The 115343-nt window shown below is 60.6% G+C and carries 106 protein-coding genes and 1 pseudogene (2 of these 107 cut by a window edge); 44 read left to right on the top strand and 63 right to left on the bottom strand.

The annotated features are described in order from the left end of the window. Positions 1-1714, bottom strand: partial view of an alkyl/aryl-sulfatase gene (locus tag QMK55_RS02815; RefSeq protein ID WP_102358611.1) — the 5' portion only. 260 nt of this gene lie to the left of the window's left edge; 1714 of the gene's 1974 nt are visible here — the first part of the coding sequence; it begins with the start codon at positions 1712-1714; the stop codon falls past the left edge of the window. Positions 1715-1853: 139 nt separating this feature from the next. On the opposite strand from QMK55_RS02815, the gene QMK55_RS02810 reads away from it, so the two are divergent. From QMK55_RS02810 to QMK55_RS02795, 4 genes are all read left to right on the top strand, one after another. Then, complete coding sequence (locus QMK55_RS02810; protein WP_102358612.1) at positions 1854-2507, top strand: ABC transporter ATP-binding protein; 654 nt, start codon at positions 1854-1856, stop codon at positions 2505-2507. Further along, a complete protein-coding gene (locus QMK55_RS02805) occupies positions 2504-4975 on the top strand; it encodes an ABC transporter permease (RefSeq protein ID WP_320328629.1) in 2472 nt (823 codons plus the stop codon). The genes QMK55_RS02810 and QMK55_RS02805 overlap by 4 nt, the downstream gene beginning before the upstream one ends. Further along, complete coding sequence (locus QMK55_RS02800) at positions 4965-6032, top strand: lipocalin-like domain-containing protein (protein WP_320328628.1); 1068 nt, start codon at positions 4965-4967, stop codon at positions 6030-6032. The genes QMK55_RS02805 and QMK55_RS02800 overlap by 11 nt, the downstream gene beginning before the upstream one ends. A 232-nt stretch (positions 6033-6264) precedes the next feature. Then, positions 6265-6849: a hypothetical protein gene (locus QMK55_RS02795; RefSeq protein WP_320328627.1), complete on the top strand. Its 585-nt coding sequence runs from the start codon at positions 6265-6267 to the stop codon at positions 6847-6849. 329 nt (positions 6850-7178) lie between these two features. Here QMK55_RS02795 and QMK55_RS02790 read toward each other — a convergent pair whose 3' ends face one another. Next, entirely contained in the window at positions 7179-7985 is an 807-nt protein-coding gene (locus tag QMK55_RS02790; protein WP_320328626.1) for a glycosyltransferase family 2 protein, read from the bottom strand. Positions 7986-8202: 217 nt separating this feature from the next. Between QMK55_RS02790 and QMK55_RS02785 the strand changes: the two genes are divergently transcribed. After that, the gene (locus tag QMK55_RS02785) at positions 8203-9015 is read left to right on the top strand and encodes a VanW family protein (protein WP_320328625.1); all 813 of its coding nucleotides are present in this window, start codon (positions 8203-8205) and stop codon (positions 9013-9015) included. A 38-nt stretch (positions 9016-9053) separates the two neighbouring features. Here the strand turns inward: QMK55_RS02785 and QMK55_RS02780 are convergent, their stop codons facing one another. The 8 genes from QMK55_RS02780 to QMK55_RS02745 form a co-directional block, all read right to left on the bottom strand. Beyond that, positions 9054-9551, bottom strand: coding sequence for a hypothetical protein (locus QMK55_RS02780; RefSeq protein ID WP_102358618.1), 498 nt, complete (start codon positions 9549-9551; stop codon positions 9054-9056). A 59-nt stretch (positions 9552-9610) separates the two neighbouring features. Then, the gene (locus QMK55_RS02775) at positions 9611-10081 is read right to left on the bottom strand and encodes a hypothetical protein (protein WP_102358619.1); all 471 of its coding nucleotides are present in this window, start codon (positions 10079-10081) and stop codon (positions 9611-9613) included. A gap of 308 nt (positions 10082-10389) precedes the next feature. Further along, a complete protein-coding gene (locus tag QMK55_RS02770) occupies positions 10390-10818 on the bottom strand; it encodes an SMI1/KNR4 family protein (protein ID WP_320328624.1) in 429 nt (142 codons plus the stop codon). A 104-nt stretch (positions 10819-10922) separates the two neighbouring features. After that, complete coding sequence (locus tag QMK55_RS02765) at positions 10923-11393, bottom strand: hypothetical protein (protein ID WP_320328623.1); 471 nt, start codon at positions 11391-11393, stop codon at positions 10923-10925. Next, positions 11390-16420, bottom strand: coding sequence for an RHS repeat-associated core domain-containing protein (locus QMK55_RS02760; RefSeq protein WP_320328622.1), 5031 nt, complete (start codon positions 16418-16420; stop codon positions 11390-11392). Before QMK55_RS02760 ends, QMK55_RS02765 begins: the two co-directional genes overlap by 4 nt. Further along, positions 16417-17157: a DUF4123 domain-containing protein gene (locus QMK55_RS02755; protein ID WP_102358623.1), complete on the bottom strand. Its 741-nt coding sequence runs from the start codon at positions 17155-17157 to the stop codon at positions 16417-16419. Before QMK55_RS02755 ends, QMK55_RS02760 begins: the two co-directional genes overlap by 4 nt. After that, on the bottom strand, positions 17147-19189 hold the full coding sequence (gene tssI / locus QMK55_RS02750) for a type VI secretion system tip protein TssI/VgrG (protein ID WP_320328621.1): 2043 nt from the start codon (positions 19187-19189) through the stop codon (positions 17147-17149). The genes QMK55_RS02755 and tssI overlap by 11 nt, the downstream gene beginning before the upstream one ends. 130 nt (positions 19190-19319) lie before the next feature. Next, complete coding sequence (locus QMK55_RS02745; protein WP_007919523.1) at positions 19320-19835, bottom strand: Hcp family type VI secretion system effector; 516 nt, start codon at positions 19833-19835, stop codon at positions 19320-19322. A gap of 408 nt (positions 19836-20243) precedes the next feature. Between QMK55_RS02745 and QMK55_RS02740 the strand changes: the two genes are divergently transcribed. Then, positions 20244-20921 carry a type 1 glutamine amidotransferase domain-containing protein gene (locus QMK55_RS02740; protein WP_320328620.1) on the top strand — a complete coding sequence of 226 codons (678 nt, stop codon included), beginning with the start codon at positions 20244-20246 and terminating at the stop codon, positions 20919-20921. Between the two features lie 47 nt (positions 20922-20968). Here the strand turns inward: QMK55_RS02740 and QMK55_RS02735 are convergent, their stop codons facing one another. From QMK55_RS02735 to QMK55_RS02710, 6 genes are all read right to left on the bottom strand, one after another. Then, positions 20969-22357 (bottom strand): VOC family protein, encoded by a 1389-nt coding sequence (locus tag QMK55_RS02735; protein ID WP_320328619.1) that lies wholly within the window; start codon positions 22355-22357, stop codon positions 20969-20971. A gap of 88 nt (positions 22358-22445) precedes the next feature. Continuing rightward, a complete protein-coding gene (gene glcF / locus QMK55_RS02730; protein WP_320328618.1) occupies positions 22446-23666 on the bottom strand; it encodes a glycolate oxidase subunit GlcF in 1221 nt (406 codons plus the stop codon). Positions 23667-23668: 2 nt separating this feature from the next. After that, complete coding sequence (gene glcE, locus QMK55_RS02725; protein ID WP_320328617.1) at positions 23669-24718, bottom strand: glycolate oxidase subunit GlcE; 1050 nt, start codon at positions 24716-24718, stop codon at positions 23669-23671. Beyond that, on the bottom strand, positions 24718-26217 hold the full coding sequence (gene glcD, locus QMK55_RS02720) for a glycolate oxidase subunit GlcD (protein WP_102359113.1): 1500 nt from the start codon (positions 26215-26217) through the stop codon (positions 24718-24720). The genes glcE and glcD overlap by 1 nt, the downstream gene beginning before the upstream one ends. Before the next feature lie 92 nt (positions 26218-26309). Beyond that, positions 26310-27236, bottom strand: a complete 927-nt coding sequence (locus QMK55_RS02715) for an alpha/beta fold hydrolase (protein WP_102359112.1) — start codon at positions 27234-27236, stop codon at positions 26310-26312. Between the two features lie 21 nt (positions 27237-27257). Continuing rightward, positions 27258-28712: an NAD(P)/FAD-dependent oxidoreductase gene (locus QMK55_RS02710; RefSeq protein ID WP_320328616.1), complete on the bottom strand. Its 1455-nt coding sequence runs from the start codon at positions 28710-28712 to the stop codon at positions 27258-27260. A 788-nt stretch (positions 28713-29500) separates the two neighbouring features. On the opposite strand from QMK55_RS02710, the gene QMK55_RS02705 reads away from it, so the two are divergent. Next, complete coding sequence (locus QMK55_RS02705; RefSeq protein WP_102358732.1) at positions 29501-30574, top strand: diguanylate cyclase; 1074 nt, start codon at positions 29501-29503, stop codon at positions 30572-30574. 209 nt (positions 30575-30783) lie between these two features. Beyond that, entirely contained in the window at positions 30784-32019 is a 1236-nt protein-coding gene (locus QMK55_RS02700) for a M20/M25/M40 family metallo-hydrolase (protein WP_320328615.1), read from the top strand. Positions 32020-32206: 187 nt separating this feature from the next. Here the strand turns inward: QMK55_RS02700 and QMK55_RS02695 are convergent, their stop codons facing one another. The 11 genes from QMK55_RS02695 to QMK55_RS02645 form a co-directional block, all read right to left on the bottom strand. After that, positions 32207-32383, bottom strand: a complete 177-nt coding sequence (locus QMK55_RS02695; protein WP_320328614.1) for a hypothetical protein — start codon at positions 32381-32383, stop codon at positions 32207-32209. After that, positions 32380-33060, bottom strand: coding sequence for a transposase (locus QMK55_RS02690; RefSeq protein WP_102358730.1), 681 nt, complete (start codon positions 33058-33060; stop codon positions 32380-32382). Before QMK55_RS02690 ends, QMK55_RS02695 begins: the two co-directional genes overlap by 4 nt. Further along, a complete protein-coding gene (locus tag QMK55_RS02685) occupies positions 33057-33830 on the bottom strand; it encodes a hypothetical protein (protein ID WP_320328613.1) in 774 nt (257 codons plus the stop codon). The genes QMK55_RS02690 and QMK55_RS02685 overlap by 4 nt, the downstream gene beginning before the upstream one ends. A 301-nt stretch (positions 33831-34131) precedes the next feature. Further along, on the bottom strand, positions 34132-35001 hold the full coding sequence (locus tag QMK55_RS02680; protein WP_025111253.1) for an isocitrate lyase/PEP mutase family protein: 870 nt from the start codon (positions 34999-35001) through the stop codon (positions 34132-34134). 121 nt (positions 35002-35122) lie between these two features. After that, complete coding sequence (gene astA, locus QMK55_RS02675) at positions 35123-36157, bottom strand: arginine N-succinyltransferase (protein ID WP_102358728.1); 1035 nt, start codon at positions 36155-36157, stop codon at positions 35123-35125. Positions 36158-36218: 61 nt separating this feature from the next. After that, complete coding sequence (locus tag QMK55_RS02670) at positions 36219-37235, bottom strand: arginine N-succinyltransferase (RefSeq protein WP_320328612.1); 1017 nt, start codon at positions 37233-37235, stop codon at positions 36219-36221. Between the two features lie 119 nt (positions 37236-37354). Continuing rightward, positions 37355-38704, bottom strand: a complete 1350-nt coding sequence (locus QMK55_RS02665) for an APC family permease (RefSeq protein WP_320328611.1) — start codon at positions 38702-38704, stop codon at positions 37355-37357. Between the two features lie 88 nt (positions 38705-38792). Continuing rightward, the gene (locus tag QMK55_RS02660) at positions 38793-39545 is read right to left on the bottom strand and encodes an N-formylglutamate amidohydrolase (protein WP_320328610.1); all 753 of its coding nucleotides are present in this window, start codon (positions 39543-39545) and stop codon (positions 38793-38795) included. Then, positions 39529-40860 (bottom strand): glutamine synthetase, encoded by a 1332-nt coding sequence (locus QMK55_RS02655; protein WP_102358724.1) that lies wholly within the window; start codon positions 40858-40860, stop codon positions 39529-39531. The genes QMK55_RS02660 and QMK55_RS02655 overlap by 17 nt, the downstream gene beginning before the upstream one ends. Further along, positions 40857-41501 carry an isochorismatase family cysteine hydrolase gene (locus QMK55_RS02650; protein ID WP_102358723.1) on the bottom strand — a complete coding sequence of 215 codons (645 nt, stop codon included), beginning with the start codon at positions 41499-41501 and terminating at the stop codon, positions 40857-40859. The genes QMK55_RS02655 and QMK55_RS02650 overlap by 4 nt, the downstream gene beginning before the upstream one ends. Positions 41502-41503: 2 nt before the next feature. Next, entirely contained in the window at positions 41504-42358 is an 855-nt protein-coding gene (locus QMK55_RS02645; RefSeq protein WP_102358722.1) for a MurR/RpiR family transcriptional regulator, read from the bottom strand. Between the two features lie 331 nt (positions 42359-42689). Here QMK55_RS02645 and QMK55_RS02640 point away from each other — a divergent pair, with 331 nt between their 5' ends. Both QMK55_RS02640 and cobF read left to right on the top strand, forming a co-directional pair. Next, positions 42690-43259 (top strand): histidine phosphatase family protein, encoded by a 570-nt coding sequence (locus tag QMK55_RS02640; RefSeq protein WP_102358733.1) that lies wholly within the window; start codon positions 42690-42692, stop codon positions 43257-43259. Then, positions 43259-44014, top strand: a complete 756-nt coding sequence (gene cobF, locus QMK55_RS02635; protein WP_320328609.1) for a precorrin-6A synthase (deacetylating) — start codon at positions 43259-43261, stop codon at positions 44012-44014. Before QMK55_RS02640 ends, cobF begins: the two co-directional genes overlap by 1 nt. Positions 44015-44128: 114 nt before the next feature. Here cobF and ftrA read toward each other — a convergent pair whose 3' ends face one another. After that, the gene (ftrA, locus tag QMK55_RS02630) at positions 44129-45103 is read right to left on the bottom strand and encodes a transcriptional regulator FtrA (RefSeq protein WP_102358720.1); all 975 of its coding nucleotides are present in this window, start codon (positions 45101-45103) and stop codon (positions 44129-44131) included. Positions 45104-45204: 101 nt separating this feature from the next. On the opposite strand from ftrA, the gene QMK55_RS02625 reads away from it, so the two are divergent. The 4 genes from QMK55_RS02625 (at position 45205) to QMK55_RS02610 (ending at position 48854) form a co-directional block, all read left to right on the top strand. Continuing rightward, entirely contained in the window at positions 45205-45633 is a 429-nt protein-coding gene (locus tag QMK55_RS02625) for a rhodanese-like domain-containing protein (RefSeq protein WP_102358719.1), read from the top strand. A 245-nt stretch (positions 45634-45878) separates the two neighbouring features. Beyond that, positions 45879-46658: an ABC transporter substrate-binding protein gene (locus QMK55_RS02620; RefSeq protein ID WP_320328608.1), complete on the top strand. Its 780-nt coding sequence runs from the start codon at positions 45879-45881 to the stop codon at positions 46656-46658. 193 nt (positions 46659-46851) lie between these two features. Next, a complete protein-coding gene (locus QMK55_RS02615; protein WP_102358717.1) occupies positions 46852-47964 on the top strand; it encodes a succinylglutamate desuccinylase/aspartoacylase family protein in 1113 nt (370 codons plus the stop codon). A gap of 173 nt (positions 47965-48137) precedes the next feature. Further along, a complete protein-coding gene (locus tag QMK55_RS02610; RefSeq protein ID WP_320328607.1) occupies positions 48138-48854 on the top strand; it encodes an alpha/beta hydrolase in 717 nt (238 codons plus the stop codon). A gap of 3 nt (positions 48855-48857) precedes the next feature. On the opposite strand, the gene QMK55_RS02605 is transcribed toward QMK55_RS02610, so the two are convergent. After that, complete coding sequence (locus QMK55_RS02605; protein WP_102358715.1) at positions 48858-49424, bottom strand: hypothetical protein; 567 nt, start codon at positions 49422-49424, stop codon at positions 48858-48860. Between the two features lie 208 nt (positions 49425-49632). Here QMK55_RS02605 and QMK55_RS02600 point away from each other — a divergent pair, with 208 nt between their 5' ends. Beyond that, complete coding sequence (locus QMK55_RS02600; RefSeq protein ID WP_320328606.1) at positions 49633-49968, top strand: hypothetical protein; 336 nt, start codon at positions 49633-49635, stop codon at positions 49966-49968. Positions 49969-50018: 50 nt separating this feature from the next. On the opposite strand, the gene QMK55_RS02595 is transcribed toward QMK55_RS02600, so the two are convergent. After that, positions 50019-50798: a hypothetical protein gene (locus QMK55_RS02595; protein ID WP_320328605.1), complete on the bottom strand. Its 780-nt coding sequence runs from the start codon at positions 50796-50798 to the stop codon at positions 50019-50021. Between the two features lie 147 nt (positions 50799-50945). On the opposite strand from QMK55_RS02595, the gene QMK55_RS02590 reads away from it, so the two are divergent. Both QMK55_RS02590 and QMK55_RS02585 read left to right on the top strand, forming a co-directional pair. Further along, on the top strand, positions 50946-51482 hold the full coding sequence (locus QMK55_RS02590; protein WP_102358713.1) for a chalcone isomerase family protein: 537 nt from the start codon (positions 50946-50948) through the stop codon (positions 51480-51482). A gap of 79 nt (positions 51483-51561) precedes the next feature. Beyond that, a complete protein-coding gene (locus tag QMK55_RS02585; protein WP_102358712.1) occupies positions 51562-52881 on the top strand; it encodes an Nramp family divalent metal transporter in 1320 nt (439 codons plus the stop codon). Between the two features lie 299 nt (positions 52882-53180). Here the strand turns inward: QMK55_RS02585 and QMK55_RS02580 are convergent, their stop codons facing one another. From QMK55_RS02580 to QMK55_RS02570, 3 genes are read right to left on the bottom strand one after another with little or no spacing between them, the layout of a single operon-like run. After that, positions 53181-54362 carry an acetyl-CoA C-acetyltransferase gene (locus QMK55_RS02580; protein ID WP_320328604.1) on the bottom strand — a complete coding sequence of 394 codons (1182 nt, stop codon included), beginning with the start codon at positions 54360-54362 and terminating at the stop codon, positions 53181-53183. Between the two features lie 11 nt (positions 54363-54373). Continuing rightward, a complete protein-coding gene (locus tag QMK55_RS02575) occupies positions 54374-55039 on the bottom strand; it encodes a CoA transferase subunit B (RefSeq protein WP_102358272.1) in 666 nt (221 codons plus the stop codon). Positions 55040-55065: 26 nt separating this feature from the next. After that, positions 55066-55764 carry a CoA transferase subunit A gene (locus QMK55_RS02570; protein ID WP_016983257.1) on the bottom strand — a complete coding sequence of 233 codons (699 nt, stop codon included), beginning with the start codon at positions 55762-55764 and terminating at the stop codon, positions 55066-55068. A 263-nt stretch (positions 55765-56027) separates the two neighbouring features. Here QMK55_RS02570 and QMK55_RS02565 point away from each other — a divergent pair, with 263 nt between their 5' ends. After that, positions 56028-56903: a LysR family transcriptional regulator gene (locus tag QMK55_RS02565; protein WP_102358271.1), complete on the top strand. Its 876-nt coding sequence runs from the start codon at positions 56028-56030 to the stop codon at positions 56901-56903. Between the two features lie 104 nt (positions 56904-57007). Here QMK55_RS02565 and QMK55_RS02560 read toward each other — a convergent pair whose 3' ends face one another. Next, positions 57008-57841 (bottom strand): NAD-dependent protein deacetylase, encoded by an 834-nt coding sequence (locus QMK55_RS02560; protein ID WP_102358270.1) that lies wholly within the window; start codon positions 57839-57841, stop codon positions 57008-57010. 152 nt (positions 57842-57993) lie between these two features. On the opposite strand from QMK55_RS02560, the gene QMK55_RS02555 reads away from it, so the two are divergent. Further along, positions 57994-59445 (top strand): phospholipase effector Tle1 domain-containing protein, encoded by a 1452-nt coding sequence (locus QMK55_RS02555; protein WP_320328603.1) that lies wholly within the window; start codon positions 57994-57996, stop codon positions 59443-59445. A 48-nt stretch (positions 59446-59493) separates the two neighbouring features. Here QMK55_RS02555 and QMK55_RS02550 read toward each other — a convergent pair whose 3' ends face one another. Next, on the bottom strand, positions 59494-60540 hold the full coding sequence (locus tag QMK55_RS02550) for a class I SAM-dependent methyltransferase (protein ID WP_102358276.1): 1047 nt from the start codon (positions 60538-60540) through the stop codon (positions 59494-59496). 339 nt (positions 60541-60879) lie between these two features. Then, positions 60880-61341, bottom strand: a complete 462-nt coding sequence (locus QMK55_RS02545) for a GNAT family N-acetyltransferase (RefSeq protein WP_320328602.1) — start codon at positions 61339-61341, stop codon at positions 60880-60882. Between the two features lie 230 nt (positions 61342-61571). On the opposite strand from QMK55_RS02545, the gene QMK55_RS02540 reads away from it, so the two are divergent. Continuing rightward, a complete protein-coding gene (locus QMK55_RS02540) occupies positions 61572-61844 on the top strand; it encodes a DUF4242 domain-containing protein (protein WP_102358263.1) in 273 nt (90 codons plus the stop codon). 30 nt (positions 61845-61874) lie between these two features. After that, entirely contained in the window at positions 61875-62687 is an 813-nt protein-coding gene (locus QMK55_RS02535) for a class I SAM-dependent methyltransferase (RefSeq protein ID WP_320328601.1), read from the top strand. Positions 62688-62825: 138 nt separating this feature from the next. Here the strand turns inward: QMK55_RS02535 and pcsA are convergent, their stop codons facing one another. Beyond that, positions 62826-63548 (bottom strand): phosphatidylcholine synthase, encoded by a 723-nt coding sequence (gene pcsA, locus QMK55_RS02530; RefSeq protein WP_102358259.1) that lies wholly within the window; start codon positions 63546-63548, stop codon positions 62826-62828. Between the two features lie 260 nt (positions 63549-63808). On the opposite strand from pcsA, the gene QMK55_RS02525 reads away from it, so the two are divergent. Both QMK55_RS02525 and ligD read left to right on the top strand, forming a co-directional pair. After that, positions 63809-64567: a tellurite resistance TerB family protein gene (locus tag QMK55_RS02525; RefSeq protein WP_320328600.1), complete on the top strand. Its 759-nt coding sequence runs from the start codon at positions 63809-63811 to the stop codon at positions 64565-64567. 126 nt (positions 64568-64693) lie between these two features. Beyond that, positions 64694-67294: a DNA ligase D gene (gene ligD, locus QMK55_RS02520; RefSeq protein ID WP_320328599.1), complete on the top strand. Its 2601-nt coding sequence runs from the start codon at positions 64694-64696 to the stop codon at positions 67292-67294. On the opposite strand, the gene QMK55_RS02515 is transcribed toward ligD, so the two are convergent. After that, entirely contained in the window at positions 67295-67717 is a 423-nt protein-coding gene (locus tag QMK55_RS02515; RefSeq protein WP_413787265.1) for a hypothetical protein, read from the bottom strand. It lies immediately after the preceding gene. 68 nt (positions 67718-67785) lie between these two features. Then, on the bottom strand, positions 67786-68100 hold the full coding sequence (locus QMK55_RS02510) for a DUF2388 domain-containing protein (RefSeq protein ID WP_025111286.1): 315 nt from the start codon (positions 68098-68100) through the stop codon (positions 67786-67788). Positions 68101-68382: 282 nt separating this feature from the next. Between QMK55_RS02510 and QMK55_RS28540 the strand changes: the two are divergent. From QMK55_RS28540 to mqo, 3 genes and pseudogenes are all read left to right on the top strand, one after another. After that, a pseudogene (locus QMK55_RS28540) lies at positions 68383-69048 on the top strand (HAMP domain-containing protein); the annotation flags it as partial. Next, positions 69040-69903: a methyl-accepting chemotaxis protein gene (locus tag QMK55_RS28535; RefSeq protein ID WP_371859091.1), complete on the top strand. Its 864-nt coding sequence runs from the start codon at positions 69040-69042 to the stop codon at positions 69901-69903. The pseudogene QMK55_RS28540 and the gene QMK55_RS28535, both read left to right, overlap by 9 nt. A 484-nt stretch (positions 69904-70387) precedes the next feature. Next, positions 70388-72034, top strand: coding sequence for a malate dehydrogenase (quinone) (gene mqo / locus QMK55_RS02500; protein WP_102358251.1), 1647 nt, complete (start codon positions 70388-70390; stop codon positions 72032-72034). Between the two features lie 67 nt (positions 72035-72101). On the opposite strand, the gene QMK55_RS02495 is transcribed toward mqo, so the two are convergent. Further along, a complete protein-coding gene (locus tag QMK55_RS02495) occupies positions 72102-72533 on the bottom strand; it encodes a nuclear transport factor 2 family protein (protein ID WP_320328597.1) in 432 nt (143 codons plus the stop codon). Between the two features lie 353 nt (positions 72534-72886). Then, positions 72887-73495 carry a hypothetical protein gene (locus tag QMK55_RS02490; protein ID WP_102358248.1) on the bottom strand — a complete coding sequence of 203 codons (609 nt, stop codon included), beginning with the start codon at positions 73493-73495 and terminating at the stop codon, positions 72887-72889. A gap of 215 nt (positions 73496-73710) precedes the next feature. Between QMK55_RS02490 and QMK55_RS02485 the strand changes: the two genes are divergently transcribed. Continuing rightward, positions 73711-74922 carry a helix-turn-helix domain-containing protein gene (locus QMK55_RS02485; RefSeq protein WP_320328596.1) on the top strand — a complete coding sequence of 404 codons (1212 nt, stop codon included), beginning with the start codon at positions 73711-73713 and terminating at the stop codon, positions 74920-74922. Positions 74923-74963: 41 nt separating this feature from the next. Next, positions 74964-75596, top strand: coding sequence for a PQQ-binding-like beta-propeller repeat protein (locus tag QMK55_RS02480; RefSeq protein WP_320328595.1), 633 nt, complete (start codon positions 74964-74966; stop codon positions 75594-75596). A gap of 131 nt (positions 75597-75727) precedes the next feature. Here the strand turns inward: QMK55_RS02480 and QMK55_RS02475 are convergent, their stop codons facing one another. Further along, a complete protein-coding gene (locus tag QMK55_RS02475) occupies positions 75728-76594 on the bottom strand; it encodes a CAP domain-containing protein (RefSeq protein ID WP_102358244.1) in 867 nt (288 codons plus the stop codon). Positions 76595-76870: 276 nt separating this feature from the next. After that, positions 76871-77644, bottom strand: a complete 774-nt coding sequence (locus QMK55_RS02470) for an alpha/beta hydrolase (RefSeq protein WP_102358243.1) — start codon at positions 77642-77644, stop codon at positions 76871-76873. A gap of 112 nt (positions 77645-77756) precedes the next feature. Here QMK55_RS02470 and QMK55_RS02465 point away from each other — a divergent pair, with 112 nt between their 5' ends. Then, positions 77757-78713 carry an aldo/keto reductase gene (locus QMK55_RS02465; RefSeq protein WP_320328594.1) on the top strand — a complete coding sequence of 319 codons (957 nt, stop codon included), beginning with the start codon at positions 77757-77759 and terminating at the stop codon, positions 78711-78713. On the opposite strand, the gene QMK55_RS02460 is transcribed toward QMK55_RS02465, so the two are convergent. Continuing rightward, on the bottom strand, positions 78670-79611 hold the full coding sequence (locus tag QMK55_RS02460; RefSeq protein WP_320328593.1) for a LysR family transcriptional regulator: 942 nt from the start codon (positions 79609-79611) through the stop codon (positions 78670-78672). The two genes, QMK55_RS02465 and QMK55_RS02460, sit on opposite strands and share 44 nt — an antisense overlap. 97 nt (positions 79612-79708) lie before the next feature. On the opposite strand from QMK55_RS02460, the gene QMK55_RS02455 reads away from it, so the two are divergent. Then, on the top strand, positions 79709-80185 hold the full coding sequence (locus QMK55_RS02455) for a cupin domain-containing protein (protein WP_320328592.1): 477 nt from the start codon (positions 79709-79711) through the stop codon (positions 80183-80185). 94 nt (positions 80186-80279) lie between these two features. On the opposite strand, the gene paoC is transcribed toward QMK55_RS02455, so the two are convergent. The 4 genes from paoC to QMK55_RS02435 form a co-directional block, all read right to left on the bottom strand. Then, positions 80280-82475: an aldehyde oxidoreductase molybdenum-binding subunit PaoC gene (paoC, locus tag QMK55_RS02450; RefSeq protein ID WP_320328591.1), complete on the bottom strand. Its 2196-nt coding sequence runs from the start codon at positions 82473-82475 to the stop codon at positions 80280-80282. Continuing rightward, positions 82472-83428, bottom strand: coding sequence for a xanthine dehydrogenase family protein subunit M (locus QMK55_RS02445; protein WP_320328590.1), 957 nt, complete (start codon positions 83426-83428; stop codon positions 82472-82474). Before QMK55_RS02445 ends, paoC begins: the two co-directional genes overlap by 4 nt. Next, a complete protein-coding gene (paoA, locus tag QMK55_RS02440; protein WP_320404486.1) occupies positions 83425-84048 on the bottom strand; it encodes an aldehyde dehydrogenase iron-sulfur subunit PaoA in 624 nt (207 codons plus the stop codon). The genes QMK55_RS02445 and paoA overlap by 4 nt, the downstream gene beginning before the upstream one ends. A gap of 332 nt (positions 84049-84380) precedes the next feature. Next, entirely contained in the window at positions 84381-86135 is a 1755-nt protein-coding gene (locus QMK55_RS02435; protein ID WP_320330239.1) for an L-lactate permease, read from the bottom strand. A 242-nt stretch (positions 86136-86377) separates the two neighbouring features. Here QMK55_RS02435 and QMK55_RS02430 point away from each other — a divergent pair, with 242 nt between their 5' ends. Next, complete coding sequence (locus QMK55_RS02430) at positions 86378-86584, top strand: hypothetical protein (protein WP_102358232.1); 207 nt, start codon at positions 86378-86380, stop codon at positions 86582-86584. 45 nt (positions 86585-86629) lie between these two features. Here QMK55_RS02430 and QMK55_RS02425 read toward each other — a convergent pair whose 3' ends face one another. Then, entirely contained in the window at positions 86630-86902 is a 273-nt protein-coding gene (locus tag QMK55_RS02425) for a hypothetical protein (RefSeq protein WP_320328589.1), read from the bottom strand. A gap of 333 nt (positions 86903-87235) precedes the next feature. On the opposite strand from QMK55_RS02425, the gene QMK55_RS02420 reads away from it, so the two are divergent. Then, a complete protein-coding gene (locus QMK55_RS02420) occupies positions 87236-88315 on the top strand; it encodes a hypothetical protein (protein ID WP_320328588.1) in 1080 nt (359 codons plus the stop codon). A gap of 2 nt (positions 88316-88317) precedes the next feature. Next, positions 88318-88671, top strand: coding sequence for a DUF1428 domain-containing protein (locus QMK55_RS02415; RefSeq protein WP_320328587.1), 354 nt, complete (start codon positions 88318-88320; stop codon positions 88669-88671). A 267-nt stretch (positions 88672-88938) separates the two neighbouring features. Here the strand turns inward: QMK55_RS02415 and QMK55_RS02410 are convergent, their stop codons facing one another. Then, complete coding sequence (locus QMK55_RS02410; RefSeq protein WP_320328586.1) at positions 88939-89133, bottom strand: hypothetical protein; 195 nt, start codon at positions 89131-89133, stop codon at positions 88939-88941. 105 nt (positions 89134-89238) lie between these two features. On the opposite strand from QMK55_RS02410, the gene thpR reads away from it, so the two are divergent. Next, entirely contained in the window at positions 89239-89778 is a 540-nt protein-coding gene (gene thpR / locus QMK55_RS02405; RefSeq protein WP_320328585.1) for an RNA 2',3'-cyclic phosphodiesterase, read from the top strand. Between the two features lie 345 nt (positions 89779-90123). Here thpR and QMK55_RS02400 read toward each other — a convergent pair whose 3' ends face one another. From QMK55_RS02400 to QMK55_RS02380, 5 genes are all read right to left on the bottom strand, one after another. After that, the gene (locus tag QMK55_RS02400; protein WP_102358375.1) at positions 90124-91221 is read right to left on the bottom strand and encodes a polyamine ABC transporter substrate-binding protein; all 1098 of its coding nucleotides are present in this window, start codon (positions 91219-91221) and stop codon (positions 90124-90126) included. A 225-nt stretch (positions 91222-91446) separates the two neighbouring features. After that, positions 91447-92319 (bottom strand): ABC transporter permease subunit, encoded by an 873-nt coding sequence (locus QMK55_RS02395; RefSeq protein ID WP_102358376.1) that lies wholly within the window; start codon positions 92317-92319, stop codon positions 91447-91449. Further along, positions 92316-93197 carry an ABC transporter permease subunit gene (locus QMK55_RS02390; protein ID WP_178082163.1) on the bottom strand — a complete coding sequence of 294 codons (882 nt, stop codon included), beginning with the start codon at positions 93195-93197 and terminating at the stop codon, positions 92316-92318. Before QMK55_RS02390 ends, QMK55_RS02395 begins: the two co-directional genes overlap by 4 nt. Positions 93198-93226: 29 nt before the next feature. Beyond that, positions 93227-94369, bottom strand: coding sequence for an ABC transporter ATP-binding protein (locus QMK55_RS02385; protein WP_102358378.1), 1143 nt, complete (start codon positions 94367-94369; stop codon positions 93227-93229). A 371-nt stretch (positions 94370-94740) separates the two neighbouring features. Beyond that, positions 94741-95502, bottom strand: a complete 762-nt coding sequence (locus tag QMK55_RS02380; RefSeq protein WP_102358379.1) for a gamma-glutamyl-gamma-aminobutyrate hydrolase family protein — start codon at positions 95500-95502, stop codon at positions 94741-94743. A 281-nt stretch (positions 95503-95783) separates the two neighbouring features. On the opposite strand from QMK55_RS02380, the gene QMK55_RS02375 reads away from it, so the two are divergent. From QMK55_RS02375 to QMK55_RS02360, 4 genes are all read left to right on the top strand, one after another. After that, positions 95784-97160, top strand: coding sequence for a glutamine synthetase family protein (locus tag QMK55_RS02375; protein ID WP_102358380.1), 1377 nt, complete (start codon positions 95784-95786; stop codon positions 97158-97160). A gap of 268 nt (positions 97161-97428) precedes the next feature. Then, positions 97429-98919: an aldehyde dehydrogenase gene (locus tag QMK55_RS02370; protein WP_102358382.1), complete on the top strand. Its 1491-nt coding sequence runs from the start codon at positions 97429-97431 to the stop codon at positions 98917-98919. 51 nt (positions 98920-98970) lie between these two features. Next, the gene (locus QMK55_RS02365) at positions 98971-100254 is read left to right on the top strand and encodes an FAD-binding oxidoreductase (RefSeq protein WP_320328584.1); all 1284 of its coding nucleotides are present in this window, start codon (positions 98971-98973) and stop codon (positions 100252-100254) included. A gap of 490 nt (positions 100255-100744) precedes the next feature. Beyond that, positions 100745-101293 carry a cupin domain-containing protein gene (locus tag QMK55_RS02360; RefSeq protein ID WP_007950154.1) on the top strand — a complete coding sequence of 183 codons (549 nt, stop codon included), beginning with the start codon at positions 100745-100747 and terminating at the stop codon, positions 101291-101293. Positions 101294-101666: 373 nt separating this feature from the next. Here QMK55_RS02360 and QMK55_RS02355 read toward each other — a convergent pair whose 3' ends face one another. Next, positions 101667-102185 (bottom strand): hypothetical protein, encoded by a 519-nt coding sequence (locus QMK55_RS02355; protein WP_178082162.1) that lies wholly within the window; start codon positions 102183-102185, stop codon positions 101667-101669. Between the two features lie 309 nt (positions 102186-102494). Between QMK55_RS02355 and QMK55_RS02350 the strand changes: the two genes are divergently transcribed. The 3 genes from QMK55_RS02350 to QMK55_RS02340 are packed head-to-tail and all read left to right on the top strand — an operon-like array spanning position 102495 to position 104398. Then, complete coding sequence (locus tag QMK55_RS02350) at positions 102495-102902, top strand: hypothetical protein (protein WP_320328583.1); 408 nt, start codon at positions 102495-102497, stop codon at positions 102900-102902. A gap of 15 nt (positions 102903-102917) precedes the next feature. Continuing rightward, positions 102918-103340, top strand: a complete 423-nt coding sequence (locus tag QMK55_RS02345) for an HD domain-containing protein (protein ID WP_102358386.1) — start codon at positions 102918-102920, stop codon at positions 103338-103340. A gap of 38 nt (positions 103341-103378) precedes the next feature. After that, on the top strand, positions 103379-104398 hold the full coding sequence (locus tag QMK55_RS02340) for an AbrB family transcriptional regulator (RefSeq protein WP_320328582.1): 1020 nt from the start codon (positions 103379-103381) through the stop codon (positions 104396-104398). Here QMK55_RS02340 and QMK55_RS02335 read toward each other — a convergent pair whose 3' ends face one another. From QMK55_RS02335 to QMK55_RS02325, 3 genes are read right to left on the bottom strand one after another with little or no spacing between them, the layout of a single operon-like run. Further along, a complete protein-coding gene (locus QMK55_RS02335) occupies positions 104399-105418 on the bottom strand; it encodes a DUF2955 domain-containing protein (RefSeq protein WP_102358388.1) in 1020 nt (339 codons plus the stop codon). Beyond that, positions 105408-106532: an HlyD family secretion protein gene (locus tag QMK55_RS02330; RefSeq protein WP_320328581.1), complete on the bottom strand. Its 1125-nt coding sequence runs from the start codon at positions 106530-106532 to the stop codon at positions 105408-105410. Before QMK55_RS02330 ends, QMK55_RS02335 begins: the two co-directional genes overlap by 11 nt. Beyond that, positions 106525-108078: a TolC family protein gene (locus QMK55_RS02325; RefSeq protein ID WP_320328580.1), complete on the bottom strand. Its 1554-nt coding sequence runs from the start codon at positions 108076-108078 to the stop codon at positions 106525-106527. The genes QMK55_RS02330 and QMK55_RS02325 overlap by 8 nt, the downstream gene beginning before the upstream one ends. 130 nt (positions 108079-108208) lie before the next feature. Between QMK55_RS02325 and QMK55_RS02320 the strand changes: the two genes are divergently transcribed. Next, positions 108209-108727, top strand: a complete 519-nt coding sequence (locus QMK55_RS02320) for a transporter suffix domain-containing protein (RefSeq protein ID WP_320328579.1) — start codon at positions 108209-108211, stop codon at positions 108725-108727. Between the two features lie 63 nt (positions 108728-108790). Here QMK55_RS02320 and QMK55_RS02315 read toward each other — a convergent pair whose 3' ends face one another. Further along, positions 108791-109567, bottom strand: coding sequence for an NAD(P)H-dependent oxidoreductase (locus QMK55_RS02315; RefSeq protein WP_102358391.1), 777 nt, complete (start codon positions 109565-109567; stop codon positions 108791-108793). A gap of 84 nt (positions 109568-109651) precedes the next feature. Between QMK55_RS02315 and QMK55_RS02310 the strand changes: the two genes are divergently transcribed. Together QMK55_RS02310 and QMK55_RS02305 are read left to right on the top strand one after the other, a co-directional pair. Continuing rightward, positions 109652-110545 (top strand): LysR family transcriptional regulator, encoded by an 894-nt coding sequence (locus QMK55_RS02310; protein ID WP_320328578.1) that lies wholly within the window; start codon positions 109652-109654, stop codon positions 110543-110545. Between the two features lie 251 nt (positions 110546-110796). Beyond that, positions 110797-111582: a DeoR/GlpR family DNA-binding transcription regulator gene (locus tag QMK55_RS02305; protein WP_320328577.1), complete on the top strand. Its 786-nt coding sequence runs from the start codon at positions 110797-110799 to the stop codon at positions 111580-111582. Between the two features lie 370 nt (positions 111583-111952). Here QMK55_RS02305 and QMK55_RS02300 read toward each other — a convergent pair whose 3' ends face one another. The 3 genes from QMK55_RS02300 to chrA all read right to left on the bottom strand — a co-directional run. Further along, the gene (locus QMK55_RS02300) at positions 111953-113248 is read right to left on the bottom strand and encodes an FAD-binding oxidoreductase (RefSeq protein WP_320328576.1); all 1296 of its coding nucleotides are present in this window, start codon (positions 113246-113248) and stop codon (positions 111953-111955) included. Positions 113249-113317: 69 nt separating this feature from the next. Beyond that, positions 113318-114682, bottom strand: a complete 1365-nt coding sequence (locus tag QMK55_RS02295; protein ID WP_102358395.1) for a glutamine synthetase family protein — start codon at positions 114680-114682, stop codon at positions 113318-113320. Positions 114683-115230: 548 nt separating this feature from the next. Beyond that, positions 115231-115343, bottom strand: partial view of a chromate efflux transporter gene (gene chrA / locus QMK55_RS02290; protein WP_102358396.1) — the final stretch only. 1231 nt of this gene lie beyond the right edge of the window; 113 of the gene's 1344 nt are visible here — the last part of the coding sequence; the start codon falls outside the window, past its right edge; its stop codon occupies positions 115231-115233.

The following is a 115343-nucleotide window of genomic DNA, read 5'->3' as shown; positions in this document are numbered from 1 at the left end:
TCCAGTTCAGCGTCAGGTCGTGGCCGACGGCCTTGTCGCTGTCCAGGCGCACTGCCAGGTAATCGAAGAACATCTGCGGGCTCATCGCCCGCACCATGTCCACCGAGACTGAAGTGCCGGCGTTCGGCGGTACGCCGTTGCGCAGTTCCATGGCCCCGGTCAGGTACATGTTGCGCCAGGTGGCGTTTTCGCTTTGGTAACCCAATTGCTCCAGGGTCTCGGCCTGCGCCTTGTGCGCGTCGGCGTTGTCCGGTTCGGCGAACAGCAACTGATTGCCCAGTTGCGCGGCCCAGCGATAGTCGCCGGCGGTCATCGCCGCGTGCATTTTGTCCAGTACCGCAGCGCTGCCGCCCATGGCCTCGACGGTACGTTTGGCGGTGTCCACCGGTGGCAGCGGATTGAGGTTGGCCGGGTTGCCGTCATAGAAACCCATGTAGCGCTGATACACCGCGCGGGTGTTGAAACTCAGCGAGCCGTAGTAGCCGCGGGTGTACCACTTGCGGTCGAGGTCGCCGGGCAGTTTCTTGATCGCGTCGGCGATTTCCAGCGGGGTCAGCCCCTGATTGAGCAAGTGCAGCGTGCGGTCATTGAGGAAGGCATACATGTCGCGCTGATCGGCGAGGAACGTACGGATCCGCTCACCGCCCCAGGTCGGCCAGTTGTGCTGGGCGAACAACACGTCAGCCTTGTCGCCATAGCGCGCCAGACTGTCGTCCAGATATTGCGACCAGGCCTTGGCATCGCGCACCTGTGCGCCCCGTGGCGTGAGGATGTTGTGCATCATCTGCGTGGCGTTTTCGGCCATGCACAAGGCTTTCAGTTCGGGCAGATACAGGTTCATTTCCGCCGGCGCTTCGGTGCCGGGCGTCAGTTGAAACTCGACCTGCACCCCGGCGATGGTGCGGGTTTCCAGTTCCTTGGCGATCAGGTCGGTCGGCGGGATCAGGGTGATGGTGCCGCCACTGGGCGTGCTCTTGCCCAGACCGGCGTCGACCTGACCCTTTTCGCCGCGTGGCAGCAGGCTGCCGAACTGGTACTGCGCGCGGCGACTCATGGCGTTGCCGGCGTAGACGTTCTCGCTCATCACGTGTTCCATGAACCCGGCCGGGGCGAACACCTTGACCTTGCCGGCCTTGACGTCGGCCTCGTCGATCACTCCACGCACGCCGCCGAAATGGTCAACGTGGGTGTGGCTGTAAATCACCGCCACCACCGGCTTGTGCGGGCGATTGGCGTAGTACAGGTCCAGCGCCGCCCTGGCGGTTTCGGCCATGGTCAGCGGGTCAATGATGATCAGCCCGTCATCACCTTCGATGATGGTCATGTTCGCCAGATCCAGACCACGTACCTGATAGAGCTTCGGGCTGACTTCGAACAGCCCGGCATGGGCACTGAGTTGGGCCAGGCGCCAGAGGCTCGGGTTGACCGATTCCGGCGCCTGGTCGCTGGCGAGGAAATCGTAGGCCTGCACGTCCCAGATCACCTTGCCGGCGGCGTCCTTGATCTGGCCCTTGAACGGCGCGATCAGACCTTTGCTGACCGACTCGTAGTCGGTGCGGTCGCTGAAGGGCAGTTGTTGCAGGACAGCAGCATTGCCGGCGATGGTCTGGGCGCTGGGGGCGACGGGCGCGTCGGCGGCCAGCGCCGATTGGCTCAGGCATGCGGTGATCAGGCAGGCCAGCAGGCCGCGGGGACTCAAAATGAAACGGGGCATGGTGTCTCCGGTTTTTTATCGTTATGGGTGGATACGTCTCGGAGGGTAGGGCGCGGGTCTGGCGCGGCGATGATCGTCAACGGACAAAAACCATTCAGGGCCGCTATCCTTGGGCCAGGTTCATCGATCAGGTTCGCTCATGCTTGAGGTTCGCGACATCTTCAAAAGCTACATCACCCCCCAAGGCCCGTTACCGGTGCTGCAGGGCGTCGACCTGACACTCGAGCCGGGCAGCAGCCTGGCGCTGATGGGCGAATCCGGCAGTGGCAAAAGCACTTTGCTGCACCTGATCGCCGGGCTGGACAAGGTTGATCGCGGCAGCATCCGCAGCGGCGAGCATCGGCTGGAGCAGATGAACGAAGCACAACTGGCCGACTGGCGCCGCACCGAAATCGGCCTGGTGTTCCAGCAGTTCAACCTGATCGGCAGCCTGCGGGTCGAGGACAATCTGGCGTTTCAGGCGCGCCTGGCCGGGCGCCATGAGCCGCGCTGGCAGGCGCATCTGGTGCAGCGTCTGGGGTTGGGCGAGTTGCTCAAGCGTTATCCCGAACAGTTGTCGGGCGGCCAGCAGCAGCGAGTCGCACTGGCCCGAGCCTTGGCGTCGCGGCCGAAATTGTTGCTGGCCGACGAGCCGACCGGCAGCCTCGACGAAGCCACCAGCGATGAAGTGCTGCGCCTGTTGCTGGAACTGCTCGACGACACCCCGACCACCCTGCTGATGGTCACGCACAGCCCGCGCGTGGCGGCGCGGCTGGCGCAGCGGGTGGTGTTGTCCAACGGCCGGCTGACGTGAACGTTTTCTGGCAAACCCTGCGCGCGCTGCTCAGCCATTGGCGACGGCATCCGGTGCAGTTCTTCAGTGTGCTGACCGGGCTGTGGCTGGCCACCAGTCTGCTGACCGGGGTCGAGGCGCTGAACAGTCAGGCCCGCGACAGCTACGCCCGGGCCAGCCAGATGATCGGTGGTGAACCCCAGGCCAGCCTGGGCACACCCAACGGCGCGACGTTTACCCAGCAATGGTTCATCGATCTGCGCCGCGCAGGCTGGCCGGTCTCGCCGCTGCTGCAGGGGCGAGTGGTCCTCAAGGATCACGACAACCAACGACTGCAACTGATGGGCATCGAACCGGTATCGCTACCGGCCGATTCCGCCGTGGCCGGGCAGGCGATGCCGATCGAGCGCATTGTCGAGTTCTTCTCGCCGCCGGGCAGCACGTGGATTTCACCGGGGACGTTGCAGGCCTTGAACCTCAGCGAAGGCGCCACGCCGCAGACCGTCAACGGCCAGACCCTGCCGCCGCTGCACGCGCAAAAGGATATGGCGCCGGGTGTGTTGCTGGTGGACATCGGCGTCGCGCAAACCCTGCTCGAACAACCCGGGCAACTGTCGCGGCTGTTACTGCCAAAGGATTTTCATGACGAGTTGCCGGCGGCGTTCAAAGGGCAGTTGCAGCTCAAAAGCAGCGCCGAGGAAAACAATCTGGCGTGCCTGACCGAGAGCTTTCATCTGAATCTCGATGCCTTGGGCTTTCTCTCGTTCGTGGTCGGGTTGTTCATCGTTCACGCGGCCATTGGCCTGGCGCTGGAGCAGCGTCGCGGATTGCTGCGCACCCTGCGCGCCTGCGGGGTGAGTGCGCGGATGTTGATCGCCAGTCTGATCGTCGAGTTGGGCGTGCTGGCCCTGGTCGGCGGGGTGTTCGGGGTTATCAGCGGTTACTGGCTGGCGAGTGTGTTGCTGCCGGACGTCGCCGCCAGCCTGCGTGGTTTGTACGGCGCGGAAGTGGCGGGGCAGTTGCGCCTGAGTGGGTGGTGGTGGTTCAGTGGCGTCGGCTTGAGCCTGTTCGGCGCGCTGCTGGCCGGCGCCAACAGTCTGTTGCGCGCGGCACGCTTGCCGTTGTTGGCGGTGGCGGAACCGCAAGCCTGGCATCAGCAGCACGCACGCTGGTTGCGGCGCCAGGGTTGGCTGGCGGCGCTATTGGGCGCGATGGCGCTGCTGGCGTTGGTGTGGGGCGACAGCCTCGGCAGCGGTTTTGCGTTGATGGCCGGGCTGCTGCTCGGTGCCGCGCTGGTGTTGCCCGTGCTGCTCAGTGCGGTGCTCAATCAACTGCTCGGGCGCAGTCGTTCGGTGCTCGGTCAGTGGTTTCTCGCCGACTGTCGCCAGCAACTGCCGGCGCTGAGCCTGGCGCTGATGGCGTTGCTGCTGGCGCTGGCGGCCAACATCGGCGCCGGCAGCATGACCGCCGGTTTTCGCCAGACCTTCAACGACTGGCTCGAACAACGCCTGAGCGCCGAGCTCTACATCAACCCGGTGAATCCGGCGCAATCGCGCGAACTGTACAGCTGGCTCAAACAGCAGTCGAAGGTCAGCGCCGTGCTGCCCAACTGGCAGGTGGCGGTGACCGTGCAGGGCTGGCCGGCGGATGTGTTCGGGGTGATCGATCATGCGCATTATCGAGAGCACTGGCCGCTGCTTGACGGAATTGCCGGGGATCCGTGGACGCATCTGGCGAACGACGATGCAGTCATGCTCAGCGAACAACTGGCGCGGCGCCTCAAAGTGCGCGCGGGTGATCATCTGGCGTTGCCGACTCCGGGGGGGACTTGGTCACCGCGCATCGTCGGGATCTACGCCGACTACGGTAATCCCAAGGGGCACGTGCTGGTCAACAGCAACCATCTGTTGCGCCTGTGGCCGTCACTGACGCCGAACCGTTTCAACCTGCGCATCGCGCCGCCAGACATCCCGCCGTTTTTGACTGCGCTGCAAACGCGCTTTCAGATCGATGACAGCCGCATCGTCGATCAGGCGCGGCTCAAGGGTTGGTCGGTGCAAGTGTTCGAGCGCACCTTTGCGGCCACCGCGGCGTTGAACAGCCTGACGCTGGCGGTCGCCGGTGTGGCGCTGTTCATCAGTCTGCTGACCCAGAGTCAGAGCCGCCTCGGGCAACTGGCGCCGCTGTGGGCCTTGGGCGTGACGCGCCGCCAGTTGATGCTGCTCAACCTCGGCCAGACCTGGCTGCTGGCGGTGCTGACGCTGGTGTTGGCGCTGCCGCTGGGGATCGCGCTGGCGTGGTGTCTGGATGCAGTGATCAACGTGCAGGCGTTCGGCTGGCGTTTGCCGTTGCGGGTGTTTCCGCTGCAACTGCTGCAACTGATGGGGTTGGCGCTGTTGGCGACGTTGCTTGCATCAGCCTGGCCGCTGTATTCGTTGTACCGCACGCAACCGGCGGATCTGTTGAGGACCTTTGCCCATGAGGATTGACCGGGTTGCGTTGTGCCTGGCATTGCTGCTGGTTGGCTGTGATCAATCGGCGCCTGAACAAAAAGGCTTTGCCGGGCTCGGCGATCAGGCTGCTCAATTCACTCCCGTAGTGCCGGGGCGCGTGTTCAGCTTCCCGGCGGATCATGGTGCCCATGATGGGTTTCGTATCGAGTGGTGGTACGTCACCGCCAATCTCAAGGACCCGCAGGGCAACGATTTCGGTGTGCAGTGGACGTTGTTTCGCAGCGCCTTGAAACCAACGCCGCGGCAACCGGGCTGGGGCAACCAGACGATCTGGCTTGGCCATGCGGCGGTGACCTCGGCCACCGCGCACCATGCCGCCGAGCGTTACGCCCGGGGCGGCGTAGGGCAGGCCGGAGTGAACGTGGCACCGTTCGAGGCGTGGATCGATGATTGGCGTTTCGCCAGTCAGGCACCGGATCCATTGACGGATCTGCAACTCAGTGCCCGCGACAAAGCCTTCAGCTATCAACTGCACCTCACCTCCAGTCGTCCGCTGGTGTTGCAGGGCGACAATGGTTTCAGCCGCAAATCCGAACAGGGCCAGGCTTCGTACTACTACAGCCAGCCGTTTTTTCAGGCCAGCGGCACCCTGCAAATCGATGGGCAGACCTACACCGTCAGCGGCCCGGCGTGGCTGGACCGGGAATGGAGCAGCCAGCCGCTGGCGGCCAATCAGACCGGTTGGGACTGGTTTTCCCTGCACCTGGACAGCGGGGCATCGCTGATGCTGTTTCGCACCCGGCAAACCGATGGCGCGCCATATCTGACCGGCACCTGGATCAGCGCCGACGGCCAGACCCAAACCCTGCACGGCGACCAGATCAAACTCACTCCCCACGACACCGCGAAAGTCGCCGGCCGTTCGATGCCGGTGCGCTGGTCGATCAGCATTCCCGACAAACACCTCGACATCAGTCTGTCGGCGTTGAACCCCAACGCCTGGATGAACCTGCGCATTCCCTATTGGGAAGGCCCGGTGCGAATCAGCGGCAGCCATGGCGGACGCGGCTATCTGGAAATGACCGGGTATTGACGTTCATACACAAAACCCTGTGGGAGCGAGCTTGCCCGCGAACCGGCCCCTTTGCGCGACCCCGTCGAGGACTTCCCCATGAGCGACGACCAGACCTGCTGGCAGCAATCCCCCGACGCAGCATCAGAAACCAAAGCCAAGCCCTGAACAGCGTCTATGCTCAGTGGCACATCCGGCGCCCAACACGCGTTGGCGCCGGTTGTTGCCATTCATTACAGGGAAAGTACCGCCTATGAAGCTTCAAGCACTGGCCAAGGCCATCACCCTCGCAACCGTATTGTCCGCCACCAGTTTCGGCGTATTGGCTGCCGATATTCCGTTGTCCGCCACCCTCGAGGCCGATAAGGTCACCACCAAAGTGCTGGCCGTCGATGCGGCCAAACATCAGGTCGTGCTCGAAGGCCCTGAAGGTCGCCAGGTCCACGTTCAACTGAGCGACAAGGCGAAAAACCTCGACAACCTCCAGATCGGCGACCTGGTAACACTCGAAGTCCAGCGTTCTGTCGCGGCTTACCTCGATACCGATGTGGATAAAGGTCTGCCTGGCACCGTCGAGCGCAACGGCGAGTTACGCAAGGCGCCGGGCAGCGAAAACCCGGGCGGCGAGGCCTATCGCCAGATTCAGGTGCAGCTGAAAATTACCAAAATTGATTTGAAGAACAACCAGGTGACTCTGCAAGACCCCCAAGGCCAGTCGAAAACCCTCGACGTGAAGAAGCCTGAAATCCAAGCCAAATTGAAAGATCTGAAAGAAGGGCAGAGCGTTATCGTCACTTACACCGATATATTAAAAGTGACCAGTCAGCATGAAAGCTGAGTATTAACTCTACAGGATGGTTGTTCTTGTACAACGTATTGTATGAGAACAATCATCTGAAATGAGTTGTGCAGCGCTTTGAAAGTTTCGTGAAAGGATTTCGTCGATAAATATCTATTAACTTATTCGTACATAATATTTACCTTTAAGAATGACGACATATCCGCCAACTTCTATTAAAATCCTTCCCGTTCGCCCAGTGTCAGGGCTCTTTACCGGTGCATGGATTGCCAGGCCATTACACTGGGCGAACACCTCTTCGGAGTGGATGTATACAATTTCAGATGAAAAAAGGGCGACTTTGAAGTCGCCCTTTTTTGTGCTCGCGATTATGCCGATGTCTGCCCTTCAAAGCGTTTGAGGGTGGCTTCGTACATTCTGGTCCGGCGGTGATTTTTGCCGTAGGTGCCGGCGGCTGCGACGGTTCCTGCCTGGATGTGATCCAGATAGCGGAAGATCTTGCGCGGCGCCAGCAGCTTGATGCCGTAGCCCAACGCTGTCATTCGATCCTGCAGGGTATAACCGGGCACCCGGTCATCCATGCAAAAGTGCAGTCCCCGGGACTTCACCAACTTGGCGTTCCACAACGTGCAGAAACTCTTGAGATGAGTTTCCCGATAAGGTTTCGGCTCTTTGCTACGCAAGCCCAACGAGGTTTTGGCCCGGCGAACATAATGTTTGCAAAAGCGCGAAGTTAATCGCCAGGTGTCTCTCACAACCCCACGATTAATTTGCTCGACACACCCGACGGCGGCGATGTTCGCAGTCTTTGTGCACTCACGCAGCATCATCGCGAAGACTTCCTTGTCATAGACAAAGGTGTCGGTGTGCAGCAGAAACAGATAGTCGGTTTCAACTTTCTCCAACGCCATGTCCAGCGCCTTGCCATGAGCAATATGCCCGGCTTCTTTGCCGGGGGAGGGGCGTTCGATCAGATTGATCCAGTCCAGCGAGCGCAAGTAATCCAGGCTGGCATCCGCCGAATCATTGTCCACCACCCAAACCGGAATGCGCTGCGCCTGAACGTGCTGACGCAACAGCTCCAGGCACATCCGGGTGATGTCCGGGGTTTTGTAATTTACCAATACAAGACTGAAATTCGGCTGCGTAACGGTTGGTAAATCAAACTGGCTCATTCGGGAAACTCATCCACGGTTGATCGACGGCAAGTGTCTGTCGGGCCGGGATGCTAGCGACGCAACCTTAGTTGAAGCTTAATTTGCCGTTCAGGCAGTGGCTCGAAGTGTGTCCAGCCAAGACATCTCACGCACGACGTAAGCCGGCCCACACGCTAAACTGCGCGCCCCTTTTCACGCTTCAAGGACGAAACGGCGCCCGCCGTAGACATCACGGATGAAACCACTCTCTCTCTACCACCCGGCCCTGTACTGGCTGCGCGTGTGGCAAAAAAGACTGTTCCGCCAGATCGCCTGGCACTGCTCCAGCCAACGCTACGCACGCCTGGTTGCCAGCGCTGACCGCCTGCCATTTCGCTACCTGAAACACACCTCGAAACTCATCCGCAAACTCGGCGACTCCGACCTCGCCCTGCAACACAACAAAGTCATCAACCTCAAACTCGCCGTCGCCGCCATCGACGGCCTCATCATCGCCCCCGGCGAACACTTCTCCTTCTGCCGCCTGGTAGGCCGCCCAACCCGCAAACGCGGCTACGTCGAAGGCATGGAACTGTCCTTCGGCGAAGCACGCAGCGGTATCGGCGGCGGAATCTGCCAACTGAGCAACCTGATCCACTGGATGGCGATTCACTCACCGCTGGTCGTCGTTGAACGCTCCAACCACAGCTTCGATCCGTTTCCGGACGAGGGGCGGGTGCTGCCATTCGGTTCCGGCGCGGCGATTTTCTACAACTACGTTGATCTGGTGCTGCACAACCCGACGGATCGCAGTTTTCAGTTGAAGTTGAACGTGGGGGAGACGCAGCTGGAGGGGGAATTGTTGTGCGATCAGGTGCGGGAGTATCGGTATCACGTGTTTCAGGAAGGGCATCGGTTTGTGCGGGAGGGGGAGCGGGTGTATCGGGAGAATGAGATCTGGCGGGAGGTGCGGGAGAAGGGGCAAGTGGGGGAACTGGTGGAGAGGGTCAGGTTGTATCGGAATCGGGTGGTGGTTAAGTATGAAGTGATGAACGAGTTGATCGGGTAGGGCGCACAAACAGCTTCGCTGACGGTGGCGCCCACTGCTCAGTTTCTGAAATAGAGCTCATCCAGTTGGCGTTTGCGTATCGAGAGATACTCTTCCCAGATCTTGGGGAAGTCTTCATCTTTGGTCAGCGGGAAGGTCAGATAAATGTACCTTCCCGCGACACTGATGTATTGCCTCGCACGTTTGAAGGCCGGCTGCTCGTAAGCTGCGACGCTTTCGTCGTAGGTGTCATGGTAGTGACGGATGCTCACTCGGTGTGGGGCGATCATGCCCCGCGAAAAATCGATCACCCAGCAGCTATCAACGGCTGTGCTCAAATAACCGTAAACACCATCGGTAGATAGACGCAGGCATGAATTTGCCTGGGTGCCGTCGTCATCGTTGACCAGAATGATCTGATCCGCGAAGTAATGAATATTCCTGCCGTCCGGCCCTTGCAAAGACAAGCTCCAACCTTCGGCTCCCATACGGAATTCACCGTTGTTATCAAAGGTTGCTGTCCATCCATTGGCTAGAGTGGTCTGATGTTTATTCATGAGGACTGGTCAAGTATCGAACGTACGGTGGTGTGAGGTAGTCGCATCAAATATCTTGCTCAAAGGTGTTCGAGGTCAATTAGACAGCCTTTGAGTTTTAATCGCTTGATCTCATCATTAAATTTGTATTTTGACAAGAGTTCGTTTTTTATGTCGTAATGCTGTCTAAGGAGACGGAATAATTTCCCTATGTTGTTTTTGCTTTTTTCGTCAAGGCTCTCAATTAAGTCGTAATTGTTTTTCGACAGAAAAGCGATTTTGTTTTTAAGTGTGTAGTAAGCGCTTATGTTTGAAAGCAAGCCTTCAGCATCTGAATAATCTTCTTTTAAGTATTCTGCATATTTTTCAAATAAGGTTGTCAGCAGGTTTTGTGCTGCTTTTTGATGCTTTAAAACTCCGCACATTTCCTGCCAGTTGCTAATGAAGAGATGATCTCCCCAATCGGAGCCACGGGCAAAATATTTCCCATTGCCTTTAAAGAAGCCAGATATTTCATGAAGTTCTAAAGCCGTTTCAAAGGTGGTTTTCATTGAATTTTATTTCCAGTCATCAAGATTTTCAATGACGCTCCGGAGAGGAGGGAGTGGATTTATTTTCAGTTTGTAGAAAATAAATCTGTCTTCTTTTTGTGTCTTGGTGAGACCTGAGCGCGCCTTGCGAGCCGAGGTACATCAACAGGCGCAGGTGTTGGGGTAGATTTGTGGGGATCCCTCATAATCTGTCCCCTTTTGTCTAACCATCACGCTTTGTAATCATGATCAGTAGAGAAATCCTCCATTGAGGATCAACCACCTCCGATAGGTGACACGATCCTAGGTTGACTATTTTGCGCGTTGTTTTACTCAGTCCACAAATTAACAAAATCATCAAAATTGTTAGCAATCAAGTCGGTTTTACTTGAGTTTGGATCAAATATTTCAACAGCAACCGACGGTGTGTTGAAGTTTAGGCAAATCAGATAACCACTCGCATCCCTTGCTATAGGGATCATTTGTTTGAGAAGCCCTAGAGGTTTTCCCGCACCTGAGTACCATGAGATGGTATACGGCGCCACATCAGGCGAGAAAGAAAAGAATTCGCTTATGCAAGTCAATTCGTTTCCATATGGGAGTGAAAGTATCTCTGGAGAGGCTTCGTCGGAATATGTGACCAAGTCAAGATATGACTTTGGAAAACTTACGCTAAGTAGTTTTTCCACTTGAGAAATCGTATTGGTATCCACTGAGGATCCCTGTTCAATCCCAAAAGAACTCCAGTCAAATTTCATATCAGGATTCCACAGCGAAAGGGGATAGATTTATTCTTAGCGTGTAGAAAATAAATCTATCCCCTTTCTTGGTCACCTTTTTACAGTGGGTTCCGTCGAAAGAATTAGATGCTCTCTATATCGGTTGGGCCGCCGTCTTCAATAATTTTTTTCATGCGGCGATTATAGAGTTCAAGGTCTTGAGCATCATTGTTGGCTTCGATTGTTTTTCTCAGAAAGGTCATGATATTTGAGATTTTCTGTTTCTCACTATCAGCAGCATCGCGTACAAGATCAAAACCGTCTTTTGACAAGAAAGGGTGTTTATTTCTTAGGTAATAATAGCAGCCAATGTTTTCAAGCAGGTCGCTGGCGTCATTTTTTGTAAACTCAACCGAGTTTAAGTATACGCTAAATGCATTCCTCAATATTTCGATCGAGCTTTCTAGCGATTTTAAATAGCCGCATAGTCCTTGCCAATTTATGATATGCAACTGGGTTCCCCAGTCGGGGTCTCTTGTGAAATATTGGCCATTACCTCTGAAGTAGTCAGGGAATTCATTCTTTTTCAAAGCTATTTCAAAGTTGGTTGTCATTGAAGTTGTTCCCAGTCGTCAAATTGGCTTAGAAGCTTATTCATGTCGGCGCCGTGGTCGATTTTTTCAGAGCCAATAAGAGCTGCCTCTTTTGTGCCGCTCTTCGTCTCACCTCCAGGAACCCATTCTTTAGGATAAGCGCCTGCTTCATTTCCATTTGGTATTTCGTATTTGAATCGTGGATCGTCAGGTTTTATTTTTACTAAATAAATTTTAGCTGATGATAGATCGTTCGAGCCGAGATTTAGTTCTCGGTTTAGAACTTCCCAGTCTCCACCACTCGCTTTGAATTTCGCTACCACACTATCCATTTCAGAAGGTAAGCCTACAAATTTTCTAGGAGGAAATGTCGGATAGGAAGACCGCTCAATCCACTGATCAATAACAACAAATGAACCACCCTGCTGCCTAAAAGCTTCTTCGTGAAGGTTTACATATTGCTCTGGTAAATACTCGCGTGCACTCCCAGGGCGATTGCCTCGTTCTAAATTGATAACTTCATCATAATCAGATTGAGTCATCGGAATTCGATCAGGTTTTGTTGCATTTGCGGTATTGCTTGGGGCTTTACAATCTGCTCCAGGGCAGTTGTCTAACCCAAGCGGATCCACCCACCCCGTAGGGTTAGGCACATACTGATAGTTGTTCAATCCACCCGCAAGCTTGATCGGATCCGGTGTCAAAAACCGCCCGGTGCTGGGATTGTAGTAGCGGTGTCGGTTGTAATGTAATCCCGTCTCGGCATCGAAATACTGACCCTGGAAGCGCAGAGGGTTATCAATTTCGGCGACATCCAAGGTTGCCAGATTGCCATAGGCACGGTATTTCGCTGACCACATGATTTCGCCGCTGTAGTCGGTGAGCTCTTGAGGTGTACCGAGGTGGTCGAGTTGGTAATAGAACGGCGTTGCCTTCAGGGGACCTTCGCCGTCGAGCATTGCCAATGGGCGGAAGCTGCCAGGCTCGTAGATGTAGGTGCGATAGCGATTCTCGGCACTTTCGGCGATCAGGCGTTCAGCTTGCCAGAGAAACTCTGTGGTCTGACCATCGACGGTCTTCTCAATGCGACGACCAAAGGCGTCGTACTTGTAGCTTGCGGTGCTACCACCGGGCAGCGAGACGCCAATCAAGCGATGCTGGCAGTCGTAGCGGTATTCGGTGACCAGTTGCTGTCCGGTACCACGGCGTTCGCGACTAAGGTTGCCGTAGGCGTCGTAGTCGTAATGTCGGTCGCCTTGCATAAGCAGGCGATTGCCTTTGACGTTGGCGAGGTTCGCAGTTGGCAGATCGCTTTGGCCGAGCAAGTTGCCGGCCGGGTCATGAGCGAAGGTTTCGGGAGTGGCGCCGCGAACGCTGACCAGACGATCCAGTGGGTCGTAGTGGTAGCTGCGGTTTCCTTTGCGGGTGTCGTCGATGCCGGCCAGGTTGCCGTTTGCATCGTAGGCGTAGCGGCGCTGGAACAGATTGCGATCCTGCTGACCTACGGTGTGCGCTTGAAGCCTTCCCTGTTCGTCGTATTGGTATTGGCTAAGCAGCACGCCTTGTTGGCGCTGCTGTTCACGGCCAGCGTCGAACTGATGCGTAGTCAGGCGCGACCCGTTGAGGTCAATGCTGCTCAGCCGACCGCCGGACAAGTGGCGGTAATCGAGTGTGCTGCCATCCGGCAGGCGGCAGTGATTGAGTTGGCCGACGCTGTCGTACTCGTAACGCGTGGTGCCCCAACCTTGGTGTTCAGTGATCAGGCGATCTTGTACGTCGTACTCATAGGCGAGGGGCCAGTGGCCGTCGTCAACGTTTACCAAGCGACCCAAAGCATCGTAGCTGTAATGGATTTCTTCGCCATCAGCGAGGGTTTTGACCAGCAGGCGACCAGAGGCGTCGCGCTGGTACTCGGTCACCAGCTCACTGCCGTCGTCACCGTATTCGGTTTTCTTCAGCAGTTTGCCGTTGAGGTCGTACTCATAGGCGGTACGACGCCCGTCAAAACCGGTTTCCTGCTGGATCAGCCCATTTGAGTAGTAATCGAGTTGATAGTGTTCGCCGCGTTCGTTTTCGATGTCGGTGAGCAGCAGACGTGCGTTGTCGTAGCGATAGCGCAGTTGGCTGCCGTCCGGATTGATGCGGCGGCTGACCAGGTGCAGGTTGTCGGCGTATTCGTAGCGGGTGATACGGCCGAGCTCGTCGCGTTCGGCGGTGACCCGACCATACGGGTTATAGGTGAAAGCGCGAGTGGCGCCGCCGGGTAGGGTGATCTGTGCCAAGCGGTTTGCAGCATCCCATTGGTAGTGGGTGATTGCACCGGTTTCAGCCTGACGTGTGATCTGCCGACCGAGAGCGTCATAGCGATATTTGCGTTGACCGCCGTCCGGCAGGCGCTCCTCCAGCAATTGGCCGAGGTTGTTCCAGCCCAGTTGGTGGCGGCTGCCGTCGGGATGGCGTATCTCCAGCAGGCGTCCTTGGCGATCGTAGCTGTAATGTGTCGAGTTGCCGTCCGGGTCGACTTGTTCAGTGATGTCACCCTGGTCGTTACGCCAGTAGATCCATTTGGCGGTACCACGATTCACCACACGGACAAAGCCCTTGTAGTACTCGTAGGTGGTCGGTGCATCTTCTGGCGGGATCACCGCGATCAAACGGCCGGCTTCGTTGTACTGATACTCCGTGACTGCCCCCATCGGGTCTTTTTCGGCGATCAGTCGGCCTTTGTCGTCATAGGCTTTTAAGTGCTCGGCACCATCTGGATCAACTTTGGCGACGAGTCGCGCCTTGTCGTCGTGGGTATAGACCTCTTCGCTGCCATCGGCATTGGTAACGGTGACGGCGCCTTTGTCATCCCACGCATAGTGCGCATCCATCTGAGAGAAACTGGCCCAGTGATGGATGCAACGTGCGGACTTGCCTTCCTTCTCCCACTCCCAGTAGAAGCTTGCGCCCCCGGCGAGCTGCCGCTCAAGAATGACGTTCTGCTCGTTGTAGGCATAACGCTCGGACTCTCCCAGAGCGTTTGTTGCTTTGATCAATCGGTGTTGAGCATCGTATTCATAGGTGGTCAGCGTCTGAACAGTGTTCCAGGCGTCTTCGAGATTGTCCGCTGGAATAAACTGCTGATAGTCGATGGCGACAATGTGCTTGCGGTCGTAACGGACAAGCAATGCACGACCAGCACCGTTATCCACGCGCTTGATTCGACCATGGATGTCACGGGTGATATGCAGGCGGTTGTCGTAGTTGTCGCTGATGGCGATCAGCGTTGCGCCCTTACTGTTGAAGCGGAAGTGATAGAACAGGGGCTTTTCGCCGGCCTGAGTCAGTACCAGCTCGGACGGATCGTCGCCAAGGAAGATGGCTGCTTCCGAAAGGCTATTGGTGATTGCCGGACGCTGTACGCTGGGCAGGGGAAATGTGGTGACCCGGTTTTCGTGATCGGTCCACACCACCTCGTTGCCATTGATGTCCACCCTTTGAGCGAGGGCGTGACTCCAGCCATAGCCTAGACCGCAGTCGATTTCAGCCGCGCTGGTTCGGTAGAGTCGAGTCCAACTGAATGGCAGCAGGCCACCGAGTTCACCGTCGGTAATGGTTAGCAGCTCTTCACCGGTGACCATCGAGACCGGGCAGCCGTTGGTGCAGGTCTTCTTCGCGCAAGTGGCGCTTTTGTCATCGGGTGTCCTGGACTGATCAGGAGCGTCGTCGACTTTTTCTTTAGGTTGCAGAGTGGACTGGTTCTTTTTCTTGTCCCTAGGGAATGAAGAGGCGTCTTTGACTTCCTGTTTCGGAGTATCTGCAGTTTTAGGCAGTTGCTTTTTGGGTGGCAGCCCCTCTACATGGCTTTTGGGTTCAGCCTTCCGCGAGCCAGCTTTCGGCGCTTCGGTGGTCGCTTCATCGATTTTCAGCGCTGCGGTTTTGGCCGGCTTCATCGGCACATTCTTAGCGCTGGTGATGATTGGCTTCGACACTTCCGCATGGGCGGGCAGGGCGTGTTTGTTGCTGAGTGTCATCAAGGTAGACGCAAGGTCTTCAAGGTACTTGACCGCTTCTCCCGATTTGACGGTGGAGAGGACTTTGGTGCCGGCTCTTATAGCCAGTCCAGCGCCACCTGTCAGGCAGATACCCACCAGGACGTTGATCAGGAATTCCGAGGCAATCGCCGTTACTACGTCAACTACGACTTGGGGAGGCAGCATGCCTACCCAGGCCACAATGGCTGAGATGTAGATAAACATCAGGGGTTCATCGCTGAGTATCAGCAATCCTGAAGCAATCGACTCCTTGGAGGCTGCATAGAGTTTGTCGATCTCGACGTCCGACAGGTACTTTTTCAGCTTTTCGTAATTTTTCCTCGGATTGGCGAGTAGCTCGAACAGGCTTTTGATGTCATCCCACAGCTGCAACAGAGCCTTTTCAAAACCCTCCAAGGCTCGTTTGAGCAAAATCACCGAGCGCCCGGCACGATCGGCTGCGGAGTAACTGGCCCATTGCGGCTGAAACTTGCTCGACCATTCGCTCTGCAACCAGCCATCAAGCTTGCCGATAACGCCTTGATAGGAGTCATAGAGCGCCTTGACGTCGCTCTGGGATACGTTGGGGAAAAAAGTGATGCGGTAAGTCTGACCCCTCTTGGCCCCCTCGATCACTTTGATGCCGCTGGGTCCAATCATAGTTTCGATGACCGGACCGGTAACGTCGTCGTAAAAGGTACCTTTGGTGACCGGTTCCAGTTTGACTGGCGTGTTGCCAATCGGCACGAAGCGCGCCGACTCAAACATATGAATCAGCGTGAAGTCACCTACCAATGGGCAAGTGGCATAGGTCTTTACCGCACCTGTTTCGGTTTTCCGTTCGGTGATGCTGACTTCGTTGCCGACCTTGAAGGTCTGGTCGACGTCCAGCGCCCAACCAGTCCAGAAACCGTCTGCCCATTCCTTGTAATCACTCAGGCAGTTTTTGAAGTCTTTTAGAATCAGGTTCACGTCAGGCGCTTTGGCGTCCAGCACACGCAGGACCAGGGTACCAATCGGGGTATTCATGACGTGACTTCCTTTGTCAGCTCTGCGGCGAGACGCTCTGCCATATCTTCTGTGTTTGGGTTCTGTCGCACGAAGCGCTCAACCTTTCTGCGCAAGTTGGCTTCGGGAAATTCGAAGTACAGCTCTGGGCAATCTTCTGATAGCCATTGCATCAGGTTTTCAACGACGGTGGTGTGATCCTTTTTCGCAAGAGCATCCAAAAGCGTTTGGGGGATCTCCCACCAAGGCCACTCTTTTGCGGGAGGTACCGCTCTTCGGCCGACTTCGAGCGTCTGTCCGTTAATCAGGTAGCGTTGGAAAACCGGCAGCAATTCACCTGCTGTAGCACCTAACTCTTCGATGATCGGACGAAGATGTCGACCATCCCAGAACCTGAAAAATACCTCAGTAGCGTCCGGCATTTTTACCTGAGTCAGGCTGCGCAAATGCTCCAGCACCGTTTCCGGCGCGCTGGTGGATACCGCTAGCCAACCCCAATCCAATGCATCGGTTTCAGTAATCCATTGCAGAAAACTGGCATTGGGGCTGATCTCGGCGAGATACGGCATTACGGGAAGCCAATCGGCGTAAGGCGTTCCACTCCAAATAGGCTGCAGTTGTGGTGCGGCATCTTGCTGATAGAACGGCTTGAGCGGCTCGGCATCACTCGCCGCACTGATCACCAGATACAAACGCTCGCCAGTCTGCAGCGGCTGTTGTGCCAGCCAGTCCTTGGGTGTCAGTCGATCAGATGGCACAGGCACCTTCCTTGCATTTTTCGCATTCTTCGCAGAATGGTGCGTTGCGTTTGAGGGTGTTGATCTGGGCCGGGGTCAGGACCTGGCCGGCCTTGTCGGCGTCGGCCTGTTTGAGGATTCCGGGCATCAGCGGGGCGGCGCCGGTGCCGCTGCCGGGGCTGCCGCCGGAGTTCATGTTGATCACCGGGCCGCTCATGGTCACGCCGCCGGCGTCGATCTTGATGAAGCTGCCGCCGCCGATCAGGGTCAGCTCTGCGCCTGCTTCCATCACCACTTTCATGCCGCTGCTGAGGTGGATTTCCTGGCCGGCGTCGATGAATTGGCCGGTGCCGATCTTGATGTGCTGATTGACGCCGACGGTGAGGTGGTCGTTGGCGCGGGCCTCGACTTTGCGGTCGGCGTAGACGGTGTGGTGTTCTTCGGCCTTGAACTCGCTGTAGCTGTTCTTTTCGACGGTGTCGTGGCGTTCGTTGCCGACGCGGATTTTCTGGTCGTGCTCGACGTTTTCGTCCCAGTCGCGCTGGGCGTGCAGGTAGATCTGTTCCTGACCTTTCTTGTCTTCGATGCGCAGTTCGTTGTAACCACCGCCGCCCATCGAGCTCAGGGTTTTGAAGGTGCTGCGGGTCTTGTTCGCCGGCAGTGGATAGGGGACGGTGTTTTCCTTGTGGTACAGGCAGCCGCTGATCAGCGGTTGATCGGGGTCGCCTTCAAGGAACGTAACCAGCACTTCCATGCCGATGCGCGGGATGGCGATGCCGCCGTACTGGGCACCGGCCCAGGCGGATGACACGCGCAGCCAGCAGCTGGTCTTGTCGTCGGCCTGGCCTTCGCGGTCCCAGTGAAACTGGACTTTGACGCGGCCGTACTGGTCGCAGTGAATCTCTTCACCTTTCGGGCCGGTGACCACGGCGCTCTGGCTGCCGAGGATGCGCGGTTTCGGGTGGCGCAGGGGCGGGCGGTTCGGCACGTCCCACGGGGTCGCCTGAAAGCGGTTGCGGTAGCCCTGATGGAAGTCGTCTTTGAGTGCGGTGGTGTCGCTGGTCACCGATTCTTCCAGCACTTGCGGCTGTTTGCCTTCGTGCAGGACTTCGGTGAGCAGCCACAGGTCGTTCCACTTGGCCTTCGGGTGTTCGGTCAGGGCGAGGAAATGGCCGCTGACCAGCAGCGGCTGATCACTCTTGCCTTCGGCGAGCTGGAAGTCACTGCGGTGGCGTTCGAGGGCGCGTTTGGCCAAGTGCTTGCCGCGCTCGCGGTCGATGAAGCGACCCGGGTAGTCGTAGTCTTCGAGGTCGGGCAGGGCGTCGCCACGGTTTTCGCTTTCGAGGGTGAGGCGTGGTTTTTCGAAATCGTAATCGCGGCGGGTGGTGCGGCTGGTGCGGGTTTCCAGGCGCAGGTCGAAGCGCTTGATCACCGGGTCGCTGGCGACCATGCCGGAATCTTGCTGATAGGCCACCGGTTTGAGTTTCGGGAACACCGTCTGGTCGTCGCCGAACACCAGTTTGTGCGCCGTTGCCGTGTGCTCGAAGTGGTAGTGGATACCTTCTTCTTCGCACAGGCGTTGGATGAAGTGCAGGTCCGACTCATCGTATTGCACGCAGTAGATGCGCTCGGGATAGATCGAACCGGTCTTGAATTCGTAGGCGTTGCTCTGAATGCCGTGCTCTTCGAGGACCATGCCGATGATTTTCGGCACGCTGAGGTTCTGGAAGATGCGCTGGTTGACGCGATGCGCGAGGTAAGACAATTGCGGGCGCAGGGTCACGGAGTAGCGCGTCAGGCGCTTGCCGGAGTCACCTTGCGCGGCGCGGTAGATCTGGCCGTGGATGCCGCTGCCGTCGGGCGACAGTTGCAGGAAGGCCGGTTTGTGCAGCAGGGTTTCGAGGTCCAGCGACGGCTGCTCACTGACCAGCTCCACCTCAAAGACAAAAGGCTGGCTGATGGCTTCGCGACCTTGCAGGGTGAATACCTGAAAGTCAGCAGAAAGACCTTCGATGGTCAGGGCAAAGTGAGTTTCATTGGCCGGCGCGAACATCCCTTGTTCCTCGTGCTGTACAGCGGCGTGAGTTGACGACCGCAAAACGGCTCAACTTACGCGAAATTCTGGAGGGCGAAAACAACATCGACCAGCAGAGCTGGCCGATGCTTGTAACGATCAGCCGTAATTAAACGACTGGAGCACGCCAGTCATCGGAACCCGAAGTACCGGATACTTCGTGGGTCCAGGTGATTTTACGGTAGGTGAACTGCACTTCTTCCAGGTGGGTGAAGTGCGAATTGCCTGGATCCTGGCAGTTGTGCATTTTGTTGTTGATGGCGACGATGATCGCGTCTTCCAGTTTGGTGGTGTAGTAGTGCTCTTGGGTACCTTGAGCCGAAGTACGGAACCACTGGATAACGATTTCGCTCATGCGCTCGCCGGAGGTCAGAGCGGCTTGCAGCAGAGGCGAAGCCTTGTCGTAGACCTTGGTGATCACAACTGGCTTGTGAACGCGCTGACCGGTTGGCTGACCGGATTGCGGGTCACGCGGGATGATCACGTCGTGGCTGAAAGCCTGAACCATAACCTGGTCTTCGTGGCCTTCCTGGTAGGTGTTGCCAACGGAGTCGGCGGTGAAGGCGCCTGCAGTGATCAGACCTTGTTTTTCGCCGGTAACCGACATGTACGCTGGTGTTGCCATGGGGTGCTCTCCTTGCGGATAAATTTAGGGTGCCCGGGAGGCGAAATCGCCCGGTGGGTGCCTGACTGTTATCAAAGAGCGTGCCAGGTTTTCCGAAGGTCCCGGAAACCGGGGGTGGAACGGCTCTGGCCTGCGGTTGGAGCGATGTTTTTTGCTGAATCGAGGTAGAAAGTGCGCAACTTCTTGCGCAGTACTGCGCAAGAAGTTGCGCACTTGGCTGTAAGCCACGCCAATCAAGGCGTGTAGCGTGATGAACAGCTTTTTTTGTCGGACAAGTGCGCAAGAAGTTGCGCAGTAAGGCCAAGTGCCATCCTTGAGCGATTGAAACGATTCGTCCTGCGCGAGGGTCAATCACTCACGACCGCGCCGAAGGCGTACAAACATTCCCCCCCATCGAGTGAGAACGACATGAAAATCCTGATGGTTTTAACGTCCCACGATCAATTGGGTGATACCGGCAAGAAAACCGGCTTCTGGCTGGAAGAGTTTGCCGCGCCGTATTACGTGTTCAAGGACGCCGGCGCGCAACTGACGCTGGCCTCGCCCAAGGGCGGCCAGCCACCGCTGGACCCGAAGAGTGACGAGCCGGACGCACAAACCGCTGCGACCGAGCGCTTTGGCAAGGACTCCGCTGCGCAGTCGGCGCTGTCCACCACCGTTAAGCTGGACACCGTGAAGGCCACTGATTTCGATGCGGTGTTCTATCCCGGCGGCCACGGCCCGCTGTGGGATCTGGCGGAAGACCGCCATTCCATCGCGTTGATTGAAGCGTTCTATACCAGCGGCAAACCCGTGGCGGCGGTGTGTCATGCGCCCGGCGTGCTGCGCCATGCCAAAGGCGTGGACGGTCAGCCGCTGGTCAAGGGCAAGCAAGTGACTGGCTTCACCAACAGTGAAGAGGAGGCGGTAGGCCTGACTAACGTGGTGCCGTTTCTGGTGGAGGATGAGCTCAAGGCCAAGGGCGGGATTTTCTCCAAAGGTGCGGATTGGTCGAGCTACACCCGTGAGGACGGGTTGCTGCTGACGGGGCAGAATCCGGCGTCGTCGGAAGAGACGGCGTTCGCGCTGTTGTCGCGACTGCGCTGATCACAGCAATTGATTTTGTGGAGAGGGAGCAAGCTCCCTCGCCACAGTCAGATCAGTTTCAGGCCCAACACCCCAGCACATTCCTCAATCGATCGCCGCTGCGTCTCGGCATACAACCCCAGCTCATCAATGGTCGAACGCCCCAGCGCTTGTTCGAACGCCTGACGGTTCGAATGTTCGCCATAGTGCGTCTGCGCCACATCCCCAAGGTTTGACTGAAAAATCCCCGCCGCGCTGACCGGCAGGAAATCTTCGTACACCAACGGTTCGGCTTTCACATGGCCCTCGCGGAGCAAATCCTCAAGCGACGCCGACGTGAGGCTACCCGCTGCCAGGCCCTTTTCCGTAGCGAAGTAGCGAAAATACGCCAGATCCTGCTCACGCATCCCCTCGACGCTGTCAGGAAATTCGCCAAAGTGCCGGGTCATCAGCGCGTTGTAGTGTGCGGCATTGCCTTCGTTGGGGAAGTCACCGAGTTCATCGCGCGCGGCATTCAGCAAGCGGTCATACAGCGCCCGCCCTTTAGGCGTCAGCGCCGCACCGCGTTGTTCGATCTCGCCGAAACGGGCGCTGTGGCTGCCGTGGGTGTCGTGCTGGTCGGTGAAGGCGATCGACTCGTCCAGCGCCTTGAAGCTGGTCTGGCGCAGCAGGATCGGGCAGTGCCGGCGCGGCGGGCCTTCGATTACCGCTTTGGGGGTGATGCCGTGCACCGGCATTTGCGCCTGGACGATGTCGATGTCCAGGGTGCGCGGGGTCAGGTGATTGATGTGCGGGCCTTTGAACGCCACCACGTCGGCGATCAAGCGGTGCTGGGCGCTGAGGGTCTGGTACTGCGCGGCGGTGACCGTGGCGCTGTGATGCCAGCGAAAGGTTTCCAGTGCCTGTAGGACGAATTGCGCCGCCTCATGCTCATTCAGGCCGCCGGCTGCTTCGGCCTGTTCGATCAGGCTTAGCGCTTCGGCGGTAAAGATCGAACGCTGGTTCAGCACCGATTCGGCAAACGCGCGCAACTCCGGATCTTCGATCAACTCCAGGCGCAGCAACGAAGTGAATACCCGAAACGGACTGACTTGCAGCGCAGCTTCATGCACTGCACGAAACGCTGTGGAGTGCACCGGCACGCCCGCCGGGGTCAGGTCGTAATAACCCACCGGTTGCATGCCCATCACCGCGAACAGGCGGGCAAGGGTCGCCAGCTCTTTGCCGGTGCCGACGCGGATGGCGCCGTGGCGCTCCATGTCCAGGCGCTCGATCTCGCCGGTGCTGTGCAACTGCCGGGCGATGTGCGGTTCGCGGTCCAGTACCTCGCGGTTGGTCTGTTCCACCAGTTCCATCAGCGCGCCGTACAACGGCACTTCTTCGCGGTACATATCGGACATCGCTTTGGAGAAGCGTTGGCGGATCAGGTCGGGGCTGACGAAAGGCTGCACGGTCATGAAAAAAATTCCTGCCACGGTCACGTAAAGGATGGAGGAAAAGATCGCAGCCTTCACGGGCGGCGGCAAACGAAGAATCCTACGAACTTCATTCTGCCAACGACTGATCCACCAGTTCGATCCAGTGCGAGACCTGCGTGCGTCCGGCGCCGGCCAGATGATTCTGGCAACCGACATTGGAGCTGACGATCAGCTCCGGGCGGCCGCTCTCCAGAGCATTGAGGCGGTTGTCGCGCAGTTGCCGGGCAAGGGTCGGTTGCGTCAGCGAATAGGTGCCGGCCGAGCCGCAACACAGATGCCCGTCCGGCACCGGCGTGAGGTTGAAGCCCAGCCGGGTCAGCAGCGCTTCCACCGCGCCGCCGAGTTTCAGCGCGTGTTGCAGGGTGCAGGGGCAGTGCACGGCGATCCGACGTTGGCTGGCGGCACAGACTTTTTCCAGTGGCTCCTGCGCAAGGATCTGCACCAGATCCAGCGTCCGCTCGCTGATCTGCCGTGCCTTGTCGGCGTAGCGCGGATCCTGCGCCAGCAAGTGCCCGTAATCCTTGATGAACGCGCCGCAACCGCTGGCCGTCTGCACGATCGCTTCCGCACCGTTTTGCAGGTGCGGCCACCAGGCGTCGATGTTCTGCCGGGCGCGGTCTAGGCCCTTGGCCTGGACGTCGAGGTGATAGTCCAGCGCGCCACAGCAACCGGCCTCGGCCACCGGCGTGACGCTGATCCCCAAACGATCCAGCACCCGCGCCGTGGCGTCGTTGGTGTTCGGCGACAGGCCCGGTTGCACGCAACCTTCGAGCAGCAACACCCGGCGCGCATGGCGCGGGGCCGGGCGTGTGCCGGACACCGGCGCGCGCTGCGGCAATTTGCTTTCGAAGATGCGCGGCAACAGCGGCCGGAACGTCGTGCCGACTCGCAGTAATCCCTTGAACAGTCCGGGATTCGGCGCCAGTGCGCGCAAGCCTTCGCGCAAAAGGCGCTGCGCAGCGGGGCGCGGCACGGCCTGATCGACCACCGCCCGGCCGATGTCGAGCAGGTTGTGATAATCGACGCCGGAGGGGCAGGTGGTTTCGCAATTGCGGCAGGACAGGCAGCGGTCCAGATGCAGTTGTGTCTGTTCGGTGGCCGGGGCGCCTTCGAGCACTTGCTTGATCAGATAGATGCGCCCACGTGGCCCGTCGAGTTCATCGCCGAGCAACTGGTAGGTCGGGCAGGTCGCGTTGCAAAAGCCGCAATGCACGCAGGTGCGCAGAATTTTTTCTGCCTCGGCAGCACGCGGCAGTTGTCGGGCTTGTTCGCTGAGGGTGGTCTGCATGGCTAGAACTCCGCGTACATCCGGCCGGGGTTGAACAGCCCTTGCGGGTCGAGTTGCGCCTTGAGCTGGCGGTGATAGCGCATCAGTGCCGGGTGCAGCGGCTGAAACGGTGTGTCGCTGGCCCCATGGGTGAAGCAGGTGGCGTGGCCGCCGAGTTCCTGGGCGAGAATCTGAATGTGCTCATGATCGGATTTCAGCCAGCGTTGCGCGCCGGCCCAGTCGATCAACTGCTGGCCGGGCAAGTCCTGCGGCCCAAGGTTGTTCGGCAGCGACAGGCGCCACAGCGGCAGGCCCTCGTCAAAAAATGCCAGGCGTTGCTCGTTGAGGTCGCGCCAGAACACCGAGTCCAGCGGTTCGCCGCCGAGTCGTTGATGGGCGGCAGTCACCGAGCCTTCGCCGCCTTCAAGGCGCAGATACAGGCTTTGCCCGTCGTGACAGGCGCCGCTGATCGGCAAGGGTTGCTGGCCCCATTCGGCCAGTTTGGCCAGCGCCCTGGCGCAATCGAGGTCGAGGCGGATGCTCAGACACTGACGCGGTTTGGGCAGGACTTTCAGCGAGACTTCGCTGAGCACGCCGAGGCAACCGAAACTCCCGGTCAACAGGCGCGAGAGGTCGTAGCCGGCGACGTTTTTCATCACTTCGCCACCGAAACGCAGGTGCTGGCCGAGGCCGGTGATCACTCGGGTGCCGAGGACAAAATCGCGCACCGAGCCGGACCATGGCCGCCGTGGCCCGGACAGTCCGGTGGCGATCATCCCGCCGACCGTGGCGCTGTCGCCGAAGGCCGGCGGCTCGCACGGCAGCATCTGCCCGGCAGCGTCGAGCGCCTCCAGCAACTCGCGCAGCGGTGTACCGGCGCGCACGCTGACCACCAGCTCCGTCGGTTCATAGCGCACGATGCCGCAGTGCGCGCGGGTGTCGAGCACTTCACCGGCCACCTCGCGGCCAAGAAACGCCTTGCTGTTGCCGCCCTGGATTTTCAGCGGCGTGGCGTTGGCCCGGGCTTCGTTGACCTGATCGAGCAGGGCGCTGCTGGCGTCGACGTCAGCCATCAGAAACGCTCCAGATCAGGGAACGGCAGTTGCCCGGCATGAATGTGCATCGCGCCAAATTCGGCGCAGCGATGCAGGGTCGGGATGTTTTTGCCGGGGTTGAGCAAGCCTTGCGGGTCGAATGCGGCTTTGACCGCGTGGAACAGGGTCAGCTCAGCGCTGTTGAATTGCGCGCACATCTGATTGATTTTCTCGCGGCCGACCCCGTGTTCGCCGGTGATGCTGCCGCCGACCTGCACGCACAGTTCCAGAATCTTGCCGCCCAACGCCTCAGCGCGATGCAGTTCCCCCGGCTGGTTGGCGTCGAACAGGATCAGCGGGTGCATGTTGCCGTCGCCGGCATGGAACACATTGGCCACGCGCAAGCCGTATTCGGCGCCGAGGCGGGCGATGCCTTGCAGCACGCCGGGCAATTCGCGGCGCGGGATGGTGCCGTCCATGCAGTAATAGTCCGGCGACAAGCGGCCGATGGCCGGAAAGGCGTTTTTGCGCCCGGCCCAGAAGCGCACGCGTTCGGCTTCGTCGCGGGCCTGACGCACCTCGCTGGCACCGGCCTGGGTCATGACTTCGCGGACCCGCAGGCAGTCGTCGTGGACGTCGGCTTCGACACCATCGAGTTCGCACAGCAGGATCGCCTCGGCATCCACCGGGTAGCCTGCGTGGATGAAATCTTCGGCGGCGCGGATCGCCAGGTTGTCCATCATTTCCAGGCCGCCGGGGATGATCCCCGCAGCGATGATGTCGGCCACCGCGCGGCCAGCCTTTTCCACCGAGTCGAAACTGCCCAGCAAGACTTTGGCGACTTGCGGTTTGGGCAGCAGTTTGACCGTGACTTCGGTGATGATCCCCAACAAACCTTCGGAGCCGGTGAACAGCGCCAGCAAATCAAAACCCGGGGAATCGAGGGCGTCGCTGCCCAGGGTCAGGCGTTCGCCTTCGATGGTCAGCACTTCGATCTTCAGCAGATTGTGCACGGTCAGGCCGTACTTGAGGCAATGCACGCCACCGGCGTTTTCCGCGACGTTGCCGCCGATTGAGCAAGCGATTTGCGAGGACGGGTCCGGCGCGTAATACAGGCCGAACGGCGCGGCAGCCTGGGAAATCGCCAGGTTGCGCACCCCGGGCTGAACCCGCGCCGTGCGGGCCGCCGGGTCGATGTGGAGGATGTTGTTGAACCGCGCCATCACCAGCAGCAGGCCTTTTTCCAGCGGCAGCGCGCCGCCCGATAACCCGGTGCCGGCGCCACGGGCCACCACTGGCACGGTGTGTTGATGGCAGAGCTTGAGCAGGGTTTGCACCTGGTCGAGTCGCCGGGGCAGGGCGACGAGCATCGGCGTGGTGCGATAGGCCGACAGGCCGTCGCACTCGTAAGGCTTGAGTTCGTCTTCGCGCCAGAGAATGTCGAGATCCGGGAGGGCCTGTTGCAGGATCTTGAGCAGTTGTGCCTTGTTCACCTCCGGTAGCGGGCCGTCGAGGCGTTCGTCGTAGAGAATGTTCATTTCAACTCCATCGGCCGACGGGATTTATTGTGGTGAGGGGATAAATCCCCTCACCACAATAAATCCCCTCATCACAAGGACTGTGGTGGCGGTCATCGCTGGTTACCCAGAAACTCCCGATACAACCGCGCTGTGTTCGTCGGTTGTTCGACCATTGGCATGTGCCCGACGCCGTCCCACACATCGACCCGCAGATTGGCGATGCCCTTGCTCCAGATCGGCACGCTGCTGACGTCGATCAAGCGGTCCTTGCGTCCCCACAACAGCAGCGCCGGGCATTTGATTTCGGACAGTTTCGGCTCCATCGGCGGACTGGCGCGGAAGTCGCGGAAGATCTCTTCCAGTTCGTCGCGCTGGCGTTCATAACGCTGGGCAATGGCGTCCAGGACCAACCCGGGCACCCAGGGTGGCGAGGCCATGGTCATCGCATAAAACTGGCGAAACTCTTCCCGGGAATTGATCAGGAACGGGTTGTGCCCTCGTGCCAGGTGGCGCTCCATGTCGCTGGCCTCCGGTGCGGTGACGCCGGCCGGGTCGATCAATGCCACCGAGGCGATTCGGTCCGGGTAGGTCGCCGCCAGCCACGCCGCGATGTAGCCGCCCATCGAGTTGCCGATCACGTGGACTTTCTCCACGCCGCAGACGTCGAGCAACTGGATCATGCGCTTGGCCTGCAGCGCAATGTCGTAGCCGCCACCAGACTTGAAGCCGGTTTCACCGTGGCCGGCGATGTCCGGAATGATCACTCGATATTGGCGGACAAAATGCCGGGCGAAGCGCAGCCACAGGTTCTTGTCGGCGCTGTAGCCGTGCAGCATCAGGATCGCGCTGGCCGCTTCATAGGGGCCGCCTTGCCAGGTCGATACCGTCATTTCAGCGATCGGTACCTCGATTTTGTGCAACTTATACAGTTTGGCCTCCAGAGCCATGCTCAGGTCGTACAGCCAATGACCCACCGCCGGGTAACTCAACCAGCTCCAGGCCACGAAAACCGCGAGAGCGACAAACAGCAAAAGCATCGACGTCTTCCTTTTACGTGTTCAGGACAGAATGTGGTCAGCCGGTTTCAACGCCCGGGTCAACCGGTAGTAGCTGAAACTGAAGCCCGGAAAAATCGCGATCACATGACCGCTTTTGCTCTGATACCAACTGTGACAGCCGCCGGACTTCCATACCGTGCGCTCCATCTCACGGTGGATCATTGCAGTGTAGGTACGTTCCGCTTCGGGGCGCACTTCGATGCTGCGCAGGCCCTTGGCCTGGAGGGTGTGGATGCAGTCGAGGATGTAGTTCATCTGTGATTCGATGATGAACAGCGCCGAGGTATGCCCGATGCCGGTGTTCGGCCCGGTGACGATGAACAGGTTGGGAAACTCCGGCAGGCTGGTGCCCAGGTAGGCGCGCGGGTACTGCGCCCAGACGTCCTTGAGCTGCACGCCGTGCTTGCCGGTTACCGGGTAGGAGACCACGCCGTCGGTGGCGTCATAGCCGGTCGACCAGACAATCAGGTCGACCTCGATGTGTTGGCCGTCCCTGGTGGTGATCCCCGTTTCATCGATTTCGGCGATGCCTTGCTCGCGGCTGTGCAGCGTCACGTTGGGCCGGGTCAGCGCCGGGTAATAAGTGCTGGAGAGCAGGATGCGCTTGCAGCCGATGGTGAAGTCCGGGGTGAGCTTTTCGCGCAATAGCGGATCGGGTACCTGTTGCTTGAGAAAGTGCAGGGCCTGGCGCTGAACCATGTGAATCGCCGGTTTTGAGTATTTGAAGGCGATCACCCGGGTTTCGAATTGCCAGTAGAGCAACCAGCGCAGCAATTTGTACGCCGGTTTCAAACCCAGCAGCCAGCGCTGAAAGCGTCCGAAGGTACGATCGGGTCGAGGCAACACCCAATGCGGCGTGCGCTGGAACACATGCAGTTGTTCGACCTCGGGGGCAATCGCCGGAATCACCTGCGCGGCACTGGCGCCGCTGCCGACGATGGCCACGCGTTTACCCCGGTAGTCGTAGCTGTGATCCCAGTTGTTGGTATGAAAGGTCTTGCCCTGAAAGCGATCCAGGCCGGGAAAGGGCGGGATCACCGGTTGGCTCAGTGGGCCGCTGGCGTTGATCACGAATTGCGCATGGAAGGTGCCCTTGGCGCTGGTGTGCACCGCCCAGCGCTGTTGCACGTCGTCCCACTCGATACGTTCGACATTGGCCTGCAGCTCCACCCGTTCGCGCAGGTTGAAGCGGTCGATGATGTGTTCGGTGTAGCGGTGCAGTTCGGCCTGGGCGGCGAACATCTGCGTCCAGCGGTATGGCGCGAAGGACAGCGAGTACAGCGGCGAGGGCACATCCACCGCAGCGCCAGGGTAGGTGTTCTGGCACCAGGTGCCGCCGAAGAAGCCACGTCTTTCCAGCAGGCGAAAATCGTCGATCCCGGCCTTGAGCAGATTGACCGCCGCACACTGGCCGCCAAAACCGCTGCCGATGATCAACACTCGGTAGGTCTGCATGGGCCTCCTTCTTATAGTCGTTTTTCCGTTTTCATCCTTTCAGGTATAGCTAAATATTTGCCTTGTGGGAGTGGGCTTGCTCACGAAAGCGGTGGGTCAGTCACCGATGATGCTGGCTCACACCGCCATCGCGAGCAGGCTCACTCCTACAGGGAACTGTATTCCAGGCAGTTGCTGCACTTTGCTCTGAGGCAACAAGACACACACACTCGACCTCTGACACACCACAAAACCCCTGTGGGAGTGGGCTTGCTCACGAAAGCGCCGTGTCATTCACCGAAGATGTTGGCTGCCCCACCGCCTTCGGGAGCAAGCCCCCTCCCACAGAGGATCTGTATTCCAGGCAGCTCCTGCACTTTGCTCGATTCAACAAGACACACACTCGACCCCTGACACACCACAAAACCCATGTGGGAGTGGGCTTGCTCACGAAAGCGGTGGGTCAGTCACCGATGATGCTGGCTCACACCGCCATCGCGAGCAGGCTCACTCCTACAGGGAACTGTATTCCAGGCAGTTGCTGCACTTTGCTCTGAGGCAACAAGACACACACTCGACCTCTGACACACCACAAAACCCCTGTGGGAGTGGGCTTGCTCACGAAAGCGCCGTGTCATTCACCGAAGATGTTGGCTGCCCCACCGCCTTCGGGAGCAAGCCCCCTCCCACAGTGCGATTTAACGGGGTGAGGCGGCCGGCTGGTGATGGCTATTTAACGGCTGGCTGTTAGACTTCCAGCACATCCGTCTGACGGTGTGTGCAGGTTCCGTTGAGTGCTCGAGGCCCTTATGCGAAACAAGGGGGGAAAGGGACTTTCATTGGCCAGGAGGCTTTATACATCGCGAACCCTCGGGCTGGTGCTGGGGTTGTTGTGCGTGAGCGCGGCGATGTACCCGCTCGAACCGCCGCTGTGGGTCTGGGCGCTGATGCTGTTCAACGGCCTGCTCTGGCCGCACCTGGCGTTCCAATGGGCGCGTCGCTCCAGCGTTCCCTACCACGCCGAACACCGCAATCTGTTGATCGACGCGTTTATGGGCGGCTTTTGGGTCGCCGCCATGCATTTCAATCCGCTGCCCAGCGCCACCACCATTTCGATGATGGCGATGAACAACGTCGCCATCGGCGGTCTGCGTTTTCTCGCGGCGGGCCTGGCGGCGCAGATCCTTGGTATTGGCGTTGGGCTGGTGGTTTTCGCCCCGGCGTTCATCCCGCAAACCTCACCGCTGCAACTGTATGCGTGCCTGCCATTGCTGATGCTGTACCCGTTGGCGCTGGGCTGGATCTGCTTTCGCCAGGCCTACACGCTGGGGCTGCACAAGCGTGAGTTGTTGGCCCTGAGCCGCACCGACAGCCTCACCGGATTGCTCAACCATGGCGCCTGGAAGGATCAACTGGAAATCGAATTTCAACGCTGCCGCCGGCAGAAGCAGGGCGCGGCGATTGCATTGATTGACATCGATCATTTCAAGTCGATCAACGACACCTACGGTCACGTGGCAGGCGACATCGTGCTGCGGCAGCTGAGCAAGATGCTCAAGCAGAACCTGCGCGCCGCGGACGTGGCCGGGCGCTACGGCGGTGACGAATTCTGCGTGATCCTGCCCGACCTGCCGCTGTTCAATGCCGCCCAGGCGATGGAAGCCTTGCGCGAGCGATTTTCCACCCTGGGTTACGAGCAGAACCCGGCACTCAAGGTCAGTCTCAGTATTGGTCTGGCCGCTTACGACCCGGCCCACGGGGATGCGACTCGCTGGCTCAATGATGCGGATCAGGCGCTGTACGAGGCCAAGGCCAGCGGGCGCAATCGGGTGATCTGCAACAGTGAAGACCGGCCGAAGCACGAACTGCTCGATTCGGTCTGATTGCTCACCACCATTCCTTTTGTAGGAGTGAGCCTGCTCGCGATAGCAATCTATCAGTAACCCGAATGTCGACCGATATAACGCTATCGCGAGCAGGCTCACTCCTACAGGTGTTCGGTGTCGGCCGCAGAGGTGTCGCATCCGGTATAGAGCCTTGCGTCGATGTCAGGTACGGTTCAATCCCCCCGACGCGAAACAAGGATCGATTCATGACATTCTCATTTTCCCGCTCCCTGCTGGCCGCCAGCCTCGGCCTGTCCCTCGCCCTCAGTACCGCCAGCGTCTTCGCCGAACCGCACAAGCAAGTGTTGGCCGATGCCGAACAGTATCAGCCCGAAGCCCTGAAGCTGCTGGAACGGCTGGTCAACATCGACTCCGGTTCAGGCTATGAGCCGGGCCTGAAACAAGTCAGCGAGATTGCCATCGATGAGCTGAAAAAACTCGGCGCGACCATCGAACTGGTGCCCAATACCCTGGAAAAATCCAACCACGTGCTGGCGACCTTCAAAGGCACCGGCAAGGCGAAAATCCTCTTGATGGCGCACATGGACACGGTGTTCAAGGAAGGCTCCGCTGCCGAGCGCCCGTTTCACATCAAGGACGGCCGCGCCTACGGGCCAGGGGTGATGGACGACAAGGGCGGCATCGTCGCCGGGATCTACGCGCTGAAAGTTCTGAAAAACCTCGACTTCAAGGACTACGCGCAAATCACCTTCCTGCTCGACGCCAGTGAAGAAACCGGCTCGGACGTCGCCACCGACCTGATCAAGAAAACCGCCAAGGCTCACGACGTGACCCTCAACCTCGAACCGGGCCGCCCGGCCGATGGTCTGGTGGTGTGGCGCAAGGGCAGCGCGACGGCGCTGGTCGAGGTAAAAGGTAAAGCGGCACATGCCGGCGTCGCACCGGAGCTGGGGCGTAACGCGGCGATGGAAGCGGCGCACCAGATTCTGCAACTGGGCAAACTCGGCGAAGAAACGAAGAAAACCACGATCAATTTCACCGTGCTCCAGGCCGGCGATCGCACCAACGTGATCCCGGATCGCGCAACGGCCAAGGCAGACGTGCGCGCGGCGGTGCCGGAAGAGTTCGACCGGATCGAGAAAGACCTGGCACGGGTCTCGCAGGACAAGCTGATAGCGGAAACCGAAGTGACCACCAGCCTCAAACGCGGCCTGCCGCCGATGCCGCAGACGGCGGAGTCGGATCGTTTGATGGCCATGGCGCAGGGGATTTACGGCGAGATCGGCCGCAAGCTGACCGAAGAGGGCAGCGGTGGCGCGGCGGATGCCAGCCTGTCGGCGGGAGTTGGTACACCGACGCTGGATGGCTTCGGGATTGTCGGCGGCAATATTCACACGCCGGAGGAATACGCCGAAGTGGCGAGCGTGACGCCACGGATTTATCTGTTGTCGCGGATGATCATGGAACTGGCCAAGCGCTGAGCTGTGCCGATATAGCGGCGTTGCGACTGACGCCTTCGCGAGCAAGCCCGCTCCCACAGTGGATTTTCAGTGAACACAACACACGTGTTCGACACAGATCCAATGTAGGAGCGGGCTTGCTCGCGATGGTCTCAGTCCGGCCGGCGCACCACTTCTTGACACTCATGGTGCGCCGGGCCAGCAAGAATCAGGCGGGTTGCGGCATGTTCCAGAATTGCTTGATTTCGTGAATGTTGCCCACGTTGTAACGTGGAATGATGCCCGCACATGGCGATGCCGCAGCGGTTGCCACCGGTGTGTTGATGACGTTGGTGCCAGCATGCAGCAGTGGAGTCGAGTTCCAGTTATCGAGTTGCTTGTTCATACAGATTTCCTTTCTGATTGAGTGAGCAGTGAAGTCTGCTCACGTTGTAGCCGGGACAGCAGGCTTTCAAAGAGCGCTGTCTCCTGCCGGGCGATACCGGGATAAGTCGGTACCAGGTTGTCGTCGAAGCACCAGGCTTCTTCGGTTTTTGTCTCCTGCCGAGGATGGATTAGCAAACTCAGCGAGGCGGACATCGTTTCAGGTGGAAGCTGCTTGTGGACTTCGCGCAGTGGAAGCATGTGCAGCACCTCACCCGGAATAAGTTTAAGTACTCTTTCATCGCCAAACTTCGGCTTTACGCCTGCCTGAAGAGGCGTTTGCTCGAGAATCTCTCGCGAAACGGTGGTGTAACCGTCACCGCTGTAACCCACGCAATAGAGTTCGAAGTCATGACTGTGGTTGAGGTCGTAGATGAAGGTTTCCCGCTCATCCTGTGACGTGACCGGCGACCAGAACCCCAGGCGTACGGTAAACAGATCGTTGGAATGCAGAACAAATGCATAAGCGCCGTAGAGTCTGTTTTTGGTACTGAAACCGTCCTGCTGGATCGTTGTGTAAAGGTATTCGCTCAACAACGTACGGTTAGTCGCCAGTTGACGCAGGTCGTCAATGATTTTTGCGCTGTCCAGCTGCAGGTCGTAGGTCGCCATACGCTCGACAAAAGTATTCAGTTTCATGCGGCTTCACACTGGTCGAGTAAATGGTTCAGACGGCTGTTTTGCAGGTTTCTCAACAGCGGCGCGCAATTCAAGGCAGCCTGCAGATCGGTTCTGCTGATTATCTGAAAGGCCTTCCAGGCGACAGCGGGGTGGTAGTGATAAATCAATTCTTCAGCCACTTTGCAGGCGCCGGGGTCCTGGGCGGCTTCAAGCAGCTCAAGACTCGCCAGGAAGCGTGCGGCACTGTCGTCATGCGGGAACCAGGCGATTTTGCGCAATGAGTCGGGGTCAAATACACTGATGTCGGCAGTTCTTTCAGGCAGATTGATGCTGCCAATGAAGGCCGGGTGCCCGTTGCCGTCGGGGTTGCTGTCGAACAGGACCTTTGCACCGTCCACGAACAACGGATTATTGCCGTCCACACTGACCCGCTCTGCGCGCGTCAGGCACTGATCTTCGAGCTGGTAAAGTTGAATGGGAAATGACTCCCCGTTGATTGCAAACAAGATACTTTTGCCGGGTACGGAATAGAATTGTTCCGGTGCCGGTGCGTTGTCAGGTGCCTTGATACTAATGTTGCCATCTTTGTTGCAGTGTAATGTCAGCGTTCCAGTGTGAATGTTCAGCACTTTCATGATCGCAGCGCGGTGAGACGTGTCCTGAGTATCTGCTGTTGCTTCGAGTAGTTGGTCTGCCAGGCTCTTCACTTCGGTTCCCATGTTCATCGTCTTGATGCGGGTAATAAGTTGTGCTGGCGTCAAGTCTGGATTGAGCAATGTTTTTATCATGGGAGGTGAGTCCGTGTTGGCTGTAGATTAAGTTGGAAAGTACTCGAATAAATAATTCGGCTGATGATTTTTAATGCGTTGTTTATTGTTGGATGTACAGTTGTTTAATTGATTTGGATTATAGGTGGGCGATATTTAATATCAATGCGGAAGTTGTTGTTAAATGTTGGTGTTTGTTAGTGGGTGTGTTGTTGGTTTGGGTGTATGGCTATTAAGTTGGGAGTTGTTCGCAACTTGGCCGGTGACATTGCGTCTACCGGCTGTATCAGTAGTTACCCGTGGCGTTCGGATCAGTGTCGAATTATTCCTTCACGCTCATGTATTCCTTGGCCCAGAGAATGTACTCCTCAGGCTGGGTATAAGTGTGCGTCAGCTCGGTGGCGCTCAGGTCTGAGGCCTGGGTGAAGATCTGCCGCTGTTCGCGCAAGCTGTCGTAGGTGGCCTTGATCGCGGCGAAATACGCGCCGTGGCCGTCGATGGTCACGCGCACGCCGAGTTCTGCCAGACGCTTGTCGTCACGCAGGGCCGGGTTGCCGTAGGTGACCAGCATCAGCGGGACGGTCAGGTGTTCGGCAATCTGTTCCAGCTGATCGAAGTCCTGCACGCCAACCATGCAGATGCCGTCGGCGCCAGCGGCCTGGTACTGCCGGGTACGGCTGATGATTTCCTGATTCGGCAGGATGCCGGCGTTGGTGCGGGCGATGATCGCCATTTCCGAATCGACCCGGGCTTCCAGTGCCGCGCGGATCTTGCCGACGCCTTCGGCGACCGAGATCAGGTCGGTGGATTTGCGCCCGAATTGTGCCGGCAGGAGGGTGTCTTCGATGGTCAGGGCGGCGACGCCGGCGCGTTCCAGTTCAACGATGGTGCGCATCACGTTGAGGGCGTTGCCGTAGCCGTGGTCGGCGTCGGCGATCACCGGCAATTGGGCGACGCGGCCGATACGGGTGGCCTGTTCGGCGAATTCGCTGAGGGTGATCAGGGCAAAGTCGGGGGCGCCCAGTACCTGCAACGAGGCCACGGAGCCGCCGAGGATCCCCACTTCAAAACCCAGGTCTGCGGCAATGCGCGCGGACATCGGGTCGAATACCGAGGCGGTGTGGTAGCACGTGTCGGAGGCCAGCAATTGACGGAAGTTACGGCGCAAATCTTGATGGGAAAGCCTGGTCATACGAGTTCCACCAATACAAAGGAATGGAACGGCTTGAGCAAAGGTGTCAACGCCGAAGAATGAAAAGGCTATCACGCGAGTGGGTCAAGGTTCATGACGAATTTGCGAGAGAGAAGGGGATTCAGGCCGCGACCGCCTGTTGCTGTTGCCTGGGCAGCAGCACCGCACGCACCGAATTGCCTGGTTGCAGCTGCAGGCGCTTGGCGGTGAGGCGATCGACCACCAGAGTATTGCCGACCTGACGGCCCGGAGCGACGGTGATGCGGCAGTTTTCCAGGCGCCGGTTGTGGATCAGCCACAACGGTGCCTGATCGTCCGGTGTGCCGAGGCTCAACGTCAGTGCGAGGCTGTCGCGCACGGTACGGATGTTGGGGATCGCGGCTTCGACTACCGGGCCGCCGTCGAAGATGTCGATGTAGCCCTTATGCACAAAACCTTCTTCGCGCAGGATCTTCAGCGCCGGCTCGGTGTTGGGGTGCGGCTGACCGATGACTGCTTGCGCCTGTTCGGTGAGCAGGCAGGTGTACAGCGGCTGGCGCGGCATCAGTTCGGCGATGAACGACTTGTTGCCCAGGCCCGACAAGTGGTCGGCGTGGCTGAAGTCCATCTTGAAAAAGTGTCGGCCCAGGCTGTCCCAGAACGGCGAGCAGCCGAGCTCATCGGCACTGCCGCGCAGTTCGGCAATCATCTTCTCGCCAAACAGCTGCGGGAACTCAGCCACGAACAACAGGCGTCCGAGCGACAGCAGCCGGCCATTATTGCCGTGCCGGTGCTGCGGATGCAGGAACAGCGAACACAGTTCCGACTGACCGGTCAGTTCGTTATTGAGAAACAGCGTGGGGATCTGTCGCGAAATGCCCAGATCCGGTGCCGAACTCACGGTCAACCCGACGCGGTAGTTGTACCACGGCTCGCGCAGGCCAACCGCCCCGGTCAGGGCGCTGACGCCGACCACGCGCAGGTCGTCGTCTTCGAGCACGAACAGATAATCGGCGTCGGCCCGTTCCACCTGCTCGGCGAATGCACGCTGGGCCCAGCGCACCCGGTGGGCGAGGCGGTCTTCATTGGCCGGCAGGGTAGTGAACCCCGGGCCGGCCTGTCGGACCAGGGTCATCAGCGCTGGCAGGTCGCTGACTTTGACCGGACGGACGATCATGCGGTAACTCCTTGTACGCGCCTGTTCGGGCACTGTCGTTGGGTGTGCAACCGGGCGTGGTTCACAGGGCAATCAGCCTGATCGTGCGGCCATCGGTGACATTCAGCGCCGCACACAGGGCTGGCGTGAGGGACAGCGGTTGATCGGGCTGGTAATCCAGTTCCGCGACGATGGCCCGAAAGCCGTGCAGTGCGTCGTTGCTCAGCAGATAACGGCCCCGGGCGTCGATCTGTGCTTGCTGGCGCACGGTGACGGTCTGGCTGTGGGCAATCGAACGGATGTTCGCGGTGCGCGCATACAGGGTCGGGCCAGCGTCGAACAGATCAATGTAGCTGTTGGTTTCAAAGCCTTCACGCTCGAGGATGTCGAAGGCTTCCTGGCCGTCCGGGTGAATCCGGCCGATGCATTCCTGTGCGGCCAGGGGCAGCATCGGTACGTAAATCGGATATTGCGGCATCAGTTCGGCGAGAAACGTGCGGCTTTGCAGACCACACAGGCGCTCGGCCTCGACGTAGGGCAGGTCGAAGAAATGCTTGCCCAGGGCGTCCCAGAACGGCGAGTGGCCGTTCTCGTCGCTGTAACCGACGATTTCGGTGATCACCGCATCGGAGAAACGTTGTGCGTGGGCGGCGATGAACAGCAGGCGCGCCCGCGACAGCAATTCGGAAAAGGCGCTGCGCACCAGCGCGTTATCGATGTGAAAGCCGCGCAGCAGGGTGTGCTCGTTGAGGTCGTGACACAGCGATAGCGCCGGCACGCCGTGCTCGATGTTCAATTCCCGCGAGGCGCTGGTGAAGTGGCGGTTGCGCAGGCTGTAGAACGGTTCGTTGAAACCGGCAGTGGCGAGGATCTCCGAGCAGCCGAGCAGCCGCCGACTTTCGAGGTCTTCCAGCACGAAGAAGTAGTTCTCCGAGCCTTGCGCCTGAATGTCGCTGTCGAAGGAAGCGCAGGAACCGGCGATTTTTTCGCGCAGGCACTCGCTGTCGTCCGGCAGCGACGTGACGCCGACCAGACTGTCGCGGGCCAGTTGCTGCAATTGCGGCAGGTCGGTTGGCTCGACTGGGCGTAAGACCAGCATGGATGCACTCCTGTATCAAAGGGTTCGGTGATCCTCACCGAACCTGACTATCACTGTCGGTTGCCACGCTTTAAAGCGGCGGTCGCCTGATTTGTTGTCAGACGCCGCCCTTTTTCTTGTCAGCCATTGCTCGGGTCAGGCAGCGCGGTGCTGGCGCCGAGCTTGTTCAGGAAGAACAGGTACACCAGGCCCAGGACGATCCAGATCAGCCCGAGTTTCTGCGCATCGACGCCCATGTTGTACATGATGGCGGCGACGATGATGAAGCCGATCAGCGGGCAGATCAGATGACGCACGACCTGACCGGACTTCTGCCGACGCCAGTAGTAGTTGATCACCGTCAGGTGCAGCAGCATGAAACCGCTGAGGGCACCGAAGTTGACCAGCGAGGTCAGGGTGTCGACCGAATTGATGAACAGGTAGCAGATCACCAGCGACAGCACCGCCACCAGATAAATGCTCAGGTACGGGGTGTTGTGTTTCGGGTGTACCTTGGCCAGTACTTTCGGCAGCTTGCCGTCGCGGGCCATGCCGAACAGCAGGCGTGACACGGCGGCTTGCGAGGTGATCGCCACCGCGACGCCCCAGGCCAGGGCAGTGGCCACCCCCGTCAAGGTTGCCAGCCAGCTGCCGGCAGCGATTTCGGCGATTTCATAGAACGCGGTATCGGCGGATTTGAAGCCCATGCCGGCGGCCAGATCGGTGGCGATCCAGGTCTGTACGACGAAAATCACGCCCATCACCACCAGGGTGATCAGCGCTGCCCGGCCGACGCTTTTGCCGGGGTCGCCTTTGATTTCTTCGGCGAGGGTCGAGATCGCATCGAAGCCCAGGAACGACAGCACCGCAATCGACACCGCTTGCATCAGCAGGGCGAAGTTGAAGGTTTGCGGGTGATACAGCGGCGCCAGGGTCAGCTCGCCGTTACCGCCACCGTTGTGCAGGGCATTCCAGGCGTAGAACAGGAAAATCCCCAGCACCACCAGTTGCGCCAGCAGGAAGATGATGTTCATCCGGGCGGTGAAGGTGATGCCGCGCAGGTTGACGAAGGTCGCGCTGACCAGGAACGCCAGGATGAAGCCGACTTTGGGAATGTCCGGGTACAGATGGTTCAGGGCCATCGCTGCATAGACGTACAGCAGCGGTGGAATCAGCAGATAGTCGAGCAACATCAACCAGCCGGCGATGAAGCCGACGTGTTGATTGAGGCCGCGTTGCGCGTAGGAATACACCGAACCTGCAATCGGAAACGCCCGCGCCATGCTGCCGTAGCTCAGTGCGGTGAACAGCATCGCCACCATGCCGATGATGTAAGCCAACGGCACCATCCCGGGCGCCTCGGCATTGACGTAGCCATACACGCCGAAGGGGGCGATGGGGATCATGAAGATCATCCCGTACACCACCAGGTCGGTCAGTGTCAGGCTACGTTTCAACTCCTGTTTGTAGCCAAACTCTTCTATTTCCATGAAGCGCAACTCCTTGTCAGCCTATCCAGCGTTTTTAGTTGTTATGTCGATCCGTCGTGTACAGCGTCAGCAGTTTCTGCCGCATTCGTTACAACAGTGGCGCCAGGCGCTCGGCCCACAGTGATACCGCTTCGGGGCTGCGCAACAGGTCGTTGCGCACCTCGATCAGCACTGACTCCAGGCCTCGGGCATCGCCGTGCACCGGCACGGTCATGTCGCCCAACGGATCAATCCGGTACGGCTGGTTGCCCGCGACCATCAGCGGGTGCTGGCCGAGACCGTCGATCACCCGTTGGGCATACGCGCTGGCCTGACCGAACAGCACACCGACTTCCAGCGGGCGCGGCTGGCCGTAATACACCGGGGTGAAACTGTGAATCCCAACCACCCGCACCGCTTGACCCTGCGCGAGGCGTTCGTCGATCAGGGTCTGCAGCCGGGCGTGAAACGGTTTGAACAGGTTCTGGCGCCGGTATTCGCGAGTGGTTTCATCCAGGTCGCGGTTGCCGGGCACCTGATAAATCTCGCTCTGCGCCGGAATGCTGTCAGGGGCATGCCGGGGCCGATTGAGGTCGATCAGCAAGCGTGAATAATTGGCGCTCAACAGCGTCGCCCCAAGTGTTTCCGAGAGCTTTTCAGCCAGTTGCAGTGCACCGATGTCCCAGGCGATGTGCTCGCGGGCAGCTGCATCGTCCAGGCCCAGATTGTTCAGGGCTTCGGGGATGTAGCGGCTGGCGTGCTCACACACCAAAATCAACGAATGCGAAGAATCTTCGCGGCTCAGGTTGTAGACCGGGCGGGTGTACAACCCCAGCTCGGCGGATTCAGTACAGGCGTGCATAGTGCTCACACAGGTCAGCGGGCGAGAGCTGTTCCGTCAGCGCCAGTTCCTCGGTTTTAAGGGCGTGGTATGTGTCGAGCAACGGCTTGGGCAGCCATTGGTTGAAGGCTGCGCTGTCACGCAGGCAATCCAGCGCCTGGGCCAGTGAGGCGGGCAGGGCAACAATGCCCCGGGCCTTGCGTTGCTCGTCGTTGAGTGAATCGGGAATCTCATCAGTGATCGCGTTCAGTGCCAGACGCTGTTCGATGCCCAGCCGTCCGGCGATCAGCAGCGCGGCCATCGCCAGGTGCGGCGAGGCGGTGGCGTCCATGGCGCGAAATTCCAGGTTGTACTGCGCCGCCACGGATTTGCCACCCAGGCTCACGGTCGGGCAGATGCGCAGCGCCGCTTCACGGTTTTGCTGCCCCAGGCAGGCGTAGGACGCGCTCCAGTGATGCGGTTGCAGGCGTTCATACGACACCGGTGTCGGTGCGGTGAACGCACACAGGGCAGGCAGGTAATGCAGGATCCCGGCGGCCCAATGCTGGCCGAGGGTCGACAGACCGTTGCTGGTGCCGGCGTCGTACAGCATCGGCAGACCTTGCAGATCGAGCAGGCTGACGTGCAGGTGCACGCCGTTGCACACCGCGTCGGCCTTGGTTTTCGGCGCGAAGCTGACGTCGACACCCATTTGCCGGGCGATTTCGCGAGTGATCTCGCGCACATTCACCGCGCGGTCCGCCGCCGCCACACCGCGGGTCGGGCGGCAGGTGATTTCGTACTGATGCTTGCCGTATTCGGGCAGGAACATTTCCGGCTCGACACCACCGGCGCGCAGCGCGCTGAGCAGCCAGCCGCCGAATTCGGCGCCCTGACGCTGGGCTTCGAGGGAGAACGCCAGGTGTTCGGCAAAACCGGCATGCAGGTTGAATTCGTGTTCGAACGCGGCGTTGACCTGCAAGCCGAGTGCGTCGCGATAGCGCTCTATTTCATCGCGCAACAACGTGCGCGGGCAGGCGCTCCACGGGCGGCCATCGGTCTCGCGGATATCGCCGTGGATGAAATCCAGCGCCGGTGCTGCGGCGTCCGGGCCATTGCCGACGGTGACGCGGCTGCTCAGGTCAGGGATCAGCCGCAAGTCGCCATAAGCGCCCCATGGGTTGCTCGAAGCGATGATGTCCTGCGGCGTCAGTGCGCTGTTGGCCGGCACCCAGCCGCAACCGGCGGCTTGATAATGCTCCAGCTCGTCGGTGGGAAACGAACGGCCTCGGGTGATGCCGATCAGGTCGGTGGTGACGATGGTGGTCATCGGCAACGGCGTCAGGCGCTCGCTCATGGGCGCAGCTCCTGCAACCGTGCGAGCACGGTTTGTGTGTCGGTGATCCAGCAGTAACCCTTGATTGCGTTCAGGCAGGCGTCATGCCGCGCCGGGGTGTAGGTGGCGCAGGCGTCTTCGACCAGCGTCACCAGATAGCCACGGTCGGCGGCGTCGCGCACCGCCATGTCGACGCACTGGTCGGTGACAATGCCGGCGATGATCAGATGACGGGTTTGGAGGTTGCGCAGCACGTAATCGATGTTGGTCGAGTTGAACACCCCGGATGAAGTCTTCGGCAAAACGATCTCGTTTTCCACCGGGGTCAGGTCGTCGATGATTCGCGCCTGTTCACTGCCCTTGGGCAGGTGCATGTCCGACAGCTTGTGGTCCAGCGAGCGGTCGCGACCGTCAGCGGTCAGGCTTTCGATAATCGTGTGCAGCACGTTCTGTCGCGCTTCGCGAAAGGCGCTGAGCAACCGGCGCTGGTTGGGCACCACCTGCATGTGCGCGCGGGTCAGGAAATACTCGGCGTCCGGCCCGTTCAGGTGCGGGTCGAACTGCGGTTCGAGCCACGCACGCTGCATGTCCACCAGCAGCAACGCAGTGTGATCGGTGACAAACGGCAAGTCCCGCGGCGAGCGGTGGGGAAGGCTGAACATCCTTATTTATCCTCCAGCAGGTGGGTGTTGAAGTCGTTGCGCAGGGCGTCGATGCCTTCCAGGCGATCGGCCAGATCGGGGCTGCGCAGGGTCAGGCAGGCAATCAGCGCCTCGACCTGGGCCAGCGCCGGCACCATGGTGTCGAATGCCGAGGCCGATTCCACCGGGGCGCTGATGATCAGGTCGGCCAGTTCACGCAGCGGCGAGGCATAGATGTCGGTGAACAACACCACCCGGGCGTTGCGGCTTTTTGCGGCACTGGCCACGCGCACGGCCTGGGTCTGATAGCGGCGATAGTCGAACAGCAGCACGACATCCTGGCGTTGCAGATCGAACAATCGGTCCGGCAGTTGCGCGTTGTCTTCCAGAGCAAAGCAGCCGGGGCGCAGCAGGCGCAGGTGATTGAGCAGGTAGTTGGCCATCAGGCCGCTGAAGCGTCCGCCGAAGCAGTAGATCTGGTGCCGCGTATCGAGCAGCCAGTCCAGCAGAATCCGTACGTCTTCAGGCTGGGTCAGGGCTTGGGTTTCCAGCAGCAGACGCTGGCTGTCGGCCAGATAATGGCCCCAGGCATCGTCCTTGTTCAGGTGCGAGCGCGGTTGCAACAGGGTGCGCGGCGAACGCAGGCGGTGGTCCATGTCGCTGAGCAGGGCGTCCTGGAATTCGGCATAACCGCCGAATCCGAGCTTCTTCACCAGCCGTACGATGGTCGGATCGCTGACGCCGGCGTGTTCGGCCAGACGCGCCATCGGACCCAGACCGTTGCGTGGATACTGGTCGAGCAGGGCGCGAATCACTTTGCGCTCCGACGGTGTCAGTTCCAGGCCGGGATCGGTGATCAAGTCTCTAAGAGGGGGCATCCGGGCTCCTGCTGGATGAAGGATTGTTGAATTCGTTTCACAATCCGTTAAAACAGTATTTATGTAACTCAGGTTACATGTCTAGTGAATTTTTAGCAGTAGCTACTCAGTGTTTAAATAACGTCAGAGCCCTGTGTAACAAGGGCTACACCGATATCACCTGCCTTTGTAGTCCATTGCCCATTGGTGTGTGAGACATTGCCGTTTTTTCAGGTTCGGCAGGTTGGATGCCAAGGTTGCGAGATCCCATGAGCCGCCCGGTTTGCGGCACAATTGCCGCAAGACCGGCCGTTTGCCGCCGATTCAACTGACGTTCATCGAGTGCAGCCCTGTGCAATCCACCCGTTTGACTTTGATTTGCCATGCTCGAACTGTCGCACAGAAATTGTCGCGTTTTCCTACGAACGAGCCTGTTGAAAATCAGCCATTGGCACTCGGTGCGTTGGCAAAACAGTTCGGTAGCGCCATGCGTTTGCTGTGCGGGCCGGAATTGCGCACGCGCCAGACCGCCGAGTGGTTCGGTGCGGCACCGCAAGTGGACGAAGCGCTGCGCGATTGCGATTGGGGGCGCTGGCACGGGCAAGCGATCAAGGATCTGCAACTGAGCGAGGCCGAGGCCTTGCAGGCGTGGATCAACGATCCGCAGGTGGCACCCCATGGTGGCGAGTCGGTGAGGCAATTGGGCGAACGAGTTGCGGCGTGGCTGCACAGCCTGCAAGCCTCGCCGGGACACATTGTGGCGATCACCCACCCATTCGTGGTGCGCGCCGCCTTGATGCAGGTGGTGCAGGGCGAAGCATTCAACGCGATTGATGTTGAACCGCTGTCAGTGCTCGAACTGCGGTTCAACGGGATCTGGCGGCTACGCTTGCCGGGTATCGATCTTGCGGGAGCACAGTAATGAAACGACTGCTGGTCATCGGCATTGGCGCCGGTAATCCCGACTACATCACGATGCAGGCGGTGAAGGCACTCAACCGGGTGGACGTGTTCTTTCTGATGGACAAAGGCCGGAGCAAGGACAAACTGATCGATCTGCGTCGCGACATCTGTGCGCGCTACATCACCGATCCGGCTTATCGATACGTCGAAGCCCACAGTCCGGAGCGCGAGCGTGGCGACGTGGACTACACCCACGCGGTCGAAGATTTGAATCGCGCCAAGCAGGAAACCTTCGAACGCCTGATCAATGAAGAATTGGCTGACGAGCAGTGCGGCGGTTTCCTTGTGTGGGGCGACCCGGCGCTGTACGACAGCACGATTCGTATCCTGCAGGCAATTCTGGCGTCAGGCCGCTGTGCTTTCGAGTTTGAAGTGATCCCCGGCATCACCAGTGTTCAAGCCTTGGCCGCGCAACACAAAGTGCCGTTGAACACTATTGGCAAGTCGATTGAAATCACCACTGGCCGGCGCCTGGCGGCGGGCCAGGTGAGTGACACGGACAGCCTGGTGGTGATGCTCGATGCCGAGGACTCTTACCACAGCGTGGCGGATCAGCAGACCGAGATTTACTGGGGCGCTTACCTGGGCACGCCGGATGAAATTCTGATCAGCGGCAGGCTTGAGGATGTGGCGGCTGAGATCGAGCGGGTGCGCAAGGCTGCCCGGGCCGAGCATGGGTGGATCATGGATACTTATCTGTTGCGCAAGCCCTAGATTGTTGTTGTCTGGGCTGGCCCCTTCGCGAGCAAGCTCGCTCCCACATTTGAAATGCGCACCCCTGTGGGAGCGAGCTTGCTCGCGAAGGGGCCATCAGCCATCACCGCTACCTCAGGAAATCGCTTTGCTCCCGCGCCCAAACCGCTCCCGATACACCGACGGCGGCACCCCGACCACACTGCGAAACGCCACGCGAAAACTCTCCACCGAGCGGTAACCACAGCGTTGGGCGATCTGCTCGGTGTTGTGCGCGGTGCTCTCTAGCAGTTCCCGCGCCCGAGCGAGGCGTTCGTGTTGCAACCAGGCCTTGGGCGATTGCCCGCTGGCCTCGCTGAACCTCCGCAGAAAGGTGCGTTCGCTCATCGCCGCTTCGCTGGCCAGATCACGCACTTCCAGCGGTTGGTGCAAACGCTCGCGGGCCCACTGCATCACCCGCGACAGGTCGTTGCGTGGCGTCGGGCTGACCGGCGTGGGGATGAACTGCGCCTGGCCGCCGGTGCGTTGCGGCGACATCACCAGCCGCCGCGCGACCGAATTGGCGACCTGAGTGCCGAAGTCCCGGGCCACCAGATGCAGGCAGGCATCGATCCCGGCGGCGCTGCCTGCCGAGGTGATCAACTGGTCGGAATCAACGTAAAGCACGTGCGGATCGACCGCGATCGCCGGAAAGCGCCGCGCCAGCTCATCGCTGTAACGCCAGTGGGTGGTCGCGCCGTGGCCGTCGAGCAAGCCGCTGGCGGCCAGCACAAACACCCCGGAGCAGATCGACAATAGTCGCGCACCCCGGGCGTGGGCCTGGCGCAAGGCTGCAAGCAGAGCCGGCGGCACCGGGGCCTCGCGATCACGCCAACCGGGAATGATGATGGTGCGCGCCTGTGCCAGCAGCTCCAGGCCACCGTCGGCCAACACGTGAATGCCGCCCATGGCGCGCATCGGCCCTTGGTCGACGGCAACGATGCAGTGCTCGTACCACGGGAAATCGAACTCCGGCCGGGTCAGGCCGAAGATCTCCACGGCAATCCCGAACTCGAAGGTACAGAGGCCGTCGTAGGCCAGAATTGCGACCAATCCAGGTGAGTCAGGCATTTGGCGGAAAATTCCCGGTGAGTGTCTTGCCCGCCACTGTAGCGCCAAGCGCCGGCCCGATAAAGTCTGTTCACACCCCACAGATGCAGGAGCTACACAGCATGAGCAGCCTGGTTCGCGAAATTCCCGCCGCGCCGTCGGCGATTGCCCTGATGCACTTCAGCAATCGCCTGACCTTTGAAACCGATTGTTCCGACGTCTTCAGCAGCCAGGAGGCCGGGGAGGTCGATTTTGTGCTGGTCGATGTGCGCGGGCCACTGGCGTTCGAACGTGGTCATGTGCCGGGCGCGATCAATATTCCGACCCGCTCGCTGACGGCCGAAGGCCTGGCGGACTACTCGAAGCGCACACTGTTCGTGGTTTATTGCGCCGGCCCGCATTGCAACGGCGCCAACAAGGCCGCGGTGAAACTGGCGGCGTTGGGTTACCCGGTCAAGGAGATGATCGGTGGTGTGACCGGATGGCTGGACGAGGGCTTCAGCCTGAGTGTCGAACAGATCGCCAGAACGCCGATTGGCTGCGAATGCTGACGCAATTTTCAGCCATTTCCTGAGCAAGTTCAGAGTTTGTCCTACAGCCTTTGCACCATGTCGGCGCACCGTTGATTCCGGTCAGCGCGCGCGCCGATTTTCTGTAAATATTTGTCGCTTAAACACAATTTGCCCTGTGCGCGCCGCCATAGACTGCCGGCCACTTCGGTTTTTGCTGCTAAATGGCCATGACCGAACGCCAATCGAAAGCTGCCAATAAAAGCCTCCGCACACAGGAGTAATAAATGAAGAAGCTAGTGATGTTCGGTGCCCTGGCACTGTCGATGTTGTCCCTGACCGCTGTGGCCGAAGACGCCAAGCCGATCCGCCTCGGGATCGAAGCCGCTTACCCGCCATTCTCGATGAAAACCGCTGACGGCAAACTCACCGGGTTCGACGTCGACATCGGCGATGCGCTGTGCAAGCAGATGGACGTCAAATGCGTGTGGGTCGAGCAGGAGTTCGATGGCCTGATCCCGGCACTGAAAGTGAAGAAGATCGACGCGATCCTGTCCTCGATGACCATCACTGAAGACCGCAAGAAGAACGTCGATTTCTCTATCAAGTACTACCACACCCCGGCGCGCTTCGTGATGAAGGAAGGCTCCGGTGTCAAAGACCCGCTGACCGAGCTCAAGGGCAAGAAAGTCGGTGTGCTGCGCGCCAGTACCCACGACCGCTACGCCACCGACATGGCCAAGGACGCCGGGTTTGAAGTGGTGCGTTACGGCTCGCAACAGGAAGCCAACCTCGACATGAAGTCCGGCCGTCTTGACGCGATGCTGGCCGACTCGGTCAACCTGAGCGACGGCTTCCTGAAAACCGACGTCGGCAAAGGCTTCGAATTCGTCGGCCCGACCTACGAAGACGCCAAGTATTTCGGCGGCGGCGCCGGCATTGCAGTGCGCAAGGGCGATACCGCGCTGGCCGAGAAACTCAACAAGGCCATCACCGAAATACGCGCCAATGGCGAGTACAAGAAAGTCCAGGACAAGTACTTCGACTTTGACGTGTACGGCCATTAATACGCCGTAGAAAAAAGTGGTCCCGTGCAGACGGTGGCCACTTTTTTGTGCCCTGATTCAAATGAGAACCTTGGAGTGAGCCTGCTCGCGATAGCGGTTTAACATTCAGCCGCTTAGCGCCTGACGCACCGCTATCGCGAGCAGGCTCACTCCTACAAGGGTCTGCGTGATCCAGCCATTCAGGAGTTTTCTCATGCAACGCATCGACCATGTTCTGCCCTGGAGCCACTTGGGCAGCGAACGCTCCCTCAGCGTATTTCGTTACGGCGCGGGCAGCCGCAAGGTGTACATCCAGGCCAGCCTGCACGCCGACGAGCTGCCGGGCATGCGCACTGCGTGGGAACTCAAACAACGCCTTGCCGAGCTGGAACAGCAGGGCCGCCTGCTAGGGGTGATCGAGCTGGTGCCGGTGGCTAACCCGATCGGCCTCGACCAGCACCTGCAAGGCAGCCACATGGGCCGCTTCGAACTGGGCAGCGGCAAGAATTTCAACCGCGCATTCGTCGAACTCAGCGCACCGGTCGCAGCGCGGATCGGCACGCGGCTGGGCAGCGATGCCGAGGCCAACATTGCGCTGATCCGCCAGACCATGGGCCAGGTGCTTGATGAGTTGCCAGCCCCGGCCTCGCAGCTCGAAGCGCTGCACCGCTTGCTGTTGCGCCACGCCTGCGATGCCGACATCACCCTCGATCTGCATTGCGATTTCGATGCGGCGATCCACCTCTACGCGCTGCCGCAACACTGGCCGCGCTGGCAATCGCTGGCGGCTCGATTGAAGGCTGGCGTCGCATTGCTGTGCGAAGACTCTGGCGGCAGTTCGTTCGACGAATCGTGTTCGTCGCCGTGGTTGCGTCTGGCGCAGACGTTCCCGAGCGCGGCGATTCCCCCGGCCAACCTCGCCACCACTCTGGAACTGGGCAGCATGGGCGACACCCGGGTCGATCAGGCCCAGGCCAATTGCGCAGCGATTCTCGGCTTTCTCGCCGAACAGGGATTCATCAGCGGCGAATGGCCGGCGGCGCCGCAGGAGTGTTGCGAAGGCATGCCGTTCGAAGGCACCGAATACCTGTTCGCCCCGCACCATGGCGTGGTCAGCTTCCTGCGCAATGCCGGGGAATGGGTCGAGAAGGGTGATGCGCTGTTCGAAGTGGTGGACCCATTGAATGACCGCCTCAGCACCGTGTGCGCCGGCACCAGCGGGGTGTTGTTTGCGATTGATCGCGGACGGTATACCCAGCCGGGGATCTGGCAGGCCAAGGTGGCCGGGCGTGAGCCGATTCGGGTGGGCAAGCTGATCAACGACTGATGGATCTGCGGCGAACCCCTTCGCGAGCAGGCTCGCTCCCACCTTGAAAGGCGTTCCCTTGTGGGAGCGAGCCTGCTCGCGAAGGGGCCATCGGCAGCACCTTCAACATTTGGATCCTGACGGCAGAATGTTAGGCTCATCAATGAACCCGACACCCCGTGAAGGAAGGCTTTATGTTGAAGGCGTTAGCCCTGTTAACCCTCCTGGCGTCCAGCGCCGTCCACGCGCAAACCACGCTGCAAAGCGACCTGCCACTGAAGTACATCGAACAGGTTCACCCGGACGCGGACACCCGGCCGCTGGTGATTTTCCTGCACGGTTACGGCAGTAACGAAGCTGACCTGATCGGCATGAAGTTCCAGCTCCCGGCGCAATACAACTACCTGTCGGTACAGGCGCCGCTGGCGTTGGGCGAGGGGCGTTTCCAGTGGTTTCGCAAGAAAGGCGAAGGGGCCTACAACGGTGAGACCGATGATCTGCAGGCCAGCGGCCAGAAACTGCGGGCGTTTGTCGCGCAGGCGGCGAAGAAATATCACGCCAGCCCGGACAAGGTGTACCTGATCGGCTTCAGCCAGGGCGCGATGATGACCTACGAGGTGGGCTTGCGTCCGCCCGTGGCGGTCGGCGGCATCGCGGCGTTGAGCGGACGCCTGTTGCCGGTGTTGAAGGGCGAGCTCAAGGCGCAGCAGCAACCGCTGCCGCTGCACATCTTCATCGGCCACGGCACCGCCGATGATCGGGTGCCGTACCGCGACGGCACCGAGGCCAATGCGCTGCTGCAAAAACTCGCCTACACCCCCGAGTTTCACGCCTATCCCGGCATTGGCCACAGCATCAGTGCGGCCGAACTGCGGGACTTGAACGCCTGGCTGCAGCAGCTCAATCCGTGAGGATCACTTGTCCTTGAGGATGGTTTTCACCAGCGCATCGTGACCGCTCTTGTCGTTGGCCCGGGAAATCACCTGGACCAGCGCCATGCGTTTGCCCGACGCCGCGAGCAGGGTGGTATTGAGAGTCTGGCCGCCACCCTGAGTGGCGGTGCTGTCGACCTGACGCACACCGAGGCCGCTGCTTTTCTGAGTCAGACTCTTTTCGGTGAGCTTGTTGAAGTCCGGCAAAGCCTTGCGCTGGTCATCGATGAAACTCGCCAGGCTGCCGTCGAGAAATTCATTGTCGTTGTCCTTGACGCTGGCGCCACCGGCGATCTGGTTTTGCGCCGCGATGACCACGGTCTTGGTCGCCTGATTGGTGTACATCGTGCCCTTGGCGCCGGTCGGGCCAGCAGGCAGTGGGTCGGCGGTGAAGCCTTTGGGCAGGACGAAGGTGAACTTGCCGTCAAGCATCGACACGCTGTTGGTCGGGGCTTTTTCCTTGGCCTTGGCCGCCTGGGCATTGATGGCGCCGAGACCGGCGACCGCCGCCAGCAACAGGACGACGGCTTTTTTGCTGAGCAATGACATGTGAATCTCCGAGGGATGGTGCGCCAGGGCGGCGATGATCACACGGAGCATGCCTGGCATTCCAGCGCGGCTTATCCGCAAATCACCTGTCCAACCTGAAAGTACCGTTTGTCGTGACTGGTATTTCTGACAGGTGTTTTGCGAAAGGGAGGTCGATAAAAACCTGATGCAGGCCCGTCACTTCGGCGGGTAAACAGGAGTCTGAAAAATGGCCGCAGGTAAATTTGAAAATATCACCATGAAATACACCGCCGGCTCGGAGTGGGGCGGCCCTGAAAAATTTGAAGCAACGGGACGTGGCCCGGATGACGGTCGCGGCAGATTCGGCGACGTGACTTTTTATTACAAGGGCAGTGGTGGATGGACGGCTTTTGCAGTGGCTCAATGTGGGGCGTATGACCATGGCGCTCGCAATGAGATTACGAATGTACAGAAATCCGGTGCTTATCCCCGCGGCAACGTCGAAGTATGTGTAGCGTTTACCTGCGATAAGCTGCCACCCAACATCTCGTCTTCCGTTCCACAAATGCTCAGCTTCAAGTAACTGTGCAGCGCAGACAGGCTAGATGTCCGGGAGTAGGCTTCGGACATCACCTACTCTTGAGCGAGTGTGGTTCTGCTGTTGGCATGCAATACCAGCCGCTTGGTGATCAGCAGCATGCCCAGCGAGATCAAAACGCCGAGCATGAATCCCCACCAGCCCAAGGATGGCAATGCCACAGCCAGCACCAGGCAAAACGCCGAAAACGAGTACATGCCGGTCGCCGTCGCCCGCAGCAATGCCGCGGTAAACGCCGGGCCACGAGTCTGCTGAGAGAACACCGCCATCACGCTGCCAAGCACCGGGAACACCGCGAGCAGACCGCTCCAGCGCTCGCCCACGGTACTGGCGAGCATCGTCACCAGCAGCGTCAGCGCTGCCCCGGCAAGCATCCGCCAGATCAGTTTATCCGACTTCGGCGCCGGGCCGTTCAGCACCGGCTGCACGTCGGGGAACAGGTACGGTGCGGCGAGCAGGGCAATCGCCGCCGCAGCGATCGAGAACGTCAGTGACGACGGAATCAGCGACAACACCAGCGCCAGCACCGCCCACACCGCCAGTGAAACCGTCAGCGCCAACGGCCAGTTCGCTCGCTGCGCCACCTGCGCGTAGGTGATGCAGAAGGTGATCATGGCGAACATCGCCGACAGCGCCGCAACCGCCGATTGCGCAGCAAACTGCGGCCCCTGTTCGATGGCGAGGAAAAACAGAATCGGCCCGACCACCACCGGCAGCCCCGACAGCCAACCGGCCACGCTCGGCCCCCAACGTTTACCGGCGAGAGAAATCAGCAGCAGAAAACCGGGGATCAGCAGCAGTTTGAGCATCAGCACACGGGAGGCTCCGTCGGGTGAGAGAGGGCCACGTTAGCATTGCCGCTCGCCGATTGCTGCGTTGCGCTACAAAAATTGTATACAACATGCCGACGTCGATCGCCGACTATGCTCTGAGTATCAGGGTTTACCGGAGTCGATGCCGCGATGAACAGAACGCCCAAGGTGTTGCGTGGTTGCTGTGGCATCGGTTTGTGGGCCTTGTTGCTGACCCCGACCTGGGCCAACTGGCAGGACGCCGTGCCGGGTGCGCAGGTCATCGGCACCGGGGATTTCAGTGTGTTCGGTTTCGACGTGTACAACGCCCGGATGTGGAGCGCCGCGCGGCCGCTGTCGACCGAGCAGCCGTTTGCCCTGGAGTTGATCTATCGGCGGCATGTCTCGCGTGATGATCTGGTGCAGGCCAGCGTCGATGAAATCAAACGCCTGGGCGGTGCCAGTGTCAGCCCGGCGCAACTGGCCGCGTGGCAAGCGCAGATGCAGCAGTCGTTTGTCGACGTGCAGGCCGGCACGCGGATCACCGGCGTGTACCTGCCGGGGCAGGGCGCACGGTTTTTTGTCGGGCAGCAGTTGCAGCATGAAATCGATGATCCGCAGTTTGCCCGGGCGTTTTTCAACATCTGGCTTGATCCGCGCACCCGCAGTCCCGAGTTGCGCGAGCAACTGTTGGGCATGAATCGGTAACCTTCAGCGGCTCGTAGCCTTCAAGGCGTTGGCTGAAACGTCTAAGCTGCACCTTTCGAACTTGTTTCTGGATGTGTGCGTGAAATTCAGCTTGCCCAAAATCGCCACCGCGCCGTTCTGCCCGCCGGAAGTCGCCGGCAGCGTGGAAGTCGATCCCCGCGCTTCGTTTTTCAAACGCGCACTGCGCTTCGCCGGTCCTGGCTTGCTGGTGTCGATCGGCTACATGGATCCGGGCAACTGGGCGACCGCCATCGAGGCCGGCTCGCGTTTTGGTTACAGCCTGCTGTTTGTGGTGTTGCTGGCGAGTCTGGCGGGGATGGTCGTGCAGTGCCTGTGTTCGCGTCTGGGCATCGCCACCGGGCGCGATCTGGCGCAATTGTCCCGCGAACGCTACAGCACCCCGACCGCGCGCCTGCAATGGGTGCTGGCGGAAATCTCGATCATCGCCACCGACCTCGCCGAAGTGCTCGGTTGCGCGCTGGCGTTTCACTTGTTGCTCGGCTGTTCGCTGACCTTCGGCATTGCCCTGACGGCCTTCGACACGCTGCTGGTGCTGGCCCTGCAAAACAGAGGCTTTCGCCGATTGGAAGCGATCATGCTGGTACTGGTGGCGACCATCGGTGTGTGTTTCTTCGTCGAACTGGTGCTGATCAAACCCTACTGGCCGGACGTGTTCGCCGGCTTCAAACCGTCGTTCTCGGCGATCAGCGATGCTGCGCCGTTGTACCTGGCGATTGGCATTCTCGGTGCGACGGTGATGCCGCATAACCTCTACCTGCACACCTCGATCGTGCAGACGCGGATGATCGGCAAGGACCTGGCGAGCAAGCAGGACGCGGTGAACCTGGCGCGCATCGACACCATCGGTTCGCTGGCACTGGCGCTGCTGGTCAACGCGGCGATCCTGATTCTGGCGGCTGCGGCGTTTCACCAGTCCGGGCATACCGACGTGGTCGACATTCAGGATGCCTATCACCTGCTCGATCCGCTGGTGGGCGGCGCGCTGGCGAGTGTGCTGTTCGGCGTGGCGTTGCTGGCCTCGGGGCAGAGCTCGACCTTCACCGGAACCATCGCCGGGCAGGTGATCATGGAAGGCTATCTGAACCTGCGGATTCCCTGCTGGCAGCGGCGCTTGATCACTCGCGGGCTGGCGCTGATTCCGGCGTTCATCGGCGTGTGGCTGATGGGCGACAACGCGGTGGGCAAGTTGCTGGTGTTGAGTCAGGTGGTGTTGAGCCTGCAGTTGCCTTTTGCGCTGTACCCGCTGATCCGCATGACCAGTGACAAGCAACTGATGGGGCCGTTTGTGAACCGGCTGCCGACCCGAGTGTTGGCCTGGGGCTTGTTTGCGGTGATCAGTGGGGCGAATGCCTGGTTGATTCTGCAGATGGCGGTGTGACTGAGTGTTTTGTGGCGTATGAGCTTGCCGCTGGACCATTGTAGGAGTGAGCCTGCTCGCGATAGCGGTGGGTCAGGCGACATGGTTGTTGGATGGGCTGACGCCTTCGTGAGCAAGCCCGCTCCCACTTTGGAATGTATTCCCCTGTAGGCGTGAGCCTGCTCGCGATGGCATCAGAACATTCACTGCAGATTTCAATGGACAAAAAAAGACCCGGTGCAACGCAAGTCGCACCGGGTTTTTTGTTGCCAGCGAGCAGCGGATGTCGTGGATCCACCGCCCGCCGTTGAACTCGATGTTTAAGCGCGTTCCAGCGCCAGCGCTACACCCTGACCACCGCCGATGCACAAGGTCGCCAGACCTTTCTTCGCATCACGCTTGAGCATTTCGTGCAGCAGGGTCACCAGCACCCGGCAACCCGACGCACCGATCGGGTGACCGAGGGCGATGGCGCCGCCGTTGACGTTGACCTTGTCCAGATCCCATTGCAGATCCTTGGCCACCGCCAGCGATTGCGCGGCGAAGGCTTCGTTGGCTTCGATCAGGTCCAGTTGGCCGATGTTCCATCCCGCCTTGTCGAGGCAGCGACGGGTGGCCGAGACCGGTCCGATGCCCATGATCGCCGGGTCCACGCCTGCGTTGGCGTAAGCGGCGATTTTCGCCAGCACCGGCAGCCCCAGCGCTTTGGCTTTCTCGGCGCTCATCAGGATCACCGCAGCGGCGCCGTCGTTCAGCGACGAGGCGTTGCCAGCGGTGACGCTGCCGTCCTTTTTGAACGCTGGACGCAGCTTGGCCAACGATTCGGCCGTGGTGTCGCCACGTGGCTGCTCATCAACCTTGAACGCGACCGGATCGCCTTTGCGCTGCGGGATCAGGATCGGGGTGATTTCATCGACAAAACGTCCCGCCTCAATCGCGGCGGCTGCTTTCTGCTGCGACGCGGCAGCGAAGGCGTCCTGCTGTTCGCGGCTGATCTCGTACTTGTCGACCAGATTCTCGGCGGTGATGCCCATGTGGTAATCGTTGAACGCATCCCACAGGCCATCGCTGATCATGGTGTCGACGATTTGTGCGTGGCCCATGCGCAGACCGGTGCGAGCGCCCGGCATCACATAGTTGGACAGGCTCATGTTCTCCTGACCACCGGCGATGATCACCTCGGCGTCGCCGCAACGAATCGCCTGTGCGCCGAGGTGCAGGGCCTTGAGGCCCGAACCGCAGACTTTGTTCAGGGTCATCGCTGGTACGGCGTGAGGCAGGCCAGCCTTGATCGCGGCCTGACGCGCCGGGTTCTGGCCGGCGCCGGCGGTCAGCACCTGGCCCATGATCACTTCATCGACCTGCGCACCGTCCAGACCGGTTTGTTCGAGCAACTGGCGGATCACCGCCGCGCCCAGATCCACGGCGGACACGCTGGCCAGCGAACCCTGGAAACTGCCGATCGCGGTACGCGTGGCGGCAACAATTACGACGTCTTGCATTTTCGAATTCCTCACTGGGCAGCGAACTGCATTTCCGGTACGTGATCCGGGACGATCAGTTTACCAGCGGTTTTGGCGACGATTTCCTCGACGCTGACGCCAGGTGCGCGTTCCTTCAGGACAAAAGCGCCATTTTCGATTTCCAGATAGGCGAGGTCGGTCAGCACGCGCTTGATGCAACCGGCGCCAGTCAGCGGCAGGCTGCATCTGGACAGCAGCTTGGACTCACCGTCCTTGGAGGCGTGGGTCATGATCACGATGATGTTGTCGGCACCGGCCACCAGATCCATGGCGCCGCCCATGCCCTTGACCAGTTTGCCGGGGATCATCCACGAGGCGATATTGCCTTCGACGTCGACTTCGAACGCGCCCAGCACGGTCAGGTCGACATGACCACCTCGGATCATCGCGAAGGATTCGGCGGAGTTGAAGATCGACGCGCCGATGCGTGCGGTCACGGTTTGTTTGCCGGCGTTGATCATGTCGGCATCAATGGTTTCTTCGGTCGGAAACGGGCCCATGCCGAGCAGGCCGTTTTCCGATTGCAGCATGACTTCCATGCCTTCGGGAATGTAGTTGGCAACCAGGGTCGGAATGCCGATACCGAGGTTCACGTAGAAGCCGTCCTGCATTTCGCGGGCGACGCGCTGAGCCATTTGTTCGCGGGAAAGTGCCATGTTGTTGTTCTCCGTCTGGGCTTGGGTTATTTGCGGATGGTGCGCTGTTCGATGCGTTTTTCGAACGTGCCGCAAATGACCCGGTCGACGTAGATGCCGGGGGTGTGGATCTGCGACGGATCCAACTCGCCGGGTTCGACGATTTCTTCGACTTCGACCACGGTGATCTTGCCGGCGGTGGCGGCCAGCGGGTTGAAGTTCTGCGCGGTGTGACGGTAGATGACGTTGCCGAAGTGGTCGGCTTTCCAGCCTTTGACGATGGCGAAGTCGCCGGTGATGGATTCTTCCATCAGGTACTTGCGACCTTTGAATTCACGCACTTCCTTGCCTTCGGCGACCGGGGTGCCGACGCCGGTGGCGGTGAAGAAGGCCGGGATACCGGCGCCGCCGGCGCGCATCTTCTCGGCGAGGGTGCCTTGCGGGGTCAGGATGACTTCGATGTCGCCCTTGAGCAGTTGCTCTTCGAACAGTTTGTTTTCGCCGACGTAGGAGGCGATTACTTTGCTGATCTGGCGGTCGGTCAGCAGCACGCCGAGGCCGAAACCGTCGACGCCGCAGTTGTTGGATACGACGGTGAGGTCGCGGGTGCCTTTGCGCTTGATCTCGGCGATCAGGTTTTCCGGGATGCCGCACAGGCCGAAGCCGCCGGCAATCACGGTCATGCCGTCTTCAAGCCCGGCCAAGGCTTCCTCGTAGGAACTCACGCGCTTGTCGAAACCTGCCATATGCACCTCTTTTATTGTTTGTCGGGCGGCTGGCTAGCCGAATGACTGGAGTGTCTCGCTGGAGGATATATTTGTTAAGTTGATTTTTAAGGTTGATTGATAGATAAAACTCAATAGTCGCGTTATGGCGTGCTGCTTTGATCGTTCCCACGCTCCGCGAGGGAATGCCTCTAGAGACGCGCAGCGTCCAGTGACGCGCAGCGTACGCAGGAGCGTGGGAACGATCATGTACCACGATGCACCGAAGATCCTGAGGCTTCAGTATGACCATCAAACAGATCCGCGCCTTTCTCGCCGTGGCCCAGAGCCTGAGCTTCGCCGTGGCCTGCGAGCGCCTGCACCTGTCGCAATCGGCCTTGAGCCTGACCATCAAGGCGCTGGAGGAAGGCTTGGGCGGGCGCCTGTTCAGTCGCAATACGCGTAATGTGGCGCTGACCGCCGAAGGCGAATCGCTGCTGCCGCTGGCCCGGCGCCTGATCGCCGACTGGGACAACGCCGAAGATGAAATGCGCCAGCGCTTCAGCCTGCAACGCGGGCGGGTGACGCTGGCGGCGATGCCGTCGTTTGCCGGCAACCTGCTGCCGCCGATCCTCAAGACTTTTCGCGCGCGTTATCCAAACGTCAACGTTACGGTCAACGACGTGATCAACGAGCAAGTGCTGGAAATGGTTCGTGACCGGCAGGTGGAACTGGGCGTGGCGTTCGAGCCGATGCAGAACACCTCGCTGACGTTCACCCCGCTGTACATGGACCGCTTTGTTGCGGTGGTGCCGCAGGATTCAGCGCTGGCCGGGCGCCGCGAGATCGACTGGCAGACCTTGCTGCAGGAATCGTTCATCACCCTGCAACGACCGTCAACGGTGCGGGTGATGCTTGAAGAACACTTGCAGGCCCGGGGTATGAAACTGCCGGTGGAATTCGAAAGCCATCAACTGGCAACGGTCGGGCGCATGGTCGCCAGCGGGCTGGGTGTCAGTGCGGTGCCGGCCTTGTGCGCCGAGCAGATGCTGGAACTGGGCGCCTGTTGCCTGACCTTGAATGACTCGGTGGAGCGGGCGATTGGTGTGTTGACCGAACCGGGCAATGAACTGTCGGCGGCGGCGCAGGCACTGTTCGACATCCTCAGGGCCGAGCACTGACTTTTGTAGGCCTTCGCCTGCTCGCGCTAGCGGTGTCAGTCACTGCAGTATTGTCTGATCCTCGCTATCGCGAGCAGGCTCGCTCCCACAGGGGAATTGTGGGGTCAGGAGGTCAGGCTTTGCGCCAGCAACGGCAGCAGCTGTTCACATGACACTTCGATCTTCAAATCCAGCAACTCATCCGCCCGGGTCTTGCCCAGGTTGATCGCCATCAACGGCTTGCCGCGATCGGTGATCACCCGGCACAGACGGAATGCCGAATAGGCCATCAGCGACGAGCCCACCACCAGCAACCCCGCGGCATTTTCCGCCGCCGCCATCGCTCGTGCCGCCGTCGGCTGCGCCACGTTCTCGCCGAAGAACACCACGTCCGGCTTCATCCTTTCGCCCGCGCAATAGGGGCACTGCGGCGTCTGAAAGCGCGCTTCGAAGGCCGGATCGAGCAGCGTATCGCCGTCCGGCGCCTGTACCGCATCGACCCCGGCCAGATACGGATTCTGCTCGACCATCCGTTGCTGAATCTCGTCGCGCGTGCTGCGCTGGCCGCAATCCAGGCACAGCACCCGGTGCAGGCTGCCATGCAGTTCGATCACATCCGGGCTGCCGGCCTGATCGTGCAGGGTGTCGACGTTCTGCGTGATCAAGGCGCTGATCCGCCCTTGGCGCTGCAACTCGGCCAGCGCCACATGCGCGGCATTCGGCTGCGCCTGACGCACTCTTGGCCAGCCGAGCATGGCCCGCGCCCAATAGCGACGGCGCGATTCGGGCGCAGCGAGAAATTCCTGATACATCATCGGCTGCCGGCCACGCCGTACACCTTCGCTGTCGCGGTAATCGGGGATGCCGGAGGGCGTGCTGATGCCGGCGCCGGTCAGCACCACAAAGCCGCCATCACTCATCTGCTCAACAAGCGTGCGCAGTTGGGGGGAATGCATCATCGATATCGCTCCGCGTTCACCAAAAAATTCAGACCGCCGGCAGCATTTCAGTTTGCCGAGTGCTAGCCGATAGGAAGTGCACGAGTACGCCTGCATGATCTGATCATAGACCTGGCGTCCTACTTTATTTACGTCAATTTTGGACGGTGATTGTGTCTCCTAAGTTTTTAACGCTAGCTGCACGTTTTTCCAGCACTTTGGTCTTGCTGGGTTCATTGAGTGGTTGCAGCGGTTTTTTTTCAGGCTCCCGTGAAGTTCCGATCAGCCCAGCGTCGATCAAAGAACTGACCACTGTTCTGGAAACCGAATATTTCGTCGAGTCGATCCCGTTACTCAATGAACAAAAGCCGAATACGATCATTTTCGTAGTGAACTTCGACGGCACCAACAATGACCGCGAGCAAGTACCACCCGGGGAAACCAAAACAGTGGTTGCTCAGTTGTTCGACAAGGTCGAGGGCAGCCGAGATGCTCGATCACCGATACGTAAGATCTATCTCCGTGGGCCGGGCTGTGCTGACGCCTGGTGGTGTGTGCCGGACGCGGCTTTCGGTATTAGCTCCCGCAGCACGGCCAGCAATGCTCTCGCTCAGTTGGAGCGTTTCATCGCGCAAAACCCTTCCGCCACCGAGGTGAAGGTGCTCGTTGTAGGATTCAGTCGGGGAGCGGCGACGGCCCGGCATTTTTTGAACAAGGTTTACGAAGCCTCCCAAAAAGGAACTTTGGGAACTTCGGCGCCCGTCTGGTCGTCAGCCATCCTGATCGAAACGGTGGTGACCGGCCAAAGCTATTTTCTGAATCTGGCGTTTCCGCCAAACTTGGAATTTGCCTTGCATCTGGTTGCAAAAAACGAGACACGAACGCTGTTTCCACCTGTAGTCGACGACGATACGAAATATGAGCAGTTCACACGTCATTTTTCCGGGCTCGAACCACAGCCACGAGTATTCACTGTGCGCTTGCCGGGTGCGCATTCCGATCTGGGTGACTCCTATGACTCCGGCGCCGGACCACAGGTGACCAGGATTGCTACCAATATCATCGAAAAAATGGGGCTCAAGAAAGCCTGCCTCAATTCCTGCGACGAAGATACGGTGGTGGATATATGCAAGGGCACTGCGTCTGCGCGTATGGTCAGCGATGGCTTACATGATTCCAGGGGCAAGCTCGATCATCTGCTGGGAGCACGTTCGCCTTATTCCAAAGGCTTTGAACGTAAAGATGGTATGACCGCCAAAGCATTGATCGACATCGATCAAGCCGAGCGGATATATGACCGCATAATTTCCAATCGGACCGAGCATCCAGACGATGTGCTAACGATGAATCAGTTCTCCACGCGAGGAAGTTTGGTCTTCAAACGTAAGGCGCGTGAGACGGAGTGGCATCAGATAATTGATTCGGTGGAAAGCAGAGGTGAGATCGTCGTTTCGCAGGGCGTTCCGGCACTGATTTTAACGTGGCCTCATAAAGGCAAACGCGATATACCGGAGGTTGTCCGGCAAGCCATGGACAATGAGGCAGGTGATACCACACTGGACCTGGTGTTGTTCAAGTGCGAGGAGCATTGGTTCGTCAACGGCTATATCCCCGGCGATCAATAGTCCGGGTCTTTTCCCGGGCAAACAACTTGCCCGGGATTGATTCAGCTCTTACTTGCGCGCCTCCAGAATCAGATTGAACGGCGTTTGCGTCGCCCGGCGAAAGTGCTTGAACCCGGCCTCGGCAAACACCTTGCGCAAGCGCATTTCACCGGCCTGCGCACCGAGACCGAGGCCGACTTCCTGAGACAGCGAGTTCGGCGTGCAGATAAAGGTCGAGGCTGCGTAGAACAACCGGCCGACCGGGTTGATGTTGTCGTCCAGCGTATCGTTGGCAAACGGCTCGACCAGCAGCACCGTGCCGTCGTCCTTCAACGACTCGTAGGCATGCCGGGCAGCGCCGACCGGGTCGCCCATGTCGTGCAGGCAGTCGAAATAGCAGATCAGGTCATAGTCGCCGCCGGGGTAGCTTTTGGCGGTGTTCTGGAAAAACTTCGCCCGACTGCTGACCCCGCCTTCTTCGGCGCGTTGGGTGGCGACGGTGATCGACGGCGCGTGGTAATCGAAGCCGACGAAGCGCGAGTTGGGAAACGCCTGGGCCATGATCACCGTCGAGGCGCCGTGTCCGCAGCCGATGTCGGCGACTTTGGCGCCGTCTTCGAGTTTGGCTACCACGCCGTCCAGCGCCGGCAGCCATTCAGCGATCAAGTGACCTTTGTAGCCGGGGCGAAAGAAGCGCTCGGTGCCGGTGAACATGCACGGGTGGTGATCGCCCCAGGGCAGGGCGCCGTTGCCGCGCATCGCCTTGACCAGTTTGTCCTTGTCGTGGAAAAACGATGCCACCACGCCGAGCCCGCCGGCGACGTACACCGGCGAGTCCTCGATGGCCAGTGCCAACGCCTGTTCCTCCGGCAGGCGGAACAGACCATCGTGATGTTCCATGTAGCCGGACGCTGCATGGGCGCTGAGCCATTCGCGTACCAGTCGTGGGTTGCAGGTGGTTTTTTCGGCGAGGGCTTGCGGGGTGATCGGCTGACTGTCGGCCATCGCCCGGTACAGCCCGAGTTCTTCGCCAACGATGACGTTCGCCAGCATCGCGGCGCCGCCCATGTCGTTGACCAGTTTGCCCATGAATGCGTTGAGCCTTGATTCGTCCATCATGAGTGCTCCTGATACAGGATCACCGTCCGGTGGCAAAACGTTGTCGAGGCATGGGCCGCAGGGCAGTGGTCACAGAAGTGGGCAGGGCACAGCTGACGTCGTCCTGCATTCCCCCTCGACTGGGTAATAAGTCAGTCTAGTCGGGCTGGGGCGAGATGCAGGCTTTGTGAACACCGCAAATCCAATGTGGGAGCGGGCTTGCTCGCGAAAGCGGTGTGTCAGCCCCCGATGGATTGACCCATCCACCGCCTTCGCGAGCAAGCCCGCTCCCACAGGGGATATGTGGTGCTCCATCCCGCTGTGCGTCGGCAGTCGCTGGCCGCACACATCAATGGCTCACAGGTCACGCACCATGAGCCATTGGTCGTTGCCCCAGGCGTGGAAGCGCTCCAGCAGCGTCCAGCCACGCTTGGCGTAGTAGTCCTGTTTGTTCTGCGTGTGCAGATAGAACCGCGCGAAGCCACGCTGTTTCGCGGACTGACTGATGCCTTCGATCAGGCGTTCCGCCAAGCCTTGGCCTCGTGCCTGCGGGCTGACAAACACGCACGCCAGCCACGGGCCAAGATCCGGGCGCAGGGCCAGATCCGCCCGGGCCAGCGCCGCGCCACCGAGCAGTCGGTCACCATCCAGCGCAATCAGGCACGGCCAGTCGCCGTTGCTCTGGCCAGCGGCGAACTCGCGTTGCCATTCGGTCAAGGGTTGCTGGGCGTATTCGTAGGCGAATTGGCGGTGGATCCACTCGGCGTAAGTGTCGCAGTGCTGCGGGTGATCGACGAGCCATTCGAGGCGCAGGGACATGACGCGAATCCATTCTCGGAGGAGGGGAAAACATAAGAGCCGATTGCCCCGTGCAATGGCAATCCCGAGAGTGTTTCGAGGGCTTTACAAAATCCCGCCATTCATCGGCCCGGCCCTTGTTTTACCGGCTCTTCGGACGATTGGAGCGGACGCCGACGCCCCTCGGCGCGATAGTGGGCGAGCAGGGCCACTGCCGACCCTGTCACTGATAAAAAGAACGCGAGGTTGCCATGCCGAAATTCGTGATTGAACGCGAGATTCCAGGGGCCGGGACGCTGTCGGAGCAAGAACTCAAAGCCGTGTCGCAAACCTCCTGCCAGGTGTTGCGCGAACTCGGGCCGCAAGTGCAGTGGCTGCACAGCTATGTCACCGCCGACAAGATCTATTGCGTGTACATCGCGCCTGACGAAGAGCTGGTGCGCGAACACGCCAGGCTTGGCGGTTTCCCGGCCAACAATGTGGCGCGGGTGATGACGGTCATCGATCCGACCACGGCTGAATGACGTCAACCCGACTGCAGCGGAGCGTGATAGATGAGCACCCCCATTGATCTGACGGGCCTCAAGGAGCGCCAGAAAGTCGCCTGGGCCAGCGGCGACTACGCGGTGATCGGCACCACCCTGCAAATCGTCGGCGAAAACCTTGCCGAAGCCTGCGACCTGCGCTGCGATGAAGAGGTGCTGGATGTCGCCGCCGGTAACGGCAACGCCACTTTGGCGGCGGCGCGGCGTGGTTGTCTGGTGACGTCCACCGACTATGTGGCGGCGCTGCTGGAGCGTGGCCAGGACCGGGCGCGGGCCGAGCATCTGGATGTGACCTTTCAGGTTGCCGATGCCGAAGCGTTGCCGTTTGCCGATGAGAGCTATGACGCGGTGCTCTCGACCTTCGGCGTGATGTTTGCCCCGGATCAGGCCACCGCAGCGGCGGAATTGGCGCGAGTCTGTCGGCGGGGTGGGCGGGTCGGCCTGGCGAACTGGACACCGGAAGGTTTCGTCGGGCAGATGTTCAAGGTGCTGAGCCGCCACGTGCCACCGCCCGCCGTGGCCCAGCCGCCGTCGAACTGGGGCACTGAAGCGTGGTTGCACAGCCACTTTGGCGAACGTGAGTTCCTGCTGCAGGTCACGCGTCGTACCTTCAACTTTCGCTATCGCTCGGCGGCACATTTCATCGACATTTTCCGCCACTGGTACGGGCCGGTGCACAAGGCCTTCGCGGCGTTGCCGCCGGAAAGCGGGCAGGCGCTGGAGAGCGATCTGGCGGATCTGCTGAAGCGCTCGAACCGGGCGGGAGAGGGCTCGCTGGTGGTGCCGAGCGAGTATCTGCAGGTGGTGATCAGCAAACGCTGAATGTTCAGAACAGTGCAACCCCACTGTGGGAGCGGGCTTGCTCGCGAAAGCGTCGGTTCAGTCAGTCGTTATTTCTACTGACCCAGCACATTCGCGAGCAAGCCCGCTCTCCCAGGTTGTTGTGTATGGCGATCAGGTCTATTTCTCCTGCGGCCGCTCAAACCACTCCAGCGCCGTACGCCAGATGCAGATCCCCAGGAAGTACGCCGACGCCAGCAGCCACAAACCCATCACCAGCGGATTGATCACCGGGTGGTTGAGCACCAGCGACAGGCTGCACAGCAGCCAGATCGCCGTCACCGCGATGTTGATCGGCATGAACCGGCGCACGCGGAACGGGTGGAGGAATTTCATTCGGGTGACGGTCAGCAGTGCCAGAGCGATCACCGTCAACAAGGTGATCCACGGCCCCGGGCCGATGATGTACAGGCACAGGGCAACCACGTTCCACGCGGCCGGGAAGCCGACGAAGTAGTTGTCCTTGCTCTTCATGTTGACGTTGCAGAAACAGAACAGCGACGACACCAGAATCAGTGACACGGTCAGCAGCAAAGTGTAGTCGGGCAGGGGAATATAGCGGTAGATGAACAGCGCCGGGATGAACACGTAGGTCAGGTAATCGATCACCAGGTCGAGGATCGATCCGTCGAAACTCGGCAGCACCGATTGCACATTGACCTTGCGCGCCAGCGCGCCGTCGAGACCGTCGACGATCAACGCCACGCCCAGCCACATCAGGCAGTGGGTCGGCTGGTTTTCCAGCAGTGCGAGGGTTGCCAGAAATGCAGTGACCACGCCGGTCGCGGTAAAACCATGGGCGCCCCATGCTTTGAGCCTGGCGATGTGTACGGTCGATATCACAGGGGCGTTCTCCAGATAAATGAAGCAAGCCGGTTATCACCCTCGGGCAAAGGGCGCCGGCAAACCGGGTCGGGGTTGCAGCTATCGACCGGTTTGGCCGGGATAAGGTTCACCACCTTTGAATCTTAGCTGGCCGCACAAAAAATACCTCGACGAAATCCGCCATCTTCGGCTGGCGTCAGCCAAATGGTGTTGGCGCGATGGCTGTAGCGGTCTATCGTTGCCTGACGCAATTAATGCCAATGCCTGAGGACGAGATCATGAACACCCGCGATTTGCTCGAACAACTGCTGCGGGGCCAGGCCTCGGCAGGACAATCCAGTGGTGCCTCTTCTGGTGGTGGTCTCGATGGGCTGGGCGGCTTGCTCGGCGGCCTGTTGGGCGGCGGTGCGAGTAGCGGCGGCAGTGCGGCGCAGTCCGGTGGGCTGGGCGGTTTGCTCGGTGGCCTGCTCGGCGGCGGTAGCGGCGGTGGATTGGGCGGTGCGCTCGGCGGTGCGTTGGGCGGCGGGAGTACGCAAAGCCGTTCCGGCGGCACCAATTATGCGGCACTGGCGTCGCTGGGGATGATGGCGTTCCAGGCGTATCAGGCCTGGCAACGCAGTCAGGCCTCGGCCGCGCCACAACAGATCCCGCAAACGGCGGATCTGCTGGCCGGGCCAGAGGTCGAGGAACACAGCCATGCGGTGCTGCGGGCGCTGATTGCGGCGGCCAAGGCTGACGGGCAGATCGATGACCGCGAACAGCAGATGATCAGTGGTGAAATCAGCAAACACACTGACGATCCGCAATTGCAGCAATGGTTTGATGCCGAAGTGTCGAAACCGCTGGATGCGAGCGAAGTCGCCCAGGCTGCCAAAGGTGACCCGGCCATGGCCGCCGAGATGTATCTGGTCAGTGTGATCCTGGTGGATGACCAGCAGGACGCCGAGCGCAGCTATCTGGATGAACTGGCGGCTGCCTTGGGGATCGATCCGGATTTGCAGGTGCATCTTGAACAACAGGCCAAAGGTCCGGCCTGACCTCGAAAACCTTTGAAAGTACCAGCCTCGGGCGGTCCATCCGTCCGGGGCTTTTTTACGTCGATTGAATTTTCCAGCGGCGCGTCGCTCTTCTGCATAACAGAGCCACACTGCGACCGGTGCGCCATGAACAGGAACCTCGACGACTACAACCGCATGCGCGATTTCTCGGCGACCTCAGAGCCCGCCGCCGTCAAGCGCCGTGGCCGCAGCAAGGCCACTGAGCATGCGCTGCAGTTCTGCATCCAGAAGCACGACGCTTCGCACCTGCATTACGACTTTCGCCTGGAACTCGATGGCGCACTTAAGAGTTGGGCGGTGCCCAAGGGGCCGTCGCTCGATCCCAAGGTCAAGCGCCTGGCGGTGCATGTCGAGGACCATCCACTGGATTACGCCACGTTTGAAGGCAGCATTCCCGAGGGACATTACGGCGCCGGTGATGTGATCGTCTGGGATCGCGGCGTGTGGATTCCACTGGATGATCCGGCCAAGGCCTACGCCAAGGGCAAGCTCAAGTTCGAGTTGCAGGGCGAGAAGCTGTCCGGCCTCTGGAATCTGGTGCGCACGCACATGCCGGGCAAGAAGGAAAACTGGTTCCTGATCAAGCATCAGGACAGCGCCGCCCGCCCGCAAGACGACTACGACGTGCTTAGCGCGGAGCCGAACAGCGTGCTCAGCGAGCGGACCCTGATCAGCAAACCGAGGCTCGCCGCCGAGCAAGCAAAACCGTTGAAAAAAGCCCCGGCCAAACCGCGCAAGGCGGCGTCCGGGACCCTTACCGGCGCGCGCAAGGCCAAACTCCCGGCGCAACTCAAGCCAGAACTGGCGACCCTGGTCGACAGCGCACCCGAAGGGCAGTGGAGTTACGAGATCAAGTTCGATGGTTACCGGATCATGGCGCGCATTGATCACGATCAGGTGCAGCTGTTCACCCGCAACGGTCACGACTGGACGCACAAACTGCCGCAACAGGCGCAAGCGCTGGCCGCGCTGGGGCTGGAATCGGCGTGGCTGGACGGCGAAATGGTGGTGGCCAACGAGCAAGGCGTGCCGGACTTTCAGGCGCTGCAAAACGCCTTCGAGGCGGGGCGTAGCGGCAACATCGTCTACTACCTGTTCGACTTGCCGTATCTCAACGGCGTTGACCTGCGCGAAGTGCCGGTCGAGGAGCGTCGCGCGGCGCTGTCCACGGTGCTTGGTGGGCACGAGCAGCCCTTGCTGCGCTTTTCCGAAGCCTTCGACGAAACCCCGGACGCGTTGCTCAACAGCGCCTGCCAGATGCAGATGGAAGGTTTGATCGGCAAACGCCTCGGCTCGCCTTATGTGTCGCGGCGCAGCAGCGACTGGATCAAGCTCAAGTGCAAGCATCGGCAGGAATTCGTGATCGTTGGCTACACCGATCCGAAAGGCGCGCGCAGTGCCTTCGGTGCCTTGCTGTTGGGCCTGCATGATCGCGACAGTGGTGAGTTGCGCTACGCCGGCAAGGTCGGCACTGGGTTCAACGAGGCGACGCTGAAAAGCATCCTCGCCCAACTCAAGCCGCTGCAGGTGAAGAAGGCGGCGGTGGTCAATCCGCCAAGTGGCTTCGAGGCCAAAGGCGTGCACTGGCTCAAGCCGAACCTGCTGGCGGAAGTGGCGTTCGCCGAAATGACCAAGGACGGTTCGGTGCGCCACGCCGTGTTCCATGGTCTGCGCAATGACAAACCGGCCAAAGCGATTACCGAGGAGCGCGCGAAAACCGTGAAGACGCCAGCCAAAGCCAGCTCATCAAAGAAAGCCGCTTCATCAACGAAAGCCCCAGCGTCGAAGAAAGCCGAAGCGCCGCCGTCGCAGCCTGGTCTCGCCAGCGGCAAGGTGCGCATCACCCATCCCGACCGGGTGATCGATGCTGTCAGCGGGACCACAAAGATGCAACTGGCCGAGTATTACGCCAGCGTCGCGGAGTGGATCCTGCCGCAACTCAAGGATCGCCCGGTGGCCCTGGTGCGGGCGCCGGATGGCATCGCTGGCGAACTGTTTTTCCAGAAAAACGCCGAGCGCCTGGCGATCCCCGGGATCACCACGCTGGACAAGGACGTCACCGGCCAACCGATGATGCTGATCAACAACGCCGAAGCGCTGATTGGCGCGGTGCAGATGAGCACGGTCGAGCTGCACACCTGGAATGCCACAACCGTCGATCTCGACAAACCTGACCGCTTCGTCCTTGATCTTGACCCGGACCCAGCGCTGCCGTGGAAAAGCATGGTCGAAGCCACCGCACTGACCCTGACCGTGCTCGATGAACTGGGGCTCAAGGTGTTTCTCAAGACCAGCGGCGGCAAGGGCATTCACTTGGTGGTGCCGTTGACGCGCAAGCATGGCTGGGATGAGGTCAAGGATTTCAGCCATGCGATCGTCAGTCATATGGCGAAACTCTTGCCGGAGCGATTTTCCTCGGTGTCCGGGCCGAAAAACCGTGTTGGGCGGATCTTCATCGATTACCTGCGCAACGGCCTGGGCGCCACCACCATTTGTGCTTACGCGGCGCGTACTCGCGAGGGGTTGCCGGTGTCGGTGCCGTTGTTTCGCGAAGAGGTGGCCGAAATCAAGGGCGGCAATCAGTGGAACATCAGCAACGTCAATGAGCGCTTGAGCGAAGTCGGCGATGCGCCGTGGGCTGACCTGAAGAAAACCCGCCAGAGCATCACCGCCGAGATGCGCAAGCGGGTCGGTATGAAAAAGTGATTATGTGTCGCGCAGCAAGTCGTGGGCGTTGAGCAGTTCGAAGGCGATTGCGGGGTGGTTGTTCAGGCCCCGGCGGATGGCTGCCGGGATTGCTTTGCGCGTCTTGCGGCACAGTCCCGGCAAGTCCTCGATCTGAATCTCGATGCCGAGCATGGTGCGCACTTCATGAAACCCCGGGGAGATCGCCACGCGCACGCCCAACTGCTCGTACATGCGGTTTTGCAGGTGCCGCAGGTCGGCGAGGTCTTTGAGTTGTTCCAGGCGGGCGAGGAGGATTTTTTCCTGTTCACGGGTCAGGCGCAGGATGCGCAGATCTGTGCCGGGCGTCTCCAGCAACGAGTCGCGCCCGCAATCGCAGGCGCCGGGCGGGCAGGGTGAGCGCAAAGGCGCGACGGGCACAAGAGTCGTCATGGCCTCCATCATAGAGGCCGTGGGACCGTTTTGCCTATGTGCCTTCAGCTGCCATCCATCGGCCGCTTCATCCCTGGCAGCTACTGATTCAGACCTTCGTAATGCACCAGAATCGCATTGGCGAGGTCTTCATCGCTGGCGTTCAAACCTGGGTTGTCGTGGCGTACCTGTTGCAGCACCGACTCAAGATAAACCCCACGGATGGCCCCGCCGCTGGCGACAAACGCTGACAGGTCGTCGCGTGCCGGAATCACCATTTTGTGATCCTTGAAGGTCGAGTACAGCGATGCGGACACACCCGCCGAGGTAGCGACGTCTCCGGCATCGACACGAGCCAGAGCCGAGCCGACAGGGAGGCACAGCAGGAGAGAAGAAACGAGCACTAACTTGCGCATGACGGTGTTCCTCCACAAGCGCGAAGCAAAAAGGAAGGACTACATAATCTCAGAGGTGCGCCGCTTGCCGGAGTTCCATTCGAACGCATGGATACTTGCTGAAACGCTCTGATGCGGCACATTCGCGCAAATAGGCTTAACTGAAACCCTGACAGGCGCATTCCAGCGAGCCTCAGGGAGGATCCCCCGGTGTCGATCAAATTGCGTTTGCGGTTGCTGATTGCAACCAGTCTGCTGACGGCGCTGATCGTGAGTCTGGTCAGTTATGTGGGCAACACGCGCATGTCCGGTGCGGTGAACGACAACGCGGTGAGCATGACCGCACTGCGCAATCACATGGAAGCCGACATGATGCACGACGCACTTCGCGCCGATGTGTACTCAGCGCTGCTGGTGGGCCTGGGCAAAAGCACCGGCACGGCCGCCGAGGTGCGTGACTCGATCAACGAGCACGCGACGCACTTTCGCGAAGTGCTGGATGAAAACCTCAAGCTGCCGGTCAACCCGACGATCAAGGCTGCGCAGGAACACATCAAGCCCAGCCTGGACACCTACATCGAGGCGGCCGAGCGCATCGTCGGCCTGGCACTGGACAACCCGGACAGCGCCCAGCGGGAACTCGGCACGTTCAATGCCGCGTTCAGCCAGCTCGAAGAGCAGATGGCCGCGCTCAGCGAACTGATCGAAAGCAATACCCGCGACACCCGTCAGGCCACCGAAAGCGCGATCCGCAACGCCAACATCGCCCTCGCCGTGGTGTTGCTCGCCAGCCTGTTGCTGTTGTTGGCGCAAGGGCGCTGGGTAACCCGCAGCATCATGGGGCCGCTGAAGTCCGCCAATCACATCGCCCAAAGCATTGCCCACGGCAACCTCAGTGAGCCGATCAGCGAACCCGCCGGCAAGGACGAGGCCAGCACGCTGATCCGCAGCCTGGCGACCATGCAGCGCGATCTGCGCGACATGATCGACGTGGTGCGGCGCAACGCCCATGGCGTCAGCGGCATGAGCGAGCAGTTGAGCCACGGCTGCCATCAGGTGGCCGACAGCAGTCAGCAGCAAAGCGCCGCCGCCGGCACCATGGCCGCTGCCGCCAGCCAGATGACTGCCAGCATCGAGGACATCACCCGCCACGCCGAACGCGCGCTGGGCATGGCCAATCAGGCCGAGTCGCTGGCCAAGAGTGGCGGACAGGTGATCCATCAGGTGGTCAGCGACATGGACGACATCGCCCGCTCGGCGCAGCAGTCGGCGCAGGTGATCCGCACGCTGGATCAGGAGTCCGAAGGCATCTTCAACATCATTCAGGTGATCAAGGGCATTGCCGACCAGACCAATCTGCTGGCGCTCAACGCGGCCATCGAGGCGGCGCGGGCCGGCGAACAGGGCCGGGGCTTTGCGGTGGTTGCCGACGAAGTGCGCAGCCTGGCCGCCCGCACCAGTGCCTCAACCCAGGAAATCGCTGCCATGGTCGCGCGCATCCAGCACAGCACTCGCGAGGCGGTCAGCAGCATGGAGGCCGGCGTGGCCCAAGTCGACAAGGGCATGGCGGTCACGGCCGAAGTCGAGCGGGCGATTCGCGAAATCCTCGACGCGACTCTGAGCACCACGCAACTGGTCAACGACATCACCCGCACCATCGGCGAGCAAAGCCAGGCCAGCAACGAAATCGCCCATCAGGTGGAAATGATCGCCGGGATGTCCGAGGGCAACAGCAAGGTGATCGGGCAGACGGCCAATACCACGGATGAATTGTCGAGTCTGGCGGGGGCGTTGGCGTTGTCGGTGGATCGGTTTCGGTTGTAGTGGGGTGGTGTTTGAACTATCGCCATCGCGAGCAGGCGAAGGCCTGCAGGGGTTGGCAGTGTTGTGTAGGAGTGAGCCTGCTCGCGATGGGGCCAGCCCAGGCGCCAAAGCTTTCGGGATCATGTTCAGCCCGGATTGGCCGATAACGCCCAGAGCGGAAAAAGACTCTCAAGTCGGGAACAGACGCGCTGGTTTGCCCTGACGTGATATTCTTCGCCTCAACTTGGTTTGACCTTATTCAGTTTGCCTGCCTTTTGGGCGGGCTGACGGAATCCCTGTCGCTCAAGTAGCTGAAGCCAATAATGATAAAAAGTCAGTTCAGAAGGGACATTAACTGAGGTCGATGCGGTACGTCGGCCTTGTGTGCCCACCCGTCAAAATTGCAGTGTGAAGGTGCCCGCGACCCTGGCCTGAGTGTCGCGACAAAAGGCCCTCATGGCCACAACAGCGGCGGGCGGAAGGCGTTTTATCATAGGTGCAACGGATGTTTAAGAAAGTGAATACAGCCTTGCTAGGGCTGGCTTTGGCGATGGGGATGTCGTCTGCCAATGCTGAAGAAGCGAAGAAAGTCGACGTTCTGCTGATCGGCGGCGGCATCATGAGCACCACCCTGGGTGTGTGGATCAATGAGCTGGAGCCGAGCTGGTCGATGGAAATGGTCGAGCGCCTCGATGGCGTCGCCCTGGAAAGCTCCAACGGCTGGAACAACGCCGGTACCGGTCACTCGGCGCTGGCCGAACTGAACTACACCCCGGAAGACGACAAAGGCAACGTGACGATCCCGAAAGCCGTCGAGATCAACGAAGCGTTCCAGGTGTCCCGTCAGTTCTGGGCGTGGCAGGTTCAGCAAGGCGTTCTGAAGAACCCTCGCTCGTTCATCAACACCACGCCGCACATGAGCTTCGTGTGGGGTGATGACAACATCAAGTTCCTGAAAAAGCGCTACGAAGCCCTGCAAGCGAGCCCGCTGTTCGCCGGCATGCAGTACTCCGAAGACCCGGCTGTGATCAAGAAGTGGGTTCCGCTGATGATGGAAGGGCGTGACCCGAACCAGAAAATCGCGGCCACCTGGAGCCCGCTGGGTACCGACATGAACTTCGGCGAGATCACCCGCCAGTTCGCCGGTTACCTGCAGACCAAGCCTAACTTCGACCTGAAACTGTCGAGCGAAGTCGAAGACATCACCAAGAACGCCGACGGCACCTGGCGCGTCAGCTACAAAAACCTGAAAGACGGCACCAAGACCGAAACCGACGCCAAGTTCGTGTTCATCGGCGCGGGCGGCGGCGCTCTGCACCTGCTGCAGAAGTCCGGCATTCCTGAAGCCAAGGAATACGCTGGCTTCCCGGTCGGCGGCTCGTTCCTGGTGACCGATAACCCGGCCATCGCCGAGCAGCACCTGGCCAAGGCCTACGGTAAAGCTTCGGTTGGCGCACCGCCGATGTCGGTTCCGCACCTGGACACCCGTGTTCTGGACGGCAAGCGCGTCATTCTGTTTGGCCCATTCGCGACCTTCAGCACCAAGTTCCTCAAAGAAGGCTCGTACCTGGACCTGCTGACCAGCACCACCACCCACAACATCTGGCCTATGACCAAGGTCGGCATCAAGGAATACCCGCTGGTCGAGTACCTGGCCGGTCAACTGATGCTGTCGGATGAAGACCGTCTGAACGCGCTGAAGGAATACTTCCCGAACGCCAAAGCCGAAGACTGGCGCCTGTGGCAAGCCGGCCAACGCGTGCAAATCATCAAGCGTGATGAAGCCGCTGGCGGCGTGCTGAAACTGGGCACCGAAATCGTTGCAGCACAAGACGGCTCCATCGCCGGTCTGCTGGGCGCATCGCCAGGCGCGTCGACCGCTGCACCGATCATGCTGAGCGTGCTGCAGAAAGTCTTCAAAGACAAAGTCGCAACCCCTGAGTGGCAAGCCAAGCTGCATCAGATCGTTCCAAGCTACGGCACCCAGCTGAACAACGATCCGGCCAAAGTCGCACAAGAGTGGGCGTACACCGCCAAGATCCTCGAACTGCCAACGCCTCCGGTGATTGGTCAGGCGGCTGCTCCGGCAGCACCTGCAGCTGAAAAAGCTACAGCGCCGAAGGAAAATGCTGCACGTGACATGGCCCTGTAACTAGACGCCAGACACACAAAAGCCCACTGAACCGGTAACGGTCAGTGGGCTTTTTTTGTGCCTGCGTCTACCTGGGTTTTGCGCTCGCCAGATACGCCCCAAGCTTGCGCCCCATCTCTTCCCCCAACGCCTGCAACCCGCTCAATGGTCTTACCATCACTTCAAACTCGACAATCTTCCCGCGCTCATCAAATCGAATCATGTCGATGCCCTTCAACTCTTTCGCCCCGACCTTGGCACTGAACTCCAGCACCACATTCAAGCCATCGGCAGTCGCCAGTTCGCGGTGGTATGTGAAGTCTTCGAATACGTCGAACACGGTGTTGAGAATCATCGTCACCACTTGGGCGCCGGGGTACGGCGTGTGGGCCATGGGCGAGCGGAACACCGCGTTCGGGTCGAGCAGCTCGGGCAGGGCCTTGAGGTTGCCGGTGCGGATCATCTCGTGCCAGCGCTTCAGTGACTCGGCGGCGTTGGGGTGCAGGTTCAGGTCGGACATGGTTTCACTCCTTTTTTGTTGTTGTTTGCGCGACGCCAATGACTCTAGATCAAAGCGGCCGGGGATGAATCTTTGTGTGGTGCTCTGAATAGCGGGCTATGGCCGGAGCGGATCAGATGCGCATCTGATCCGTATTTTTCTGTTGGATCTGCCTCTGTTACCGGTTCAGTCAGGCGCTCAAAATACCCCGGCAGTTCGGTCACTCGCGGCAGTCCTTCATCCTGAAGCGCCCGGTGCACCGCAAGCTCAGCATTAAGGAGAGCAGCATGAACAAGATGGCGATTTTCCTGGGTGGGTTTCTGGCGTTGACCATTCTGATCGGAATGCTCGCGACGATTTCTCCGGTCTGATGATCAGCAGTTGAGTACCGGCATGTAACGATCCTCACGTTTTTTGAAATGGATCGGTGCTGTCGGGATTTTCTCACCGTTCAGAAAGAGCTCCGGCAGCGTCAGGATGAAATCGTCCATCTCGCCGCTGCCCAAGGATGTCCCGGGCGAATACAGGTCCAGCCATTGCTCCCGCGGGTCGAAGCCGGTTTTCAAGCGTTCGATGCTGACCTGATAGGATTTGCCATTGGCCAGTTGCACGGTGGCCATGGGCGAGGCCGCGCTGATCCAGAGTGCCGGTGGGGGAGTGCTGTAGGCGGCATCCCATTTTTCCTTGGTGTCCAGGTTACGCATATAGGGTGGCGTATACAGGGACGCGTACATCCGTAATTCGGTATCAGTGTTGTGATGGAAGTCCGGCCTGGTCGGGGTCCCCGGCAGCGCTGCGTAAACCAGCAGGTGCACCCAATCGAGTTCCTCGGACGTGGTCTTGTAGCTTATGGCCTGGTGTGGGCCGGGGCATGTTCTGATCAGCAATGCGTTCTGACCGACAGCCGATTGCGGATTCAGGTAAGGACCCGTGCTACAGGCTGCGAACAGAGGAACCAGCAGATAGAAGGCAAGGCGTTTCAATTAATCGACTCCGTGATTGACTGTTTTCCTTTTCCAGCTGCCGCAGATTACCTGAATTGCCAACGGTGTACCGCTCAGCCACCACGGGGGTCTCAAATGCGGTGCAATCCTCGATCAGGGGCCCGAAAGAACACCGCTATCTAATTAAAAGCGCATTCGGTATTAGACTCCCCGCAGGATCTGATACCGGAAAGCGCTGCCATGTCGAACTCACCATGGACTCGTTGATCAACGCCGCCGGCCGCGCGCTTGCGGCGGGTGATCCGTTGGCGGCATTAAAGCTTGTCGCCCTGCGCGAAGACCCACCCGCGTTGGCGCTGCGTGGCATTGCCATGGCCCAGCTCGGTGATTTGACCCGGGCCAAGGCGTTGCTGCAGCGGGCGGTCAAGGCGTTTGGCGCCAATGAGCCGTTGTCCCGGGCGCGCTGTGTGGTTGCCGAGGCAGAGGTGGCGCTGGCGACACGGGACCTGGGCTGGCCGGTGAAGGCACTGGAAGCGGCGCGGCGGGTGCTGCTCGATCACGCCGATCACCTGAATGCATCGCACGCCCGGTACTTGCAGATCCGCCGTTTGCTGTTGATCGGCCGGCTCGATGAGGTGCAGGCATTGCTCGTAGAGCTGGACCCCGCTCCGTTGGCCCCGGCGCTGCGGGCTGTCCACGAATTGCTGACGGCGGGGGTCGCCTTGCGGCAGGTGCAGGCGCACACGGCGCGGGCGGCGCTGGTTCGGGCCGCACTGGCGGCGCAGCAGGCCGGGATACCGGCGCTGACTGCCGAAGTTGAACACGCCGGGCAGGTCCTTGAGGCACCGGCCGCGCGACTGAGCAGGGGCGGCCAATCGCAACCGGTGAAGCTGGAGCAGGTACAAGCATTGTTCGCTTCCAGCACCCTGGTGGTCGATGCCTGTCGCTACAGCGTGCGCGGCGCCGGGATGACGCTGGCGTTGGCGACGCGGCCGGTGCTGTTCAGTCTGGCGCGGATGCTGGCCCAGGCGTGGCCCGAAGACGTATCGAGAGAGGCGTTGATCGGCGGGGCGTTTCGCTTGAAGCTGAGCGACGAATCCCACCGCGCACGCCTGCGGGTGGAGATCGGCCGCTTGCGTTCGGCGTTGCAACCGTTGGCGCGGATCGTCGCGACCGCGCGTGGTTTTGCGTTGGTGGCTGCCGACGTGGCGCTGCTCACCTTGCCGGTCGAGGACAAACACGCCGCGTTGCTGGCCTTGCTCGCCGATGGCGAAGCCTGGTCGAGTTCGGCGCTGGCCCTGGCGTTGGGCAGTAGCCAGCGCCAGGTACAACGGGCGTTGGAAAGCCTGGCAACGACGGAGCGGGTGCAATCTTTCGGCGTTGGCCGTGCGCGGCGCTGGACCACGCCGCCGGTGCCGGGTTTCGCGACGATCTTGTTACTCCCGGTGTCGCTGGGCAATGGCTAGGCTGGACTCACCCAGACTCATCCACCAGCGAGGAAGGCATCATGAAACAGGCAAACGCAGAAATACTTCGTGAGTATGGCCCGTTCGAAGGCGTCGAACGTGTCCACGGCGTAACCTTCGACGGCCAGCACGTGTGGTTCGCCAGCGACGGCCAGCTCAATGCGCTGGACCCGGCCAGCGGTGAAACCGTGCGCACGATCAAGATCGGCGCCGATGCCGGCACCGCATTCGACGGCAAGCATCTGTTCCAGATCGCCGACAGCCGCATCCAGAAAATCGACCCGGCCACCGGCCGCGTGCTCAACACCATCCCGGCACCGGGCGGCGGTAACGACTCGGGGATGGCATGGGCCGAAGGTTCTTTGTGGATCGGTCAGTATCGCGAGCGCAAGATCTATCAGGTTGATCCGCAGACCGGCGAGGTTCTGCGCACGCTGGCGTCAGACCGGTTTGTCACCGGGGTGACCTGGGTTGACGGCGCCTTGTGGCATGGCACCTGGGAGGGCGATGAAAGTGAACTGCGCCGGGTCGATCCGGAGGATGGCGAGGTCCTGGAAAGTCTGAAGATGCCCGCAGGAACTGGCGTTTCCGGGCTGGAGGCGGATGGCGGCGAGCGGTTTTATTGCGGCGGCGGAGGCAGTGGGCAGTTGCGGGCGGTGCGTCGGCCCAAGTGATTGATGGTGTCTTGACCGGCCTCTTCGCGAGCAGGCTCGCTCCCACAGTGGTTCAGCGTTAACCGGACAAATGTGGTAGCGAGCCTGTTCGCGAAGGGGCCAGTAGCTTCACTGAAAATCTCCCAAGCGAATCAAGGCGCACCAAACACCATCGTCCAGTAAACCCCCTCATCACTGCGCGCCTCACTGGCAAACCCGGCGCCGACCTGGGTGAACATCGGGTTCATCAGGTTGGCGCAATGCCCGGGGCTGGCCAACCACCCGGTCATCGCCTTGCCCGGCGAACTCTGGCCGGCGGCGATGTTTTCGCCAATCTGCCGCCCGCGATACCCCGCTGCCCGGGCGCGATCCGCCGGCATATCGCCGTCCGGATCACGGTGGGCGAAGTAGTTGCCGTAGGCCATGGCCTTGCTGTGCCCTTGAGCAGCGGCTCCCAGCGCCGGGTTCCAGCTCAGGGGCCGGGCGGCGGCGAAGCGCTGGCGTCCGCACATCCGTGGGCGCGCCCGGGCGGCGTTGACCTCGGCGAGCAAGGCTTTACCGACGCTGCGGTTGTCGCCGACCCGGCTGTCGAGCACCGGTTGCGCCAGCACTACTTGCCACTCACCACGGGAACGACTGACGCCGATGTCGGCGTACTGAGCGTCGAGCAGGGCGGTGCAGTGGCTGTCTTGCAGCTGTTCAAAGGCTTGCTCGGCATCCCCGGCACCGACAATGCGGATGCTGCGCACGGCCACCGCCGAATAACCCGAAGACTTCAACGTCTCGCGCAAACCACCGCCGTAGCCATAGCCGATCGGCAATGCGAGATTGGATTTCATCGCCAACGGCGCCAGACGTTGGGCCGGCCGGCGGTCGCAGCGTTGCGGATGAGCGCGGTAGTCATTGATGGCCGCCACCAGTTGCCGCTCTTCGCTGGCGTGGGTGGTCTCGGTGAACAGTGGGGCAAGGATCAGCAGGCACAGCGAAACGAAGCGTGATGAGCGAACGACATGGCGCATGGGACGGCAGGCTCTGGGAAAAGGACAGTGCTGAAGTGCGGATCCGCGAAATGCGGCGCCTCTAGGACTGGGCTTTTGGGACTTGGTTCATGCTGGCCACATGGCTTTTTTTTGGTGGGTGATGGAGGGTGGGGCAAGCCTGGATTTTGTGTTGCCCGGACTGGCGCCTTCGCGAGCAAGCTCGCTCCCACAGGGGGAACGCATTGCCAAAGGTGGGAGCGGCTTGCTCGCGAAGAGGCCAGTCGCAACACCACCAGATTTGTTGATCAAACCCGATCAGCGATTAAGCACATCCCCCATCCACTGCAGATACTGCACCCGCTCGGAAATCGAGTTGTGCCCCGCGTCCGGCACCACCCGCAGCGTCGCCACGCCTTTGGGGAAATGCGCCAACAGCCGTTGCGTGCTGTCCCGTGGAATAACCTCGTCATCGCTGGCCGCCAGCAGCAAGGTCGGCACCTGAATGTGCGCGGCATAGCGGCCCGACTCGAAACGATCCTTGAGCAACCACTGCACCGGTAGCCACGGGTATTGGCGGACGGCGACTTCTTCGAGGCTGTTGTACGGCGTCACCAGAATCAGTTTTGTCGCCGGGCGCTGACTTGCCAGCCGCACCGCCACTCCCGAACCCAGGCTGCGCCCTACAACGGCAATCTGTGGATGGCTGGCGTACACCTGATCGAACAGCGCCAATGCATCTTCGGCAATCGCCTCCTCCGATGGCGCGCCGCCGCTGCCGCCAAAGCCCCGGTAATTCAGCAGATACAGCGCGTAGTCGGGGAAGGCCTGGCTGAACGCAGGCAGGTTGCGCGACACATCCTCGGCATTGCCACCAAAGTAGATCAGCGCCTTTGGCCCGGCGTGCGCGCGAATGGTCACCCAGACATCGGCATCCGGCATCGACAGCTTCATTCGCGAATCGGGCGTGGCAACGGCGTTGTCGGGCCGGGGGAAATAGATCAGGGAGCGCTGAAACACGAACAGTGCACCGCACAACACCAGATACAGGGCGATGATCAAGGCGACGAGTGACATCAGGATTCTGGACATTCGGCTAACTTTAGCGGGGCGCGGGTGTTCGCAGTCGCAGTGTAGCCGAGCGGTACACGGTGGCCGCTGTTGAACACAACGTGCAACAGATTCACGCAGCAGGGGAACCAGCATGAGCCACACTGAGGGTTGCTCCCGTCGCCGATTGCTTACGCTGGCTGCCGGGGTTTCGGCGGTCCTGACCTTTGACCGAGCGTTGGCCAGTGCCGCGCCGACTGCCACTTCGCCGAGCCAGGCAGGAGACCAGACCATGCAGACCCGCGCCATCCCCTCAAGCGTCGAGTTGCTGCCCATGGTGGGCCTGGGCACTTATCGCGGCTTTGACGTAGCGCCCGGCGAAACCGCCTATAAACAACTGCCAGCGGTGCTCGACGAGTTGTTCAGAAAGGGCGGAACGCTGATCGACAACTCACCGATGTACGGCCGCGCCGAGCAAACCACCGGCGAGTTGCTGTCGATCCACGAACCGCGTTCACCCGCGTTTCTGGCGACCAAGGTATGGACACGCGGACGCAAGGAGGGCATCGCGCAGATGGAACAATCCTTCCGTCTGCTGCGTACTGAACGCATCGACCTGATGCAGATCCATAATCTGCTGGACTGGCAGACTCATCTGCCGACCCTGCGCGAATGGAAAGAACAGGGCCGCATCCGCTACATCGGCATCACCCATTACACGCCTTCGGCCTACGACGAAGTCGAGGCGGTACTGAAGGCCGAACAGCTCGACTTCCTGCAAATCAACTACGCTCTCGATGACCGTGGCGTGGAAAAACGCATCCTGCCGCTGTGCCGCGAACGCGGGGTCGCGGTGATCTGCAATCGACCGTTCGGCGGCGGTGGGTTGCTGACTCGACTCAAGGGCAAGCCATTGCCAGCCTGGGTCTCGGATGTGCAGGTCAGCAGCTGGCCGCAACTGGCGCTGAAATTCCTGCTGTCGCACCCGGCGGTGACCTGCGTGATTCCCGGCACCGGCAATCCGCGCTACATGGCCGATAACGCCGGCGCCGGGTTCGGGCCGATGCTCACCGATGCGCAGCGGCATCAGTTGATTGCGCTGCTGGGCTAAGCGTTTGCGCGCGATAACGCAACGCCTCCAGCAACAGCGCAAACGCCGGCGCTGCCTGCCGTCGGCTCGGGTAGTACAGGTGATAGCCGGCAAACGTCGGGCACCAGTCTGCCAGCACTTGCACCAAACGCCCTTCGGCCAGGTGCGGTGCGACGATGTTTTCCGGGATGTAGCTGAGGCCGAAACCGTCGAGTGCGGCGTCGAGCAGCGGGTACACGCCATTCAGGGTGACTTGCCCGGACACGCGCACCTTGAGGCTTTCGCCGTTCTTTTCGAACTCCCAGGAATACAGCCCTCCGTTGGTCGGCAGGCGCAGATTGTTGCAGGCGTGGTCAGTCAAATCTCTCGGCGATTGCGGCCGCGAGCGGCTGGCGAAATAAGCGGGCGAGCCGACCACCGCCATGCGCATGTCCGGGCCGATGCGGGTAGCGATCATGCCTTGCGCCACGTCTTCGCCCAGGCGTATGCCGGCGTCGAAACCCTGCCCGGCGATGTCGACGAAACCGTAGTCGCAAGACACCTCCACGGCGATGTCCGGATATTTCGGCAGAAACGCCTTGAGCACCGGCCGCAGCAGCCAGTTCAGTGAGTGGTCGGTGGCGCTGATGCGGATGCGGCCTGCCGGGGTTTCGCGCAGGCTGCTCAGGGCCGCCAGTTCCAGTTCGATTTCTTCGAAGCGCGGGCCGATCGTTTGCAACAGATGTTCGCCGGCCTCGGTGGGCGAGACGCTGCGCGTGGTGCGGGTCAGCAGGCGCAGGCCCAGGCGCGCTTCCAGCGCACGGATGGTATGGCTGAGCGCCGATTGCGAGACGCCGAGTTTGGCCGCAGCTTTGGTGAAACTGCGCTCGCGGGCCACGGCGAGGAAGGCGAGCAGGTCACTGGCGTTTTCGCGAAGCATTGATGAGTGTCCCGCATAAGTTTTTTCAAATTCTAGTCGATTATCCGAACAGTTCAGCTCGGTAAAGTGCGGTTATTGCTCACCGGAGACCACCGCCATGAACCCGATTGCCGCTTCCGCATTGCCCCTGTCCTTACTCGCGGGCGAGGCCCAGGCCAACGAACCCCCACGCGTCACCGTCACCGCCAACGGCTCGCAACCCTCGGCCAAAGGCCCGGCAGACTGGTTTACCGGCACTGTGCGTGTCGACGCGCCGTTCAAGGGCAGTGATGCGGCGCGAGTCAGCGGTGCCACGGTGACGTTCGAGCCGGGTGCACGCACCGCGTGGCATACCCATCCGTTGGGGCAGACGTTGATCGTCACCGCCGGGGCCGGTTTTGTGCAGGAGTGGGGGCAACCGGTTCGCGAGATCCGTCCTGGCGATACCGTGTGGATCGCTCCCGGCGCCAAGCATTGGCACGGAGCTGCACCGAACACGGCGATGACCCACATTGCAATTGCCGAAGTGCTGGATGGCAAAGTAGTGGACTGGATGGAGCAGGTGAGTGAGGCACAATATCCAAGATCGGAGTAACTTTCGCATCCTCGACCCCTAGCACCCCATGCTGGTGCGCTACCGAAGCCCTCACCCCATATCGCTCGGGGAGAGGGCTTGGATGTGCAGATGACTAGATCATCTCCGGCAAGGAAGAGAGAATCTTGTCCAGCGTGATCGGATACTCGCGCACCCGCGCCCCGGTGGCGTTGTAGATCGCATTCGCCACCGCCGCGCTCACGCCGCAAATCCCCAGTTCACCCACACCCTTGGCTTTCATCGGCGATGAAATCGGATCGGTTTCGTCGAGGAAAATCACCTCTTGATGTGGAATGTCGGCGTGCACCGGCACCTCGTATCCGGCGAGGTCATGATTGACGAAAAAGCCCAGCCGTTTGTCCACCGCCAGCTCTTCCATCAACGCCGCACCGACGCCCATGGTCATCGCGCCGATCACCTGGCTGCGCGCGGCTTTCGGGTTGAGAATCCGTCCCGCTGCGCATACGGCGAGCATGCGCCGCACGCGAACTTCGCCGGTCGCTGCATCCACCGCAACTTCAACGAAATGCGCGCCGAAGGTCGACTGCTGGTACTGCTTGGCGAGGTCGGCGAATTCGATGCTGTCCTCTGCCTCGACCACGCCATCTTTTGCCGCATCACGCAGCGGCAGGGCCTTGCCGCCAGCGCGGACTTGACCGTCGGCAAACTCGACGTCACCACCGCTCATGCCCAGCTTCGTCGCCACCGCTTCGCGCAGTTTCATGCACGCGGCATACACCCCGGCAGTCGAGCAGTTGCCGCCGAACTGGCCACCTGAGCCGGACGATACCGGAAAGCTCGAATCACCCAGATGCACGGTGACGTCCGCCAGGTCCACACCCATCATCTCGGCTGCGGTCTGGGCGATGACGGTGTAGCTGCCGGTGCCGATGTCGGTCATGTCGGTTTCCACCGTGATCTTGCCGTCGCACTCCAGCCGCACTCGGGCGCCGGACTTCAGCAGCAGGTTGTTGCGAAACGCCGCAGCGACGCCCATGCCGATCAGCCAGCGACCTTCGCGACGGCTGCCGGGACTAGCATTGCGCTGGTTCCAGCCGAATTTCTCGGCACCGGTCTGCAAGCATTCGATCAGGCGTCGCTGGGAAAACGGGCGCTCGGTTTTCACCGGATCAACCTGCGTGTCATTGAGGATGCGGAACTGCACCGGGTCGAGTTTGAGCTGCTCGGCCATTTCGTCCATGGCGATTTCCAGCGCCATCAGCCCCGGCGCTTCACCCGGCGCGCGCATGGAGTTGCCCTCGGGCAGATCCAGTGGCGCCCGGCGCATGGTTACCCGGCGATTTTCCCCGGCATAAAGCAGCTGGCTCGGTTGCGCGGCGACTTCAACCTTGCCGTCCTTGAGGTTGCCCGACCAGCCTTCGTGAGCGATGGCGCTGAGCTTGCCGTCCGCCGTGGCGCCCATCCGAATGCGCTGGATCGTGGCCGGGCGGTGGGTGGTGTTGTTGGCCATTTGCGGGCGGGCGAGGGCGACTTTCACCGGGCGGTTGGCCAGGCGCGCACCGAGGGCGGCGAGGATCGCGTCGGCACGAATGAACAGTTTGCCGCCGAAGCCGCCGCCAATGTACGGCGAGATCAGGCGCACATTTTCCTTGGGCAGGCCAAGGGTAGTGGCGACGTCGCCGACGCTCCAGGCGATCATCTGATTGGAGGTCCACAAGGTCAGATGATCACCTTTCCATGCGGCCAGCGTCGCGTGCGGCTCCATCATCGCGTGGGTCTGGTCGGGAGTGGTGTAGGTCTGGTCGAACTGCACCGGCGCGGCGGCGAAGGCCTTGTCGAAATCGCCGTGGGTGACGTCGGGCAACTCGTCGTCTTCGACACCCTGGTCGCGCACGTTGGCCAGCTCGAACTCGCCTTTGGCCGTGACGTAATCGACCTTGACCAATTGCGCCGCAGCGCGGGCCTGTTCGAAAGTCTCGGCGACTACCAGCGCCACTGCCTGGTGATAGTGCTGCACCTCGGGCACGGCGAGCAGCGGCGCCGCGTTGTATTGGCCCTTGCCGAGTTTGCCGGCATTAGCGGCGGTGACGATCACGAGCACGCCGGGCGCGGCTTCGGCGGCGTCAAGATCGATGTGGCTGATACGGCCCTTGGCGATGGCCGAGCCGACCATGAAACCGTAAGCCTGATTCGCCACGGCCTCGTGCTGCTCATAGGCATACGGCGCCTGGCCGCTGGTTTTCAGCGGGCCTTCGATGCGGTCGGTGGGTTTGCCGATCACCTTCAGTTGGTCGATCGGGTTGGTGGTGGCGGGCGTGTCGAACTTCATGCTTCATCCCTCGCTTGCGCCAACACCGAGCCGAGCGTGCGCTCGACCAGGGTCAGTTTGAATTGGTTGTCGTGGGTCGGCGTGGCTCCATCGAGCAGGCGTTCGCTCACGGCTTTGGCGCCTTTGGGCAGCAACGCGTCGGCGTCTTCGACCCGCCACGGTTTCGGTGCAATACCGCCGACTGCCACGCGGCCACTGCCGTCCTTTTGCAGGATCAGGCCGACCGATACCAGTGCGAAGGCGTAGGACGAACGATCGCGGACCTTGTGATAAATGTGCGTGCCGCCGACCGGGGCGGGCAGGGTTACCGAAGTGATGAACTCGCCGGGCGTGAGGCTGGTTTCGATGTTCGGCGTGTTACCCGGCAGTCGATGGAATTCGGCGATGGCGATGCTGCGGGTGCTGCCGTCGGGTTTGACCGTTTCTATCTGCGCATCGAGGGCGCGCATCGCAATCGCCATATCGCTGGGATGAGTGGCGATGCAGGCGTCGCTGACGCCGATCAGCCCCAGTTGCCGACTGACCCCGCCAATCGCTGCGCAACCACTGCCGGGCTGACGTTTGTTGCAGGCCTGATTGACGTCATAAAAGTAGGCGCAGCGGGTGCGTTGCAACAGGTTGCCGGCGGTGCTCGCCATGTTGCGCAACTGGCCGGAGGCCCCGGCGAGCAAGGCGCGGGAGAGCAGGGCGTAGTCCTTGCGCACGCGGCTGTCGGCGGCCAGATCGGTGTTGCGCACCAGCGCGCCGATGCGCAATCCGCCTTCGGGTGTGGCTTCGATTTGATCAAGACCGAGGTGGTTGATGTCGATCAGGTGCAGCGGGGTTTCGATGTCGAGTTTCATCAGGTCCAGCAGGTTGGTGCCGCCGGCGATGAACTTCGCGCCTTCGACCTGCGCCGCTTGTGCGGCCGCTGCGGCGGGAGAGTCGGCGCGGCTGTAGTTGAACGGTCTCATACCGGCACCTCCGCGACTTCAGTGATCGCTTCGATGATGTTGGAGTAGGCGCCGCAGCGGCAGATATTGCCGCTCATGCGCTCCTGGAATTCGCTGGCGATCAGTTGCGGCGCGTCGGTCAGGCTGGGGCTGACGTGGCTGGGAATGCCCTCGCGGATTTCCTTGAGCACTGCCACCGCCGAGCAGATCTGCCCTGGCGTGCAATAGCCGCACTGATATCCGTCGTGCTTGATGAACGCGGCCTGCATCGGGTGCAGATTGTCGGGCATGCCTAGGCCTTCGATGGTGGTGATCGCGCTGCCTTCGTGCATCACCGCCAGGGTCAGGCAGGCGTTGATCCGCCGGCCACCGGCGATCACTGTGCAGGCACCGCACTGGCCGTGGTCGCAGCCTTTTTTGCTGCCGGTCAGGTGCAGGTGCTCGCGCAGGGCGTCGAGCAGGGTGGTGCGGTTGTCGACATCAAGGGCCTGCGGCTTTCCGTTGACTTGAATCGTCACTTTGCTCATGGCAGGTTGCTCCAGGTTGGCCGCGTAGGCCTTGAGGCTGATGAACGGCGGCATCGCGAAGGCCGTGGCGGTCACGGCACCGAGGATCAGGAATCTACGTCGGGAAATCGTCATGCTTCGATCCCTCTCTGGCTGAATCAGGACGGCAGGGGTACAAAGGCCCGCTCGGGCGCGCCGGCATGGTTGCCGGTCTCGTTCTTGGAATGACCTGCGCGGAGGGGAAAAGGTTTTTGCGGATTTGCGCTATAGAGTTATGCGCAGGGTTCATTAATCTGCTAAACGACGCTGAGCCATATTGTGGGGGAGGGCTTGCTACCAAAGTCGGAGGGTCAGGCAGTTTTTGGTTGAATGGCATGCCGCTTTCGCGAGCAGGCTCGCTCCCACAGGGGACATGCATTCCAAATGTGGGAGCGAGCCTGCTCGCGAAGAGTCCCTCATTACCGATCTCAATGTCCGCCAACCACCATATGCGTAAACGGCGCCACATACGCCTGCAGCGTCACCAGCCCGCCCACCAGCACCGCCAGCACAATCGAGTGGAAGAACACGTAGCGCAGAATCTCACCCTCATGCCCATACCAGCGGGTCGCGGTGGAGGCGACCACGATCGATTGCGCATCGACCATTTTGCCCATCACCCCGCCGGAACTGTTGGCCGCCGCCATCAAAACAGGGCTGATGCCCAACTGTTCCGAGGTCACCCGTTGCAGCCCGCCGAACAGCACGTTCGAGGCCGTGTCCGAGCCGGTCAATGCCACGCCGAGCCAGCCGAGCAGGGTGCCGAACATCGGGTAGAACACCCCGGTCGCCGCGAACGCCAGGCCCATGGTGGCGTCCAGTCCGGAATAACGCGTGAGGAACCCCAGTGCCAGCATCGCGGCAATAGTGATCAGCGAAAACCGCACCACCCACAACGTACGCAGGTACTGCTTGATCAACTGCGGGATCGAATAGCCCATCAGCAACCCGCCGACAATCGCCGCCAGCAGAATGCCGCTGCCGGTGGCGGTGAACCAGGTGAACTTGTAGATCGCTTCTTCGGCTTTCGGTGCCGGCACCACCGGCGGGACTTTCTGCACTTGCAGATGCAGAGTGGTGAAGGTCAGCGCCGGCGAGAAAATCGGATTGGCCTCGCTCAGCGGTTTACCTTGCGGATCAAGTTTGACGGAATGCGTTACCGGGTCCAGCGCCGGGCGCACGTCGAAGATGTTCTTGAAGCCCTGGGTGCCCCAGGCAAACACGAACACGGTGAGGATGATCCATGGCATCCACGCGCGCATCACCGCCGGGCGTGCTTGATCGCTGAAGGTGGCACTGGCGGTGACTTTTTCTTCCTCGACCCGGGAGTTGTCGACGCGGCCTGACAGGGCGGCCGAGGTGTACACCGTCGCCGGTTTCCAGACCCGCAGAAACAGGGTCAGGCAGGCCATCGAAATCAGTGCGGCGATCACGTCCACCAGCATCGGCCCATGGTAGTTCGACACCAGGAATTGCGGCACCGCGAAGCTGACTCCGGCCACCAGAATCGCCGGCCAGATCTCCAGCATCTTGCGCCACCCGGCAAATGCCCAGATCAGCCAGAACGGCACCAGTACCGAGAAAAATGGCAGCTGCCGACCAACCATCATCGACAACTCCATCTCATCCAGCCCGGTGACCTTGGCCAGGGTGATGATCGGCGTGCCGAGCGCGCCGAACGCCACCGGTGCGGTGTTGGCAATCAACGCCAGGCCCGACGCGGCCAACGGCGAAAAGCCGAGGCCGATCAGAATCGCCCCGGTCACGGCCACCGGCGTACCGAACCCGGCCGCGCCCTCGAAAAATGCGCCGAAACAGAAGGCGATCAGCAGCAACTGCAAACGGCGGTCATCGGTGATCCGCGCCAGGGAATCCTGCAGCACTTTGAACGAGCCGTTCTCGGTGGTCAGGCGGTGCAGAAAGATGATGTTGAGCACGATCCAGCCGATCGGCAGCAAGCCATTGGCCGCGCCGAACAACGCTGCCGAGCCGGCCATGCTGGCCGGCATGCCGAAGGCGAAGATCGAAATCAGCAACGCCGAAGCCAGGGCGAGCAGGGCGGCCAGATGCGCCTTGACGTGAAAGAACGCGAGCGCCACGAGCATCACCACCACCGGGGTGGCGGCCATGAGCGTAGAGATCAGCGGATTGCCGAACGGGTCGTAGATTTGCTGCCAGACCATGGTCCACCTCTGCTTGTTGTTATCGAGGCGCAGATCCATTGCGTGGGAGTCGGTAACCAGCAGTATAGGTGGCATTACGCCGCTGTCCGGGGGCGGACGGCGGGCCGATCAACGGTCGTGGTCGGTCAGTGAATCAAAGTCCGTTTACCCGGTCGTATCTGCGGCTGCGCGCACTGCGTCCTGAAGGCGTGGGCAGTGACAGCCGTTCCGTCGTCAAGACCTTGGTTTTAGGGAAGTGTTGAATGAAGCACGCTACAACGATGCTGCTGACCGTGACCGCCGCCGTTTTGCTGGCTGGCTGTGTGGCGGACTTTGATGATGACTACCGCCATGGGCGGCATTACGACCGCGATCACGGGCGTTATTACGACCATGATCGGCGCTGGGATGACCGTGATGATGGTCGACGCGACGGACGCCGTCACTACCGTGATCGCGACGATGATTGATTGAGTATCAAGAGGGCGTTCCCGCAACGGGAGCGCCCTCGTCGATTAAAAATGAGCGCTCGCCCGGACGCTGGAATGCGCAGGCGCAGAGGCCTCGAGATCCAGCAAATGGGTGGCGAGTATGTCGCTCAGAAAACGGAACTGATCGTTGATACCAACCACTTCATTACTGAAGTGATTGCTCGCAGCGGGCATCAGCAGATCGTCGAAATCTTCGTTGAACACCAGTGCTTGCGCCTTGCGCGACACCACGTGCTGTTTGTAATAGTTGCTGCCGAACACCGGGAAACTCACGGAGAGTGCGATGGTGTGAATCATGATGTGTACTCCTCGTTGCGTCTCGGATAGGTCAATCGTGCCTCTGCCGGCTGGCGTGTGAAAGGCAATCGTGGCGATGGTGTATATCGACGGCGTTGATGGTTGATGCCTCCCCGTGTGGGAGCGGGCTTGCTCGCGAATGCGTCGTTTCAGTCGACATCGTTGTTGCCTGACACACCGCTTTCGCGAGCAAGCCCGCTCCCACAGGGGGACGCATTTCATGGTGGGAGCGAGCTTGCTCGCGAAGCGGCCAATCCGGTCGCAACCGACAAACGGCCCAACCCGCGCACCTATACTCAAATCTGTTTTCTTCCATTCAAGGACTCCACCACCGTGAACCTGCGTGCACTGAGCGTCGCCGCACTGTTGCTGCTGGCTGGTTGCGCCTCCTCGGTACGGGCCCCGGTGGCGCCACCGGCTGTGGTGGTGTCGCCGGCGACCTGGCAGCAGATCGACCGGGACATCGTCAGCGCCTCGCAGCAGTCCACCGAGCAGGTCAAGCTATTCGCCCGGGGCTCGATGGAACATTGGCGCACTCGCGTCTATCAGCAAACTGAAGAAAATTTCATTCCGTGGTTCAGCAGCTACTGGACCCAGGAATGGCTGTCGATGAAGGTCAGTTGGTACACGATCAATGCCGGCGGTGAACAGGATGCGTCGGCCAAGCGCCTGGCGAGCTATCTGCTTGAGCAATATCAGGAAAGAGTGCTGGCACCGGTCGCGGTGGAGATCGATCCGGATGCGATCCTCGGCCAGGCCACGGCGTTCTACGCGCAACTGATGGCCCAGCAGATACCGCTCATCGCCCAGCGCTATGGCTTGCCGGTGGCTCAGCTCAACGGGCACTTGCAGAAAGTCCCGGCCATCGCCCTGGGGCCGCCGCCGGCGCGGGATGCGTCGCTGTATCAGATCATCAGCACCGAACCGCTGAACACGTTGCCGGCGTACGCCGCGCTGATCGACAAGATCCACACCGAAGGCGGGAGCAAGGGCATCGCCTCGACCGACGCCGGCATGGCACCGGTGGCCAAACGCGCCAGCCAGCGAATGGAAGCGGAAATGGCCCCGCGCGGTGCGGCCAGTGCCGTGGCGGCTGCGGCGGGCAAGCTGGTCGGCGGGGTAATTTCGATCGGCGTGGCGGGCATTCGCGCGATCATCCAGGCCAGTGACCGACCCGACAGCGAAGCGCTGATTCGCAGCAGCCTGGGCAGCACCTTCGACAAGGCCTGGGCGAAACTGCTGCAGAACCCGACCACCGGGGTCATGGCCGGTACGTTGCATATTGCCAGGCAGGTCGAAGGCAGTCTTGGCGGGGGCGAACAACCGTCGGTCGGGATGGGTACGAATCGTGTCGAATGGCGGCCGCCGCAATCGACTACTCAGCAGATCGAACCCAACGTGCAAGGAGAATGATCATGGCTTATATCGATATTTTTGTAGCACCTGTGCCGAATGCCAATCGTGAACAATACAAAAAACACTGTGAGATCGCCGCCAGGTTGTTCAAGGAATACGGTGCGAAGGATGTGGTCCAGTGCTGGGGCGATGACGTGCCGGAGGGCAAAGTCACGTCATTCCCGTTGGCGGTAAAACTCAAGGAAGGCGAGACGGTTGCGTCCGGCTGGCTGATCTGGCCAGACAAAGCCACCCGCGATGCCGGCATGGCCAGAATGATGGAAGACCCGCGCATGCAACCGGACGTCAACCCGATGGGGTTTGATGGTCAGCGCATGATCTTTGGCGGCTTCAAAGACATTCTTGAATCCTGAAATTCAGCAGATTCCGTGTAGGAGTGAGCCTGCCCGCGATGGCTGTGTGTCAGCCGCTGAAGATGCTGGCCGTGCCGACCTCTTCGCGAGCAGGCTCGCTCCCAGAGGGGATGTGTAGCGTGCCCACAATCGTCGTCATCCTGCAAAACTGTGTGGGAGCGGGCTTGCTCGCGATGGCTGAGTGTCAGCCGCTGAAAATGCTGGCCGTGCCGACCTCTTCGCGGGCAAGTCGAATTGTCGCACCGCCGCTCCCACAAGGGATTGTGGTCAGTCTGAAGACGGGGTAATCCGGCAGCTTTTGCGGTTGCGGATTTCTTCCTCCGTCGGCCGTTCGCGGACGAATTCGAAGCGCGGTTCACCTTCGCTGTAATGCACCAGCCAGCCCCATTCCAGCTCGGTTTCATCCTGCCCGGGGTTCGGTGGTCGGGCCCACCACGGTTCTTTGCTGAGGATCTCGCGCATGGCGGCCTCCGGTTCGATGGCAATCCTTGAACTATAGCCGGGTGTCGCGAGTCGTCAGAGAAGGCTGTGTAGAATCGGCCGATCAACGAGCGAAGGAGCAGGGCGATGACCGATGACGCGCGTAGGGATGAACCGTTCAAGCGACTGTTTTTCGCCCTCGACTGCCCGCCACCGCAACGCAAGGCGATTGCTCAGTGGCGCGGCGACCTGGGGCTGAGGGCAGGCAAACCGGTGCCGGCGGACAACTTTCACCTGACGCTACTGTTCCTCGGTGGTGTGCCGCTGGCGCAGATCAATGAAGTCTGCGAGGCCGCTGGCAAGGTGCGCACGCCGGGTGAAACGTTGAAGATTGCGCTGGATCGCCTGCAGGTCTGGCATCGCGCCGGGATCCTCTCCCTTGCACCCGAGCAGGCACCTCCGGCGTTGTTGCGCCTGGTGTATGCGCTGGAACAGGCGATGCTGCCGTTCGGCTTCGAAGAGTCGCCGCGCGAGTTTCGCCCGCACCTGACCCTGGCCCGGGACTACCGCGCAGCGGAGCCGGAATCCGCCACACCGCCGGAGTTTTTCCTGCGTGCCGAGCGCTTTGCCCTGTTCGAGTCGCACAAGGGGCGCTACCGGATCCTGCAGGATTGGCCGCTGAATTGAGCGCACAAAAAAGGCGCCCGAGGGCGCCTGAAATTCACCTGAGCCGAGGAAGCCAGGTGAGGCCGTTCATTGCAGGGTGCAGCGGTGGTAAGGCGCTGCGTGAACGGGAAATCATTAGTTCTTTGTGTCACAACATCGACCCACTGTGGGAGTGAGCCTGCTCGCGATGACGTCGGCACATTCAGCATCATTGCTGCCTGACATACCGCCATCGCGAGCAGGCTCACTCCTACAGGGTTATTCGCCGGTGTTATTGGTTGGCACAGCCAGCCTGTTCATTGACTGGCACACTGCTTTCGCGAGCAAGTCGAATCGTCGCACCGCCGCTCCCACAGGGGGATTCGGTTACTTGCCGAGCTTCACCCGGGTCCAGCCTCGGGTCATGATCCGCTGCGTGGCGATCGGTTGATCCGGCACCGCGTACAACGTTGCCATCACCGCTTGCGACGGGTACGAGCCCGGGTCGTTGCGGATCGCTTCGTCCACCAGTGGCGTGGCGGCCGAGTTGGCGTTGCTGTAGCCGTTGCTGTTGGTGATCTCGGCAATGATGTCCGGGCGCATCAGGAAGTTCATGAACAGGTAGGCGTTGTCGACGTTCGCGGCATCACGCGGGATCGCGACCATGTCATAGAAACTGCCGGCGCCTTCCTTCGGAATGCTGTAGTCGATCTTCACCTTGTTGCCGGCTTCCACGGCGCGGGCCTTGGCCTGCAGCACGTCACCGGAGTAACCGACCGCCACGCAGATGTTGCCGTTGGCCAGGTCCGAGATGTACTTCGAGGAATGGAAGTACGCCACGTACGGACGGATCTTCATGAACAGCGCTTCGGCTTCGAGGATGTGCGCCTTGTCCTTGTCGTTCACCGGGTAGCCCAGATAGTGCAGGGCGGCCGGGATCATTTCGGTCGGCGAGTCGAGGAAACTGATGCCGCAGGCTTTCAGCTTTTCAGCGTTTTGCGGCTTGAACAGCAGGTCCCAGGAGTTGGTCGGGGCGTTGGCGCCGAGCACTTCCTTGACCTTGTCCGGGTTGTAGCCGATGCCGATCGAGCCCCACATGTACGGGAACGCGTGGGCGTTGTCCGGATCACTGGCGGAGGCGTTTTTCAACAGCACCGGGTTGAGGTTCTTCCAGTTCGACAGCTTCGATTTGTCCAGCGGCTGATAGACCCCGGCCTTGATCTGCTTGGCCAGGAAACTGTTGGACGGCACGACGATGTCATAACCGGATTTGCCCGCCAGCAAACGTGCCTCGAGGGTCTCGTTGCTGTCGAACACGTCGTAGGTCACCTGGATGCCGGTCTCGTCTTCGAATTTCTTGACGGTGTCCGGCGCGATGTAATCGGACCAGTTGTAAACACGCAGCACCTTGTCGTTGGCCTGGACGCCCGTGGCGATTGCGCCCATTAAGGACAGTGTCAGCAGAGTCCTGCCAAACATTTTCATCGGTGAAACTCCATTCTTTTTATTCAAAAACACAAATCTGAACTGCAGTAAATCTGTGGTGAATCAGCTTCTGTGGCGAGGGGATTTATCCCCGATCGGCTGCGAAGCAGTCGCAAAACCTGAGTACTCGGTTTTCAGCTAGACCTGCCGGGGCCGCTTCGCGACCCATCGGGGATAAATCCCCTCACCACAAAACCCCTCTCACCACATCAGATCTTCATCAAGTCAGGCAGTCGCCGCTGCAGGCTGCTGCCACGACTCATTCGCCGTCTGATCCATCGCTTCCTGAATCGCCCGTTTGCGGTTGGCTTCCGCTTTGCGGCCGAAGTACCAGACCAGGAAGGTCACCAGCGACACCGCCAGCAGAATCAGGCTGGCCACGGCGTTGATCTCAGGCTTCACACCCAGACGCACCGCCGAGAACACTTCCATCGGCAACGTTGTCGAGCCTGGGCCGGAAACGAAGCTCGCCAGCACCAGGTCATCCAGCGACAGGGCGAACGACATCATCCCGCCCGCTGCCAGCGACGGCGCGATCATCGGAATGGTGATCAGGAAAAACACCTTGAACGGCTTGGCTCCCAGATCCATCGCGGCTTCTTCGATCGACAGATCCAGTTCACGCAGGCGGGCGGAGACTACCACCGCCACATAGGCGGCACAAAACGTGGTGTGGGCGATCCAGATGGTGACGATGCCACGCTCCTGCGGCCAGCCGATCAACTGCGCCATGGCCACGAACAGCAGCAACAGCGACAGACCGGTGATTACTTCCGGCATCACCAGCGGCGCGGTCACCAGACCACCGAACAGCGTGCGACCCTTGAAGCGCGTGACCCGAGTCAGAACGAAAGCGGCGAGGGTGCCCAGCGCAACGGCAGCAATCGCGGTGTAGCAGGCGATTTCCAGCGAGCGCACCACCGAGCCCATCAGTTGCGTGTTGTCGAGCAGGCCGACGTACCACTTCACCGACCAGCCGCCCCACACCGTCACCAGTTTGGAGGCGTTGAACGAGTAGATCACCAGGATCAGCATCGGCAGATAAATGAACATCAGGCCGAAGATCAACATGAACTTGGAAAAACCGAAGCGTTTCATCCCCGTGCCTCCATCTCTTTGGCCTGACTGCGGTTGAACAGCAGAATCGGCACAATCAGGATCAACAGCATCACCACCGCCAGGGCAGACGCCACCGGCCAGTCGCGGTTATTGAAGAACTCTTGCCACAGCACGCGACCGATCATCAGCGTCTCAGGGCCACCCAGCAGTTCCGGAATCACGAACTCACCGACCACCGGAATGAACACCAGCATGCAGCCAGCGATGATCCCGTTCTTGGCCAGCGGCACGGTGATTTTCCAGAAGTTGTTGAAGTTGCTCGAGCCCAGGTCCGACGCGGCTTCCAGCAGGCTGCCATCGTGCTTGACGAGGTTGGCGTACAGCGGCAGCACCATGAACGGCAGGTAGGCGTAGACCACGCCGATATACACGGCCGTGTTGGTGTTGAGGATCTCGATCGGGTGATCGGTGAGCCCCGTCCACATCAGAAACGCGTTGAGCAGACCGTTGTTGCTGAGGATGCCCATCCACGCGTAAACGCGGATCAGAATCGCGGTCCAGGTCGGCATCATGATCAACAACAGCAGGACGTTTTGCGCTTCCTTGCTCGCCTTGGTGATCGCATACGCCATCGGGAAACCGATCACCAGGCACATCAGCGTGCTCAGCGCTGCAACCTTCAGCGAACCGAGGTAGGCCGACAGGTACAACTCGTCTTCGCCGAGCATGGTGTAGTTGCCGATGTTGAGCATCAGCTGGAATTTCTGTTCGGCGTAGGTGTAGATCTCCGTGTACGGCGGGATCGACAGCGCAGCTTCCGAGAAACTGATCTTCATCACCAGGAAGAACGGCAGCATGAAGAACAGGAACAGCCAGATGAACGGGATGCCAATGACGAGTTTTCGCCCGCTGGGCACCAAGCGCAGGAATTGCTGATTGAAGGTTCTCATGAGCGCAGTACCACGCCGCTGTCGTCTTCCCACCACACGTAAACCTTGTCGTCCCAGGTCGGACGCGCGCCACGGCGTTCGGCGTTGGCCATGAACGACTGGACGATCTTGCCGCCAGGCAGCTCGACGTAGAACACCGAGTGGCCGCCGAGGTAGGCGATGTCATGCACTTTGCCTTCGGACCAGTTGTAGCGGGTCTCTGGCTTGAGGGTGCTGACGAGCATTTTTTCCGGGCGGATCGCGTAGGTGATCGACTTGTCCTGCACCGAGGTGCTGACGCCGTGGCCGACGTAGATCTTCTGCTGCAAGTCCGGGCTGTGAATGATCGCGTGACCTTCAAGGTCTTCCACCACGGTGCCGTCGAAGGCGTTCACGTTGCCGATGAATTCGCAGACCATGCGGCTGACCGGCGCTTCATAGATGTCCACCGGGCTGCCGATCTGCGCGATCCAGCCCAGGTGCATGATCGCGATGCGCTCGGCCATGGTCATGGCCTCTTCCTGGTCGTGGGTCACCATCACGCAGGTCACGCCGACGCGCTCGATGATCTGCACCAGCTCCAGTTGCATCTGCGAACGCAGCTTTTTATCCAGTGCGCCCATCGGTTCGTCGAGCAACAGCAGCTTCGGACGCTTGGCCAGGGAGCGGGCGAGGGCGACGCGCTGACGCTGGCCGCCGGACAACTGGTGCGGTTTGCGTTTGGCGTATTGGGTCATGTGTACAAGGCGCAGCATTTCATCGACGCGGGCGTCGATTTCGCTGGCCGGCAAACGGTCCTGCTTGAGGCCGAAGGCAATGTTCTGCGCCACCGTCATGTGCGGGAACAGCGCGTAGGACTGGAACATCATGTTGATCGGCCGCTCGTACGGCGGCATGTCGGTGATGTCCACGCCGTCGAGCAGAATCCGCCCTTCAGTCGGGCGCTCGAAACCGGCGAGCATGCGCAGCAGGGTCGATTTGCCCGAACCGGAGCCGCCGAGCAGGGCAAAGATTTCGCCCTGATGGATCTCCAGGGACACATCATCCACTGCCGTGGTTTCGTCGAACTTCTTGGTGACACGATCGACTTTCACCAGAACCTTTTTCGGTTGCTGATGGCCTTCAAGTGCCTTCCGGTAAGTGCTGGAGGCGTTTGCCATGTGAAACTCCCAACAGGTTTCGTTCGCTCGGCCAACGTGGCCGGGCTTAAAAGTGGATTGCAGAGCTGTAAGCGCATTTCCTGTCGGATCACATCCCCTGTGGGAGCGGGCTTGCTCGCGAAGGCGTCGTGTCAGTCGACAGCGTTATTGCCTGACGCACCGCTTTCGCGAGCAAGCCCGCTCCCACAAGGTTTTGCGTTGTCCTGACGGGCACTGCTCATACCGATCCGGCTTGGTCGGCGCCGCCGTCCTGGCTGCCTGGGTCGTACTTGTTGTTATTGCGGTTTGTTGTTTTCACGGATGACGGATGCGCACACGCGCAGCCGCCGACCCCGTGGGGGCAGTAAACAGTTTTGAAATCCTGGGTTGATTCAGCGCTGGTTGCGTCGCGCCGCCCGTTGCCGGCAGGCTTCGCCGAACGCCTGGAAAATCCGCAGGTAGTTCGGGTTGTCCAGCACCTGCCATTCCGGGTGCCATTGCACGCCGAGGGCAAAAGTCGGGCTGTGTTCGACCGAGACCGCCTCGATCAGGCCATCCGGCGCCACGGCTTCGGCACGCAGGCCGGGAGCGAGGCGGTCGATGCCCTGACTGTGGATCGAGTTGACCTGGAATTCGCCCGGCAACTCCAGCGCTTCGAACACGCCACCTGCCAGCACGGTGACGGCATGCGCCGGTGCGTACTGCACGGCCAGGTCCGGACTGTCGGCTTCGCGGTGATCGAGCATGCCCGGCAGCTCGTGCACCTTCTGATGCAGGCTGCCGCCGAAGCCCACGTTCATTTCCTGGAAACCACGGCAGATGCCGAGCACCGGAACGCCCGCCGCAATGGCTGCACGCAATAGAGGAAGGGTAGTGGCGTCTCGTGCCGGATCGTGATCCGTGCCGGGGGCGCTGGCCGGGCCTTGATAGTGGAAGGGTTCCACATTCGAGGGCGAGCCGGTCAGCAACAGACCGTCGAGTTGACCGAGCAGGTCTTCGATTTCAGTCAGTTTGCCAAGGGAAGGAATGACCACCGGCAACCCCAGCGCCGCAACGCTGACAGCGCGAACGTATTTGTCGCCGCTGATGTGATAGGGGTGCAGGCCAATCTGTTTGACGCACGCAGTAACGCCGATCAATGGCTTGAATGCCATTTTTATTCACCTCGAAGTTTGACACTTGAACGAGCTTTCCGGAGCTTAGCCTCGTTGATTTTAATTAACAACTACCATGTAAAAAATTCTAAACGCCGTTCATCAAATCTTCATGATTTTCGGCCTTGTGGCGCCTGCGTTGGCACGTGAGTGTTAAAAAAAGCCCGAAAAATAAACGCTGAGCGGCCGGGTGTTCGCTATTGACTTCACTTTGCCTTTCGGATTGACTGGCTCTGCGAAACAGCGGTGAACATAATAATTAACAGCTAAATAGGTGCATCATGTCGGTCCCTCTGCGTGCCGTTCAACTCAACGAAGCAAACGCATTCCTTAAGAAACATCCTGAGGTTTTGTACGTCGACCTTCTGATTGCAGACATGAACGGTGTGGTGCGCGGCAAGCGCATCGAGCGCACCAGTCTTCACAAGGTTTACGAGAAAGGCATCAACCTGCCGGCCTCTCTCTTCGCGCTGGACATCAATGGTTCTACGGTGGAAAGCACCGGTCTGGGTCTGGACATCGGCGACGCCGACCGCATCTGCTACCCGATCCCGGGCACCCTGAGCATCGAGCCGTGGCAGAAGCGCCCAACCGCACAACTCTTGATGACCATGCACGAGATCGAAGGCGAGCCGTTCTTCGCCGATCCGCGTGAAGTGCTGGCCAACGTCGTGCGCAAGTTCGACGAACTGGGTCTGACCATCTGCGCGGCGTTCGAACTGGAGTTCTATTTGATCGACCAGGACAACGTGAACGGCCGTCCGCAGTCGCCACGTTCGCCGGTGTCCGGCAAGCGTCCGGTGTCGACTCAGGTGTACCTGATCGACGATCTCGACGAATACGTCGACTGTCTGCAAGACATCCTCGAAGGTGCGAAAGAGCAGGGCATCCCGGCTGACGCCATCGTCAAGGAAAGCGCCCCGGCGCAGTTCGAAGTCAACCTGCATCACGTCTCCGACCCGATCAAGGCGTGCGACTACGCGGTCCTGCTCAAGCGTCTGGTGAAGAACATCGCCTACGACCACGAGATGGACACCACCTTCATGGCCAAGCCGTATCCGGGCCAGGCGGGCAACGGTCTGCACGTGCACATTTCGATCCTGGACAAAGAAGGCAACAACATCTTCGCCAGCGAGGATCCCGAGCAGAACGCCGCGCTGCGACACGCGATCGGCGGTGTGCTGGAGACCCTGCCTGCGCAAATGGCCTTCCTCTGCCCGAACGTCAACTCGTACCGCCGCTTCGGCGCGCAGTTCTACGTGCCGAACTCGCCGAGCTGGGGCATCGACAACCGTACCGTGGCGGTACGTGTGCCGACCGGTTCGGCCGACGCCGTGCGTATCGAGCACCGTGTGGCAGGTGCCGACGCCAACCCGTACCTGCTGATGGCTTCGGTGCTGGCCGGTATTCACCACGGCCTGACCAACCAGATCGAGCCGGGCTCGCCAGTCGAAGGCAACAGCTACGAGCAGAACGAACAGAGCCTGCCGAACAACTTGCGTGATGCCTTGCGCGAGCTGGACGACAGCGAAGTCATGGCCCGCTACATCGACCCGATGTACATCGATGTATTTGTCGCTTGTAAAGAAAGCGAACTGGCCGAGTTCGAGAACTCGATCTCTGACCTTGAGTACAACTGGTATCTGCATACGGTCTGATTGGCTGAGGCCCTCAAAAGCTGAAGAGCCCCTCACCCTAACCCTCTCCCAGAGGGAGAGGGGACTGATCCGGGGATGCTCGGGAAATCCGCCGACCTGAACGATTTTTACCGAATCCATATCCGACTCGGTCGTTCAGGTCGGTGCATCTCCCGAGACACTTCGGTCGGTCCCCTCTCCCCCGGGAGAGGGCTAGGGAGAGGGCAGCCATCTCCAGCCAGACACAGCAACCCGACACCCCCCAATTCCCCCTTGTCGAGCCACAACAATGACAACGACCCGCAACGACTGGGAACAACGCTTCCAGTCCCTGACCATCGAATCCCGCGCGTTCATCAATGGTGAATATCGCCCGGCGATCAGCGGCGCCACCTTCGAATGCCTCAGCCCCGTCGACGGCCGTTTCCTCGCCTCCGTGGCCAGCACCGATGAAGCCGACGCCAACCTCGCCGTCGAAGTCGCACGCCAGTCCTTTGAATCCGGCGTGTGGGCGCACAAGGCCCCGGCCGAGCGCAAGCGCATCCTGATCCGCTTCGCCGATCTGATCCTGCAACACCAGGAAGAACTGGCGCTGCTGGAAACCCTCGATATGGGCAAACCGATCAGCGACTCGATGAGCATCGACATCCCGGCGACCGCCAACGCGATCCGCTGGAGCGCCGAGGCCATAGACAAGATCTACGACGAAGTCGCCGCCACGCCGCACGACCAACTCGGTCTGGTGACCCGCGAACCGTCCGGTGTGGTCGCCGCGATCGTGCCGTGGAATTTCCCGCTGATCATGGCCAGCTGGAAGTTCGCTCCAGCCCTGGCGGCGGGCAACTCATTCATTCTGAAACCTTCGGAAAAGTCGCCGCTGACCGCGATCCGCATCGCCCGGTTGGCGCTGGACGCCGGCATTCCGAAAGGCGTATTCAACGTTCTGCCAGGTTTCGGTCACACCGTTGGCAAGGCGCTGGCGCTGCATATGGATGTCGACGTGCTGGCCTTCACCGGCTCCACGGCGATTGCCAAGCAACTGATGATTTATGCCGGCCAAAGCAACATGAAACGCGTTTGGCTCGAAGCCGGCGGCAAGAGTCCCAACGTGGTGTTTGCCGACGCACCGGATTTGCGTGCGGCAGCACAAGCGGCGGCCGGCGCCATCGCGTTCAACCAGGGTGAAGTCTGCACCGCCGGTTCGCGTCTGCTGGTCGAGCGTTCGATCCGCGAGCAATTCATTCCGCTGCTGGTCGAAGCGCTGCAAGCGTGGAAACCGGGGCATGCCCTCGACCCGGCCACCACCGTCGGCGCCGTGGTCGATCAGCGTCAACTGGACAACGTGCTGCGCTACATCAGCATCGGTCGCGAGCAGGGCGCCGAACTGATTGCCGGCGGCCAACGCACCCTTGAAGAAACCGGCGGCCTGTACGTGCAACCGGCGCTGTTCGACGGCGTGACCAACGCGATGACCATCGCCCGCGAAGAAATCTTCGGCCCGGTGCTGTCGCTGATCACCTTCGACACCGTTGAAGAAGCGCTGCAGATCGCCAACGACAGCATCTTCGGCCTCGCCGCCGGCGTCTGGACCAGCAACCTGAGCAAGGCGCACACCTTCGCCCGTGGCCTGCGTGCCGGCAGCGTGTGGGTCAACCAGTACGACGGCGGCGACATGACTGCGCCGTTCGGTGGCTTTAAACAGTCGGGCAACGGTCGCGACAAATCGCTGCACGCGTTCGACAAGTACACCGAGCTGAAAGCGACCTGGATCAAGCTCTGATTTTCTACAGCGGTGGTCGCTTCTGATGAGCGACCCTCGGAGAACAATAAAATGAAGCAACAACACGTCAACAGCTACTACGCCGCCACTCGCAACGAAGTCATCGACTTCCCGGTTCTTCAAGAGTCGGTCGAGTGCGACGTCTGCATCATCGGCGCCGGCTACACCGGCCTGTCCTCGGCGCTGTTCCTGACTGAAGCCGGTTACAAAGTGACCGTGCTCGAAGCGGCGAAAGTCGGCTACGGCGCCAGCGGTCGCAATGGCGGGCAACTGGTCAACTCCTACAGCCGCGACGTCGATGTGATCGAAGAGCGCTACGGCGACAAGACTGCAGAAATCCTCGGCAGCATGATCTTCGAAGGTGCCGACATCATCCGTTCGCGCATCAAGGAATACGACATCAAATGCGACTACCGCCCGGGCGGCATCTTCGCAGCGATGAACAAGAAACAACTCAATGGTCTCGCCGAGCAAAAGCGCAGTTGGGAGCGTTACGGCAACAAGAACCTGAAGATGCTCGACGCTGCTGATATCCGTCGCGAAGTCGGCTCCGATGCCTACGTTGGCGGCATGCTGGACATGCAGGGCGGCCACGTTCATCCGCTGAACCTGGCCCTCGGTGAAGCCGCGGCCATCGTGCGTCTGGGCGGCAAGATCTACGAGCAGTCGGCTGCCGTGGAAATCAAATACGGCGAGCCCAACGTCGTGCGCACGGCCAAAGGCCAGGTGCGCGCCAAGTACCTGCTGATCGCCGGCAACGCCTACCTGCCGCAAGGCCTGGACAACCGCGTGACCGCGAAAAGCATGCCGTGCGGCTCGCAGATCGTCGTCACCGAACCGTTGACCGAGAAACAGGCGCGCAGCCTGATCACCAACAACTACTGTGTCGAAGACTGCAACTACCTGTTGGATTACTACCGTCTCACCGCTGACAACCGTCTGCTGTACGGCGGCGGCGTGGTCTATGGCGCTCGTGAACCGGACGACATCGAACAACTGATCCGCCCGAAGATCCTCAAGACTTTTCCGCAGCTCAAGGACGTGAAAATCGACTACCGCTGGACCGGCAACTTCCTGCTGACCATGTCACGCATGCCGCAATTCGGCCGCATCGAGAAAAACGCCTACTACATGCAGGGCTACAGCGGCCACGGCGTCACGTGCTCGCACCTGGCCGGCAAACTGATCTCGGAAATGATCCGCGGCGACGCTGAACGCTTCGATGCCTTCGCCTCCCTGCCGCACATGCCAATGATCGGCGGTCGCACCTTTTCTGCCCCATTGACCGCCCTCGGTGCCGTCTACTATTCGCTGCGCGACCGTTTCGGCATCTAAGTTACCTCCCCGGCGGCGGCCCCCAAGACCCCGCCGGTTTTTATTCTCGCAATACCCCAGATGTCCAACTGTGGGAACGGGCTTGCTCGCGAAGAGGCCAGCAAAGGCAAAATCAATCCTGCTGAAATACCAAAGATCAAATTGTAGGAGTGAGCCTGCTCGCGATGGGGCCAACCCAGCCATCATCCCTCCCACAGAAACACCACAAACCCTGTGGGAGCGGGCTTGCTCGCGAAGGCGGTCATCCAGGCAAATTGATGTTGGATGTGCTACCGAATCGCGAGCAGGCTCACTCCTACAGGTCCGTATTACCAAGGCCCGAAAGACTTTTACCGCACCGTCCATCGAACCTGCTGAGCAACACCACCAAACGTGATTTAATAGCCGCCTTTCACGGTTCCGGGACACGGGAGCAACGTGATCCGCGCCCTCGGCGCGTCACCCGCCACCCACCCCCATCGCCCTTAAGTCGTTCTCACATAAGGCTGTCATGGATACGGGTTCTCGACTCAAACTAGTACGCGAAAGCTACAAACTCTCCCAGCGCGAGCTGGCCCGGCGTAGCGGCGTGACCAATGCCACCATCTCCCTGATCGAACAGAATCGTGTCAGCCCTTCCGTCAGCTCGCTGAAAAAGCTGCTCGAAGGCATCCCGATGTCCCTGGCCGACTTCTTCACCTTCGACCAGCCCCCGCGCGAACACCAATACGTCTTCCGCGCCAATGAACAGCCAGACCTCGGCCGCCATGGCCTGCGTTTGCTGCTGATCGGCGCCTCCGTGCCGAGCCGCCAGATGCGCCTGCTGCGTGAGCAATACGCGCCGGGCGCAAGCTCCGGCGAAGAGCCGATTGTGCATGCGGAAGGCGAGGAGTGTGGGCTGGTGACGCGTGGCACTGTGGAGTTGACCGTGGATGGGTCGGTGAGTGTGTTGAATGCGGGGGATGGGTATTACTTTCCGACCACGCTGCCGCATAAGTTCCGGAATATCGGGGCGGATGAGGCTGAGATTATTAGTGCGAATACGCCGGCGAATTTTTGACGTTGATTCTTCGCAGCTACCCTCTCAACAGATTAAAAAGCCGCAGAAATGCGGTTTTTTTATACTTTATTCTTAGTAAGTCATTCCGTTTCATGTGATAAATATTAGTGATGTCTATGCGCTATCATTCTGCGAGGAAACGACGGCTCCTAGATCGCGAACCTGTGGCGAGGGAGCTTGCTCCTGCTCGGCGACGCAGTCGGCGTAATTCGCGGCCTGCGGCATATTCGGGAGAAACGGACTATCCGGTTTTGGGGCCGCTTCGCAGGCCAGCGAGAGCAAGCTCCCTCGCCACATAGGGTGGTTTCCTACAAGCTTTTCAGACGCAAAAATCTGTTTGATCAACGTCTGTCACGAACGTGAATGGCCGAGTTCAAGACCCCGGCATTGATAGTCGATCCAGAGCGCAGTTGTTGGCCGGTGCCTGTTTCGCCTGGAGGAGTCGAGCGCCGGAGTCCAGATCAACGATGCTGATCTGGCAGCCGTACAGGTCAGTCGGGGTACCGGTCAGGCCGCCTTTGATCACATAACGGGCGCCCGGCACGAACTCACTGACAAAATCGACTGTACAGGTACGGTTGCCGCTGGCCCCGCCTTCAAGCAGCAGGTGGATCGGTTTGCCGGCTTCAATGGCTCGAAAACCTTCCTGATTCGATGGTTCCCCTCCGCGTACGGAGAACAGGCGCAGAGCGGGTGTCACGGGTACCGACCTGCCGTATTTGCAGGCTATCGCCGGCGCTGCGCTGAGGCTCACGTAGTTACGACGGTTGAATGCCGCGTCCATCTCACTGCGAATCTGCGCTTGAGGGGCGTTGGCAGGGGGAGCGTATTGCGGCATTGGCGAGCAGCCCGCAATCAGAAGCAGGAATGAGCCTGCATACAGCAGTTTCATGGGAATATCGGTCCGTATTGGAAAGGGAAACACAGATGACAGATTCTTTTGCAGGGAGCCTGTCACCGTTGGATACTGCTTTTTGCGAGTGCCCGCGTCAGTGAACCTTGTCGGGCTCTGGCCGTCACTGTTTCGCAATGGATGATGGCCAATAGATGGCGTTGAAGCTATCAAATTGAGACGGCGCATTCCACGTAAAACTGACCCCCGTGGCGAGGAAGGCTTTCCACCGGTTTTTCATTTGCGCCGGTGACGTAGACTGCGAAACAATCGGACACATCTAGCACCCCAAGGATTGGAACATTGCCCATGATCGACATCGGCGGCCGCAACAATGCCCCCACGCCGCAACACAAGACCCACGACGTCTACTTCTTCTGCATCGACCTGTCCCGAGCGGCCACGCCTTTCTGCTTCCAGCAATCGATTGGCGGTGGGCATGCCGAGCAGGGCGGAGCACGTTGGTTGGCACTGGATGAGCTGGACGCCTGGCCCGGCGAGTGGCGTGGGTTTCTGAAAAAAGCCGATTGTGCGTGGGTCGCAGAGCTGATCGATGCGAATAACGGTGCAGATCAGGCAACGCTGGTGGCGCTGATTCTGCAAAAACATTCCGAATCCGCCAAACCTGCTAAACCTGCCAAACCCCTCAGCCGTTTGCAGGCGATTGGCGCTTGGCTCAAGCGCAATATCCACGTCGGCGGCCGTTACGGTATTTAATCCGAGGAATTCTCCATGCCCCAGACACTCGAACGCGCCATCGCCCTCGCTGCCACCGCGCACGCCGGGCAGGTGGACAAGGGCGGTGCGCCGTACATTCTGCATCCGCTGAAAGTCATGTTGCGCATGAACACACTGGAAGAACGCATCGTCGCCGTACTGCACGATGTAGTCGAGGATTGCGGTATCAGCCTCGAAGATCTGCGCAATGAAGGCTTCAGCGAAGACGTCCTGTCAGCCATCGAATCGGTGACCAAAGTGCCGGGCGAATCCTACGAGGATTTCGTCGAGCGTGCGGCGCAGAACCCGATTGGCCGGGTGGTGAAACTGGCGGATCTGGAAGAGAACAGCGACCTGTCGCGGATTGCCTCGCCAAGTTGGGAGGATCTGGAGCGGATCGAAAAATATCGGCGGGCGATTGGACGGTTGCGCGCGTAAGTACCAATGGTCAGTTGAATAGCCAGGAAGGCGAAAATATGAAATCGATTCTGTGTTTGTTGATCGCTGCCGCCGTTGGCGCTGCGTTGCAAGTCAGCGGTGTTCCTCATGGCCTGTTGCTGGGGGCGATTCTCGTCACTGCGCTGGTCACCACGCGAACCGGTTTCGCCCCCGCAACCCCTTATGGGCTGGGCTACATCCAGGTCACGCTGGGCATCGCCACCGGGCTGATGTTCGAGGCGTGGGACAGCGCGACGGCCTCGGCCATGTTGCCAAGCCTCGGCGTTTTGCTGCTGTGTCTGACCGTACAGATCGCTCTGGCTGGATGGTGGCTGACGCGCGGCGCAGGCTGGAACCGCACCGACGCGCTGTTGGCGGTATACCCCGGCGCACTGGCGGCGGTGTTTGATTTGCTGGAGTCGGAAAAGGCCTCGAGCAAGGTCATCATCGTGCACTTGATGCGCTTGCTGTTGATCACCGTGCTGGTGAGCTTTTTGATCCCCGGGCAGGCGTCGGTGGCAGTGGTTGAAAGCGGTCCGTTGAGCACGGGCATGGCGTTGACCGTGCTGGCGCTGATCGGCTTGAGTGTGGTGCTCGGGCGCTTGTTGCTGGTGATTGGCGTGCCGGCGCCGTTCATGTTGACGGCGATTCTGCTGACTGCGGTGTTTGTGAAGTCGGGATGGCTGCACGGTTTTCATATGCCGGACTGGAGCCTGAATCTGGCGGCGCTGATTCTCGGCGTACGGATCGGTTCGCGCTTTCAGGGCCTGGGCGTTGCGGAGCTGGGGCGGCATGGTCGTACGGCGCTGGTGTCGGTGGGGTTGATGATCGTGGTCGCGGCGGTGTTCGCCGAAGTGGCGGCGCGGTGGTTGGGCAGTGATGCTTTGTCGCTGTGGCTGGCGTACATGCCGGGCGCGATCGAGACGATTGCGATTGTCGCCTTCGCCGGCGGGCTGAACGTGGTGTTTATCCTCACGCATCATCTGGCGCGGATGGTGTTGCTGCACTTTGCGCCGGCGTTGTTGGTGCAGGTACGGCGGGTGCGGGCGGAAAGCTGATCACGCCTTGACGCCGGACCTGTGCGCGACCAGCACATGCATCATCAACGTGCCGTACAGCGTCACCAGAATAAACAATCCCATGCGCACCGCGAACGCGGTGTACACGTCCTTGCCCGCTGCACTGTCCTGCACCGATTGGCCGAGCAGGATGAGCAGGGTGATCAGGGTGTTGATCCAGAAGCCCGGGCTGAATTGCGTCGGGCTCAGGCGATAGAGTTTGCGTGCCAGCCACAGGCCGAACAGCAGCGTCCACAGAAAGAACATCCACAGGTGCACGAACAGACTCAAGCCGCACCAGAGCAGCACCGCCAGTACGCCGGCCAGGAGCGTTGAGCCAAGCAGTTCGCGGCCGGCGTGGTGGGTCTGGGTGGTGGAGGTCTGCTGACCGAGGCTGACCGCTTTGAGGATGATCGGCAGGTAGCTCGCCGGGTCGCTCAGAGCCAGCAGAAAGGTCGGCAGTACGATCAGCGTGGCGCGCAGGGCCACGCGCGGTACGTCATCGGCAGGCATGGCCGGCGATTTCGGGGCAGCAGGGCTGTCGGGGCGTTCCGGGAACAAAGTGTGGCTGACGCCGACCACCGCCACCGCCAGCAGCAGGCCTTTGACCAGCGCGCCGATCACCGCCATTGCCAGATCGAATTCGGCGAATCCGGCGGCGGAAATCATGGTCATGCCGATCACCAGAAACATCATGATCAATGGATTACCGCCACGCAGGCCAAAGCGGAACACCAGAAACAGGCCGAGGCCGATCAGCAACACGCCGCTCACCGGGTAGTAACGCAGCAACGGCACCAGCAGCAGGCCGATGCTGGTGGTGAACGCGGCCACCAGCGCCAGCGCCAACGCGCCTTTCAGCGGCAGCGGACGCGGCAGGCTGGCGAGCAGAAGCACCGCCAGTACCGGCGAGACAAATGGCAACGGCAACGCGAAACCATAGCTGGCGGCGGTGCAAAACGCCGTGCCGAACGCCAGGCGCAACGCCCGTTGCGCCGGCACGCTGCGCTCAATAGGCATACGACAGCCAGCTCATCAGACCGACAAACAGCCGCCCCAACGGATTGAGCAGATTGCCCTCGGAGGGGAAGGCCATGACCTCTGCCTGGCCACCAGCGCGGATCGCACGGCTGTCGAACAGGCGCTTTTTCGCCTCGTCAGTGAACTCGATGATCACCGGGAAACGCTGCGCCGGACGCAGCCAGTCGCGGCTGTTCTGGATGCTTGGCAGGGTGCCGGGCGCTGGGGTCTGACCGACACTGACGCCATAGCCGACGCTGCGCACGCGACCGTCGAGCACTTCGCCGGGTAGCGCGTCGAGGACGATCGCCACCGGGGTGCCGGGTTGCACACGGCCGAGATTGTTTTCGGTGAGGTCGGCGCTGATCCACACGTCGTGAATGGCGATCAGGGTCATCAGCGGGCTGCCGACGGCGGTGAACTGGCCGACGTCGGTGCGCAGGTCGGTGATCAAACCGGCCGAGCGCGCGCCGATGCGCGTGTTGGCCAGGTCCAGTTCGGCCTTGGCCAGTGCCGCGGCGGCGCTGCGCAGTTGGGCGTTGGTGTCGGTGTTGCCGCCTTCCTGTTCCTGCGCCCGTTGCACTTCGGCGCGTGCGGCGGCGACCTGCGCGACCGCTTGTTCGCGGTTGGCGCGCGACACTTCCAGCAGGCGCACCGAGACCGTGCCAGGGTCCTGTTTGTACAAGCCTTCGAGGCGCTGATTGTCCTGGCGTGCCTTGAGTTCGTTGGCCTGCGCGGCGCGTAGCGAAGCCTGCGCCGAAGCGATGCCGGCGGTGCTGGCGCCGACTTGACGGCGGGTCGATTCAAGGTCCGCCCTGGCGCGGTCGACGGCAATTTGCAGCGGCTGCGGGTCGAGTTCGAAGAGGATGTCGCCAGCCTTGACGTCCTGATTGTTGCGCACGTTGACTTTGATCACCCGACCCGCGACTTCCGCCGCCACCGGAATCACGAACGCGCCGACCCGCGCCTGCTGGGTGTAAGGCGTGTAGCGGTCGGCCAACAGGTACCAGGCCAGACTCAGCACGATCAACAGCAGCACCCAACGGATGCCTTTTTTCGCCGGGTCAGGCTGAGCCGGTGCGGGGGCGGGCGCTGGAGGCGCGGCGTCAGTCATGGCGGCTTACCTGCGATGGGAGGGGATACGCCGCTGGGGCGGGCGGTGCGTTGAGCAAGTCGCCCCAGTTGGTGCGCTGCTGCATCTGTTGCCGGGTGGGCTCGTCGATCGGCGGTGCGCTGTTTTGCCAGCCGCCACCGAGGGCTTTGTACAGGGCGATCAGGTTGCTCACCGCATCGCTGCGGCTGACCAGATAGTTGTCTTGCAGTTCCAGCAGCGCACGCTGGGCGTCGAGCACCCGTTGAAAGTCCGAATAACCTTCGCGGTATTGTGTGTTGGCCAGCACCAGTGAGCGTCGCGCCGCACCTTCGGCCTCGCGCAGAATACGCTCGCGCTCCAGCGCTTTGCTCAGGCCGCTGGCGGCATCGTCGGCCTCGCGCGCGGCCTGGCGCACCTTGTCGCGATAGGCTTCGATCAGTTGCTGCAGGCGCGCGTCCTGCACCCGGATATTGTTGCGGATACGCCCGTAATCAAAGATGTTCCAGCGCAGGCTCGGGCCGCCAATCAGGTCGAGGCTGCGCGGGGTGGCGCTGAGGGTGTCGGTGGACCAGACGATGCTGCCCAGTAAAGTCAGCGACGGGTACAGATCGGTTTCGGCGACCCCGACCAGCGCCGATTGCGCAGCCACGTTCAGTTCTGCCGCCCGCACATCCGGGCGGCGCAGCAGCAGGTTCGCCGGGACGTCCTGCAGCACCGCGCGATCAACCAGTGGAATCAGCCCCGCTTGCTCAGCCAGCAGCGCCGCGCCACCGGGTGGCTGACCGACCAGCACCGCCAGCGCGTTACGGGTGCGCAGCAGCTGATCTTCGAACGCCGGGAGGCTGCTCAGCGTGCCCAGGTACTGGGTTTTCGCCTGTTGCAGGTCGAGTTCGGCGGTCTGGCCGCTGTTGAAGAGTTTTTCGGTGATCTCGAAATTGCGTTTCTGCTGGGCGGCGTTTTCCCGGGCGACCCGCAGCCGTGCTTCGGTGGTGCGCAGCAGAAAATAGGTGTCGGCGACTTGCGCGCGCAGCAACACCAGCGCGTCTTCGTAGTTGGCCTGGGCGGCGAAGTAACTGGCATCGGACGATTCAATGGCGCGGCTGAAGCGGCCCCAGAAATCCAGCTCCCAGCCGACATCGAACGCCGCGCTGTGTCGCCAGAATTGATGATTCTGCGGGTTGTTGCCGCCGGCCTGATGGCGATCGACGTAGAGGCTGTCGACGCCGACCTGCTGTACTTGCGGGTAGCGGCCGCTTTCGGCGATGCCCAATTGTGCGCGGGCTTCGAGCACCCGCAACCCGGCGATTTTCAGGCTGCTGTTGTGTGCATCGGCTTCGGCGATCAGGCGGTCGAGCACCGGGTCGGCGAACACTTGCCACCACTGGCGCAGGTCCGGCTGATCGGCCCGTTCGCTGGCCTGCTCCAGCGCCGTGCTGTTCCATTGCTTGCTCCAGGCTTCGCCCGGCGGCTGGAAATCCGGTCCCAGGCGTACGCAACCGCTCAAACTCAAGGCGCCAAGCAACAACAAGTGGCCGGGCCGTGTCAGCAGGGCGGTGGTGGCAGGCATTGCGCGTGTCCCTGATCGCAAATATCACTGGAGCATAGACGGCAGATGACCGGTTGATCGGGCGAATCTGCTGCTACGCTTTTCAAGCGCGCCTTCCCGACCCGCGCCCTCGATAAAAAGGTACGAAGCCATGGACACCTCACAGGAATCGGTTGTACCGCCCACCGCTGCCAACTGGCGCTTCAAGGCCGGTGTAGCAATCATCTGCCTGATGCTCGGCTCGTGGCTGATGGTACCGCTCGCGGCCAGCCTCGATGTGCCCGGCTCGAAAGTCGCCGCGCTGACCGGGGTGCTGTTCATCAGCAACAAGGTGCTGTTGCTGCTGGTGATCGCCGTGATGGGCAAGGCCGGGTTTGCCGAACTCAAGCGCAAGATCGGCGGTTACGTGTCGGGGATCATTCCGACGCCGGTCGATCAGGTCGGGCCGATGCGTCACCGGATCGGCGTGGTGATGTTCTGGCTGCCGCTGCTGACCGCGTTTCTGGAACCGTATTTCGATAACTTCTGGCCAGGATTGCGCCCCAATCTGTGGCAGATGCAACTGCTGGGTGACCTGATGTTCATCGGCAGTTTCTTCGTGCTCGGCGGCAATTTCTGGGACAAGGCGCATGCGCTGTTTGTGCGCACGGCGAAGGTAGTGTCGGCCTGAATCCGGAGCGCAAGCCGTTGTGGTGAAGGGACAAAATCCCTCACCACAAGGTGCGGGGTGTGATCAGCGCAGGTGGACGGTGAAGCCTTCCTCGCCGGGGGCGATGTCATCCTTGAGCGTCAGAGCGGGGATCTGATATTCCCCGCCATTCTGTTGCCGATACGCAATCGGCCGCGTGCTCCACAACTCATCCAGACGCGTGCCCAGCGCTTCGCAGGTCTCGGCAAACCGCGCTTCATCCATGCGGCTGGCGCGGTACACCAGGAATGGCGGCACCACCTCGAAACCGGGATAAAACAGCACGCCGTGCTGAATCGGAAACAGCAGGTCATCAATCGGCCCGTTGATCCCGCGTGAGCCGTAGTGCGAATCCCAGCCTCCGGTAGTAACCACCAACATCGCACGCTTGCCTTTCATCTTCCCTTCGCCGTAACGCTCACCCCAACGGCTATCGGAATGTTCGCCGACACCGTAGGCGAACCCGTAGGCGTAAACGCGTTCGACCCAGCCCTTGAGGATTGCTGGCATGGTGAACCACCACAGCGGGAACTGCAGGATCAGCGCGTCGGCCCACAGCAGTTTTTCCTGCTCGCGGGCAATGTCGGCGGACTGCCGGCCCTGCTGGTAAGCCAGTTTCGAATCCTGCGAGGCGTGGAACGGTCGACTCTCGTCGCGACCGGGGGCGTCGTCGGCGTCGAGGGTGGTCTTCCAGTTCATCGCGTACAGGTCGGAGACCTGCACGGAGTGACCGGCGGCCTGCAGGCGCTGGACGGTGAAGTCCTTGAGCGAGCCGTTGAGCGAGGTGGGTTCGGGGTGGGCGTAGACCAGTAGCACATTCATGTTGCAACTCCTTGGTTGAATGTAAGCAGGATCAATCCTTGATCGGTATATTGGAAATGAATGTCTGATATGTCAGGTATAGCCATGAATAATTTACGACGTCTGGACATCAACTTGCTGTTGACCCTAGACGTGTTATTGGCAGAACACAACGTAACCCGCGCCGCAGAGCGGTTGAACCTGTCGCAGCCGTCGGTGAGTGTGCACCTGGCCAAGCTGCGCGACATCTTTGCCGACCCGCTGTTGCTGCCCGGGCCACGGGGCATGCGGCCAACCGCGCGGGCCGATGAATTGCGCGAGCCGTTGCGCGAGGCGCTGGAAGCACTGGAACGGGCGGTGGCGCCGGCCAGTGCGTTCGATCCGGCGCAGGCCAGCCAGATCTGGAAAGTCTCGGCGACCGATTACGGTGAATCGACGGTGGTGCTGCCGGCCCTCAGCGGTCTGCGCATTCAGGCACCGGGCACGCGGCTGGCGGTGCTCGACCTGATGCCGGCGCAGTTGGTCAAGCAGGCGGAGCAGGGCGTGTTCGACCTGGCGTTGCACATCACCGAAGACGCGCCGCTGGATCTGCATCAACGGGTGCTGTTCACCGAGCACTACGTATTGGCCGGTCGCGTCGGCCATCCGCGCTTGAAGCGCAAGCCGAACCGCGAACAGTTCTGCGCACTGGAACACGTGATGGTGTCGCGCGAGGGCGGGGGCTTTTTTGGCGTGACCGACAAGGCTCTGGCCGAGGTCGGCCTGGCGCGCAACGTGGTGCTGTCGGTGCCACATTTTCTGATGGTGATGTCGGTGCTGGTCAGCACGGATCTGGTGGCGATGCTGCCGTCACGGCTGGTGCGCGGCAACCCGGCGTTGCAGGTGGTCGACGCACCACTGCAGGTGCCGGGCTACGAAATGGCGATGTTCTGGGGCGAACGCTCGCACCGCGATCCGGCACACAAGTGGTTGCGTGAACATCTGGCGGCGTCGGTCTAGCGCCTCAGGCGTGGCCCAGGGCAATCGCAAAAGACACGACGATCATGCACGCAAACGCAAAATTGAGATTCATCAGCTGTTCATCCTGAGCCTTTTTGGAGTGGGGCCATTCTGAACAGGCGCCAGGCAAAGAAAAAATTCGGCTTGTTGATTCCAATGATCGAAACAATTGATACCGGCCGGTTTGTGTTTGCCCGGGGCTTTCGCTAGTCTCGGAAAACCTGCAACTACAAGCACAAACAGGCAAACTCATGCACGATCATTCGGTCACCGAACTGCCGTCCCTGCGTCGGCAGAAAATCCTCCTGATCCTTGAACGCGACGGCAAGGTCATGGCTTCGGAGTTGAGCCAGCATTTTGCCGTGTCCGAAGACACCATTCGCCGCGATCTCGCCGAACTGGACCACGCGGGCTTGGTGCAGCGGGTGCACGGCGGGGCGCTGCCGCGACCCAAGGACACCGGCAAGGACTACTTCACCCGCCTGGAGGAGAGCGACGAGGTGAAGGTGCGTCTGGCGCAGGTGGCGGCGCAAAAGGTCGAGGACGGCCAGATTGTGCTGTTCGATTCCGGCTCGACCACGTTGCAGGTCGCGCGCTCGATGCGCGCGGATATCCAGATCACGGCGGTGACGGCGGCGCCGATGACGGCCATTGCCTTGTCCGAGTACAAGGGCGTGAAGGTGATTCTGGCCGGCGGGCAACTGAACCCGCGCACGATGTCGGCCGGCGGGCATGAGGCGGTGCGCATGCTGGCCGGGATCAAGGCGGATCTGGCGTTTACCGGGGTCTGCGCGATTCACCCGGAGGTGGGCATCACCTCGCTGCATTTCGATGAAGTGCCGGTCAAACAGGCTTTGCTCGACAGTGCGACGCGGGTGATTGCAGTGACCACGGCGGACAAGTTGGGGGCGGTGGAGCCGTTTGTGGTGGCTTCTTGTGCTCGTCTGCATACGCTGATTACCGAACGGCATGTGGCGTCGGGCAGTGTCGAGGATTATCGGCGGTTGGGGATTGTGGTGGAGCAGTTGCCGGACTGAAATTTGTAGTAAGGCTGCTGGCGTCTTCGCGAGCAAGCCCGCTCCCACATTTGGAATGGACTCCAATGTGGGAGCAGTTGTCTGGTTGAGATTTGTATTGGGGCTGCTGGCGTCTTCGCGAGCAAGCCCGCGCCCACATTTGGAATGGACTCCAATGTGGGAGCAGTTGTCTGGTTGAGATTTGTATTGGGGCTGCTGGCGTCTTCGCGAGCAGGCTCGCGCCCACATTTGGAATGGACTCCAATGTGGGAGCAGTTGACTGGTTGAGATTTGTATTGGGGCTGCTGGCGTCTTCGCGAGCAAGCCCGCTCCCACATTTGGAATGCATTCGAATGTGGGAGCGGGCTTGCTCGCGAAAGGGCCTGTGCGATCAACGCAGTTTTTCGAGCATCTGGTAATACCACATCCCCGCCGCCAACAGCGGGTTGCCCAGCAAATCCCCCATTGGCACGCGAATATGCTGGCACGCGGCAAAGGTGTCGAACTGTTCCATCTGCCCGGTGATCGCCCGGCTCATGATTTCGCCCATGATGTGCGTCGTCGCGATGCCGTGTCCCGAGTAGCCCTGGCAATACCAGACGTTGTCCGAGAGCTTGCCCAGTTGCGGGATGCGGTTGATCACGATGCCCATCGCGCAGCTCCACTGGTAATCGATTTTCACCCCTCTGAGCGCCGGGAACGTCTGCTCGATGCACGGGCGCAGCTCGGCGGCGATGTCCCGCGAATCCTTGCCGCTGTAGTTGGCGCCGCCGCCGAACAGCAGCCGACCGTCGGCCGTGAGGCGGTAGTAATCGAGGACGAAGCGGCAGTCGTACACCGCCAGGTCCTCGGGGTTGATCTGCCGCGCCAGGTCTCCCAGCGGCGCGGTGGTGACAATGCCGCCCATGGCCGGGAAAATCTTGCCCTTGAGCTGACCCGGTTCAAGCTTGTGATAGACGTCACCGGCGAGCATCACCTGCCTGGCATCGATCTGGCCGTGGGCGGTTCTGACGCCAGGGCTTTTGTGAGGAGCCGTGCCGTGAATGATCTCCAGTACTTCACTGTTTTCGAAGATCAGCGCCCCCAGACTTTCCGCCGCCCGCGCCTCGCCAATGCACAGGTTGAGCGGGTGCAGGTGCATGTTGCGGGTGTTCCTGATTGCGCCGTGGTAGAGGTCGCTTTGCAGCAGATCGCGCACCTGACTGCGGTCGAGCAGGCTGACCTCGTCGGCCATCCCACGGCGCACGGCTTCTTCGTAATCCTGGCGCAAACCGTCCATGTGACTCGGTTTGTAGGCTGCGTGCAGATGGCCGTGCTTGAGGTCGCACTGGATGCCATATTTCTCGACGCGCTGCTGGATGATTTCGTGTCCGCGCCAGCGCAGGTGCCAGATGAAATCGTCGACTTCATCGCCGAGTTTCGGGCGCATCTGTTTGCGCATCGCGCCGTCGCCGGAGAGGCTGCCGGTGACTTGCCCGCCATTGCGCCCGGTGGCGCCCCAGCCGATTTTATGGCTCTCGACGATGGCGACTTTCAGGCCCTTTTCGGCGAGTTCGACGGCGGTGGCAACACCGGTGAAACCGCCGCCGATGATCACCACATCGACCTGGTGGCGGCCTTGCAGGGTCGGGTAGTCGGTGTCCTGGTTGAGCGTGGCGGTGTAGTAGGAATTGCAGCGTTCGGTCATGTCAGTGTCCACACAAATTCGGGAGTCAGAGTGCAAGCCCGCTCCCACAGGGGGGGATGGTGTGAGGCTTCAGGCTTCGGTCAGGTACCAGCGCCAGTCCTGCTCACCCACCTCGGCCATGAACTGCCGGTACTCGGCCCGTTTCACCGCCAGATACACCCCGAGAAATGCTTGCCCTAGGGCATCCCGCGCCCACACCGAATTCTCCAGTGCCCGCAGCGACGTCAGCCAATCAGTCGGTAACAATTCCTTCGCCTGCGCGTAGCCATTGCCTTCAACCGGCGCCCCCGGATCAAGGTCTTCACGAATGCCGCGATGGATGCCGGCGAGGATCGCTGCTGCCGCCAGATACGGGTTGGCATCGGCGCCGCAGATGCGGTGTTCGATGTGCCGGGTGTTGGCCGGGCCGCCAGGAACACGCAGGCTGACGGTGCGATTGTCGACGCCCCAGGTCGGCGCCAATGGCGCGTAGCTGTTGGCCTGGAACCGGCGGTACGAGTTGGCGTTGGGGCAGAACAGCAGCAGCGTATCGAGCAGGGAGGCGAGCATGCCGCCTATCGCGGTGCGCAGCAGCGGGGTGCCGGCCGGATCTTGCGAGGCGAACAGGTTGTGCCCAGCACCATCGGCGAGGCTGACGTGCATGTGCATACCGGTGCCGGCCAGGTCATCGAACGGCTTGGCCATGAACGTCGCCTGCATGCCGTGTTTGTGCGCCACGGCTTTGACCAGACGTTTGTAGCGTACCGCCTGATCCATCGCCTGCAGTGCATCGCCGTGTTCGAGGGTGATTTCCACCTGCCCCGGGGCGTATTCGGAGATCGCCGTGCGCGCCGGAATACCGTGCAGTTTGCAGGCCTGGTAGAGGTCGGCGAGGAACGGTTCGATCTGCTCCAGTTCACGCAAGCCGTAGACCTGGGTGTGTCGCGGTCGGCCACCGTCGGCGTCCAGCGCCGGTTGCGGTCGGCCGTTGTGATCGCGTTTGGCGTCGAGCAGATAGAACTCCAGCTCGCAGGCCATGACCGGGTGATAACCCTCGGCTTTGAGGCCGTCGATCACCTTGATCAGCAGGTGACGCGGGTCGGCGATGCTCGCCGGCATGCCCTCGGTCGGATGCATGCTGACCTGCACCGCAGCGGTCGGAATCTGTCGCCATGGCAGACGCACCAGACTGCCTTCGAGCGGGTAGGCGCGGCAGTCGATGTCGCCGACGTCCCACACCAGACCGGAGTTCTCCACGTCCTCACCCTGTACGGTCAGGCCGAGGATGGTGCTGGGTAACGGGCGACCACTTTCATACACCGCCAGCAGTTCTTCGCGGTGCAACAGCTTGCCGCGCGGCACGCCGTTGGCGTCGAGGATGAACAGCTCGATCATGTCGATATCGGGGTTCTGTTCAAGGAACAGGCGTGCGTCTTCGATGGCTGCGAATTTCATAATCAATCACTCACGATGGCGCCGCACGGGCGCGCAGATTCGGGCCGGACACGACGCGGTAAATAGGCGTGGGTGTCCTGGCAGGGATATCAAAAAGAAAAAAGTATTTCGCTAATGCCCGGCAGTCGGAAGTGACACTGAACCTGTGGTGAGGGGATTTATCCCCGACGGCGCGCGTAGCGGGCCAAAAAGACAGGGACTGCTGCGCAGTCCATCGGGGATGAATCCCCTCGCCACAATGGATCTTTTCTAACTGACAGAAATCAGCAGGCGATATCCGGCGGGCGTGCGGAGTGACGCAGCTTGGAACGGCGCAGGGCCATGGGGAGATTGACGATGCGATTCATGCGCGGCCCCTGTGACAGAGGGCGCACACAGCGGAGACGTTCAACATTTTTGCTTGTTGTGGTGACGTACTCATACGCGTGTTTCCGTTGGCGGAAAACGTCGGTGGCGGGGCAGGCCCGCCGACCGGTGTGCCCGGATAGTAAGGGGCAATCTGCGGGTGTGTAAACCGATGATTGCGCCCCTGTACCATTGATCGACGCTCAGCGCAGCAGGTGAAAGCCCAGCCCGGCGAGGGCGCAAACGATCAACACTGCAATCACCCCGCGTTTGAAAACGAACAGCGCCAACGCGGCCAGCAGTGCCAGCCCGATCG

Source organism: Pseudomonas sp. P8_229 (assembly GCF_034008635.1).
Classification (GTDB): domain Bacteria; phylum Pseudomonadota; class Gammaproteobacteria; order Pseudomonadales; family Pseudomonadaceae; genus Aquipseudomonas.
The sequence above is the reverse complement of the archived record's forward strand: the minus strand, read 5'-3'. Positions and strand labels throughout refer to the sequence as shown.

Coding starts and splice junctions, on each gene's coding strand:
- QMK55_RS02810 (WP_102358612.1), top strand. CDS start 1,854: ATGCTTGAGGTTCGCGACATCTTCAAAAGCTACATCACCCCCCAAGGC.
- QMK55_RS02800 (WP_320328628.1), top strand. CDS start 4,965: ATGAGGATTGACCGGGTTGCGTTGTGCCTGGCATTGCTGCTGGTTGGC.
- QMK55_RS02795 (WP_320328627.1), top strand. CDS start 6,265: ATGAAGCTTCAAGCACTGGCCAAGGCCATCACCCTCGCAACCGTATTG.
- QMK55_RS02790 (WP_320328626.1), bottom strand. CDS start 7,985: ATGAGCCAGTTTGATTTACCAACCGTTACGCAGCCGAATTTCAGTCTT.
- QMK55_RS02785 (WP_320328625.1), top strand. CDS start 8,203: ATGAAACCACTCTCTCTCTACCACCCGGCCCTGTACTGGCTGCGCGTG.
- QMK55_RS02780 (WP_102358618.1), bottom strand. CDS start 9,551: ATGAATAAACATCAGACCACTCTAGCCAATGGATGGACAGCAACCTTT.
- QMK55_RS02775 (WP_102358619.1), bottom strand. CDS start 10,081: ATGAAAACCACCTTTGAAACGGCTTTAGAACTTCATGAAATATCTGGC.
- QMK55_RS02770 (WP_320328624.1), bottom strand. CDS start 10,818: ATGAAATTTGACTGGAGTTCTTTTGGGATTGAACAGGGATCCTCAGTG.
- QMK55_RS02765 (WP_320328623.1), bottom strand. CDS start 11,393: ATGACAACCAACTTTGAAATAGCTTTGAAAAAGAATGAATTCCCTGAC.
- QMK55_RS02760 (WP_320328622.1), bottom strand. CDS start 16,420: ATGAATACCCCGATTGGTACCCTGGTCCTGCGTGTGCTGGACGCCAAA.
- tssI (WP_320328621.1), bottom strand. CDS start 19,189: ATGTTCGCGCCGGCCAATGAAACTCACTTTGCCCTGACCATCGAAGGT.
- QMK55_RS02745 (WP_007919523.1), bottom strand. CDS start 19,835: ATGGCAACACCAGCGTACATGTCGGTTACCGGCGAAAAACAAGGTCTG.
- QMK55_RS02740 (WP_320328620.1), top strand. CDS start 20,244: ATGAAAATCCTGATGGTTTTAACGTCCCACGATCAATTGGGTGATACC.
- QMK55_RS02735 (WP_320328619.1), bottom strand. CDS start 22,357: ATGACCGTGCAGCCTTTCGTCAGCCCCGACCTGATCCGCCAACGCTTC.
- glcF (WP_320328618.1), bottom strand. CDS start 23,666: ATGCAGACCACCCTCAGCGAACAAGCCCGACAACTGCCGCGTGCTGCC.
- glcE (WP_320328617.1), bottom strand. CDS start 24,718: ATGGCTGACGTCGACGCCAGCAGCGCCCTGCTCGATCAGGTCAACGAA.
- glcD (WP_102359113.1), bottom strand. CDS start 26,217: ATGAACATTCTCTACGACGAACGCCTCGACGGCCCGCTACCGGAGGTG.
- QMK55_RS02715 (WP_102359112.1), bottom strand. CDS start 27,236: ATGCTTTTGCTGTTTGTCGCTCTCGCGGTTTTCGTGGCCTGGAGCTGG.
- QMK55_RS02710 (WP_320328616.1), bottom strand. CDS start 28,712: ATGCAGACCTACCGAGTGTTGATCATCGGCAGCGGTTTTGGCGGCCAG.
- QMK55_RS02705 (WP_102358732.1), top strand. CDS start 29,501: ATGCGAAACAAGGGGGGAAAGGGACTTTCATTGGCCAGGAGGCTTTAT.
- QMK55_RS02700 (WP_320328615.1), top strand. CDS start 30,784: ATGACATTCTCATTTTCCCGCTCCCTGCTGGCCGCCAGCCTCGGCCTG.
- QMK55_RS02695 (WP_320328614.1), bottom strand. CDS start 32,383: ATGAACAAGCAACTCGATAACTGGAACTCGACTCCACTGCTGCATGCT.
- QMK55_RS02690 (WP_102358730.1), bottom strand. CDS start 33,060: ATGAAACTGAATACTTTTGTCGAGCGTATGGCGACCTACGACCTGCAG.
- QMK55_RS02685 (WP_320328613.1), bottom strand. CDS start 33,830: ATGATAAAAACATTGCTCAATCCAGACTTGACGCCAGCACAACTTATT.
- QMK55_RS02680 (WP_025111253.1), bottom strand. CDS start 35,001: ATGACCAGGCTTTCCCATCAAGATTTGCGCCGTAACTTCCGTCAATTG.
- astA (WP_102358728.1), bottom strand. CDS start 36,157: ATGATCGTCCGTCCGGTCAAAGTCAGCGACCTGCCAGCGCTGATGACC.
- QMK55_RS02670 (WP_320328612.1), bottom strand. CDS start 37,235: ATGCTGGTCTTACGCCCAGTCGAGCCAACCGACCTGCCGCAATTGCAG.
- QMK55_RS02665 (WP_320328611.1), bottom strand. CDS start 38,704: ATGGAAATAGAAGAGTTTGGCTACAAACAGGAGTTGAAACGTAGCCTG.
- QMK55_RS02660 (WP_320328610.1), bottom strand. CDS start 39,545: ATGCACGCCTGTACTGAATCCGCCGAGCTGGGGTTGTACACCCGCCCG.
- QMK55_RS02655 (WP_102358724.1), bottom strand. CDS start 40,860: ATGAGCGAGCGCCTGACGCCGTTGCCGATGACCACCATCGTCACCACC.
- QMK55_RS02650 (WP_102358723.1), bottom strand. CDS start 41,501: ATGTTCAGCCTTCCCCACCGCTCGCCGCGGGACTTGCCGTTTGTCACC.
- QMK55_RS02645 (WP_102358722.1), bottom strand. CDS start 42,358: ATGCCCCCTCTTAGAGACTTGATCACCGATCCCGGCCTGGAACTGACA.
- cobF (WP_320328609.1), top strand. CDS start 43,259: ATGAAACGACTGCTGGTCATCGGCATTGGCGCCGGTAATCCCGACTAC.
- ftrA (WP_102358720.1), bottom strand. CDS start 45,103: ATGCCTGACTCACCTGGATTGGTCGCAATTCTGGCCTACGACGGCCTC.
- QMK55_RS02625 (WP_102358719.1), top strand. CDS start 45,205: ATGAGCAGCCTGGTTCGCGAAATTCCCGCCGCGCCGTCGGCGATTGCC.
- QMK55_RS02620 (WP_320328608.1), top strand. CDS start 45,879: ATGAAGAAGCTAGTGATGTTCGGTGCCCTGGCACTGTCGATGTTGTCC.
- QMK55_RS02615 (WP_102358717.1), top strand. CDS start 46,852: ATGCAACGCATCGACCATGTTCTGCCCTGGAGCCACTTGGGCAGCGAA.
- QMK55_RS02610 (WP_320328607.1), top strand. CDS start 48,138: ATGTTGAAGGCGTTAGCCCTGTTAACCCTCCTGGCGTCCAGCGCCGTC.
- QMK55_RS02605 (WP_102358715.1), bottom strand. CDS start 49,424: ATGTCATTGCTCAGCAAAAAAGCCGTCGTCCTGTTGCTGGCGGCGGTC.
- QMK55_RS02600 (WP_320328606.1), top strand. CDS start 49,633: ATGGCCGCAGGTAAATTTGAAAATATCACCATGAAATACACCGCCGGC.
- QMK55_RS02590 (WP_102358713.1), top strand. CDS start 50,946: ATGAACAGAACGCCCAAGGTGTTGCGTGGTTGCTGTGGCATCGGTTTG.
- QMK55_RS02580 (WP_320328604.1), bottom strand. CDS start 54,362: ATGCAAGACGTCGTAATTGTTGCCGCCACGCGTACCGCGATCGGCAGT.
- QMK55_RS02575 (WP_102358272.1), bottom strand. CDS start 55,039: ATGGCACTTTCCCGCGAACAAATGGCTCAGCGCGTCGCCCGCGAAATG.
- QMK55_RS02570 (WP_016983257.1), bottom strand. CDS start 55,764: ATGGCAGGTTTCGACAAGCGCGTGAGTTCCTACGAGGAAGCCTTGGCC.
- QMK55_RS02565 (WP_102358271.1), top strand. CDS start 56,028: ATGACCATCAAACAGATCCGCGCCTTTCTCGCCGTGGCCCAGAGCCTG.
- QMK55_RS02560 (WP_102358270.1), bottom strand. CDS start 57,841: ATGATGCATTCCCCCCAACTGCGCACGCTTGTTGAGCAGATGAGTGAT.
- QMK55_RS02550 (WP_102358276.1), bottom strand. CDS start 60,540: ATGGACGAATCAAGGCTCAACGCATTCATGGGCAAACTGGTCAACGAC.
- QMK55_RS02545 (WP_320328602.1), bottom strand. CDS start 61,341: ATGTCCCTGCGCCTCGAATGGCTCGTCGATCACCCGCAGCACTGCGAC.
- QMK55_RS02540 (WP_102358263.1), top strand. CDS start 61,572: ATGCCGAAATTCGTGATTGAACGCGAGATTCCAGGGGCCGGGACGCTG.
- QMK55_RS02535 (WP_320328601.1), top strand. CDS start 61,875: ATGAGCACCCCCATTGATCTGACGGGCCTCAAGGAGCGCCAGAAAGTC.
- QMK55_RS02525 (WP_320328600.1), top strand. CDS start 63,809: ATGAACACCCGCGATTTGCTCGAACAACTGCTGCGGGGCCAGGCCTCG.
- ligD (WP_320328599.1), top strand. CDS start 64,694: ATGAACAGGAACCTCGACGACTACAACCGCATGCGCGATTTCTCGGCG.
- QMK55_RS02515 (WP_413787265.1), bottom strand. CDS start 67,717: ATGATGGAGGCCATGACGACTCTTGTGCCCGTCGCGCCTTTGCGCTCA.
- QMK55_RS02510 (WP_025111286.1), bottom strand. CDS start 68,100: ATGCGCAAGTTAGTGCTCGTTTCTTCTCTCCTGCTGTGCCTCCCTGTC.
- QMK55_RS28535 (WP_371859091.1), top strand. CDS start 69,040: ATGCAGCGCGATCTGCGCGACATGATCGACGTGGTGCGGCGCAACGCC.
- mqo (WP_102358251.1), top strand. CDS start 70,388: ATGTTTAAGAAAGTGAATACAGCCTTGCTAGGGCTGGCTTTGGCGATG.
- QMK55_RS02495 (WP_320328597.1), bottom strand. CDS start 72,533: ATGTCCGACCTGAACCTGCACCCCAACGCCGCCGAGTCACTGAAGCGC.
- QMK55_RS02485 (WP_320328596.1), top strand. CDS start 73,711: ATGGACTCGTTGATCAACGCCGCCGGCCGCGCGCTTGCGGCGGGTGAT.
- QMK55_RS02480 (WP_320328595.1), top strand. CDS start 74,964: ATGAAACAGGCAAACGCAGAAATACTTCGTGAGTATGGCCCGTTCGAA.
- QMK55_RS02475 (WP_102358244.1), bottom strand. CDS start 76,594: ATGCGCCATGTCGTTCGCTCATCACGCTTCGTTTCGCTGTGCCTGCTG.
- QMK55_RS02470 (WP_102358243.1), bottom strand. CDS start 77,644: ATGTCCAGAATCCTGATGTCACTCGTCGCCTTGATCATCGCCCTGTAT.
- QMK55_RS02465 (WP_320328594.1), top strand. CDS start 77,757: ATGAGCCACACTGAGGGTTGCTCCCGTCGCCGATTGCTTACGCTGGCT.
- QMK55_RS02460 (WP_320328593.1), bottom strand. CDS start 79,611: ATGCTTCGCGAAAACGCCAGTGACCTGCTCGCCTTCCTCGCCGTGGCC.
- QMK55_RS02455 (WP_320328592.1), top strand. CDS start 79,709: ATGAACCCGATTGCCGCTTCCGCATTGCCCCTGTCCTTACTCGCGGGC.
- paoC (WP_320328591.1), bottom strand. CDS start 82,475: ATGAAGTTCGACACGCCCGCCACCACCAACCCGATCGACCAACTGAAG.
- QMK55_RS02445 (WP_320328590.1), bottom strand. CDS start 83,428: ATGAGACCGTTCAACTACAGCCGCGCCGACTCTCCCGCCGCAGCGGCC.
- paoA (WP_320404486.1), bottom strand. CDS start 84,048: ATGACGATTTCCCGACGTAGATTCCTGATCCTCGGTGCCGTGACCGCC.
- QMK55_RS02435 (WP_320330239.1), bottom strand. CDS start 86,135: ATGGTCTGGCAGCAAATCTACGACCCGTTCGGCAATCCGCTGATCTCT.
- QMK55_RS02430 (WP_102358232.1), top strand. CDS start 86,378: ATGAAGCACGCTACAACGATGCTGCTGACCGTGACCGCCGCCGTTTTG.
- QMK55_RS02425 (WP_320328589.1), bottom strand. CDS start 86,902: ATGATTCACACCATCGCACTCTCCGTGAGTTTCCCGGTGTTCGGCAGC.
- QMK55_RS02415 (WP_320328587.1), top strand. CDS start 88,318: ATGGCTTATATCGATATTTTTGTAGCACCTGTGCCGAATGCCAATCGT.
- QMK55_RS02410 (WP_320328586.1), bottom strand. CDS start 89,133: ATGCGCGAGATCCTCAGCAAAGAACCGTGGTGGGCCCGACCACCGAAC.
- thpR (WP_320328585.1), top strand. CDS start 89,239: ATGACCGATGACGCGCGTAGGGATGAACCGTTCAAGCGACTGTTTTTC.
- QMK55_RS02400 (WP_102358375.1), bottom strand. CDS start 91,221: ATGAAAATGTTTGGCAGGACTCTGCTGACACTGTCCTTAATGGGCGCA.
- QMK55_RS02395 (WP_102358376.1), bottom strand. CDS start 92,319: ATGAAACGCTTCGGTTTTTCCAAGTTCATGTTGATCTTCGGCCTGATG.
- QMK55_RS02385 (WP_102358378.1), bottom strand. CDS start 94,369: ATGGCAAACGCCTCCAGCACTTACCGGAAGGCACTTGAAGGCCATCAG.
- QMK55_RS02380 (WP_102358379.1), bottom strand. CDS start 95,502: ATGGCATTCAAGCCATTGATCGGCGTTACTGCGTGCGTCAAACAGATT.
- QMK55_RS02375 (WP_102358380.1), top strand. CDS start 95,784: ATGTCGGTCCCTCTGCGTGCCGTTCAACTCAACGAAGCAAACGCATTC.
- QMK55_RS02370 (WP_102358382.1), top strand. CDS start 97,429: ATGACAACGACCCGCAACGACTGGGAACAACGCTTCCAGTCCCTGACC.
- QMK55_RS02365 (WP_320328584.1), top strand. CDS start 98,971: ATGAAGCAACAACACGTCAACAGCTACTACGCCGCCACTCGCAACGAA.
- QMK55_RS02360 (WP_007950154.1), top strand. CDS start 100,745: ATGGATACGGGTTCTCGACTCAAACTAGTACGCGAAAGCTACAAACTC.
- QMK55_RS02355 (WP_178082162.1), bottom strand. CDS start 102,185: ATGAAACTGCTGTATGCAGGCTCATTCCTGCTTCTGATTGCGGGCTGC.
- QMK55_RS02350 (WP_320328583.1), top strand. CDS start 102,495: ATGATCGACATCGGCGGCCGCAACAATGCCCCCACGCCGCAACACAAG.
- QMK55_RS02345 (WP_102358386.1), top strand. CDS start 102,918: ATGCCCCAGACACTCGAACGCGCCATCGCCCTCGCTGCCACCGCGCAC.
- QMK55_RS02340 (WP_320328582.1), top strand. CDS start 103,379: ATGAAATCGATTCTGTGTTTGTTGATCGCTGCCGCCGTTGGCGCTGCG.
- QMK55_RS02335 (WP_102358388.1), bottom strand. CDS start 105,418: ATGCCTATTGAGCGCAGCGTGCCGGCGCAACGGGCGTTGCGCCTGGCG.
- QMK55_RS02330 (WP_320328581.1), bottom strand. CDS start 106,532: ATGACTGACGCCGCGCCTCCAGCGCCCGCCCCCGCACCGGCTCAGCCT.
- QMK55_RS02325 (WP_320328580.1), bottom strand. CDS start 108,078: ATGCCTGCCACCACCGCCCTGCTGACACGGCCCGGCCACTTGTTGTTG.
- QMK55_RS02320 (WP_320328579.1), top strand. CDS start 108,209: ATGGACACCTCACAGGAATCGGTTGTACCGCCCACCGCTGCCAACTGG.
- QMK55_RS02315 (WP_102358391.1), bottom strand. CDS start 109,567: ATGAATGTGCTACTGGTCTACGCCCACCCCGAACCCACCTCGCTCAAC.
- QMK55_RS02310 (WP_320328578.1), top strand. CDS start 109,652: ATGAATAATTTACGACGTCTGGACATCAACTTGCTGTTGACCCTAGAC.
- QMK55_RS02305 (WP_320328577.1), top strand. CDS start 110,797: ATGCACGATCATTCGGTCACCGAACTGCCGTCCCTGCGTCGGCAGAAA.
- QMK55_RS02300 (WP_320328576.1), bottom strand. CDS start 113,248: ATGACCGAACGCTGCAATTCCTACTACACCGCCACGCTCAACCAGGAC.
- QMK55_RS02295 (WP_102358395.1), bottom strand. CDS start 114,682: ATGAAATTCGCAGCCATCGAAGACGCACGCCTGTTCCTTGAACAGAAC.